General features: G+C 52.0%; 93 protein-coding genes, 1 tRNA gene and 8 pseudogenes (1 of these 102 cut by a window edge). 24 read left to right on the top strand and 78 right to left on the bottom strand.

The window, feature by feature from the left end:
• Window positions 1-20 precede the first annotated feature (20 nt).
• The 11 genes and pseudogenes from P4S53_RS13875 to ccmA form a co-directional block, all read right to left on the bottom strand.
• A complete protein-coding gene (locus P4S53_RS13875) occupies window positions 21-2,528 on the bottom strand; it encodes a glycosyl hydrolase family 18 protein (RefSeq protein WP_442958666.1) in 2,508 nt (835 codons plus the stop codon).
• Window positions 2,529-2,941: 413 nt separating this feature from the next.
• Window positions 2,942-3,793 carry an MlaA family lipoprotein gene (locus P4S53_RS13870; protein WP_337113101.1) on the bottom strand — a complete coding sequence of 284 codons (852 nt, stop codon included), beginning with the start codon at window positions 3,791-3,793 and terminating at the stop codon, window positions 2,942-2,944.
• Window positions 3,794-3,867: 74 nt separating this feature from the next.
• Window positions 3,868-5,079, bottom strand: a complete 1,212-nt coding sequence (ccmI, locus tag P4S53_RS13865; RefSeq protein ID WP_337113100.1) for a c-type cytochrome biogenesis protein CcmI — start codon at window positions 5,077-5,079, stop codon at window positions 3,868-3,870.
• Entirely contained in the window at window positions 5,076-5,606 is a 531-nt protein-coding gene (locus P4S53_RS13860) for a cytochrome c-type biogenesis protein (protein ID WP_337113099.1), read from the bottom strand. Before P4S53_RS13860 ends, ccmI begins: the two co-directional genes overlap by 4 nt.
• Complete coding sequence (locus P4S53_RS13855) at window positions 5,603-6,157, bottom strand: DsbE family thiol:disulfide interchange protein (RefSeq protein ID WP_337113098.1); 555 nt, start codon at window positions 6,155-6,157, stop codon at window positions 5,603-5,605. The genes P4S53_RS13860 and P4S53_RS13855 overlap by 4 nt, the downstream gene beginning before the upstream one ends.
• A pseudogene (locus tag P4S53_RS13850) lies at window positions 6,154-8,150 on the bottom strand (heme lyase CcmF/NrfE family subunit). Before P4S53_RS13850 ends, P4S53_RS13855 begins: the two are co-directional and overlap by 4 nt.
• Complete coding sequence (ccmE, locus tag P4S53_RS13845; RefSeq protein ID WP_337113097.1) at window positions 8,147-8,632, bottom strand: cytochrome c maturation protein CcmE; 486 nt, start codon at window positions 8,630-8,632, stop codon at window positions 8,147-8,149. The pseudogene P4S53_RS13850 and the gene ccmE overlap by 4 nt, the downstream one beginning before the upstream one ends.
• A complete protein-coding gene (gene ccmD, locus P4S53_RS13840; protein WP_337113096.1) occupies window positions 8,629-8,835 on the bottom strand; it encodes a heme exporter protein CcmD in 207 nt (68 codons plus the stop codon). Before ccmD ends, ccmE begins: the two co-directional genes overlap by 4 nt.
• Window positions 8,836-8,842: 7 nt before the next feature.
• Window positions 8,843-9,574 carry a heme ABC transporter permease gene (locus P4S53_RS13835; RefSeq protein WP_337113095.1) on the bottom strand — a complete coding sequence of 244 codons (732 nt, stop codon included), beginning with the start codon at window positions 9,572-9,574 and terminating at the stop codon, window positions 8,843-8,845.
• Window positions 9,575-9,620: 46 nt separating this feature from the next.
• The gene (gene ccmB / locus P4S53_RS13830) at window positions 9,621-10,289 is read right to left on the bottom strand and encodes a heme exporter protein CcmB (protein ID WP_337113094.1); all 669 of its coding nucleotides are present in this window, start codon (window positions 10,287-10,289) and stop codon (window positions 9,621-9,623) included.
• On the bottom strand, window positions 10,289-10,945 hold the full coding sequence (gene ccmA, locus P4S53_RS13825; RefSeq protein WP_337113093.1) for a cytochrome c biogenesis heme-transporting ATPase CcmA: 657 nt from the start codon (window positions 10,943-10,945) through the stop codon (window positions 10,289-10,291). Before ccmA ends, ccmB begins: the two co-directional genes overlap by 1 nt.
• A 108-nt stretch (window positions 10,946-11,053) precedes the next feature.
• Here ccmA and P4S53_RS13820 point away from each other — a divergent pair, with 108 nt between their 5' ends.
• Together P4S53_RS13820 and P4S53_RS13815 are read left to right on the top strand one after the other, a co-directional pair.
• A complete protein-coding gene (locus P4S53_RS13820) occupies window positions 11,054-11,902 on the top strand; it encodes a hypothetical protein (RefSeq protein WP_337113092.1) in 849 nt (282 codons plus the stop codon).
• A complete protein-coding gene (locus P4S53_RS13815) occupies window positions 11,899-12,198 on the top strand; it encodes an EscU/YscU/HrcU family type III secretion system export apparatus switch protein (protein ID WP_337113091.1) in 300 nt (99 codons plus the stop codon). Before P4S53_RS13820 ends, P4S53_RS13815 begins: the two co-directional genes overlap by 4 nt.
• Before the next feature lie 53 nt (window positions 12,199-12,251).
• Here P4S53_RS13815 and P4S53_RS13810 read toward each other — a convergent pair whose 3' ends face one another.
• The 39 genes and pseudogenes from P4S53_RS13810 to flgK form a co-directional block, all read right to left on the bottom strand.
• Window positions 12,252-12,683, bottom strand: coding sequence for a DUF2802 domain-containing protein (locus tag P4S53_RS13810; protein ID WP_192014717.1), 432 nt, complete (start codon window positions 12,681-12,683; stop codon window positions 12,252-12,254).
• Entirely contained in the window at window positions 12,683-13,177 is a 495-nt protein-coding gene (locus tag P4S53_RS13805) for a chemotaxis protein CheW (RefSeq protein WP_027253958.1), read from the bottom strand. The genes P4S53_RS13810 and P4S53_RS13805 overlap by 1 nt, the downstream gene beginning before the upstream one ends.
• A gap of 22 nt (window positions 13,178-13,199) precedes the next feature.
• Complete coding sequence (locus P4S53_RS13800; RefSeq protein WP_337113090.1) at window positions 13,200-14,663, bottom strand: chemotaxis protein CheW; 1,464 nt, start codon at window positions 14,661-14,663, stop codon at window positions 13,200-13,202.
• A complete protein-coding gene (locus P4S53_RS13795; protein WP_337113089.1) occupies window positions 14,653-15,432 on the bottom strand; it encodes a ParA family protein in 780 nt (259 codons plus the stop codon). The genes P4S53_RS13800 and P4S53_RS13795 overlap by 11 nt, the downstream gene beginning before the upstream one ends.
• 9 nt (window positions 15,433-15,441) lie before the next feature.
• Window positions 15,442-16,533: a protein-glutamate methylesterase/protein-glutamine glutaminase gene (locus P4S53_RS13790; protein WP_442958665.1), complete on the bottom strand. Its 1,092-nt coding sequence runs from the start codon at window positions 16,531-16,533 to the stop codon at window positions 15,442-15,444.
• 117 nt (window positions 16,534-16,650) lie between these two features.
• A pseudogene (locus P4S53_RS13785) lies at window positions 16,651-18,830 on the bottom strand (chemotaxis protein CheA).
• A gap of 9 nt (window positions 18,831-18,839) precedes the next feature.
• Complete coding sequence (locus P4S53_RS13780) at window positions 18,840-19,562, bottom strand: protein phosphatase CheZ (protein WP_337113088.1); 723 nt, start codon at window positions 19,560-19,562, stop codon at window positions 18,840-18,842.
• A gap of 35 nt (window positions 19,563-19,597) precedes the next feature.
• Window positions 19,598-19,969: a chemotaxis response regulator CheY gene (gene cheY / locus P4S53_RS13775; RefSeq protein ID WP_036748874.1), complete on the bottom strand. Its 372-nt coding sequence runs from the start codon at window positions 19,967-19,969 to the stop codon at window positions 19,598-19,600.
• 56 nt (window positions 19,970-20,025) lie between these two features.
• Complete coding sequence (locus tag P4S53_RS13770) at window positions 20,026-20,751, bottom strand: RNA polymerase sigma factor FliA (protein ID WP_027253952.1); 726 nt, start codon at window positions 20,749-20,751, stop codon at window positions 20,026-20,028.
• Window positions 20,744-21,631 carry a MinD/ParA family protein gene (locus P4S53_RS13765; protein ID WP_027253951.1) on the bottom strand — a complete coding sequence of 296 codons (888 nt, stop codon included), beginning with the start codon at window positions 21,629-21,631 and terminating at the stop codon, window positions 20,744-20,746. The genes P4S53_RS13770 and P4S53_RS13765 overlap by 8 nt, the downstream gene beginning before the upstream one ends.
• Window positions 21,624-23,201 carry a flagellar biosynthesis protein FlhF gene (gene flhF, locus P4S53_RS13760; protein ID WP_337113087.1) on the bottom strand — a complete coding sequence of 526 codons (1,578 nt, stop codon included), beginning with the start codon at window positions 23,199-23,201 and terminating at the stop codon, window positions 21,624-21,626. The genes P4S53_RS13765 and flhF overlap by 8 nt, the downstream gene beginning before the upstream one ends.
• Before the next feature lie 67 nt (window positions 23,202-23,268).
• Complete coding sequence (gene flhA / locus P4S53_RS13755) at window positions 23,269-25,365, bottom strand: flagellar biosynthesis protein FlhA (RefSeq protein WP_337113086.1); 2,097 nt, start codon at window positions 25,363-25,365, stop codon at window positions 23,269-23,271.
• Between the two features lie 192 nt (window positions 25,366-25,557).
• Window positions 25,558-26,686 (bottom strand): annotated as a pseudogene (gene flhB / locus P4S53_RS13750) (flagellar biosynthesis protein FlhB).
• A 21-nt stretch (window positions 26,687-26,707) separates the two neighbouring features.
• Window positions 26,708-27,487 carry a flagellar biosynthetic protein FliR gene (gene fliR / locus P4S53_RS13745; protein WP_337113085.1) on the bottom strand — a complete coding sequence of 260 codons (780 nt, stop codon included), beginning with the start codon at window positions 27,485-27,487 and terminating at the stop codon, window positions 26,708-26,710.
• Between the two features lie 11 nt (window positions 27,488-27,498).
• Entirely contained in the window at window positions 27,499-27,768 is a 270-nt protein-coding gene (gene fliQ, locus P4S53_RS13740) for a flagellar biosynthesis protein FliQ (RefSeq protein ID WP_027253946.1), read from the bottom strand.
• Window positions 27,769-27,787: 19 nt separating this feature from the next.
• The gene (gene fliP / locus P4S53_RS13735) at window positions 27,788-28,639 is read right to left on the bottom strand and encodes a flagellar type III secretion system pore protein FliP (protein ID WP_442958686.1); all 852 of its coding nucleotides are present in this window, start codon (window positions 28,637-28,639) and stop codon (window positions 27,788-27,790) included.
• On the bottom strand, window positions 28,639-29,031 hold the full coding sequence (fliO, locus tag P4S53_RS13730; RefSeq protein WP_337113084.1) for a flagellar biosynthetic protein FliO: 393 nt from the start codon (window positions 29,029-29,031) through the stop codon (window positions 28,639-28,641). Before fliO ends, fliP begins: the two co-directional genes overlap by 1 nt.
• A gap of 5 nt (window positions 29,032-29,036) precedes the next feature.
• Window positions 29,037-29,426 (bottom strand): flagellar motor switch protein FliN, encoded by a 390-nt coding sequence (gene fliN / locus P4S53_RS13725; protein WP_337113083.1) that lies wholly within the window; start codon window positions 29,424-29,426, stop codon window positions 29,037-29,039.
• Between the two features lie 12 nt (window positions 29,427-29,438).
• Window positions 29,439-30,485 (bottom strand): flagellar motor switch protein FliM, encoded by a 1,047-nt coding sequence (fliM, locus tag P4S53_RS13720; protein ID WP_027253942.1) that lies wholly within the window; start codon window positions 30,483-30,485, stop codon window positions 29,439-29,441.
• 7 nt (window positions 30,486-30,492) lie between these two features.
• Complete coding sequence (gene fliL, locus P4S53_RS13715; RefSeq protein WP_337113082.1) at window positions 30,493-30,981, bottom strand: flagellar basal body-associated protein FliL; 489 nt, start codon at window positions 30,979-30,981, stop codon at window positions 30,493-30,495.
• A 70-nt stretch (window positions 30,982-31,051) separates the two neighbouring features.
• Window positions 31,052-32,503: a flagellar hook-length control protein FliK gene (locus P4S53_RS13710; RefSeq protein WP_337113081.1), complete on the bottom strand. Its 1,452-nt coding sequence runs from the start codon at window positions 32,501-32,503 to the stop codon at window positions 31,052-31,054.
• Window positions 32,504-32,602: 99 nt separating this feature from the next.
• Window positions 32,603-33,042, bottom strand: a pseudogene (gene fliJ, locus P4S53_RS13705) (flagellar export protein FliJ).
• A gap of 36 nt (window positions 33,043-33,078) precedes the next feature.
• A complete protein-coding gene (gene fliI / locus P4S53_RS13700) occupies window positions 33,079-34,395 on the bottom strand; it encodes a flagellar protein export ATPase FliI (RefSeq protein ID WP_337113080.1) in 1,317 nt (438 codons plus the stop codon).
• Window positions 34,392-35,207 carry a flagellar assembly protein FliH gene (gene fliH, locus P4S53_RS13695; RefSeq protein ID WP_337113079.1) on the bottom strand — a complete coding sequence of 272 codons (816 nt, stop codon included), beginning with the start codon at window positions 35,205-35,207 and terminating at the stop codon, window positions 34,392-34,394. The genes fliI and fliH overlap by 4 nt, the downstream gene beginning before the upstream one ends.
• 18 nt (window positions 35,208-35,225) lie before the next feature.
• Window positions 35,226-36,269, bottom strand: coding sequence for a flagellar motor switch protein FliG (fliG, locus tag P4S53_RS13690; protein WP_046219526.1), 1,044 nt, complete (start codon window positions 36,267-36,269; stop codon window positions 35,226-35,228).
• Complete coding sequence (fliF, locus tag P4S53_RS13685) at window positions 36,259-38,001, bottom strand: flagellar basal-body MS-ring/collar protein FliF (protein WP_337113078.1); 1,743 nt, start codon at window positions 37,999-38,001, stop codon at window positions 36,259-36,261. Before fliF ends, fliG begins: the two co-directional genes overlap by 11 nt.
• A gap of 16 nt (window positions 38,002-38,017) precedes the next feature.
• Window positions 38,018-38,329, bottom strand: a complete 312-nt coding sequence (gene fliE / locus P4S53_RS13680; protein WP_027253934.1) for a flagellar hook-basal body complex protein FliE — start codon at window positions 38,327-38,329, stop codon at window positions 38,018-38,020.
• Between the two features lie 117 nt (window positions 38,330-38,446).
• Window positions 38,447-38,623, bottom strand: a pseudogene (locus P4S53_RS22650) (helix-turn-helix domain-containing protein); the annotation flags it as partial.
• Window positions 38,624-38,697: 74 nt separating this feature from the next.
• Window positions 38,698-39,847: pseudogene (locus P4S53_RS13675) on the bottom strand (sigma-54-dependent transcriptional regulator); the annotation flags it as partial.
• Entirely contained in the window at window positions 39,844-40,902 is a 1,059-nt protein-coding gene (locus P4S53_RS13670; protein ID WP_337113076.1) for a sensor histidine kinase, read from the bottom strand. The gene P4S53_RS13670 and the pseudogene P4S53_RS13675, both read right to left, overlap by 4 nt.
• 196 nt (window positions 40,903-41,098) lie before the next feature.
• The gene (locus tag P4S53_RS13665; protein WP_337113075.1) at window positions 41,099-42,577 is read right to left on the bottom strand and encodes a sigma-54 dependent transcriptional regulator; all 1,479 of its coding nucleotides are present in this window, start codon (window positions 42,575-42,577) and stop codon (window positions 41,099-41,101) included.
• Window positions 42,578-42,805: 228 nt separating this feature from the next.
• Window positions 42,806-43,210, bottom strand: coding sequence for a flagellar export chaperone FliS (gene fliS / locus P4S53_RS13660; RefSeq protein ID WP_337113074.1), 405 nt, complete (start codon window positions 43,208-43,210; stop codon window positions 42,806-42,808).
• A 15-nt stretch (window positions 43,211-43,225) separates the two neighbouring features.
• Entirely contained in the window at window positions 43,226-43,525 is a 300-nt protein-coding gene (locus P4S53_RS13655; RefSeq protein ID WP_337113073.1) for a flagellar rod protein FlaI, read from the bottom strand.
• Window positions 43,526-43,549: 24 nt separating this feature from the next.
• Window positions 43,550-44,874: pseudogene (gene fliD, locus P4S53_RS13650) on the bottom strand (flagellar filament capping protein FliD).
• A gap of 70 nt (window positions 44,875-44,944) precedes the next feature.
• Window positions 44,945-45,391, bottom strand: coding sequence for a flagellar protein FlaG (locus tag P4S53_RS13645; RefSeq protein WP_337113072.1), 447 nt, complete (start codon window positions 45,389-45,391; stop codon window positions 44,945-44,947).
• Between the two features lie 63 nt (window positions 45,392-45,454).
• Entirely contained in the window at window positions 45,455-46,606 is a 1,152-nt protein-coding gene (locus tag P4S53_RS13640; protein ID WP_337113071.1) for a flagellin, read from the bottom strand.
• A gap of 356 nt (window positions 46,607-46,962) precedes the next feature.
• Entirely contained in the window at window positions 46,963-48,111 is a 1,149-nt protein-coding gene (locus tag P4S53_RS13635; protein ID WP_337113070.1) for a flagellin, read from the bottom strand.
• Window positions 48,112-48,452: 341 nt separating this feature from the next.
• Complete coding sequence (gene flgL, locus P4S53_RS13630; protein WP_337113069.1) at window positions 48,453-49,643, bottom strand: flagellar hook-associated protein FlgL; 1,191 nt, start codon at window positions 49,641-49,643, stop codon at window positions 48,453-48,455.
• Between the two features lie 14 nt (window positions 49,644-49,657).
• Window positions 49,658-51,541: a flagellar hook-associated protein FlgK gene (gene flgK, locus P4S53_RS13625; RefSeq protein ID WP_337113068.1), complete on the bottom strand. Its 1,884-nt coding sequence runs from the start codon at window positions 51,539-51,541 to the stop codon at window positions 49,658-49,660.
• 211 nt (window positions 51,542-51,752) lie between these two features.
• On the opposite strand from flgK, the gene P4S53_RS13620 reads away from it, so the two are divergent.
• Window positions 51,753-52,478: a hypothetical protein gene (locus P4S53_RS13620; RefSeq protein WP_337113067.1), complete on the top strand. Its 726-nt coding sequence runs from the start codon at window positions 51,753-51,755 to the stop codon at window positions 52,476-52,478.
• A gap of 37 nt (window positions 52,479-52,515) precedes the next feature.
• On the opposite strand, the gene flgJ is transcribed toward P4S53_RS13620, so the two are convergent.
• The 11 genes from flgJ to P4S53_RS13565 all read right to left on the bottom strand — a co-directional run bounded on the left by flgJ (window position 52,516) and on the right by P4S53_RS13565 (window position 62,192).
• Window positions 52,516-53,514, bottom strand: coding sequence for a flagellar assembly peptidoglycan hydrolase FlgJ (gene flgJ, locus P4S53_RS13615; RefSeq protein WP_337113066.1), 999 nt, complete (start codon window positions 53,512-53,514; stop codon window positions 52,516-52,518).
• A gap of 63 nt (window positions 53,515-53,577) precedes the next feature.
• Window positions 53,578-54,675: a flagellar basal body P-ring protein FlgI gene (locus P4S53_RS13610; protein ID WP_337113065.1), complete on the bottom strand. Its 1,098-nt coding sequence runs from the start codon at window positions 54,673-54,675 to the stop codon at window positions 53,578-53,580.
• Window positions 54,676-54,711: 36 nt separating this feature from the next.
• Complete coding sequence (gene flgH / locus P4S53_RS13605; RefSeq protein WP_337113064.1) at window positions 54,712-55,482, bottom strand: flagellar basal body L-ring protein FlgH; 771 nt, start codon at window positions 55,480-55,482, stop codon at window positions 54,712-54,714.
• A gap of 18 nt (window positions 55,483-55,500) precedes the next feature.
• Window positions 55,501-56,289, bottom strand: coding sequence for a flagellar basal-body rod protein FlgG (gene flgG, locus P4S53_RS13600; protein ID WP_337113063.1), 789 nt, complete (start codon window positions 56,287-56,289; stop codon window positions 55,501-55,503).
• Window positions 56,290-56,307: 18 nt separating this feature from the next.
• On the bottom strand, window positions 56,308-57,057 hold the full coding sequence (gene flgF / locus P4S53_RS13595; RefSeq protein WP_192014688.1) for a flagellar basal-body rod protein FlgF: 750 nt from the start codon (window positions 57,055-57,057) through the stop codon (window positions 56,308-56,310).
• Window positions 57,058-57,291: 234 nt separating this feature from the next.
• Entirely contained in the window at window positions 57,292-58,593 is a 1,302-nt protein-coding gene (gene flgE / locus P4S53_RS13590) for a flagellar hook protein FlgE (RefSeq protein WP_337113062.1), read from the bottom strand.
• A 93-nt stretch (window positions 58,594-58,686) separates the two neighbouring features.
• Complete coding sequence (locus P4S53_RS13585; protein ID WP_161444416.1) at window positions 58,687-59,400, bottom strand: flagellar hook assembly protein FlgD; 714 nt, start codon at window positions 59,398-59,400, stop codon at window positions 58,687-58,689.
• 18 nt (window positions 59,401-59,418) lie between these two features.
• A complete protein-coding gene (flgC, locus tag P4S53_RS13580) occupies window positions 59,419-59,835 on the bottom strand; it encodes a flagellar basal body rod protein FlgC (protein ID WP_046219545.1) in 417 nt (138 codons plus the stop codon).
• Window positions 59,836-59,838: 3 nt separating this feature from the next.
• Window positions 59,839-60,234 carry a flagellar basal body rod protein FlgB gene (gene flgB / locus P4S53_RS13575; protein WP_027253914.1) on the bottom strand — a complete coding sequence of 132 codons (396 nt, stop codon included), beginning with the start codon at window positions 60,232-60,234 and terminating at the stop codon, window positions 59,839-59,841.
• A 190-nt stretch (window positions 60,235-60,424) separates the two neighbouring features.
• Window positions 60,425-61,255 carry a CheR family methyltransferase gene (locus tag P4S53_RS13570; RefSeq protein WP_337113061.1) on the bottom strand — a complete coding sequence of 277 codons (831 nt, stop codon included), beginning with the start codon at window positions 61,253-61,255 and terminating at the stop codon, window positions 60,425-60,427.
• 19 nt (window positions 61,256-61,274) lie between these two features.
• Window positions 61,275-62,192, bottom strand: a complete 918-nt coding sequence (locus P4S53_RS13565; RefSeq protein WP_192014683.1) for a chemotaxis protein CheV — start codon at window positions 62,190-62,192, stop codon at window positions 61,275-61,277.
• Window positions 62,193-62,330: 138 nt separating this feature from the next.
• Here P4S53_RS13565 and flgA point away from each other — a divergent pair, with 138 nt between their 5' ends.
• The 4 genes from flgA (at window position 62,331) to P4S53_RS13545 (ending at window position 64,839) form a co-directional block, all read left to right on the top strand.
• Entirely contained in the window at window positions 62,331-63,038 is a 708-nt protein-coding gene (gene flgA, locus P4S53_RS13560) for a flagellar basal body P-ring formation chaperone FlgA (RefSeq protein ID WP_442958664.1), read from the top strand.
• An 81-nt stretch (window positions 63,039-63,119) separates the two neighbouring features.
• Window positions 63,120-63,431 (top strand): flagellar biosynthesis anti-sigma factor FlgM, encoded by a 312-nt coding sequence (gene flgM, locus P4S53_RS13555; RefSeq protein ID WP_120510251.1) that lies wholly within the window; start codon window positions 63,120-63,122, stop codon window positions 63,429-63,431.
• Window positions 63,432-63,473: 42 nt separating this feature from the next.
• Complete coding sequence (locus tag P4S53_RS13550; protein WP_337113059.1) at window positions 63,474-63,899, top strand: flagella synthesis protein FlgN; 426 nt, start codon at window positions 63,474-63,476, stop codon at window positions 63,897-63,899.
• A gap of 298 nt (window positions 63,900-64,197) precedes the next feature.
• On the top strand, window positions 64,198-64,839 hold the full coding sequence (locus P4S53_RS13545) for a trimeric intracellular cation channel family protein (RefSeq protein WP_337113058.1): 642 nt from the start codon (window positions 64,198-64,200) through the stop codon (window positions 64,837-64,839).
• Between the two features lie 64 nt (window positions 64,840-64,903).
• Here P4S53_RS13545 and P4S53_RS13540 read toward each other — a convergent pair whose 3' ends face one another.
• Together P4S53_RS13540 and P4S53_RS13535 are read right to left on the bottom strand one after the other, a co-directional pair.
• A complete protein-coding gene (locus tag P4S53_RS13540; protein WP_120510248.1) occupies window positions 64,904-65,332 on the bottom strand; it encodes an LPP20 family lipoprotein in 429 nt (142 codons plus the stop codon).
• 8 nt (window positions 65,333-65,340) lie between these two features.
• Window positions 65,341-65,976: a FlgO family outer membrane protein gene (locus P4S53_RS13535; RefSeq protein ID WP_337113057.1), complete on the bottom strand. Its 636-nt coding sequence runs from the start codon at window positions 65,974-65,976 to the stop codon at window positions 65,341-65,343.
• A 255-nt stretch (window positions 65,977-66,231) separates the two neighbouring features.
• On the opposite strand from P4S53_RS13535, the gene P4S53_RS13530 reads away from it, so the two are divergent.
• The 3 genes from P4S53_RS13530 to P4S53_RS13520 all read left to right on the top strand — a co-directional run bounded on the left by P4S53_RS13530 (window position 66,232) and on the right by P4S53_RS13520 (window position 67,946).
• Entirely contained in the window at window positions 66,232-67,374 is a 1,143-nt protein-coding gene (locus tag P4S53_RS13530; protein WP_337113056.1) for a flagella assembly protein FlgT, read from the top strand.
• A 56-nt stretch (window positions 67,375-67,430) separates the two neighbouring features.
• Window positions 67,431-67,507, top strand: a tRNA-Arg gene (locus P4S53_RS13525).
• 265 nt (window positions 67,508-67,772) lie between these two features.
• A complete protein-coding gene (locus P4S53_RS13520; protein WP_162940893.1) occupies window positions 67,773-67,946 on the top strand; it encodes a hypothetical protein in 174 nt (57 codons plus the stop codon).
• Window positions 67,947-68,036: 90 nt separating this feature from the next.
• Here the strand turns inward: P4S53_RS13520 and gltX are convergent, their stop codons facing one another.
• On the bottom strand, window positions 68,037-69,461 hold the full coding sequence (gene gltX, locus P4S53_RS13515) for a glutamate--tRNA ligase (RefSeq protein ID WP_337113055.1): 1,425 nt from the start codon (window positions 69,459-69,461) through the stop codon (window positions 68,037-68,039).
• Window positions 69,462-69,713: 252 nt separating this feature from the next.
• Between gltX and P4S53_RS13510 the strand changes: the two genes are divergently transcribed.
• The gene (locus P4S53_RS13510; protein WP_337113054.1) at window positions 69,714-70,352 is read left to right on the top strand and encodes a YccT family protein; all 639 of its coding nucleotides are present in this window, start codon (window positions 69,714-69,716) and stop codon (window positions 70,350-70,352) included.
• 239 nt (window positions 70,353-70,591) lie between these two features.
• On the opposite strand, the gene P4S53_RS13505 is transcribed toward P4S53_RS13510, so the two are convergent.
• From P4S53_RS13505 to zipA, 3 genes are all read right to left on the bottom strand, one after another.
• Window positions 70,592-71,722: a porin gene (locus P4S53_RS13505; protein WP_337113053.1), complete on the bottom strand. Its 1,131-nt coding sequence runs from the start codon at window positions 71,720-71,722 to the stop codon at window positions 70,592-70,594.
• A gap of 567 nt (window positions 71,723-72,289) precedes the next feature.
• Entirely contained in the window at window positions 72,290-74,302 is a 2,013-nt protein-coding gene (ligA, locus tag P4S53_RS13500; protein WP_337113052.1) for an NAD-dependent DNA ligase LigA, read from the bottom strand.
• Window positions 74,303-74,494: 192 nt separating this feature from the next.
• The gene (gene zipA, locus P4S53_RS13495) at window positions 74,495-75,595 is read right to left on the bottom strand and encodes a cell division protein ZipA (protein ID WP_337113051.1); all 1,101 of its coding nucleotides are present in this window, start codon (window positions 75,593-75,595) and stop codon (window positions 74,495-74,497) included.
• Window positions 75,596-76,046: 451 nt separating this feature from the next.
• Between zipA and cysZ the strand changes: the two genes are divergently transcribed.
• The 5 genes from cysZ to crr all read left to right on the top strand — a co-directional run bounded on the left by cysZ (window position 76,047) and on the right by crr (window position 80,872).
• Window positions 76,047-76,742 carry a sulfate transporter CysZ gene (gene cysZ, locus P4S53_RS13490; RefSeq protein ID WP_337113050.1) on the top strand — a complete coding sequence of 232 codons (696 nt, stop codon included), beginning with the start codon at window positions 76,047-76,049 and terminating at the stop codon, window positions 76,740-76,742.
• Between the two features lie 255 nt (window positions 76,743-76,997).
• Window positions 76,998-77,966, top strand: a complete 969-nt coding sequence (gene cysK, locus P4S53_RS13485) for a cysteine synthase A (RefSeq protein ID WP_337113049.1) — start codon at window positions 76,998-77,000, stop codon at window positions 77,964-77,966.
• Window positions 77,967-78,284: 318 nt separating this feature from the next.
• Window positions 78,285-78,542 carry an HPr family phosphocarrier protein gene (locus tag P4S53_RS13480; RefSeq protein WP_027253897.1) on the top strand — a complete coding sequence of 86 codons (258 nt, stop codon included), beginning with the start codon at window positions 78,285-78,287 and terminating at the stop codon, window positions 78,540-78,542.
• 52 nt (window positions 78,543-78,594) lie between these two features.
• The gene (ptsI, locus tag P4S53_RS13475; protein ID WP_337113048.1) at window positions 78,595-80,322 is read left to right on the top strand and encodes a phosphoenolpyruvate-protein phosphotransferase PtsI; all 1,728 of its coding nucleotides are present in this window, start codon (window positions 78,595-78,597) and stop codon (window positions 80,320-80,322) included.
• Window positions 80,323-80,362: 40 nt separating this feature from the next.
• The gene (gene crr / locus P4S53_RS13470; protein WP_027253895.1) at window positions 80,363-80,872 is read left to right on the top strand and encodes a PTS glucose transporter subunit IIA; all 510 of its coding nucleotides are present in this window, start codon (window positions 80,363-80,365) and stop codon (window positions 80,870-80,872) included.
• A gap of 77 nt (window positions 80,873-80,949) precedes the next feature.
• On the opposite strand, the gene P4S53_RS13465 is transcribed toward crr, so the two are convergent.
• The 3 genes and pseudogenes from P4S53_RS13465 to P4S53_RS13455 all read right to left on the bottom strand — a co-directional run bounded on the left by P4S53_RS13465 (window position 80,950) and on the right by P4S53_RS13455 (window position 82,936).
• Window positions 80,950-81,849: a Dyp-type peroxidase gene (locus tag P4S53_RS13465; RefSeq protein ID WP_442958663.1), complete on the bottom strand. Its 900-nt coding sequence runs from the start codon at window positions 81,847-81,849 to the stop codon at window positions 80,950-80,952.
• 229 nt (window positions 81,850-82,078) lie between these two features.
• Window positions 82,079-82,474: a hypothetical protein gene (locus P4S53_RS13460; protein WP_337113046.1), complete on the bottom strand. Its 396-nt coding sequence runs from the start codon at window positions 82,472-82,474 to the stop codon at window positions 82,079-82,081.
• 20 nt (window positions 82,475-82,494) lie between these two features.
• A pseudogene (locus P4S53_RS13455) lies at window positions 82,495-82,936 on the bottom strand (DUF2919 domain-containing protein).
• 389 nt (window positions 82,937-83,325) lie between these two features.
• Between P4S53_RS13455 and P4S53_RS13450 the strand changes: the two are divergent.
• Entirely contained in the window at window positions 83,326-83,667 is a 342-nt protein-coding gene (locus P4S53_RS13450) for a DUF2956 domain-containing protein (RefSeq protein WP_337113045.1), read from the top strand.
• An 82-nt stretch (window positions 83,668-83,749) separates the two neighbouring features.
• Window positions 83,750-83,947, top strand: a complete 198-nt coding sequence (locus tag P4S53_RS13445) for a hypothetical protein (RefSeq protein ID WP_337113044.1) — start codon at window positions 83,750-83,752, stop codon at window positions 83,945-83,947.
• Here P4S53_RS13445 and P4S53_RS13440 read toward each other — a convergent pair.
• From P4S53_RS13440 to napF, 6 genes are all read right to left on the bottom strand, one after another.
• Complete coding sequence (locus P4S53_RS13440) at window positions 83,944-84,081, bottom strand: TIGR02808 family protein (protein ID WP_081669337.1); 138 nt, start codon at window positions 84,079-84,081, stop codon at window positions 83,944-83,946. The genes P4S53_RS13445 and P4S53_RS13440 overlap by 4 nt on opposite strands.
• 10 nt (window positions 84,082-84,091) lie before the next feature.
• The gene (locus P4S53_RS13435; RefSeq protein ID WP_337113043.1) at window positions 84,092-84,667 is read right to left on the bottom strand and encodes a NapC/NirT family cytochrome c; all 576 of its coding nucleotides are present in this window, start codon (window positions 84,665-84,667) and stop codon (window positions 84,092-84,094) included.
• Window positions 84,668-84,681: 14 nt separating this feature from the next.
• A complete protein-coding gene (locus P4S53_RS13430) occupies window positions 84,682-85,074 on the bottom strand; it encodes a nitrate reductase cytochrome c-type subunit (protein ID WP_442958662.1) in 393 nt (130 codons plus the stop codon).
• A gap of 93 nt (window positions 85,075-85,167) precedes the next feature.
• Window positions 85,168-87,654, bottom strand: a complete 2,487-nt coding sequence (napA, locus tag P4S53_RS13425; RefSeq protein ID WP_337113041.1) for a periplasmic nitrate reductase subunit alpha — start codon at window positions 87,652-87,654, stop codon at window positions 85,168-85,170.
• Complete coding sequence (locus tag P4S53_RS13420) at window positions 87,651-87,920, bottom strand: chaperone NapD (RefSeq protein WP_337113040.1); 270 nt, start codon at window positions 87,918-87,920, stop codon at window positions 87,651-87,653. The genes napA and P4S53_RS13420 overlap by 4 nt, the downstream gene beginning before the upstream one ends.
• 67 nt (window positions 87,921-87,987) lie before the next feature.
• Window positions 87,988-88,476: a ferredoxin-type protein NapF gene (napF, locus tag P4S53_RS13415; RefSeq protein WP_337113039.1), complete on the bottom strand. Its 489-nt coding sequence runs from the start codon at window positions 88,474-88,476 to the stop codon at window positions 87,988-87,990.
• A 237-nt stretch (window positions 88,477-88,713) separates the two neighbouring features.
• Between napF and narQ the strand changes: the two genes are divergently transcribed.
• The 6 genes from narQ to P4S53_RS13385 all read left to right on the top strand — a co-directional run bounded on the left by narQ (window position 88,714) and on the right by P4S53_RS13385 (window position 93,626).
• On the top strand, window positions 88,714-90,465 hold the full coding sequence (gene narQ, locus P4S53_RS13410) for a nitrate/nitrite two-component system sensor histidine kinase NarQ (RefSeq protein WP_337113038.1): 1,752 nt from the start codon (window positions 88,714-88,716) through the stop codon (window positions 90,463-90,465).
• On the top strand, window positions 90,458-91,093 hold the full coding sequence (locus P4S53_RS13405; RefSeq protein ID WP_337113037.1) for a response regulator: 636 nt from the start codon (window positions 90,458-90,460) through the stop codon (window positions 91,091-91,093). The genes narQ and P4S53_RS13405 overlap by 8 nt, the downstream gene beginning before the upstream one ends.
• Window positions 91,094-91,201: 108 nt before the next feature.
• Complete coding sequence (locus tag P4S53_RS13400) at window positions 91,202-91,549, top strand: ArsC family reductase (protein ID WP_337113036.1); 348 nt, start codon at window positions 91,202-91,204, stop codon at window positions 91,547-91,549.
• 49 nt (window positions 91,550-91,598) lie between these two features.
• Entirely contained in the window at window positions 91,599-92,732 is a 1,134-nt protein-coding gene (gene dapE / locus P4S53_RS13395; RefSeq protein WP_337113035.1) for a succinyl-diaminopimelate desuccinylase, read from the top strand.
• The gene (locus P4S53_RS13390; RefSeq protein WP_337113034.1) at window positions 92,729-93,418 is read left to right on the top strand and encodes a M15 family metallopeptidase; all 690 of its coding nucleotides are present in this window, start codon (window positions 92,729-92,731) and stop codon (window positions 93,416-93,418) included. Before dapE ends, P4S53_RS13390 begins: the two co-directional genes overlap by 4 nt.
• A 1-nt stretch (window position 93,419) precedes the next feature.
• Window positions 93,420-93,626, top strand: coding sequence for a DUF2897 family protein (locus tag P4S53_RS13385; protein ID WP_337113033.1), 207 nt, complete (start codon window positions 93,420-93,422; stop codon window positions 93,624-93,626).
• 48 nt (window positions 93,627-93,674) lie between these two features.
• On the opposite strand, the gene P4S53_RS13380 is transcribed toward P4S53_RS13385, so the two are convergent.
• Together P4S53_RS13380 and proB are read right to left on the bottom strand one after the other, a co-directional pair.
• A complete protein-coding gene (locus tag P4S53_RS13380) occupies window positions 93,675-94,931 on the bottom strand; it encodes a glutamate-5-semialdehyde dehydrogenase (RefSeq protein ID WP_337113032.1) in 1,257 nt (418 codons plus the stop codon).
• Window positions 94,932-95,017: 86 nt separating this feature from the next.
• Window positions 95,018-95,979 carry the 3' portion of a glutamate 5-kinase gene (gene proB, locus P4S53_RS13375; protein WP_337113031.1) on the bottom strand. 199 nt of this gene lie beyond the right edge of the window, so 962 of the gene's 1,161 nt are visible here — the last part of the coding sequence; its start codon lies beyond the right edge, outside the window — the gene reads right to left on this strand; the stop codon is at window positions 95,018-95,020.

Below are 95,979 nucleotides of genomic sequence, written 5' to 3'. Positions count from 1 at the left end.
ACGGTTTTAACACACAGAATTTACTGGCAGTTGGCTGCACCCAGATCTTCCCAAACGCCCCACTCGCCTGTGGTTCCTGGCTCTTCACCTGTGGTCCACCATTTCGCTTTCCAGGATTTGCCTGAATGCGTCACGATATCACCGGCGTTATACACACTGCTGCCTGCCCAGGCATTGGTACAACCTGTGGAACCACCATCTTTGAGCACAGTCACTGTCACTGAATCTGTCGCTGAATCCGTACCATCAGAGACTGCAACCGTAAAGTTCAACGGCGTATCGACTGTGTAACTGTCGGCAACAAAACTCACCGTTGCACCGTTCACTGTCGCGTTCACACCGGCAGGTACGGTCCAGGTAAAGGTCAGCGTATCGCCGTCGGCATCTGTGGATTGCGACGCATCCAGCACCACAGTATCACCGGCACCGGCTGTCGCAGGGCCAGACACAACCACCACAGGTGCTGTGTTTGAACCCGGAGCTTTGGCCGTGACTGTGACACTGTCTGTGGCAGTATCACCGCCATTGTCGGTCACTGTCAGCGTGAACACATACTGGATATCAGCCGTTACTTCAGGTACCGCTACTGTTGCTGTCGCAGTATCTGTTCCGGTCAGAGTCAGTGCCGGACCACTGGTTTGTGTCCACTGATAGCTGACAATCTGACCATCACGATCACTGGATGCAGAGCCGTCCAGCGTCACAGACGTCGCGCCATTGACCACTTGATCAGCACCCGCTTTCGCGACCGGGGCATAGTTGCCACCACCACCCGCCAGTGAATCCTGCATTGCATTCAGGATATCGCCGTTATCGGCATCAATTTCCCATGCAAACAAACCAGCCAGACCCAGATTGCGGACATACTGACCTTTAGCCAGAACTGAACGACGGTCGTCATAGGTGATCAGGTTGCCGTTGCTTGGATTGTACGCCCAGGGTGCTTCTGCCTGCGCATCATAACCCTTAGTCACTGCAGCGTTATTGATGTAATCCGTCACCACGTCTTTGTAGTCAATCACCCCAGGTTCCCATGAACCAGGCACCATGCCGTTGCCTGTGCCTGTCATTGGGTTCGTCGGATCGGTCATGCTGGCTTCGGTAACCCCCGTCCAACCACGCGCGTACATGGCTGTACCCAGGACCAGTTTGTTTGCAGGCACACCCTGCGCCAGAAGACGGTCAATCCCGTGCGAGGCTGTGTAAGCCGGACCTTGACGCGGCTCGCCGTTTTCGTCAACACCTGTGCCGTTACAGACATCAGCGGTCATGTGGCTGCCGCAGAACAGTGCTGTCTGGTGGCCAGGCTCGTTATTCCAGCCGCCGAAGAAGTCATAGGTCATGGCGAAGATGTAGTCCATATACTGAACCGCATCGGCATAGTTCACGACATCAATCTTGTCATAACCCGCACCGATTGCAGATGTCAGCTCATACTGGCGGCCAGTTTCGGCTTCCAGCTCATCCAGCATGGCACGCAGTTCGCGCATCAGAGCCACATACGCCGGGCCATCGTTGACCGGATCGCCCAGATTCGCGTTCGCGCCTTTGCCGCCCGGGAATTCCCAGTCGATATCAACACCGTCGAAGAATTTCCATGTTTTGAGGAATTTCTTCACACTGGCGACGAAAATGTCACGCTTGGCTTTGTCAGTGAAAGAATAGAAAGGGTCAGACAGTGTCCAGCCGCCGATAGAAGGCACAATCTTCAGATCAGGGTAACGTTGTTTCAACGCCATCATCTGACCATAGGTACCTTTATAGGGAGTGCTGTGGGTATGGCCTGACTGTGGCTGAGGCATCTGAACCGCCGCCCAAGGGTCATGGATCACCACTTCATAATCCGGCGTTCCCTGACAGGCACGATTGAGTGCGGCCAGGCTGTTGCCATTTTCAATCTCACCCAGAGATTCATTCGGTCCGCAAATAGGAATGAAGCCGTACAAAATGTGGGTCAGGTTTTGCGCAGGAATATTATCCACCGAGAATTTACGGCCATACACACCCCACTCAACAAAATAAGCACCGACCACAGTGTTCGCAGGCGTCGTGTAATTGCCATTATTGCCATCCACGTTCATGGGTAATGGGTCTAAATGGCTACCATCGGTATCAGCAACAACAATGTTTGTTGGCGCACTGCTGGTACAGGCTTGCGCTGCACCCGTGCCGCTACACAGTTCGACTGTCATGGCATACTGACCACCCTGCGCCACAGACAAAGTGGTTGAACCGGCTCCGCTGGATGCCGGAGCAATGCTTTGCTCAAACACCACATTCCCGTTCAGCTTCACTCGCCACAGATCTGCGGTTTCACCAGAATAACGCTGCCAGGCAACAGGGACTTCTGCCGCCGGCTTCACCGTAATCAGGCTTTTGTAAGCAGAGGCTGCCTGATCAACCTCGACGATAGCGTAATCCGTTTCCATCCAGGCAATTTGCGGAGCGCCTGGTGCTGCCATCGCTCCCCACGACATAGTCATCACGGCTATACCGGCCGCGACAGGATTCAACTTATTGAAAAACATTACTTCGTTCCTTGAGTTAAAAAGTAAGTAATAACGCACGGATATGAAACCATGCCTGATAATCAATAGTTCAGTTTCTTTTTGTCGCAAAGAAAGAAAGTGGGATTTTAATTTTTGATATGACGCTTTGTGATCTTATGCCAACCGAAATGAAATTAATGGCAATGAAACGGAGTGAAATGATAATTACTGCAAGCATTCCACTTGCTTGAGCAGTATTCATTCAAGACGACAAAAATGAGTCACTCAGTGGCGGCGTCATTGCGGCGGATCAAACAGAAAATCACCCGAAGTGTTAACTTTGTCAGATATGTTTTTATTTACAAAAAATTAACAAAAAACAAGCCCTGTTCGAGCCATAAAAAAACCAGAGCAATTTGAGCTCTGGTTTTTATTTCGCACAGACTTAATGGTTATTCGCTATCTATTTCATCAAGAAAATCATCAAGATATTCTTCGTTTTGTGGCTGTGCGGGTTCGGATTCCCCGCCTGCTGCTCTGAAATTCTTATATTGAATATAAGCATCACGCGTGAAAGCGTACGGATCCGGTGAATTGTTCAGCATCGGTTCCTGCGCCACCAGCTTGGCTCTGTCTTCCATGCCTTCCAGCGCCCACTTGCCGACGCTTTGCCAAAAGGTCAGCAGATTGAGCGGAAAATACAGTGCATCCACGCGATCCCCGATACCTTCACGCAAGGTCAATGGACCGTAAGCCGGAATCATGAAATAAGGGCCGTTCCCGACACCGTAATAACCCAGCGTGTCAGGAAATGCCTGCTCTCCCGGTGGCGGAATATCTGCAGCGGCCGCGATATCAATCAATCCGCCCAGGCCAAAAATACTGTTAATCCAGAAACGGGTAAAATGATCCACCGCCTTTTCCGGCTCCTGCATCAGGAAGCTGTTCAGCATATTCGCCGGCTCTTCCAGATTGGACAAAAAGTTTCTCAAGCCGGTACGCACCGGTGACGGCACATAATCGACATAAGCCAGTGACACAGGACGGACAAAATAGGGATCAAGATAATCGTAGTTTACTGTCCACATGGCACGGTTAAACCCTTCAAAAGGGTCATACACCGCGTTTTCCGTTTCACTCAGGGCTGCCAGTTCTTCGACATCCAGACCGGCAGCTTCAAGCTCCTCATCATCCAGACCGTACTCGTTTCCAGCCAGTTTTTCCGGTGACGGATCTGGCGGCGAGCTGGCGCATCCCATCAGGATGAATGTAAAAAACAGGGATACGAACAGATTTGGTTTCAATGTGTTAGCCACTTAATCAATGTAAAACAGACTGGATAATGATATCCAGTCTGTTTCTTAACTGCCAGTATGTTTTAATACTGAGTATTAATGATGATAGTCGTCTCTCCGCCTAACGGCACAATGCCGCTTTCGCCAAACCAGTCACCTTCTTTTGTCGCCACGTTGCCGTCGCTGTCGATTCTGGCCCTGACGATCAGCTCAGACTGTTTTGACATCAGTCGATCAGGGATCATGCTGTCGTTGTCAGTTAAGGTGAGCGTCAGCGGGAAGCGCGACAAAGGCAGACGTCTGGCTGCCAGCGGCATGGGCGCACCATCTGCGGTATGAACAGACACCACCACCATGCCTTGCGCCGGCAAGCTCACCGAGGCGCCGAGCTCAACCGTCACCCTGACACCCGGACTGGGATTGGCAGCCTGCGACATCTCCACCTTTGCCTGGGCAATGCTGCGCTCGAGCATATTGATACGGTTATCACCTGCGCTGAGCTGCGATTTCATCTGCTCCCAGTATTGGATGGCAGCCTGATAATCAGCCTGTTCAAACGCATCAAATGCCATCAGCGATAATGCCTGGAGATTATCAGGATCACGTTCCAGCAAGTGCGTCAGCATATTACGGGCAAGCTGAATCTGACCTGGCTGTCCCCCCATCATCAGGGTCTGGGCATAACTCAGTTGCAGGCCGGGGTCATTCGGTTCCAGATCCAGGGCGCGCTTCATTGCCCCCTGGGCCGTTTCAACATCGCGGTTTGCCATGCCAATTCGTCCCAGCAACAGCCAGCCGGTGGCATCATCCGGGCGCTCATGCAGCCGGGTCCTGAGCCCTAAGGTCAGCTCTTCCATTTCCTGATCTGTCAGCGGCGCAGCATTATCTCCCATCAGACGCTGAGTCAGCTGCGGCAATTTTGACACCGTCTGCTGCCAGTCAGCCACTTTTTGCTGATTGCCAACGACGCCGTAAAGACCATACGCCACACCGACAATCACCAGGATGCCGGGAATTAATACCCAGGGTTTAAACTGGCTGTTCTGCTGTGTCTGTGACTCCAGTACGTCATCCAGTAGCGACTGCTGCAGTTCAGCTTCCAGCTCATCCGGGTTCGATACCAGTCCTTCACTGCTCTCTTCTTTCAGTTCACCCAAGCGGTCACGAAAGAAAGCTTTGTTCAGTTCGTCCCGGCTGGCAACCCGATCCTGATTGCTCCCCACAAAGGCTGGGACAATGAAAAAAGCCAGCGCAATCAACACCAGTATCAGGGTGGAAATCCAAAATAACGTCATTTTTTCACCTTGCTTTCACCTGCCGAACCACTGGCGGCGTGCGGGTTTTCTGCCTCTTTTTCAATATCATTTAACAATGCATGAAGTCGGGCGGATTCTTTTTCATTCATTGGCTGAGATGAAGCCACCACACCTTTCCGGGAACGGTAAACCAGCACACTGACGCCAATCAGCAGGAAACACAAAGGGCCCAGCCACAAAATCAGGGTAGATGGCATCAGTGGCGGATCATAAGTCACGAAGTTTCCGTAGCGGGCAATCATGTAATCAATGACTTCCTGCTTGGATTTTCCTTCACTCAGCATCTCATACGCCTTCTGGCGCATGTCTTTGGCCAGTTCCGCATTCGAGTCAGCGATATTGTTATTCTGACATTTCGGGCAGCGCAGCGTGGCTGTCAGCTCCTGGAACGTGGCTTCCTGTTCAGGCGTCGCAAATTCGTAGACATCAATCGCCGCCTGAACCGGTACACTGGCCACAAACCAGCTCCCGACCAGCAGCGTCAATACCGCAATCGCGTGTTTCATCCTTTCGCTTCCTCTTGCAGACGCTCATAAATCGGCTTGAGGGTGTCTTGCCAGTTTTGCGGATTGACATCGCCGACATGGCGATAGCGGATCACGCCACTGGCATCGATCAGGAAGGTTTCTGGGGCGCCGTACACGCCTAAATCCATACCCAGCATGCCATTACCATCAAACAGACTGTGCATATAAGGATTGCCGAGATCTTTCAGCCAGCGGTTGGCTTTATCGCGCTCGTCTTTGTAATTCAGGCCAATAATTTTGACCCCCTGGTTGGCCAGCTCATTGAGGTAGCGGTGCTCGGCGTAACAGGTCGGGCACCAGGTTGCCCAGACATTCAGCAGCAAAGGCTCACCAAGGAAAATATCCTGCTGATACAATTTGTTCGCATCTTCCAAATCTTCAAGGCGAAACGCAGGCACGGGCTTCCCGACCAGGACGGACTCCAGTTTGGTCGGATCGTCGCCGTCAGCATTCCGGGTCAGCTGCACCATAAAGACAGCCACCAGGCCCAGAAACAGGACTAAAGGAATAAAAAGCAGTTTCTTGTTCATCCATTCACCTCTGCGTGCGGGGTACTGACAACCGCTTCATCTGTCACTTCTTTTTTAAAGCGACGACGAAAACGGTAACGCTTGTCACTGATGGCCATTGCCCCCCCAGTGCCATCAGAAGCGCGCCCAGCCATAACCAGTTCACAAACGGCTTATAGTAAATACGGACTGCCCAGGCGCTGTCATCCAGCTGTTCGCCAAGCGCCACATAAAGATCACGGGTGACGCCGCTGTCGATCGCCGCTTCGGTCATCATTGAGCCGGATACCGTATAAAAGCGCTTCTCGGCATGCAGTTCAGCGATGTATTTACCGTTACGGGACACCACAAAGTCACCAATAAAGCCGTCATAGTTCGGCCCTTCAACATTCCGCAAGCCGGACAATTTGAAATCAAAGCCTTCGACTGTCACTGTCTGACCCGGCGCCAGGCGAACGTCACGCTCCAGATCATAATTGGAAACCAGTGTAATGCCGATCAAGGTCACGGCCAGACCAATATGGCCCAGCACCATGGCCCAGTGGCTGCGGCCAAGCTTACCGAGACCGACCCTCAGGCTATGGCGATGGGTGGCGCGATCATAAACCTCATAGCCCTGCAGGATAATGATCCAGAAGGCCATCACCATACCCAGTACAGCCAACGGCTGGATCGGATCGGGACGCAGCCACAGCACAAGCACGGCTAATGGCAGAGTGATCAAGGCGGTAATCAGCAGCGGCCGGCGAATCGTCGAGAAATTCTCACGCTTCCAGCGCACCAGAGGGCCAATCCCCAGGAAGAAAGCAAAGGGAATCATCAGCCAGGTAAACAGGGTATTAAAGAAAGGCACACCAATGGAGACTGAGCCCAAACCAAGCTGCTTATGAACCAGAGGTAACAAGGTGCCGATCAGCACCACCAGCAAGGCGGTGATCAGCAGCAGGTTGTTTGCCAGCAGGAAATTCTCCCGTGAAAACAGGCTGAAACTGCCATGGGAGCGGATCTGAGCTCCGCGCAGGGCATACAGCAAGAGCGAACCGCCGATCACCACCACCAGGAAGCCCAGAATGAACATGCCACGCGCCGGATCGGAGGCAAAGGCATGTACAGACACCAGCACGCCGGAACGTACCAGGAAAGTACCGAGCAAGCTCAGTGAGAAGGCCGATATGGCCAGTAACACTGTCCAGGCTTTAAAGGTGCCGCGCTTTTCCGTCACTGCCAGCGAGTGCATGAGCGCCGTACCAGCCAGCCAGGGCATGAATGAGGCATTTTCGACCGGATCCCAAAACCACCAGCCGCCCCAGCCGAGCTCGTAATAGGCCCACCAGGAGCCCAGTGCAATCCCGACGGTCAGAAATGACCAGGCAGCAATGGTCCAGGGACGCGACCAGCGCGCCCAGGCCGTATCCAGCCGGCCTGTCATCAAAGAGGCAATCGCAAAGGCGAAGGCTACCGAGAAACCGACATAACCCATATACAGCATCGGTGGATGGATGATTAACCCCGGGTCCTGCAGCAAGGGGTTCAGATCGCGGCCATCAACGGGAAAATAAGGCAGCGTACGTTCAAACGGGTTGGAAGTGATGATGATAAATAACAGGAAACCAACTGAGATCATCCCCATGACGGCCAGTACCCGTGCCACTGATTCCTGCGGCATGCCCCGGCTGAACATGGCCACCGCGGCAGCCCACGTGGCCTGAATCAAGACCCAAAGCAGCAATGAGCCTTCATGCGCGCCCCAGACCGCCGTCAGCCGGTAGTACCAGGGCAGATTACTGTTCGAATTACTGGCAACATAGGTCACAGTAAAATCATTGATGTAAAAGGCCCACGACAGCAATGCAAAAGACACGAACAGCATTGCAAAGACACCAAAGGTCAAAGGCCGGGCCAAACGCATCAGCACCGGGTTGCCTTGATAGGCACCATACAGGGGATACACACTCACCAGAAGCGATAACCCCAGTGCCAGGATAAGGCTGAACTGGCCTAATTCTGAAATCATTGCACGCTTCCTTGCATTTGTTGATCGGTATATTTCAGAGGCTTATGATTTTTCTGCATCGCCTCAGCCACTTCTGGCGGCATATATTCTTCGTCATGCTTCGCCAGCACTTCATGCGCTTCCACCGTTTGGGCATCAACCAGCACCCCCTGAGCGACTATACCCTGCCCTTCGCGGAACAGATCAGGCAAAATGCCGTTATAAGTTACCGTCACGGCCGGGCCGACATCAGCCACTTTGAAGCTGACCTGTAAAGAGTGGGGATCACGGCTGACTGAGCCTTTGACGACCATGCCGCCAATGCGTAAACGCTGACCCACTTCGGGTTTGGTGCCATCAGGTTTGCCCTCTACCAACTCAGTTGGGGTATAGAAGAGGTCCATATTCTGGCTCATGGCATACAAAGTCAGGGCAACCGTTACACCAAGACCGGCCAGCAAGGCAATAATCACGGTCAGGCGTTTTTTACGTCTTGGGTTCATAAGGTATTCTCCAAATTCTCGGCAGCTTTAATGCGTTGCTCGCGGGCAATTTTATTTTTAATGTCAGCTGCCAGACGACGACTCTTACTGATACTGGACCATAAAAGAATCAGCAAAGATAAAGCAGATATCCCATAGGCCGCCCAGACATAACCGGCGTAGCCGCCCATGGCAAGGAAATCACTGAACGAATCGAAATGCATACTCACCTCACTGCATCAACTGGCGAACCCAGGGACGGTGGCTTTCCCTGGTCAGAATTTCATTGCGTAACCGAATCAGAGTCAGCGCACCAAAAAAGCAGGCAAAACCCAAAATATTCAGCAGTAATGGCCACAGCATACGGCTGTCGATTGACGGTTTGGCAAATTTGGTAATGGTGGCGCCCTGATGCAGGGTGTTCCACCACTCGACGGAATAATGAATGATAGGAAGATTGATCACACCGACTATCGCCAGAATACCGGCCGCCTTGGCCGCCGTTTTCTGATCGTCAAAAGCGTTATACAGCGCAATCACCCCCAGATAGAGGAAAAGCAGAATCAGTTCAGATGTCAGGCGTGCATCCCACACCCACCAGGCGCCCCACATAGGTTTGCCCCAGACAGCACCGGTCAGTAATGCAATAAAGGTGAATACGGCGCCAATGGGTGCCATGGCTGCGGCTGCCATGTCAGACAAGCGCACCTGCCAGACTAAGCCGATAAAGGCGGCTATCGCCATCCAGAGATAAACCCCCATGGACCAGATAGCAGCCGGGACATGCAGGTAAATAATGCGGAAACTGTCGCCCTGCTGGTAATCGGTTGGCGCAAAAGCCAGCCCCCAGACAGTGCCTGTCAGCAGGCTGATGACAGACAGTGCTGCAAACCAGGGCAGCAGGGTTCCGCACAGGCGGTAGCAGTTTTCTGCTTTAGCGTAGGGATGTAACCACTTCCACATAGTTTTTTACTCTATGATTAATAATAATATTCGTTATATTCACGCTTCAGTTCACACTGATACGCAGTGATGCTGATATCGCAAAAGGAGCCAGTGTGGCTGATCCGGCTAACATTGCTCCCATCAAAGCGAGTTGCCCCTGGTAACTCATCCCCAGTGACGCCGCCTCTATCGCCGACGTTGCAAAGATTAGCACGGGAATAAACAGCGGTAAGATAAGCAAGCTCAATAATACCCCACCTTTACGCAATCCCACCGTCAGTGCAACCCCAATCGCACCTAAAAAGCTCAGTGTTGGCGTGCCAAGCAGCAAGGTCAATACCACCGCAACCCAGGTTGACCAGTCGAGTGACAATAAAATTGCCAATAAAGGACTGATGATGATCAGAGGCAAGCCCGTCAACAACCAGTGAGCCACCACTTTTGCCAGTGCCAGGACCGATAACGGAGTTGGCATCAGCATCATTTGTTCCAGCGAGCCGTCCACAAAATCGTCCCGAAACAGACGCTCCAGTGACAGCAAAGCCGCAAGCAGGGCGGCCACCCAAATAATGCCGGGCGCAATACGCGCCAGCAGGTTCGGTTCCGGCCCTATCCCCAGCGGAAACAGGGTGATGACAATAATAAAGAACCATAAAGGGTTAAACACATCGGCCTGACGACGAAACGCAATCAGCAATTCCCGCCGAATCACCTGATACATAGAATGCAACATCACAGCGCCTGCCCCAGTGTCACCTTGCGCAGTCTGTTCTGCGCAGAAAACATATCCTGGTGAGTCGTCAGCAGCACAATCCCGCCGCGTTCGGCATGGGAGACAAAAAGCTGCTCAAGGACTTTTACCCCCAGTTTATCAATGGCTGTCAACGGCTCGTCCAAAATCCACAGCGGATGGTTACTCAGCCATAAACGGGCCAAAGCCACCCGACGCTGCTGGCCGGCGGACAATTGTCCGGCGGGCACATCCTCGCGTCCGGCCAAGCCCACATGGGCCAGGGCCTGCCAGATAGCATCATCACCATGTACTCTCGCCTGACCACTGAGTCTCTCGCTGTTATCCAGCGTATGCATGGCCTGGAAAAAAGCCAGATTTTCTAAAGCGGTTAATTCGCGCTTGACCCCAGTTTGATGTCCCAAAAACAGCATCTGGCTATGATACTCTTCACGCACATGGCCAATCTTGTTATCGTGCCAATAGACATCGCCGGTATCAGGAGAGCCGAGCCCTGCGATGATGCGCAATAAGGTCGTTTTACCGGCCCCGTTGCGGCCTTCAATCTGAACCAGCTCGCCAGAAGCAACATGAAATTGGAGGTCATCGAACAATACGCGCTCATCACGGGTACAGCTCAATCCTTTGACTGATAACATAGGGATGAGACATCCTGAATGACACAAATAATCCTCGGATAATATCACAGCGACTGAGATCTTTGTTAGTTTCAGCCTGTTATCAATCCGGCAGCAAGGTATGTAAATGTGACCTCTATATCTCAATCCTCCGCTTATCCGCCTGCAGCGGCCAATGCATCTAAGACAGCTGCGCCGCAGCAGACCGCTTCGGTCGGCCATGCAAATCAAACTCAGGCAGGCGCAACTGTATTCCAATCCGGCCAGCAAATCAGCCAACTTTCACACTTGCTAACACAACTTCATGTATTGCAACGATTATTTGCCAATTTGCCTCCTGCGGTGAGCGGCCAGGGTTCCCCGATCGCATCATGGTTGTCTCAGCTGGTGCTGCCGCGCACGCCGGCCGATATCGTACCCTGGTTACAGCAAGGGGCCGGTAAAGACAGCCTGAAGGCACTGGTGACCCAGCTGACGCAGCCCGACAGTCCGCTTGCCAAGTTACTCGCCAGCCTGCCGGCTGATTCGCAAGCCGAACTCAAAGCGCTGATCCGCCTCGCTGCCGAGCAGCGTCTTGCCGGCGCGCCAGCCGGACGCGACGAAAACACGCCTTTTATCCTGCACTTACCGCAAAGTGATGGCCGCGAAATCCGTCTCAGTGTGCATTCAAAACAATCGCAGCAAGCATCGAAACGCCAATCACCCGGCCGGGGCTGGACAGTCAAACTGGGACTGCCTGTTGGTGAGTCGAATACATTAGAAGCCACAGCCATCTGGCAAGACAGCCAGCTCAAGCTGGCTTTCAGTTGCGAGCAGCCAGACATACTGGCATTGACTGAACAGTTAACACCTCAGCTGATGCGTCGCCTGAAACAGCTGGAGATTCAATGTGAGTCCGTGAGTTTTCATCAGACCCCAACCTATGAAGATTCAGCGCCGGACGTCCACCCACAATGCGGCATCAGGATCAGTGTATGACAACAGAACAAAACCGGGCTATTGCGTTGAGCTACGATGGCTATAACACCCCGTATGTGTCAGCGAAAGGCTATGACGACTGGGCAAGAGAGATCATTGAGCAGGTCAAAGCCCAGGGAGGATTGATACACCAGGATCCGACACTGGCTGACTACCTCAACAACCTGGAGGCCGGAGATAACATCCCGCCCGGCCTGTTTGTGATCATAGCCGAGCTGATTGCTTTTTCCTGGGTCTTAAACGGAAAAACCCCTCCCGGATGGGAAGGGCCTGTGTCTGTCAACGAAACCGTCTGATGCGAAGCTGCAGGGCTTCGCTATCCACAAACAACCGCCTGCAAGCAGCGGAGCTATCGCCGGCCTTTATTCATGCGCTGCTGTAATCGTAACAGCAGTTCAGCTTCCGCTTTCGGCAAGTCACACTCTTCCATCAGCTCATTCACATCGGCACCCAGCTCGACCATTTTACTGGCGCGGCTGTACAGGCGGCCATCGGGATCCTGCATGGCCATTTCACCCTGACGCTCAGACAGTTCTTCCTGCTGGCGGGTTAATATGGCCATTTTATTACTCATTGCCATGGTACCCGCACGCAACTCATGAAACTGTTTGGTTAAGCTTTCCTGCTGCTGTCTGGCGGTTTTTAACAGCAACTCTGCTGCTGCAAACTTGGTTTCCAGATCCTGGCGTGCTTTGCGCTCACGCCGGACCAGCACAACCGCTATCACCACTGCCAGCAAAGCAACAACCAAAGGCAGCCATTCAAGCAAGATAGCAGGCATCAGAGATACGCCATCTCTTCCCATTCTTCATCAGACAGGAGCTTGTTCAGATCAACCAGGATCAGCAGTTGATTATCACGGTTACTGACGCCTTGAATAAACTTGGCGCTTTCATCAGTGCCCACGCTTGGCGTACTGTCGATTTCAGAGCTACGCAGATAAACCACCTCTGCCACACTGTCGACCATAATACCGATCACCTGCTTTTCAGCTTCAATGATGACGATACGGGTATTATCTGAAATCTCACCTGACATCAGGCCAAACCGTGCACGGGTATCAATCACAGTGACCACATTGCCACGCAGGTTGATAATTCCCAGTACGTAATCCGGCGCACCCGGAACCGGGGCGATTTCAGTATAACGCAGCACTTCACGAACCTGCATTACATTGATACCGTAGGTTTCCTCTTCCAGCTGGAAGGTCACCCACTGTAATACCTGGTCGTTACTGTCTTCTTTTTGAATCTCGGCAACACTTACCTGCGACATGCTGTATCCTCTCCGGCCATCGTCACAAAACGCTCTTCACGTCCAAACCCGCTTTCAGCATGGAAATGAGTTCATTGACATGAATTAAAGCACACATTTTCTCTTTCACCATACCCGCCAGCCAAGGCCGTTTACCTGCCTTTTCTCGCCAGCGAACACTTTGTTTTGTCAGGGTTTCTGTTCCGTGAAGTTGATCACAAGCCAGTCCCCACTTACTTTCTCCCAACATGACCACATAGCGGTAGTTTTCCTGATGGTCATCATTGCGGATCGATTCAGGCATCACCCATCTGGCGGTATCCACCACATCCAGTTTTCGGTTCTGTACCGGCTGCAAACCAAGATACCAGTCCGGGCGGCCAATCAGGTGATTCATCTCACCCAGTTGGTGAATTCCTCCCAGCTCTGTCAGCGGTACAGCAAAAGTCACCCCGTTGACAGCAAAAAACAGCGCCTGAAATTCTGTTTGCTCACTGGCGCCAGGTAGCGTCCAGGACGGCGGTGGCGGCTCAGGTGCCAGTTCAGGCTCAGGTGTGGCTTCGGCCACAGTTTCCTGCACACTTTCTTCTTTATCAAGAATGTCTGGAACAGGCGCCGTTGCAACTATTTCACTCTGAGGCTGAGAGCTTGTTTCCAATTCAGCCGCCGGTACCGGCTTTTCAGCAACAGCCGGAGCCTCAGCAACCTTAGGCAGCATCTGCATCAGCTGAACACTGGTTTGCGGCTCTGCATAAGGTGCCGGCTGATCATCTGATTGCTGCGCAGCCACTGCCAACGATTTTTGCAGCGGCTCTGGCGCATCGACCTGATGCTGAGTTTCTGCGCTGTCATCCTCAAACCAGCCCGGGTCGTCTAAAACGGCTGGCTTCACATCCTTTTGCTGAACTTCGTCTTGCTGTTGCTTTTCCAGTTCAGCCAATTGCTGTTGCTCGGCAATCCAGGCTTCACTTTCAACAATGACTTCCTCTTGCATCTCTGACATTTGGTCGAGAAGACGCTGCAACTGCTCAAGATCCGTTCTCGTCCGTGGCGGGGTAAACCTGACTTCAGGTACACTCAGCTCCGGCTCTGCGGACAACGAAACCGGCGCAGCTGCATTCGGCCGTTGGGCTGCCATTGCCCACAGCGACGGCGGTTCGCCCCCTTCTGCAAACGAGTTCACAGATACGTTATCTCGTGCGGATTGATCCAGACGATTAAAATCAAAGGGCTGATGACTCTGGATTTTCTCCGTAAGGGCTTTCTCAGTAAGACTTATCGTATCATCGGGCTCACTGCCGCTTTGCAACTCAGCCGCCGGCTCAACAGCAACAGCAGGCTCAGACAACAACGCCTGGCCGTCATGCTCTTCCGCTGACGCCGACAAGTCATCCTGCGGGCCGACAGCGTCTGCGCCATCCTCTTCGGGCAGCAAAGAATCATCCAGCAGCCCGAAAAAGTAATCATCTAATGCCTGTTCACTGGATAGCTTTGCGTTATCGCTCATCTTGACCCAGCCGCTCCAGATAATTCAGTAAAGTTTTATACGCAAACACCCCACGCGAGCCACGGGCATACAGGGATGGCGGCATATGCTTGATACTGGCATCACGAAATTTGGTATCAATGGGCACAGCTGAAGCCCAGACCTGATTGGCATAACGCGACTTCAGTTCCTGCAGAGTTTCCAGCGAAGCTCTGGTCCGTTTGTCATACATGGTTGGCACAATCGTGACTTTGAATTCATCCGGTCTGGATTTTTGCATGATTTGCAACGTACGCATCATGCGCTCCAGGCCTTTCATCGCCAGAAACTCCGTTTGCACCGGAATCAGAATGCGCTCGCTGGCAGCAAGTGCATTCACCATCATGACACCCAGGATCGGGGGGCAGTCAATCAGCACATAATCATATTCTTCTTCCAGGCATTTCAGCGCCTTTTTCAGAATCAGCCCCATGCCGCTGCGAGTCCCCATGACTCTGTCCAGGGTCGCCAGCGACATGTGCGCAGGTATCAGATGGATATTGTTAAACCGTGTCTCCAGCACCAGTGGTTTGACAGTGTCACGGTCAATCGTCGACAACTGGAACAAATCAAACAGGCTGGATTCAAGGCGATCCGAATCAAAATTCAAGTAGGTTGTCAGCGAAGAATGCGGGTCGGTATCCACCAACAATACGCGCTTGTTTCGTTCACTTAACAGGCCCGCCAGACTGACAGTGGTCGTGGTTTTCCCCACGCCGCCTTTCTGGTTGGCAATGCTCCAGACTACCACGGCATCTCCTTAAGCTAAGCCAACCTCAATCAGAATACGCTCAGCGATACGGTCTAAAGGAAGATCTTCAGTCGATATCCCTGCCTTGGCAACCGCCTGTGGCATACCGTATACCACGCAGCTTTCTTCATCCTGTGCCCAGACGGTTGCGCCCGCAGTTTTCAGCATACGCGCTCCGTCACGCCCGTCGGCGCCCATTCCGGTCAGGATCATCGACAGCACCTTGTCATGATACACCTTGGCTGCAGAACCAAAAGTGACATCGACACAAGGCTTGTAGTTCATGCGATCGCCACCATCAATAATACGCAAACGCACATTGCCCGGGCGGCCTTCCAGCATCATTTGTTTACCGCCAGGTGCCAGATAAGCGGTACCGGCACGCAAGACATCGCCATCTTCGGCCTCTTTCACGCCGATTTTGCAAAGGTTATTCAAACGCGCCGCAAAGGCCGCGGTGAATGTTGCGGGCATATGCTGCACCAAAACAATCGGGTACGGAAATGAGCCAGGCAATTGCGTCAGAATTTTTTGCAACGCCACAGGACCGCCGGTCGAGGTGCCTATCGCCATCAGCTGATACTGTTTACCTGTCGCTTTAAACCGCGCGGTCGGACGAACCGGTGTCGGTGTTGAGCGTGTCAGCGTCGTGGCGGCGGCCGTACCTGCGGCCGGGCGGCTTGACGTCAGCGGGCGATCGGCGGGCGATGGCGTGACCGGGCTGCTGGGTCGCACAGGCGTTCGCATAAAGACACGCTTACGGGCCAGCTCGGCAACACGTTTTTGCAGCAGAGAGATTGCTTCGTCTTTATTACGCGCAATATCTTCAAATTTTTTCGGCAGAAAGTCTAACGCACCCGCGTCCAGCGCATCTAATGTTGCCCGCGCGCCCTCATGGGTCAGCGAAGAAAACATCAGGATGGGGGTCGGGTTCGACTTCATGATTTCGCGCACTGCGGTGATACCATCCATCACAGGCATTTCGATATCCATCGTGATGACGTCAGGTTTCAGTGTCCGCGCTTTTTCAACGGCTTCTTTACCGTTAACAGCATCGCCAATCACTTCAAGGCGCGGATCCGCATTAATAATTTCACTCACCCGGCGGCGGAAAAACTGGAGTCGTCCACCACCAACACTTTTACAGCCATGTTTTATCATTCCGTAAGCAATCAGGCCTGAATGAACAGGGGCCTTCTAAGCCCCTGTCAATTATTATTATCTGCGGCCTGCGTAATGTTTCAGAAGGTTGGGGACATCCAGAATCAGTGCAATGTGACCATCACTGGTGATGGTGGCCCCCGCCATACCGGGAGTGCCCTGCAATAACTCATCGAGTGGCTTAATCACCACTTCTTCCTGACCGATCAGCGTATCCACCACAAAGCCCATTCTCTGATGGCCTATCTGCACAATCACCACATGCCCAAGTTGTTTTTCACGCTTGGAAGCACTGTGACCTGCCAGCCAGTCCTGAAGATAGAACAGTGGGATCGCTTTATCGCGCACTATGATAGTCAACTGCCCATCAACCACATTGGTCTTACTGAGATCCAAATGGAAGATTTCATTCACACTGGCCAGAGGCAGTGCAAATGGCTGGTCAGCCACTCCGACCATCAGCGTTGGCAAAATGGCCAGCGTCAACGGCACTTTAATATCAATGCGTGTGCCTTTGCCCAGATTGGAATCAATATAGATGGAACCATTCAGCTGGCTGATCGCGGTTTTGACGACATCCATACCGACACCACGGCCGGAAATATCTGAAATTTCTTTCTTGGTCGAGAAACCAGGCGCGAAGATCAGGTTATAACATTCGCTGTCAGACAGACGCGCAGCGGCATCGGCATCCATCACACCGCGATCCACTGCGATTTGACGCAATCGATCCGGGTCCATACCGCCGCCATCGTCTTCGATCGTCAGCAAAATATGATCCCCTTCCTGCGCGGCAGACAAGAGCACAGTACCAATACGAGGCTTGCCGGCTTTCTCACGCACATCCGGCATTTCAATACCGTGATCGACCGAGTTACGCACCAGGTGAACCAGCGGATCGGCCAGCGCTTCCACCAGATTCTTATCGAGATCGGTTTCTTCGCCACGCATTTCCAGCACGATTTCTTTTTTCAGGCTACGGGCCAGATCGCGCACAACGCGTGGGAAGCGGCCAAAGACTTTCTTGATTGGCTGCATACGCGTTTTCATGACCGCACCCTGAAGGTCTGCGGTCACCACATCCAGGTTCGAAACAGCTTTTGACATTTCTTCGTTATTGCTGTTCTGACCCAGGCTGATCAGACGATTACGGACTAATACCAGCTCGCCAACCATGTTCATGATGGTGTCCAGCGTAGATGTATCGACACGGACTGTGGCTTCAGCCTGAGACTTGGATTTTTCTTTTAACCCTGTTGCTTTACGCTCCGCCACAGGTTGTGGCATCTCAGTCGCAGACTGAGAGGTGACAGGCGCTGGTTCAGCTTTCGCCTGTAGCGCAGAAGCCGGTTTGGTCGCGATCGCCAGCTCTTCATCTGACGGTCCTTTCCCGCTACCGTGCAGTTCATCGAGCAAACGTTCAAATTCGTCATCTGTCATTAAGTCGCTATCACCGGACCCAGCCACATTCGCGGCAGGCGACTCGGACGCTTGTGCAGCAACTGGTGCGGCTGACACGTCAGCACCCGGGGTTTCGGTTCCAGGCGCGTTACCTATGCCATGCAGCTCATCAAGCAGGCGTTCAAACTCATCGTCAGTGATATCGCCATTGTCGATGTCGGTCGAGACAGGTGCGCTCTGAACGACACTGGGAACAGCACTGGCTGGTGCGGCGCTTGGCTGCCGCCCGCACCATGCAGCTCATCGAGCAGGCGCTCAAACTCATCCTGCGTGATGTCATCAACCGAACCGCCTGCAATCGCGGGCTGTTCAGGCGATGCTGTTGCCACTACGGGAGCTTCAACCGATGCCGGGACAGAGACAGCCGCCGCCAGCTCTTCGGCACCCGGTGGCTGGCTGTAATAATGCAGCGCATCCAGCAGGCTTTGTTCAGCGGGTTCAATCGGCTCACGATCCTGCACCTGCGAGAACATCACATTAATGGTATCCAGTGCCTGAAGGATCACATCCATCAGCTCTGATGTCACAGTGCGTTTACCGGTACGGAGTAAGTCAAAAATATTCTCAGCACCGTGACAAGCGTCAACCAATGCCGTTAACGCCAAAAACCCGGCACCACCTTTAACAGTATGGAAGCCGCGGAAAATGGCATTCAGCAAATCTGTATCATCCGGACGACGTTCCAAATCGACTAACTGCTCGGAAAGTAATTCCAGAATTTCCCCGGCTTCGATTAAAAAGTCCTGCAGGATATCTTCGTCTAAATCAAAGCTCATAAGCTTCCCCTAAAATCCAAGGCTTGATAGCAAATCATCGACGTCATCCTGGGTAGACATAACGTCAGTGCGTTCAGCACTGTTGATAATTGGCCCTTCCGGGGAGAGTGTTTTGTCTTTCTGGCTCACGACCACTGAGCTTTCACTCTGTTCAATACCGGCAGCCTTCAGAATCTCAACCAACTGATGTTCCACTTCATGAACAAGTTCGATCACTCTGCGAATAACCTGGCCTGTCAAATCCTGGAAGTCCTGTGCCATCAGAATATCGGTCAGATGACGGTGAAGCTGCTCGCTGTCACCGTCGAGCTGAACTAATAATGCGTCAATATCGTGACAAAGCCGTTTAAATTCGCCAAGGGTGATCTCCCCGTGCATTAAACTTTGCCACTGGGGTTTCACTTGCATCAGACGTTCACGCAATAAATCTGCGATAGGGAGGGTGCCTTCAACAGCATCCATTGTCCTGTTGGCCGCTTCCTCGGTTTTGTCTATCACATAATTCAGACGTCCACGCGCGTCAGGAATGTCGGTCGTCGCTAAATCAGCAATACGGGGATCCAGCCGAAAATTCTGCAATGAGTCATGTAATTGACGCGTCAATTTACCCACTTCGAGATACATCGGATCCCGACAATCCGACACCAGGCTTCGGAACAACTCATCCGCGTCTTCTTGCTGGTCTTGCTCCAGCAGCGCGACGAGTTGTTTCGCCTGTTCAAGTGAAATCATATGTGTCTACCCTAGTTAGCGTCACACTGACGGCATCACTGCATACGCTCGAAAATCTTATCCAGTTTTTCTTTCAACGTGGCAGCGGTGAATGGCTTAACAATGTAGCCATTGACACCGGCCTGAGCAGCTTCGATGATCTGCTCGCGCTTGGCTTCAGCAGTAATCATCAGTACTGGCAGGTGTTTCAGGCTGGCATCGGCCCGGATCTGCTTGAGCAAGTCAATGCCTTGCATGCCCGGCATATTCCAGTCGGTGACCACGAAATCGAAGTCGCCTTTCTTTAGCATGGGTAACGCAGTCAATCCATCATCCGCCTCCTGGGTGTTATTAAAGCCCAGGTCACGTAGTAAGTTCTTGACGATACGGCGCATTGTTGAAAAGTCGTCAACAATGAGGATTTTCATATTTTTATTCAAAGTTGCCTCCACTGAGGTCACAGTGTTTCTTCTAAATCGTGTGTTTATGAAGCAGTCCAAGCAGACAACTTGGCCCGCAGACGCTGCATTGCCTGACTGTGAATCTGGCAAATACGGGATTCACTGACACCTAAAACGGCACCAATTTCTTTGAGGTTGAGTTCCTCGTCGTAATACAACGACAACACCAGCGCTTCCCTTTCCGGCAATGTGCGAATGGCACCAGCCAGTGCATGGCGAAAACTGCCGTCCGCAACATCCTGAAAAGGGAGATTTTCTGCCACTGAATCTTCGGTTGCTACCGTATCTTCTGAGACACCCAGGTCGTCCATACCCACTAGGCGACCACAATTAACATCATTTAATGCCTGATGGTACTGTTCGAGTGTCATTTCGAGATATTCAGCAATTTCCTGATCATTCGGATCGCGGCCGAGACGGCTTTCCAATTGAGCAATGGCTTCAGATATCCGGCGGTTGTTTTTGTACACAGAGCGGGGAACCCAGTCGCCACGGCGGATGTCATCCAGCATGGCGCCCCGAATTCGAATTCCGGCAAAAGTTTCAAAACTGGCACCTTTGCTCGGGTCATAGTTCTGTTGTGCTTCCAGCAAACCAATCATGCCAGCCTGGATCAGGTCTTCCAGCTGCACATTGGGTGGCAATCGCGCCATCAGGTGATGCGCAATCCGCTTCACCAGTGACGAATACCGCTCAACAAACGCATGGGGGGATTCCTGATATCGGCCGTATGTTTGTGCTTTATTCACCCAGAGGTACCTCTTCAGGTGTTGGTTTAACTAATAACTTTTCAACAAAAAATTCCAGATGTCCGGCCGGATTATTCGGTACCGGCCAGGTTAACGCTTTATTGGCGAGCGTTGTCAGGGCCAATGCCGCTGGGCTTCGTGGGAAAGCTTCCACGACCACTTTTTGTCGCTTAATCGACTGACGTACCCTGTCATCTAATGGAATACAGGCAACCAGCTCCATGTTGGCCTGCAAAAACCGTTCAGTCACCCGGGTCAGCTTGGCAAACAGCTCTCGCCCTTCGCGGTAACTGCGGACCATATTGGCCACAATTTTAAACCGCTGCACCTGGTATTCACGGTTCAGGATTTTAATCAGCGCATAAGCATCGGTAATAGAGGTCGGCTCATCACACACTACGATTAGTACATCCTGGGCCGCGCCGGCAAAACTCAATACCATATCTGAGATCCCTGCGGCAGTATCTACCAGCAGGACATCCACTTCATCTTCAAGGGTGGCAAATGCGCGGATCAGGCCAACGTGCTGAGCACTGGACAGTTCCGCCATATTTTGCGTGCCTGAAGAAGCCGGTATGATTTTTACGCCGTAAGGACCTTCGATAATGATGTCCCGCAGATCACACACACCCGACAGGACATGAGACAGGTTACGACCCGCTCGCAGCCCCAGCATCACATCAACATTGGCCAGGCCAAGGTCGGCATCCAGCACCATCACTCTCTTGCCCTGACGGGCCATGGCAATTGCCATATTCAGTGTGATGTTGGTTTTACCCACACCGCCTTTACCACCACTGACGGTGATCACTTTGGTCGAGGCCAGTTTTGTCATACGGCGCAAGCCGCTTGCTTGATCGTGCATCATGTTCTCAATCATAAAAATCCGCCCCCTGGTTATCTGCGCTATCGCTGCTCCAGAAGTGGGTTTGCTGGCCCATGTCGTTTTCCAACAACTCGTTTGCACGATTCACCATGAAGTGTCCTGTGGCGACTTTAATGTCTTCAGGCACTCGTTGACCGTCCGCCAGATATGCGATCGGCAGAGCACTTTCCAGTGTGACACTGATAACTTCACCCAGACTGAGGGTTTCATCCAGCTTAGTCAGCACGCAACCCGACAGCGGGATACGACGGAAATGCTCAATGGTTTCGTGCAGAACGCGGCGCTGGGAGGTCGCCGGTAATACCAGAAAGCTACGAATTTGTGAGCCACTATTGTGCATCAGGGTATCCAGCTGTTCCTGCAGGCGAAGATCCCTTTGCCCCATGCCTGCTGTATCGAGCAGTACAAGGCGGCGATGCCGTAACTGATGAAGTATATCGGCAAGCTCTTCGGCATCTTTAGCAACTCTTACCGGACAGCCCAGAATTCGACCATAAGTCGCCAGCTGTTCATGGGCACCGATACGATAGGTATCTGTGGTGACCAGAGCGATTTCGTTCGGACCAAAGTCCATCGCCGCTCTGGCGGCCAGTTTGGCGATTGTCGTTGTTTTTCCGACACCGGTCGGCCCGAGCAGGGCGACCACGCCCCCGGTTTCGAGAATACAGTCATCTGTGGTAATGATCTGATCAGCCAGCAACTGAAGCAAAGATGACCAGGCCTTGTGCGGCTGGACATCTTCGGGAATGTAACAAGCCAGCTGATCGGCCAGCTCTGAAGATAAACCCATTTTTTCCAGGCGCTTAATCATCATGGCCCGCATCGGTTCGCGACGCTCAACCTCCTGCCACATCAAACCAGACAGCTGGTGTTCGAGCAGACGACGAATCGACGCCATCTCGCTGCGCATGGCATCAAGATCATCGTCACGACGCGGCGCATGCTGTTCATAGCGGCTGGGATCGAGACGGTTCTGAAAAGCACTGTTTTTCTGGCTCGCCGCCGCTGAATTCAGCCGGCCGGTGCGCCCTGCCGGTGCGTCGGCGTCATGATTTTGGCGGTAGTCACCGTAAGCATTCGGCGCAGGCTGACGTCCGCCCGCCCCATAAGGGTGGGAAGACTGGCGCCTGTCACTGCCGTAAGGGCTGTTCTCCGGCTGAGGACGGGAAGAATAGTCATATCCTTGACGTTCAGCAGGGTGTCCGCCGGTGTGCTTCGACTGGCGCTGCAATAAGGCTGACAGGGAGTCCACTTCGGTTTCGGGATCCTGCGCATAGTTTTGCAGCACCTTGGCAAAGTGGCCGCTGCCGGGCTGCTGCAGCTGTACTTTGTCATCAGCCAATTTGCGTCTGGCCTCGCCAAAACGTTCCGCTAAGGCATCACGGGCAGGTTGTGACGGTGACGGTAACTTGGCTTCGCTGGCGTCATTGTCCACCGCCGCCACGATCTCAACACCGCCGGTCACTTTCTTATTGGACATAATCACCGCATTCGCACCGAGTTGTTCTTTGACTTCACTCAGTGCGGTTCGCATGTCCTTGGCAAAAAATCGTTTAATTTTCAATTCAGTCTTCCCATCCGGTGACGGATTACCCTGCACGTTTTGGCTGACTCAGTCAGCCAGGGGACACCTAGTTACCCACTGCATTCACGATACGGATTTGCTTTTCATCAGGGATTTCCTGATAAGAGAGCACCCGCAGTGTCGGGATGGTGTTTTTCACAAATTTGGCTAACGTGCCGCGCAGTACGCCAGACGTTAACAGTACAGCCGGTTCGCCTTTCAACTCTTGCTGATGTGTGGCTTCGGTCAAAGAGCGCTGCAGACGTTCTGCCAGACCCGGCTCAATACCGGAGGACTCGCCCCCGCTTGACTGCATTGTTTTATGCAATATTTGTTCCAACTCAGGAACAAGCGTGATAACAGGTAATTCAGGCTCTATTCCATTGATTTCCTGAACAATTAGACGTTTGAGGCCAATCCGTGCGGCGGCGGTGAGAATGTCGGGATCTTGACTCTTACCGGAATACTCGGACAAAGTCTGAACTATGGTGCGGATATCCCGGATAGGCACACCTTCATGCAGCAGGTTCTGCAGCACTTTCACCACAGCCCCTAACGGCAGCTGATCAGGGACAAAATTGTCCACCAGTTTCGGTGTCGACTGCCCCAGCACTTCCAGTAGGTTCTGAACTTCTTCATGCCCGAGCAACTGAGATGCATTGTTCACCAGAATCTGGCTCAGATGGGTTGCCAGTACAGTCGCAGCGTCAACAACGGTATAGCCCAATGCCTGAGCATGCTCTCGCTGCGATTCTAAAATCCAGATCGCTTCCAGACCGAAGGCGGGATCGGTCGTGCGCTCCCCTTCCAGGCTGCCAAACACCTGGCCTGGATTGATGGCCAGCTCCATGTCAGGGTGAATGTTTGATTCGCCATTGTTCACCCCCATCAGACTGATACGGTAGGTATTGGGCGGTAATTCCAGGTTATCGCGGATATGAACAGGCGGAACCAGGAAGCCGAAATCCTGCGACAGTTTTTTCCGAACACCTTTTACCCGCTCCAGCAACTCGCCGCCCTGTTCTTTATCGACCATAGGGATCAGGCGGTAGCCGACTTCCAGGCTGATGGTATCCATAGGCTGAACATCATCCCACGACAGCTCTTTGGTGACGGGTTTGCTGTCCAGCGACTCAGGCGGTGCGGATTCTGCCAGCACTTTTGCCTGTTGCGCTTTCTTGACCCGCCAGTAGGCAATCAGGCCGATGATCAGTGCCAGCAGCAGAAACGGAATATGCGGCATGCCCGGAACAATCCCCATCACGAACAAAATCCCGCCTGTGATGATCAGCGCCTGGGGGTTATTGAACATCTGGAACAGCATCTGCTGCCCCATATCTTCGTCAGTATTTTGACGAGTCACCATCATGGCAGCGCCGATGGACAGCAGCAAAGATGGGATCTGTGCCACCAGACCATCACCAATGGTCAGCAGGCTGTAAATCTGAATCGCGTCATTGAAGCTGAGATCATGCTGGCCCATCCCGATGATCAGACCACCAATGATATTAATGAAAAGAATCAGGATGCCGGCAATGGCATCCCCTTTCACAAATTTAGAGGCACCGTCCATCGAACCGTAAAAGTCGGCTTCTTTGGTGACTTCGCTGCGCCGCGTTCGTGCCTGCTCCTGATCAATGAGCCCGGCGTTGAGATCGGCATCAATCGCCATTTGCTTACCCGGCAAGGCATCAAGGGTAAAGCGGGCACTGACTTCGGAAATACGGCCGGCACCTTTGGTGACCACCATGAAGTTGATGATCATCAGAATCAGGAAGACCACCAAACCAACCGCGTAGTTCCCCCCGATCACCACAGAACCAAAGGCGTCGATCACCTGGCCTGCCGCCTCCGGGCCTTCATGACCATTCAGCAAGACAACCCGGGTTGACGCTACGTTCAGTGCCAGCCTGAGCAGGGTGGCAATCAGCAGTACGGTCGGGAAAGCCGCAAAATCCAGCGGGCGGCGGGTGTACACAGTCACCAGCAGCACCACCAGGGCCAGGGCAATATTAAAAGAAAAGGCCATATCCAGCAGCATTGCTGGCATTGGCAACACAACCATCGCCAATGTTGCCAGTACCATGATAGGGGCACCGATTGCAGGCAGTGACTGCAATCGGTGTAAAGGCAATTTATCTGAAAAGGGTATCGGCAGCTTCATGCATTCTTATTTGGTTGGAATGGGTTAATCGTCAGTGCTCACTCAGTGTCCACCGCGTATTCACTGTCTGACACTGGGTGTGGCGGTGAATCGCAGACAACTGAACGGGCTAAGCTTCGCATAAAGCAAAATTTATACCGTCTTGATAAGTCAATTTTTTGACCTGCAGCCAAAACATTTTTTATCAAGCAGTTAGTGTCGTAATTCAGGAGGAATATCAACAGCGCCTGCCGATAACTTGGGCCGCTTACCATTGCCGCGCCGGTATTGTTTGAGCTGGAATACGTACGCCAGCACCTGCGCCACAGCGGCAAACAGGCCATCCGGTATTTGCTGTTCCAGCTCGGTACTGTGATAGAGGGAGCGTGCCAGCGGAGGCGCAGGCACAATATCTATCTGATATTCGTTGGCTACTTCCCGGATTTTCATCGCCATGTGATCTGTCCCTTTGGCAATGACCACTGGCGCCTTGTCGAGCGTGGGATCATAACGCAAGGCCACAGAGAAGTGCTCCGGGTTGGTAATCACCACATCGGCCTTGGGCACTTCCGCCATCATGCGCCGCTGCGCCATTTCACGCTGCAGCATACGGATACGGCCTTTGACCTCAGGTTTACCTTCGACATCTTTATATTCGTCTTTGACTTCCTGCTTGGTCATCTTCAGCTGCTCGTTATGCTGCCAGATCTGGTACGGCACATCGATAGCCACCACCACCAGCAGCGAGCAACAGATCAGCAAGACAAAGCGCAGTAAAATCTCCAGCGCGTGAAAGATATTGCTCGGATAGATCTCTATGCTGAGCTGAAAGAAACCTTCCAGGCTGCTGTACATCAGGTAGTAAGCCACACCAGCCACCAAAGTGACTTTCAGGATAGATTTCACCAGCTCAACGGCACTTTGCTTGCCTATCATACGTTTCAGACCGCTGGCCGGGTTCATTCTTGAGAGCTTGGGTCTTGCTGCCTCGGCGGAAAAGCTGATTCCGCCCAAGGCGGAAGCGCCAATCAGTGCCGCCACAAACAAGAAGATCAGCACCAGAAGCAATGGCCACAGCATGTGCACGATGGCATCGCCGGTGACCGACAGCAGTTTGGTAAAATCAAACACTTCCTCGCGGCTGAGGGTAAAGAACTTGCGCATCACTTCGCTCAAGGCAACAGCCAGCATTTCGCCAAACCACATCAGGCCAACCGCCCCTGATACCAGGACCGCAACCGACGCAAGTTCTTTTGAGCGCGCGACCTGACCTTTTCCCGCGCTTGCTGCAACCGTCGGGGGTTGCGTCTTCAGTACGTTCTTGTCCGTCTGACTCAGCCATCGGACTCCCTCCTGTCCGTCATCAGCAATCCAGCCTGATCAGGCTGCAAATTTGCTCTGTACCCAGTTGCCAGTGTTCTTCATACTGCGCCTGGATGCCCATTAACAGATACCAGCTGACAAACAGCCCCAGCAACAGCGCAAACGAGAAGCCCAGGGAGAAAATATTCAGCTGAGGTGCCGCACGTGTCATGACGCCGAACGACAGATTCACCGTCAGCAGCGCAATCATCCCGGCCAGCGACATGTTTAAACCGGCTTTGAACATCCAGCCGAACCAGCCCGCCAGCTGCTGGTAATCCACTGCCTGCAACATCGACTCGCCGACCGGCAAAGTGGTAAAGCTCACCACCACCAGCCTGAGCATCGCCAGATGACCGTCCGTGGCGAGAAATAACATGATCGCCAGCATCATATACAGCTGGCCCAGCACAGGGGTGTTTTGTCCGTTGGCCGGGTCGACCATGGAGGCAAACCCCAGGCTGGACTGCATGCCCAGAATCTGTCCTAACAAGACAAATGTCTGGGTGACAAACTGAGTCACCAGCCCCATCGCAACCCCGATGATCACTTGCTGGCCTGTGGTAAGAAAGCCCTGAAAGGACAACAAAGGAATATCAGGCACCTGAGGCAACATGGGCATCACAGCAAAAGTCACTGTCAGCGACAGATACAGCCGGATGCGCATCGACACGAAACGGGCGCCGAAGAAAGTCATGCTCATCATCATGGCCCCGATGCGGGTCAGCGGCAAAAAATAATTAGCCAGCCAATCTAAAATGACCTCCGCCGGATACGTCATGACCTGTCTGCTCAGTAAAGGATTTGAGGGATGTGTTCAATGATGCGATGAAAATAATCCATCAGCATTCGGGTCATCATGTGACCAAACACCATCAGCGCAACCAGGGTGATCACCAGACGTGGCAGGAAGCTTAACGTCTGTTCATTGATGGAAGTGGCGGCCTGAAAAACCGCAACCACCAAACCAATCAGCAAACCGGGTATGACGATCACGCAGACCATCACCAGGACCATGTAGAGGGCTTCCTGAAAAATTTCGACGAAGGCTTCTGGTGTCATTGTCTGTCACTCCCTGTCATCAGGTGCCGAAACTGCCGGCCAGGGTTGACAGGATCAGGTTCCAGCCATCCACCAGTACGAACAACATTAATTTAAACGGCAGTGAGACGATCATCGGCGACAGCATCATCATCCCCATGGCCATCAGTATTGAGGCCACGACCAGATCGATGACCAGAAAAGGCAGAAACAGCATAAAACCAATCTGGAACGCCGTTTTCAGTTCCGAGGTAATAAAGGCAGGGATCAGGACTGTCATCGGAACTTGCTGAGGGTCTGTTGCCTGCGAGCCCGACATATCAACGAAAGTTTCCAGATCTTTCACCCGCGTTTGTTTGAGCATGAACTGCCGCAGCGGATCCTGAGCGATCGTCAGGGCTTCACGGGCAGAGAGCTCTTCATTGATATAAGGCTGAACCGCCTTGGTATTGATCTCATCCAATACCGGAGACATGACAAAGAAAGTCATGAACAGGGCAATCCCGATAATCACCTGATTCGACGGGGTCTGCTGCAGACCGAGCGCCTGCCGCAAAATCGACATCACCACCACGATACGGGTAAATGAGGTCATCAGGATCACAATGGCGGGCAAAAAGCCCAGCGCTGTCATCAGTGCCAGGATTTGCAGCGTGACTGAGTAATCTTCGGTGCCATCCGGGTTCACCGACACAGAAAACGCCGGAATGCCGCCCCCGCCTTTAGTGGTCAGCAGGGTTGCAGCCCCTTTGTCACTTTGCATCTCGCTGACGGTAACATTATTGCCCGCCACATTGCCCAGCCCGCCATCTTCGCTCTGGGCACTCACCATGCCGGAAAGCAGCAGACAAACTGCACCAACAATCCAGATAAAGAAGTTAGATCGATACATCATTGTCTTTTCAACAACTTACCGAGTTGCTGAGCAAACTCACCGTTGCCTGCACCCGCACTGACCGGCAAGGGGGTTTCCAGCTTGGTCAGCATTGAAATATTTTGCGGCGTCACACCAATGAGCAACTGCTCGTCACCCACCTGTACCAGGACGATTCGCTCACGCTGGCCAACGACCACCTGGCGGACAATCTGCAGCCCGTTATCTCCGCCACTCACACCCGGCAACTTCATGCGACGCAGCAGCCAGGCAAGAAACACGATAAGAACCAGTACCAGCAGCAGCGAACCAATCGTTGTGCCCATATCCAGCTCCGGCGCCCCGGCCGCCCAGACCGGCTGGCTGATCACGGCCAGAGCAGCGAGCAATGTGCTTTTCAATGCTTTCATCTCTGTTACCGCAACTTCTTAATACGTTCAGTCTGACTGATCACATCCGTCAGACGAATACCGAATTTATCGTTGACCACAACCACTTCACCGTGGGCAATCAAAGTGCCATTGACCAGGACATCCAGCGACTCGCCGGCGACACGGTCCAGCTCAACGACCGAGCCCTGGTTCAGTTGCAGTAAGTTACGGATACTGATCTTCGTGCGCCCGACTTCCATCGAAATCGTGACCGGAATATCCATGATGGAATCCAGACGACGACGTTCTTCATCAGAAATCGGGGTACTTTCGTCTGTGAGCTCTTCCAGCGGTGCGGCTTCAATAGTGTCGTCGGCCTGTTCAGCCAGGGCTGCCGCCCAATCGTCAGCTACTTGTTGATCTTTATCTGACATAAGTCACCTGTATTAATCGTCAATCGGGTCAGTGGCGGAGAAAGTCGGGCTCAGTTCGTCGCCGTCTAAGAAGGCGAGGTCCGTCTTCACCGTATCTGGCCGCTTCAGTTTCTTGGAAATCTTTATCGCTACGTGATCGCCTGACTTACCCATTTTTCCGCGGTAGGTCGGCAGGTCTTCAACGTAGAGCGTCGCCGTCTCCGGCAATTCAATCGGGATTACGTCACCGGAGTGCAGTTCCATCAGATCCCGCAGCGTCAGGTCAATATCGAGTAATTTGGCACGCAGATTTACTTCGACATCCATGACCTCATCGCGCAGTGCCTTGCTCCAGCGAACATCGGTATCCATTTTGTCACTCTGGACACCGGCATCAAGCAATTCGCGGATCGGCTCTACCATGGAATACGGCATCACCACATGGAAATCGCCGCCGCCGCCATCCACTTCAATGTGGAAAGAGCTCACCACGATCACTTCTGTCGGGCTGACGATATTGGCCATGGTCGGGTTCACTTCGGAATCCAGGTATTCGAACTCCACACCCATCACAGGTGACCAGGCTTCCCGGTAGTCCTCAAACACCAGTTTCAGCAGCATCTGGACGATACGGCGCTCCGTTGGTGTGAATTCACGCCCTTCGATCTTGGCGTGGAAACGGCCATCGCCACCAAAGAAGTTCTCGACCAGAATAAAGACCAGCCGGGCTTCCATGGTGATTAAGGCCGTGCCTTTCAGGGGACGAAAACGCACCATATTCAAACTGGTGGGAACATACAGTGTGTTCTGGTACTCGCCGAACTTGAGCATCTGTACGCCATTGATCGACACTTCGGCCGTCTTGCGCAGCATATTGAACAAACTGATCCGCATATGGCGGGCAAAACGCTCATTGATAAGCTCGAGCGTCGGCATCCGGCCACGGACAATGCGGTCTTGCGATGAGAAGTCGAACGAAATAACCCCAGTGCCTTCTTCTTGCCGGGGGTGATCATCCTCTACATCATCGACGCCATGCAGCAGCGCATCAATTTCGTCTTGGGTTAATAAATCAGTCACTGGGAACCTATTGCATTACAAAGCCAGTAAACAGGACCTGTTCGACCACAGGGCTGCCAGATACTTTCACCAGCGCAGACTGCACGGATTGCAGCGACTGTTGACGTAGTTCAAGCCGTCCGCTGGGAGAACGAAGCTGCTCCACACTGGCTGCACCGAACGATTGAAGCAGGGTGCTTTCTACCAAAGGAATGTGTTGACGGGCCAGAGTATCATTCTCATCACCGCGTACCATGAGTTGTACTTTCACCTGTACCAGCCGCTGCTGGGTATCCCCCGTCACATTAAAAATAAAGGGATGCGGCAAAATCACATAATAAGCCGGTTCCGGCTGACCTGAAGACTGGGTTGCCGACATGCCGTCGCTATCAGCCGCAGACTGATCGTCAGACAGGAAAAACCAGGCTGCTGCGCCCCCCAACAGTACGGGGACCAATGCAATTAAAATCAATAAAATGCGTTTTTTTCTATTTGTTGTTGCCGCTGATTCAGCCATATTTCCAATTCCGTTCGCGGGTCAATAATAGTCACTTGGATGTCGCAAATACCAGCGATGCCGCTGGGGATCATGCGTAATAATCAATGCCGTCGCTTTGTTCACTGACCGTCACGGCAATCGCATTGCCATCGTCATCATCCCGCTGCGACTGGCTGCTCTGACCGCCTCTGGCCATGCCTTCTTCACCCTGCTGCGTGCCGGTATGCTGGCCGGCAAATTGCTGATTACCGTCCTGTTGTACGCTGCCCTGGGTCAACTGAATGCCTTGCTGCTGTAACAGCTCTCTCAACCGCGGCATGGCCTGTTCAACCAGATCCCGGGTCTGCGCGTTCCCGACATGAAACTGCACCGATGCCTGGTCATTATTAATGGCCAGTTTTATCTGCATCCGGCCCAGTTCGGGCGGATCCAGGCGAATATCGACATGCTTGAGGTTTTTACTCATCAGCATCTGTACCCGCTCTGCCAGTTGCTCACCCGCCATCTCTTTTTGTAATGGCAGTGCGGTGGGCTGCGCCTGCGCTTCTGCTCGCTGCATCGCAGCCAGTGACGTCGGCTGGCCGGTGATCGCATTAGTGCCGGATGCAGCGCCAGTCGCCATGGCGTCTTTTTGCACCGTCTCCATCTGCAGTCCGGCATCAGCCAAAGCCGCCTGAAGCGATGCAGAGACGCCCGTTTGACCGGCTCCGGCCTGATTCGCACTTGCACCGTCAGCCGAACCCGCTTCCCCGCCTTTGGCAGAAGCAGAAAGCCGTGCTATGGCGTCACTGAGCCAGTCTGGCTGAGATTCTCCTTCGCTGTCCGCCGTGGCGTCACCCTGAATGGCGGACTGAACCGAGCCGGCCACCAGGGTCAAGTCAGGTTTCTCGCCCTTACTTTTGGCATCCGATGCCGTCCCTTTAGTGACCGCGGCCAGCATCTCGGCAAGCTGACCCGATTGCCCGCCAGCCACACTCTGGCCATCCCCTGCCTCAGACATGTCACCGTTCAGCGTCTGAGATCCGGGTTGCAAAGGGACGCCTGCCGATAATAAGGCGACCTCCGCCCCTTGCACGTCACTGCTTTCAGACTCAGGTGGCAATTCTTTGCCATCTTTTGCCATTTGCAGCTGCTGGCTGGAGGCATTGAGTCGGTCTAACAGTGCTTCTGCCTCGGCACGGATACTCTCTTCGGTGCTCTCAGACTCAGGGTTGTCACCTGCTGCTGTCTGGGTGGCCTCCGCCGTTTTTTCCGATGCTTTATCGGCTGTCACTGGGTCTGCACTTTCTTGCCGCTGGCTGTCTTTCGCCTTGTGTGTTTGCGCGGCGTTGTCGCTGGCTTTTGCCGGCTGAGCGGCTGGTGATTCAATTTTTTGACGCTTCGGCGCCGTCTTGCTTTCACTGTGGACGGCAGACTCAAGTCGTGATGAAAACCCCGACAGTCCGGGCTCTTCACGGCTGTCAGAACGAGCAGACTTACCCGGCCGGACGGACGATCCGGACGTGCTAAAATCGACAGAAATGCTGCTGGACGGTTTCATAACTACCTTACACTGACAATTATTTGACGACCAAAGTCGTGGTTATACGCAAACCCATGCAAGAAATGAACCAGCTCTTGAGTTGACTGCGATAAGCGATTAACACCGGCGACGGGCAGATTGCAGCGTGGCAAACTCATCCATTAACTTTTGCTCCTGACGCGCCAGACGCTGCTCCCGCTCGGTATGTTTTTTTCCAGCAGCCATTCGACCGACTTTCGCTCAGTCCGGGCCTGTTGCCACAACTCAGCGCATTGCTCTACCTGGCGCTCAAATTCTCGGCCGGCCGCTCCCTGCTGAACCAGAGTTTCGTCTAACTGGCCCAGAAATTTATGCAGATGACTGAACTGACTGGCCGTCAGTCCATTCTGGCCGCGCTCGGTCAGTTGCAGGCAGTAATCGTAGCGGTACTTTTCAATTTGTTCGCGCTGCTGGTAAAAGCTGTCCAGATCCCGCTTCGCCTGCTGAAGGGCCAGAAAAGCGTGATGTTCTTTGTCTTTGACCTGATCAAGAATCAGGGTCAGTGCCTGATCAGACATCCGCGCCTCCGGTTATGTCGCTTCGGTGTGTCGCCCTCAGGCTCCCAGCGCAGAGCGGAGCATATTGACGCACATGTCATAGGGAACCGACTCTTTCATTGTCTGCTGCAGGTACTGATCCAACCTGGGTTTTAACGTAAAGGCCTGATCAATCGCCGGATCTGAACCCGGCTTATACGCACCGATAGACACCAGATCCTGGTTTTTGCGGCAAATAGACAATATCTGACGGACCGCTTTCGACATCAGCATCTGCTCTTCATCCACGATGGCAGGCATCACACGACTGACAGAGCGTTCAACATCAATCGCCGGATAATGGCCGGCATCGGCCATCTCACGTGACAACACGATATGGCCATCAAGAATCGCGCGTGATGCATCGGCAATCGGATCCTGCAGATCATCGCCTTCGGTCAGCACAGTGAAGAAGGCCGTGATCGAGCCCTGGTGATCACCGCCGTTACCGGCGCGTTCAACCAGGGCCGGGAGCTTGGCAAACACAGAAGGCGGATACCCTTTGGTGGCCGGCGGCTCGCCAATCGACAGGGCAATTTCACGCTGCGCCTGCGCAAAGCGAGTGAGCGAGTCCATCAGCAGTAACACATCTAAACCCTGATCGCGGAAATATTCCGCCACGGTCAGGGCGGTCTGGCACCCTTTCAGGCGCATCAAGGGTGAAGCATCCGCAGGAGCTGCCACTACGACCGCGCGCTGGCGGCCTTCTTCACCTAAGATCTCATCAATAAATTCTCTGACTTCGCGGCCACGCTCACCAATCAATCCGACCACCACCACTTGCGCCGTAGTGCCCCGGGTCATCATACCCAGAGTGACAGATTTACCCACCCCGGAGCCGGCAAACAGGCCAATTCGCTGGCCTTTACCGACGGTCAGCAGGCCATTAATGGCTTTCAGTCCGACATCCAGCGGTTCACTGATAGGTTTTCTTGCGAGAGGGTTGATAGGTTCCGCATTCAGGGCGGCCCGGGCCGAGGTATAAATCTTTCCTTTGCCGTCCAGGGGGTTGCCCATGCCGTCAATCACCCGGCCCAGCAGCTCAGGACCCACCGGCAGGCCGCCGTCGCTCATCACAGGCGTGACTTTCGCGCCGGGCATCACCCCGGTCAGCTGTTCACTGGGCATCAGGTACAGGGTGTCACCACTGAAACCGACAACTTCGGCTTCGATACTGCCCTGTACCGCTTCGACACGACACACACTGCCAACCGGTGCCCGGCAGCCAATGGCTTCCAGTGTCAAACCAACCACACGCACCAGTCGTCCGGAGGCCACGGGGCGGCAGGCCAGCCCCTGTAAACGGTAGCGACCCAGCCGTTGCGACAGGGTCATTCCGCACTATCCTGTGCTGAAACGTCAGCCGGACGCTGATTCATGCCCAGAAACTGGCTCAGCAGATGACGAACACGATCTTCCATCCGATAATCCACCGCAGAATCACCGGCACTGAGCTGGACATCACCGCGTTCGAGTCCCGGTTCTGCCAGCAACTGCCAGCGACGGGTATCGCGTTCCTGCTGACTGTACGCTGCGGTGACCAGCGCAAGATCGTCCGGATGCAGCTGCACAGTAATCGACTGGGAGGCCAGCGGCAAGGTGGCAATGGCTTCGCGTAAGGTGGACAGAATCACCTGCGGGTTGGTCTGCACTTCAACCTGGATTAACTCGCGGGTCAACACGCTGACCATCTCCACCAGCTGGCTTTCGACCTGCTGATCGACCTGCTGTAGCGGTTGGGCGAGTTTGTCAAAAACCTGCGTTAAATGAGCCACATGCTGCTCAACCATTTCCTGTCCGGCAGCCAGCCCTTCTTCCCGGCCAGCCACCAGTCCTTCCTGATGACCGGTGACAACACCTTCTTGTCTTCCGGTTTCAAAGCCTTCCGCATGACCGACAGCCCGGCCTTCGGCTAGTCCTTCTTCATAGGCAGATTGGCGGATATCGTCCAGATCCGCTGCCGTCAGTGGCTGGGGAGCTTGCTCCTCTTCCGGCACCTCTCTGGGGCGCCAGCCCGGATCATAATTTAAAGCGTTCTCAACCGGGCCGCGATCTTCATCGCTATAATCGGGATAAGCCCAGCGTTCCAGTTCTTCCGCCTGGTGGCCACTCAGGCGGACAAAGCCCCGACGGCGTTCAATCGTCATTGTGCTTCCCCGGCTGAATTAGAGGTATTCATCCTGCCCACCGCCGCCATTGAGCATCAGCTCACCGGCTTCAGACAGACGACGGGCAATCGACAGAATTTCTTTCTGTGCCGCTTCCACATCAGAGACACGGATCGGCCCCATCGCTTCAAGGTCATCCATCAGCAATTCAGAAGCACGCTTGGACATATTGCGCATAATTTTCTCGCGCAGCATATCGTCGGCCCCTTTGAGTGCTTTTTGCAGCAGTTCCTGAGGCACTTCGCGCAGCAGGCTCTGGATACCCCGGTCGTCCACTTCGGCCAGATTCTCGAACACGAACATCAGGTCTTCGATCTGAACGGCCATCTCCTCGTCGTTCTCGCGGATCTGATCCATCAGCAGACCTTCGATGTTATTGTCGAGGTAGTTCATGATATCGGCCGCCGCCTTCATGCCGCCAATTTTCGCGGCCTGAGCGCCAGCCTGACCCGCGAACTGTTTCTCCATGATGTCGTTCAGCTCATGCAGGGCAGCAGGCTGAACTTCTTCCAGGTTGGCAATACGCATCATCAGATCCAGGCGCACGCGCTCTGGGAACTGGGATAAAATCTCTGCCGATTGCTCAGGATCCAGATACGACAACACGATCGTCTGGATCTGCGGGTGCTCATTGAGAATGATGCTGGCCACCTGACGCGGATCCATCCATTTGAGAGAATCCAGGCCGCGGGAGCCACTGCCCATCAGGATCTGATCCACCAGATTATTGGCTTTATCTTCACCCAGCGCGGCGATCAGGGTATTGCGGACAAAGTCGGCGCTGCCCATGCCAATGCTGGTGTATTTCTGGATATCGGTCAGGAACTGACGGTGCACAGCCGTGACCTTGTCATTGCTCAGTTCCTTCATGCTGGCCATCGCCCCACCCACGCGCTGGACCTGCTTGGGTTCCAGGTGGCGTATGATGGAAGCCGCATCCTGTTCATTCAGACTGAGTAACAGAATAGCCGCTTTATCCGTTCCACTTAAGCTATTAATGTCGAACGGTTTTTCATCTGTCGTCGCGACTTCATTTGCCATCTTCGTATACCCAGTTCTTCACAACCTGAGCCGCCAGATCCGGTTCGTTGGCAACCAGCGCACGCACGGCTTTCAGCAAGTCGTCATCTTTGTGCAGATTTGGCAGATCCAGGTTGTTATTGGTTAAATCGATACCGTCGACACCGTCCAGATCGGCTCCTATCAATTCTGAGCCGTCACCTGCCATGATTGGCAGACCATTCTCATCCAACGGTGTGCCATCGGCAGCCTGGTTCGGATAGAGTAGTTTACGCATAGCAGGGCGCACCAGCACCATCAGTACCACGATGATCACCAGCGCCGCAGCCAGCCAACGCACCCAGGTATTAAAGTTCGGATGCTCCCAGATAGGCAAGTCAACAATACGTTCCTGCTCCTGGGTAGCGAAAGGTACGGAAATCACTTCCAGCATATCGCCGCGATCCTGCAGGAAGCCGACCCCGCCCATCAGCAGACGACGGATTTTCACCAGCTCTTCCTCTGTCACCGGGATGCGAGTCATTTCGCCGGTTTCCGGATTAAGCTGCGACTTGTAATTGACCGCCACCGAAACCGTCTGACGACTGATCGTGCCGGTTTGCGAACGCTTGTGACGAATCGTGGTATCCAGCTCAAAGTTTCGCGTTGCCTCACGGTGCACCGAGCCGTTGCCACCTTTGCCGGTTTGTAAGTCGATCACATCCTGCGGTATCGATGAATCCTGCGGCGGCTGATTACTCAGGGCGCCCGGAATACCCGCCACAGACTGACCGTTGTTGTAATCTTCCAGCGTATACTCACTGCGGGTGGACGGCGTGTTGGGGTCAAAACGTTTCTGCGTTTCTTCCTGGGCACTGAAGTCCATTGAGACATCGACCTGAGAGGTATAATTGCCCAGCCCCAGGACAGGAATTAAGATTGCATCAATCTTTTCGCGCAAGGCTTGCTCTTGTTTGCGCTCCAGTTCGTATTCTTTTCTGCGTGCCGTGGCCGCCGGATCTTCGGTACCGGAACTGAGCAAACGACCGTGCTGATCGGTAACCGTGACACGGCTGGGTTTCAGGCCCGGCACGGCAGTAGAGACCATATCGACAATGGAATCCACTTCCTGCTGGCCGAGCGTGCCGCCTGAACTCAGGGTCAGGAAGACACTGGCCGTCGCTTCCTGATTATGGCGGACAAAGACGCTTTGCTTTGGCATCGCCAGCAGTACCTGCGCTTTGCGCACTTGTCTGATCTGCTCTATCGCTCTTGCCAGCTGGCGCTCACGACTGAGTTTCAGCCGTTCCTGTTCAAGACGTTGTGAAACACCAAATCCCATATCCTGCAGCAGAATATCATCACCTTCCGCCGTCGGGTTATTCAGTCCGGCACGGGTCAGCTCCAGCTTCAGTGCGCCGTATTTATCGGCGGGCACCCGGATGGTATTACCTTCCAGCTGGTATTCAATTTGCTTCTGGTCAAAGTGATCCAGAATCGGAATCAGCTCTTCAGTGGAGAAATTACCCAGCGGTCGCATTTCCGGTTCTTTCAGCCAAGCAACAACCAGTACTATCAAAGCGACACAAATCGCCACTGACAGCACCAGAATGATCTGACGCAGCAAATCAAGATTGCCCAGCATGCTGTCAACACGCGTGCTGGCACTCTTCTCTTCAAGATCCGGATTTTGCATATCCAGGTCGCTGTTGGCAGCGACAGGGACTGCAGCACTACCCGCTATGGCGAGTTCGTTGGATGTTTGTTCCGACACTCACTTAATTCCTGAATTAAACCGGCATATTCATCAGTTCTTTATAAGCTTCAACCAGCTTATTTCTAACCTGGACAGTTGCTTCAAAAGCCACGCTGGATTTATTGCGCGCGATCATGACATCTGACAGCGAAATACTGCGATCGCCCTGATCAAAACGACTGGTCATCTCACTGGATGTATTCTGTAATCCGTTAACCGTCTGTATCGCATCTTGCAGGGCAGCGCCAAAATCAGCACTGACCTTAGCGCCAGTCGCCGGACGTGACGCATTGCTAGCTTCCATTTGCATGGCCTGCATTTCTGACATAAATCCGTTGACTTTCATTGGTTATCTCCGTGGTACTTTTTTGACACAATCTGTATGAATAGCATCGTAAAAGATAAAGTTGTGCAAGCTTAACGCCAAAAATATGAAATTAATCTGTTAATTCCGCTTTTATGGTCAAACTGGGATCTCGATTCCGGCGTCCCGCATCTTGGCTAATTTATACCTGAGCGTACGTGGGCTGATGCCTAATCGCTCCGCGACTTCTTTTCGTTTGCCTTCGCAGGCCTGTATGGCGTCCAGAATAATGGCAAACTCCTGTTCGCGAAGTTCGCTGCCCAGGCTGTCAGCCCCAGCCACGCCCGGCGGTATCACATGGACCGCTGTGTCGTTCAATTCCTGCGATGCCACCGGAGTCAGGCTGATAGCGTGCTGCAGGCTGTGCGAATCCATCCAGTCCATGCCTTCCAGCAGAATATGCTCGCCGCCTATGTCGGCATCACCGGCCAGAATCAGTGCCCGCTGGACAACATTGTCCAGCTCCCTGACATTACCGGGCCAGCCATACTGCAGCAGTTTGGCTTGTGCAGCGGCAGAAAAGACCGGCGATGGCATGCCCTGTTTCTTGCAATGCCGGTCAGCCAGGTGACTGGCCAGCGGCATAATATCGCCCGGACGTTCAGACAGCGACGGCCAGACAAGCGGAAATACATTCAGGCGATAGTACAAATCCTCCCGGAAATTTCCTTCCGCCACATATTGTTTCAGATCCCGGTTACTGGTGGCCAGCACCCGCACATCCAGCTTGATACTTTTCCGGCTGCCCAAACGTTCAACTTCGCGCTCTTGCAAGACGCGCAGCAGTTTCGCCTGCAGGTTCAGATCCATCTCACTGATCTCATCGAGCAAGATGGTGCCGCCCTGGGCCTGTTCGAATTTTCCCGGACAGGCCTGAACCGCACCGGTAAACGCCCCTTTTTCATAACCGAATAAGGTCGCTTCCAGCATATTGTCGGGAATAGCAGCACAATTGATCGCGATAAACGGCCCTTCACGGCGCAGTGAGTGCTCATGAATGTAGCGCGACATCACTTCTTTACCTGAGCCGCTCGGCCCGAGTACCATCACGCTGGCGTCAGTCTGTGCGACTCTTTCGGCCAGCGCCAGTAATTTCAGGCTTTTCTCATCGGCGGCAATCGCCTGGCTGCTGACCGCTTGCACAGGCGCGTAACGGCTGACCATGTTCAGTAACACTTCCGGTGCAAAAGGCTTTGCCATGTAATCAATGGCACCATCTTTCATCGCCAGTACCGCATCTTCAATGTTGGCATAGGCTGTCATCAGCAGTACCGGCAGTTTAGGCCAGTGCTGCTTGATATTTCGCAGCAGGCCCAGTCCATCCATACCGGCCATTTGAACATCGGATACCACAATATCCACCGGCTCAGATTTCAACAGCAACAGGGCTTGTTCGGCACTGTCTGCTTCCAGCCACTGATAACCTGCCAGCGCCAGTGTATCCACTAACGCTTCACGCAGACCTTCGTCGTCCTCAACGATCAGTACTCGGCTCGTCATTGCCTGTCTCCTGTTGCTGTTAATTCTTCGTCTTGCTCATGGTTTTCTGCTCTTGGCAGACTGAGCGTAAATGAGGCGCCTTCTCCCGGAGTAGAAAACAGCGAAAGGCTGCCATTGTGGGCTTTTGCCACCATCTGTACCACGGCAAGCCCTAAACCTGTGCCTTGCTGACGGGTGGTGAAAAATGGTTCCAGCACCTTTTTCTGCATCTCAGCGGCAATGCCGGGACCGTTATCGGTAATGCTGAGGTGAATCATGTCGGCGGCGCAGTGTACCGACAAACAGACTTTGCATGCTTTGCCTGACATCTGAATAGCATTGGTGATCAGATTGCTGATCGCACTCGCCAGGGCATTCACATTCCCCAAAATACAGGGACTCTCATCATCACACTCGATCGAGAAATCCACCTGATTGGACACCACCTGGGCCTCTATCATGGCGTCCAGTTCGTTGAACAAGGCTTCAAGCGTAAAAGGCGCCACCACTTTGTTATCACCGCCTTTGGCAAACAGCAGCATGTCATTGACCTGCTTTTCCAGATCCCGCAACCTGTCCATCAGTTTGCTCTGGAACCTGTCGCGGGTTTGCGCTGTCAGTTGAGGCGCGGCCAGATTTGCGGCATATAGCATGGCACTGGACAGCGGTGTTCTGACCTGATGTGCCAGCGAAGCAACCATACGCCCCAGAGACGATAAGCGTTGCATCTCACTGAAACGGGACTGCAACAGGCGGGTTTCTGTCATGTCGGTGATCACGATAAGCTGCCCACTGGCAGACGCGGAGATCGCCAGTTTGACTTTGCGGCCACTGCGTAAAGAAATTTCATGGCCGTCATCTTCCTGAGGTGCAAAGGCACGCTGTATCACATCCAGCCAGCGTTCCCCCGCCAATGGCTCTCCTAACAGGCGGACAGCTTCAGGGTTGGCTTCACAGACCATTCCCATTCCATCGAGCAGGATCACACCCGTCGGCATGACTTCAATCACTTGCTTATACCTGCTGACCTGTTGACTCAGGTTTCCCAGCGGGGAGACCGACTGCCCTTCTTCCACCTTGCACCTACTTTCGCCTTGCCCTTTGTTACACTAAATAAGCACTTTTTATGCCAAAAATATTCAACAAAAAACAACAAGTTATGACAGAGCCATAAAAAAAGAGTGATGTCAGAAATTTGACATCACTCCTGTCAGAGTCCGGAGTACGGCATAAAAGTGACAATACCCCAGGTTCAATTTTTACTTACTGATGCTATTCGCGCACAGACTCTTCACGCACAGACTCTTTGGTCGAGATATTGTACTTCCGCATTTTTTCGACCAGGGTTGTGCGTCGCATGCCCAGCATATCGGCCGCCCGGGCGACCACCCCACCCTGTGCTTCGAGTGCCTGACGGATCATGTCGATTTCAAGATCTGCCAGCATTTCTTTCAGGTTGAGGCCTTCAGGCGGCAAATCGCTGAAGCCGAAACTCTCTTCCTGATCATCGTAACTGTCGGAGAAGACATCGGCTAACATCGCACGTTCCTGTTCCTCAACCGACATCATACCCTCTTCAGGACGGAAATCCGGCAGATCACAGTACCTGTACTTCACCGGCAAATGATTCACATCCACCATCTCACCCGGATACAGAATCATCAAGCGCTCAACCAGATTGGCAAGTTCACGCACGTTGCCTGGCCAGTCATGCTCCATCAACGAGGTGATCGCTCTCGGGGTAAAATGCACGGATTTCGCGCCTTCAGCTTCCATCCGGGACAGCAATTCCTGCAGCAGTAAGGGAATGTCTTCCAGCCGCTCGCGCAATGGTGGCGTTTCAATCGGAAAGACATTCAAACGATAAAACAGATCTTCCCGGAACAGATTTTCTGCAATCATGGTATCCAGGTTGCGGTGGGTGGCAGCAATAATGCGGACATTGGCTTTAATGCTCTGATTGCCCCCCACACGCTCAAAGCAACGTTCCTGAATCACGCGCAGCAATTTCACCTGCATCGGCATTGGCATATCACCGATTTCATCCAGGAAAAGCGTGCCGCCTTCCGCCAGTTCAAACCGCCCTTTGCGAGAGGAGATGGCACCGGTAAATGCGCCTTTTTCATGGCCAAACAGCTCACTTTCCAGCAGTTCAGCTGGGATCGCACCACAATTGACCGGCACAAACGGGCCTTTTCCCCGAGAGGAATGGTAGTGAATATTACGGGCAACGACTTCTTTTCCAGTGCCGGATTCACCAAGGATCAACACACTTGCGTCCGTGCCTGCAACCTGTTCAATCAGATAACGGACCTGACTGATGCTGTCACTGCGCCCGACCATGCTGCGAAACAGGGTATTTTTACGCGACAGTTGCGGTACCTGAAAATGATGTTTGCCCTGGAATTCCTGACAATGACGCAGCGCATCCATCAACTGGCTATAGTGCAGCGGATGAGCCAGAGTACCGACAAAATTCGGCATTCCTGAAACCGCTTTTTCATGCTGAGGCATGGAGAGCACAGGAATGTGATATCGCTGACGCAGTTGTTCCAGCACCTGATTCTGTTTTTTCACAGAATGGATATTGCCAATCAAACAGGCGCCCCAGGGTTGTTCCCACAGCGCGCCTTCAGCCTCATCGGTGGATATCGCTTCATGCTGCTCACCGACAAAATTAAGGATCACGCTGAGATCGTGACGGTGCTGCGGGTCGTCATCAATGACGAGGGTCTTAGCTAAACCTTGCATAGAAGTGATATTTGCCTGTCTTTATGTATTCTTATGGCGTATTCAAACGGAACAGCAACCAAAACTGATGCTGCCCATTGTAATAAAAGAACAGGACTTGGCAACCGGGCACAGTGAAAAGCTGTGAGCCCAGTGCCACGGAATTACGCTGGATACACAATTAATTGACTATTAGCGGCCAACATTGTGTGGGGGAAATGGGAAACTGAATACTGACTCGTGAACGGATTAATACTCCATTTGAGTAATATTGTGATGCTCAGGAGGAATCTGATCCCATGCAGATTTCAGCTCCCTTAACATGTCGATCACTTCATCAACATGCGCTACTTCGTTTTTCTGGTTCGCTGCGGTGATTTTTTCAATCATATACAGATACAGCGAATCCAGATTGCTGGCGATCTCGCCGCCATCGTCAAACGACAGACAACCCCGCAAGCTGATGATGATATCCAGAGCTTTACCCAGGCGCTCACCTTTGATAGCAATTGATCCTTGCTCCATGGCCGCTTTACCCTGAATCAAACGCTCGATTGCACCCGCCATCAGCATTTGAATCACACGGTGAGGTGATGCGGATGTTAACTGACTGTCTACTGAGACTCGTTTATAAGCCTGTAGATTTCCTCTCATGCTCATGATGTTACCTTAACGAAATTGATTATATGCCTGCAGCGAACGTTGTCCGTGCTGTAATCGTTTCAGTTGACTTGCTGACTTTTCTCGCCTTTCGCGCAATCTTGTCAACAAATCCGATGTTCGGTTGATTGCTTCCTGCCAGCTGACTTGCTCCAGCATTTCCGGCACAGCTTTCAGATCATTTAATACCGTCTGGCGATCGGCCAGCAAGCGGTACAGGGTGTCCACGTCAATGTCCGTACCGTTATCAATCAACTGATTCAGCTGTTGATCAATGTCGGCCAGGGTTTGCATCATCTTGTTTGACATTGCCTTCCCTCTTGTTATCCGCGATTACATCTGCGGCATCATACTCATCATTGAACCCAGTTGGCTCTGCATCTGCCCCATGGCATGATCCATCGCAGAAAACTGGTCGTGAGTGCGCTGGTAGACACCTTCCATCCGGCGGTCCAGATCGCGCTGATCATCATTGAGCGTTAACACTTGCTCATTGATACTTTTTCCCGGTTCGAGATACTGCCGGTTACACCCGTATAGGCATGTAACATATCTTCAATCCGGCGGGCAAAGCCTTTTCGGCTGCCGAAAAATTCCCCAACACCGGCAAAATTCTGGTTCAGTTGCCGGTCGAGTTTATCGTAGTCGATTTCCAGGTGCCCACTCAGTGTGGTGGTCACACCCAGTTCACTCAGGGTCTGCAGACCTGCTGGTCCGTCTTCCAATGGCGTACTGAAGGCGTTTCGTAACTGCTGAACCGATGAGCGCAGCATACTGTCACCAACCAGCGGCCCTTTACTTTGGGTATTCGGGTCAAATTTACCCAGCTCCAGCGCAGTATCGTAAAACTGATTGTAAGCATTCACAAACCGTTCGATCTGCGCCCCGGCCTTGTCTTTGTCGTAACCAATTTCAATCACGGCTTGCGGCTTTTCGGCATTCACTGACAGTTGCTTTAAATCGATATCCAAACCGGGAATCGCATCGGTCAGGGTATTGGTGTCGCTCGTCACTTCTGCCAGGCCGTCAATGAGCACTTTGGCATCAGCGGCGGCCTGCATTTCCTGCATTGGACTACCGGGATTTGCGGCGTTAAACGCAAAAGACTGCAACGGACTGCCGGCTTGCGCCTCAACAATCACTTTCAGCGGATTACCAGCGCCTGTTTTATCAGAATTGAGCACCAACCGGGCGCCGTTGCTGTCTTTAATGACAGTGGCGAGCACGCCTTTGTTATCCGGATGACGGTTAATCTCACGGACCACATCCAGCAGCTTGGTTTGATCCTGGTCGAATGAAACGTCAAAAGACTGACCACCGACGGATAGTGTCAATTTTCCGGCACCCATGGCCGCTTTATCATCAACCGGCAAAGACGCAATTTTGTGCGAGGTGGCCAGTTGCTTGACTTCCACAGAATATCGGCCGGGCAGCGCCTCATGGCTGGCACGGACAGACACCAGATCCTGATTGTCTGAAGAGGCAGTACGCTCAGCCAGTGTATGGTTTTGTCTGATGTCAGCCATCAGGGTTTTCATACCATCCAGTGCGCCTTTCAGGCGTCCGTAGGCGCTCAGCTCGACATTGGCCTGCTCTTTTCGCTGATTGATGCGCTCTTCTTTTGGCGCCCGCTCTGCGGCGACAATTTTGTCGACCATGGCATTGATATCCAGGCCGGATGCCGTACCCATTGCGCCAATATTCATCTACAACCTCAATCAGTTACGATTACACTTTGGTGGTCAAAAGCCCGGTGGTATAGGTCGCTATCTGACGTGACAGCGCCAACATGTCTTCATCGGGGATCTGCCGGACCACTTCACCGCTTGCTTTTTCATACACGGTGACGACCTGGCGACCAGACTCTTCATCAATTCTAAATGCCAGCCCTTTATTCATTGAGCCAACAAAATCTTCAATACTTTCCACCAGTTTCTCTAATTGCTGGCGATGTAACTGTTGCTGTTCTTCCAGCCTGGTGGCCTGTTCTACGCGTCTGACGTCCGTGTTCGCTGTCACACCCGAGGCATTGTGCCCTGCGGCTGAGACCGCCAAAGAATCTTCGCGTGGATGACCAACAGAAGGGTTTGCAACATCTGTGCCAACTGGTGATTTCGCACCGGTTGAAGAAAAGCGGGATAGAAATGAAGGGTTTAATACAGATTTTACGTCCATTTTCTGACACCTTCTGATCGAAAAAAGCGGCAAGGGCTTGCCCCTGCCGCTTCATTGAGCGGATTAGCCCAGCAGGCTCAGTGCCGCCTGAGGCGCCTGCTTCGCTTGCGCCAGGATAGAGGTCGACGCTTGCTGCAGGATTTGGTTCTTAGTCAGGTTCGTGGTTTCTTTCGCAAAGTCAGTATCACGGATACGACTGTTCGAAGAAGTCACGTTTTCATTGATACTGTTCAGGTTACTGATGGTGTGATCCATACGGTTTTGTTTCGCACCCAGCTCTGCGCGGTGTGAGTCAACAAACTGCATGGCACCATCCAGAATAGCCGCTGCTTGCTGTGCGCCACCAACGGTGCTGACATCCAGCTGAGACACTGTGATATTCGCCGCAGTACCTGCAATGGAAGCATCCACTGCAACACCGGCGGTGTCAGTCATTGCGATCGTACCGGTAGTTACACCGACCACACCGTTAGATGAGAACAATTGCAGCTCACCTTTTTCAGAAACAGACGCATTGACCTGGTCATTCTGACCGTTGATACGGGTCGCGATTTCTTCGATATCATCACCGCCAACCAGGTCGATGCTGACCGCTGTCGCATTACCGTCAGCATCAGTGACGCTCAGCTCAATGGTGGTATCGGCATCCAGAGTCGAGTTTTTGTCTGCGACCTGGTTCGTTGACACCAGCAGGCTACCGCCCATGTCTGCGCTGTCAGAACGCATATTTTTCAGGGTCAGCTGTACGGCTTCACCAGAATCTGCACCGACCTGGAAGGCACGGGTACCGAATGAACCATTCAGCAGTTTCTGACCACCGAAAGACGTGGTTTCTGCGATACGGTTCAGTTCATCGTTCAGTGCTGTGACTTCTTCCTGAATCGCTTTGCGGTCGTCATCAGAGTTCGAACCGTTCGCCGATTGCAGAGACAAGTCACGCATACGCTGCAGGATGCTGGTGGTTTCTTGCATCGCACCTTCAGCAGTCTGAGACATTGAGATACCGTCGTTGGCGTTACGGACTGCGACGTCCAGGCCACGGCTCTGAGTCATCAGACGGTTAGAAATTTGCAGACCTGCTGCGTCATCTTTTGCACTGTTGATGCGTGAACCGGTAGACAGGCGCTCCATAGAAGCTGCTGTATTATCGCTAGCTTTGTTCAGGTAACGCTGAGCGGTCATTGCAGAAACGTTCGTGTTTACTGTAACTGCCATAGTAATTCTCCTTACTTGTGCTTCTTTGTGGCTTGACCAGCTCAGCCGGCAAGTCCGAGTTATTCTTCGTACATCACCTTTAACGGCACTGGTGAAGAAAGCTTTAAGATTTTTTTTGAAATTTCTTTACTGGGCAAAAAAGTGTGAAACCGCACACAATCAACAACGAATCAGAATTCATTACCTTGATTCAACAGTGGCGCACTTTCTTGTTCTATAAGGGTTATCGGCGGTGAGGAAGAAAACTTTACAGGATTTTTTTGCTATTTATTTGCTATTTTTTATTGGCTGGCACCAATAAAAAAACGGCAAGGTATTGCCACCTTGCCGTTGAATGAAAATACAGCGTTTCGCGGTTACTGCAGTAAGTTCAGTGCAGACTGCGGAATCTGTTTGGCTTGCGCCAGAATCGAGGTGCTGGCTTGCTGCAGAATCTGATTCTTAGTCATATCTGTTGTCTCTTTCGCGAAGTCGGTATCACGGATACGACTGTTCGAGGCAGACACATTCTCAGAGGTATTAGCCAGGTTATTGATGGTGTGCGTCAGACGATTCTGCTTGGCACCCAGATCGGCGCGCATGCTGTCGATGTATTTCAGCGCCGAGTCAATCAGAGGGACCGCACGCTGCGCACCACCTGCGCTGGAGACATCAATCTGCGAAACGGTAATGTCGGTTGCCGTACCGGCAATATCACCTGCAACCGTGGTTCCGTCGCTGTTGATCATGCTGATCGCGCCGTTGGTGACACCCACGGTTCCGTCACTGGAGACCAGCTGAAGTTCACCTTTCTCTGTCACCGACGCATTGATCAGGCCATTCTGACCGTTAATACGGGTGGCAATTTCTTCCACATCATCACCGCCGATCAGGCCGATAGCCACTGGCGTGACGGTGCCGTCTGCTGCCGTAACACTCAATTCAATATTGGTATCTGCCGCCAGCGTTGCATCCGGCTGAATCGTATTCGTCGAAACCAACAGGCTGCCGCCCATTTGCGGTTCGTCGGCACGGACACTGTCCAGGCCGACCACAATCGCTTCACCGGCATCGGCACCGACCTGGAAGGCCGCTTCACCAAAGGTACCATTGAGCAGTTTACGGCCACCGAACGAAGTGGTTTCCGCAATACGGTTCAGTTCGTCCTGCAGCGCGGTAATTTCTTCCTGGATCGCGACACGGTCGTCATCCGAGTTGGCACCGTTCGCCGATTGCAGCGACAGATCACGCATACGTTGCAAAATGCTGGTGGATTCCTGCATCGCCCCTTCTGCGGTCTGCGCAATTGAAATACCGTCATTGGCATTTCGCATCGCCACGTTCAGACCACGGGTCTGCGCAATCAGACGGTTGGAGATCTGTAAACCGGCCGCATCATCTTTGGCACTGTTAATGCGACTACCCGTAGACAGACGCTCCATGGATTGGCTCAGGCCCTCAGATGCTTTGTTGAGGTAGCGCTGCGCAGTCATGGCAGACACGTTGGTGTTCACTGTTACACCCATTTTGCTCTCCTTTGACTTTTCGCTGTTAGCGAAACAGCTACCCGCAACGTCAACCCATCAGAGAGTGAAGCGGGACCAGCGTTAGTAAAAATGTCGTTAATGAAAATCACAATAATACTTTAGCAATTAGTGTGCCAGAAATAATAAATCATTATTTTCATGGCCTTACACTATATTTCATTGGCAATTGAAGCAAAGCGGCAAAGCCATGCCAGCTCATTAAGCCTCTCTGCCGCCAAGCCTTGCCGCCCGGCAAGTGGGCTGCGGCAACAGTAAAACAAAGCCCCCTTACCTGTGGTGCCGATAAAGGGGCTCACCACACAGTCTGGCAGGACCAGAACTTAGATATAGTTAAACAGACTCAGGTTTTTGGTTTTTGCAAACGCCTGCTGGGAGGCCTGCAGCGCCAGCATGTTCTCATTGAGCTCAACCACGGCTTTGCCGTAATCCAGATCTTCCAGCGTCCCGCGCGCTTTATTGATCACCAGCTTAAAGTCCTCGTGCATATCGGCCTGGCGATCCAGGGTCTGCAGCCGGGTGCCGACTTCTGAACGCGCCCGGTTAATATGCTTAAAAGCCTGTGAAAACTCTTCTGCCACCTGGTGCAATTCAGCGGTTGCTGATGCATCCGAAGGCGCCCGGGCAGAGACTTCGATTCCGCGTTTGAAAGAATCAAACAGACTAAAAGTATCTTGTCGGCTCAGGGTGATCTGATCGCCATCGGTGACTTCGCCTTCCAGCTGTACCGACAGTGTCCCCCACTCGATGCCGCGTTTCGGATCGAAGGGCTGACTGTCAACCAGCAAGCCGTCCTGATAAAGATCGTAAACAGCCCCCGAATCCGTCTGCGTAAAATCAATGGTATAGCTGGCATTGTCTGAGTGGTTGTTATTCCGGGCATGCGACAGCAGCAGCAGCGAGCCAGACTGCAGATCGTAATCCGGCTGATAATCCCCGTAAGGGTTCTCGATGTTCATAAACAGCTTGTCGCCCGGATCATTCACCGGCACTTCGACGTTCGGTGACACTTTAGACATCCGCTGATAACTGTCACCGACGTAGCTGACATTGCCGTTCCCGTCTCGGAAAAACGGCTGCTTATCGTACTGGTTGCCCGCAAACACAAAGTTACCGGATTCATCCTGGGTATTCACCAGATGGATCACCGAATCAAACAGCCCGCGTAAATCCTGCATGTGGGCGATTCGGTCATCATCAGACAGCGAGCCGTTGACCATAGACATGGTTTTGCGCTTGGCATCATCGAGCAGGGTTTCGGCATCGGAAATCGCGGTTTCTTCGCTGCTCAGGCGGTTACGCGCCAGGGTAATCGAGCGCAGCGACTGATCAATTTCGGTATTTTGCTGTGAAAAATTCTGCACATAAATCGAGGCAACCGGATCGTCCCCCGCGGTCAGCAACTGCTTGCCGGACGCCAGTTGTTCCTGGTTCTCCGACACTTTCACTTGTTGGCGATTCATATCATTCGCCACGGACTGATAGTTATGAAAGCTGGCAATTCGGCTAATCATACGGCTTTAACTCCTTATCGCGCGGCATTAAGCAATGTATTAAAGGTTTCATTCGCCACCGTCATAATGCGGGACGATGCCATGTAGGCTTGCTGGAACTTCATCATGTTTGCCGCTTCTTCATCCATGTTGACGCCGGAAATTTCAGCCACACGGCTCTCTGCCGCTTCTTTTTCCTGACGACCCACTTCTTTCAGACGTGCGGCCGATGCGCGCTGAACACCCATTTCGGTATTCAGCCCTTCATAAACATCAATCACACTGGAGCGACCTTGATTCATGATCTTCGTGTCCTGAAGATCCTGCATTTTAATCAGGTTACCGTTATCGCCGGTGGCCGCATTGAGGTTGACCGCAAAGACGTCACCGCCCGCTGCACCATTGCTCAGCGTAAAACCGGTCCCGCCGACCACCACCTGACCGCTTGGCGGATAAGGTTGCGGTGCCTGCAGCACATTGCCCTGCATATCCAGCACCGCAAACTGCGACGAATCGGGCGAGACTGCCACCTGAAATTCCCGTAGCGGACCCGCCGATGTGATGGCAAATTCGGCCTTGCCCTGCGCCTGCGTTGCCGAGCTGAGATAACTCTGCGCCGCAATTTTTGCCGGATCGGTCATTTCAGCCTGCACGTCTCTGGCCGCATGACGGGTGGGCCGCAGCAGAATTTTTTCGCCGCTGGCAATCGGGGCGGCAATTTCTATCCGCACCCCATCAACCTCAAAACTCGGGGGCAGGCCACTCGGAATGACAGATTGTGACGAGCCATCCGGCATTTTCAGCGTATGCTGACTGCCATTGAACCCCAGCTCATACTCACCGGCCTGCAGCTTGCTGAGATCCTGTATGTACACTTTCACCTCTGCGCTGGAGTCCTGAGGGATCAGTGCGCGGGAGGCGGCAATCTCAGGGGCATTGACATCGGTAAACATCGCCTCCCCCACCTGGCCGTTCAGATCCAGGCCCTGTGACTGCAGCTGGTTCACTGACTCAGTGAACCCCAGGGTCATTTTGCCCAGTTCATCCATCACCTGCGGCAAGGTTTTATCGCGGTATTCAAACAATGACGCCAGTTTGCCGCCGACATCGTCCGAGCTGATGGCTTTCAGGGATTTACCTGCCACCACTGCCAGCTGGGTCTGCTGCGGATCGGGATCGCCATTGATCATTTGCAGTTCGCTGGAATGGGTCCCGGACACCAGGGTATGACCACTGCCGATCAGCACGTTGAAGGTTTCCGCGTTCTTACGGGTGACCGTGACTTTGGTGTAGGTCGACAGCTCATTGATTAACTGCTGATGTCTGTCCATCAAATCGTTATCCGCGCCGCCGGCCGGGGTTTTCAGCAAAGCCTGATGGATTTCCACCAGCTCGCGGCCAATGTCATTCACCCGGTTCAGGGTTTTTGACAGGACATCGTTGGTGACATCTTTTTGTTCAGCCAGTACCCGGTGGGTGTCATTCAGACCGGCTGCAACCATTTTTGCTTTTTCCAGCACCACTTTACGGGTGCCCAGATCATTGGGGCTGTCAGCCATGGCTTTGACGGCGTCATACCACTGGTTCATGTCCTGCGGCACCTGACTGGCACTGTTTGCCAGCAGCTTATCGAGCCGCTCAAGCTGGCCGTCGCGTTCAGTAGCATAGCTGTGGTTAGTCGTGGTGAGGTTCAGCTCGTTGGTGGCAAACTGATCATAACCGCGGCGAACTTCTGCCGCATGGACGCCTGTGCCGTAGTTATTGCCGCCCCACCACAGAGGATCGTTGGTCTGCTGCACCACAGACTGGCGGCTGTAACCATCCGTATTGACGTTGTTGATGTTATGGCTGGTGGTATTGAGCTGCCTTTGCGCTGTTAACACACCTTGAGAGCCCAAACTGAGCAAATCGAACGCCATTGCGCCTCCAGAAAACCTCGGGGAGTTACTTTACTGGAGATTAACAAGCAAAAATCATTCCAATATATAAGTATTTGTTTTTAATTGACTAAATTGAATTTAAGCAGACGCAAGGAAAAAGGTTGCCGCATATCTCAAAATGGGAAAGAGAATTACTTACAAACAAGAACCCTGAACCAATATGCAATTGAACTCACAAAGAGGTGTAACAATGTTCAATTATAAAAAACTGATTTTATTGTCGGCTTCACTCACAACCAGTCTGGCCTATGCCGGTACCGAGACAAATGCGTTTGATACGGAAGGGAACCCAATATTTATTGATACCTCCCAACTCTACCAAGATCCAGAAACAAAAATCATGCAGGGGCCTGGTGGACATAAATATATCCACACAGGTACTTACAATTCATTCGATGAGTATGGGAACCAGGCTGAAAAAGATTGTTCTCAAACACTTCTTTTTACTGATCCAAATAACCCACCCGATTTTAGTATTACAAACCTGCCCGGCCCAAGCTGCACATTACAAAGGCTTACAACCGATAACTTTGAAGAAATATCAGTTGAAAACCTTAAAGCGCCTAAAATTCAAAATAACGACCAAGTAAAAAAACAAGAAAACGATAATATTGCAGCTCTGCTAGACAAAGACTGCAAAAGATTTGGCGCTTATGCCCCACCGAATGTCTGGAGCTACCCTGTCCCCGTCGCAAGTCATATCGGGGTCACAACCTACAAAGTCAGCTCAAAAATCTTAGGGGATACACTTGTATTAAGCTGGGTCCGATACTGGTCTCAAGAAGACAAATGGGCAGACAGAAAGTTTAGTGGGAATGGCTGGATCAAAGTGACAACAGGCAATGCAGCCTCGAGTGTTTACACCACGTATAAAGGGGTTCCTTTCGGCTCTTCTGTTGAAGGAGAAATTTGCTGAATCATGTGTACGGCAAGTTGAGAACTTGCCGTACATTTTACTTCATCAGTTTCCGAACCGTGTCCATCACATTGATGATTTTATCGGCATATTTCGGATCGGTCGCGTAACCGGCCTGATGCAGGTTACGGATAAAACGGCGCGGATCTTGCGGTGAGGCCAGTGCTTCTGAATAACGCGGGTTGTCATTCAAAAAACGGACATAGTCATTAAAGCTGTCTTCATAAGTATTGTAAGAGCGGAATGCCGCACGTTCCTGAACCGGAATACCGTCATGATATTCCAGCGTCTGGGTGGCCACTTTATTGCCGGCCCAGCGGGGATCCGCTTTGATGTTGAACAGGTTATTACTGTCATCTGCCGCATTTTTAACCACTTTCTTGCCCCAGCCAGTTTCCAATGCCGCCTGCGCAATCAGCACTGCCGGATCAGTGCCCAGCATACCTGCTGCTTTCTCAGCGTATGGACGCAAACGGGAAACGAAGTCCTCAGGAGAGGTAAACGGTTTTTCCTGCGGCTGGCGCATTGGCGGGCGGACAAACTCTGCGGCAGCGATTTCAGCAGCAGGTTTAACCGGTTGTTCCATCTCGGGATTGGTCTTGTCTTTCGCCGCGAAGACTTGAGCCAGCACATCATCAGCAGATACCTGGCGCGACTGCTGGATGGCCTCGAAACCCGCGGCTTTTTCATGTTCAGACTTTGCCTGTTCTTCCGGTGTTGCCGGTGGCTTATCGAGTACGCTCAGCTGTTCCACGATCAGATCAGCCAGCCCCAGCGAACCGCGGGCGCTGAGCTCACTGGACATCTGCTCATCGCGCATTTCTTCAAAAAACTTGGTGTTTGAGCTGCTCATCAGATCAGACTCAAAAGCTTCATTAGCCTGACGCATCGACTTGAACAGCATTTGGGTGAACAGGGCTTCAAACTGTTCCGCCGCTGCTTTAAGCGATTCCGTATCCCCTTTGCCTTTGATGCCAGCTCGAAGGCGGTCAAGATTAGCAAGGTCGTTGACAAAGCCTGGGTCCGTCGGTTTCATCGTCAGTGTTCTGCCTGTTATGCCCTATCAGTCGACACCTGTATTACAAGGTGCCAGTCATAATTAAATAATGATCAGCTGACCTTCAATCGCACCAGCCTGTTTCAGTGCCTGAAGAATCGCCATCAGATCTGAAGGCGCTGCCCCCACCTGATTGACCGCACGTACCAGCTCATCCAGAGTAATGCCCGGATTGAACTTAAACATACGGGAGTCTTCTTCCGTCACTTCAATTTGAGAGTCAGGGACCACCACAGTTTCACCGCCAGAGAATGGGTTGGGCTGGCTGACCGTGGGATTTTCCTGAATCGAGACGGTCATCCCGCCGTGGGTAATTGCTGCCGGCTTGAGCTTCACATGCTGCCCGACCACGATTGTACCGGTACGAGAGTTCACAATGATTTTCGCTGCGCCTTCAGCCGGGTCGAATTCCAGGTTCTCAATCGTTGACAGAAACGCCACCCGCTGGCTGACATCACGCGGTGCACGCACTCGTACCGAAGTGGCATCAATCGGGGCGGCCATGTCGGGGCCCAGAAACTCATTAATCGCATCTGACATCCGTTGCGCTGTGGTGAAGTCCGACTCAAACAGGTTAAACGTCAGATGATCGCCGCGACTGAACGGGTTCGGCACTTCCTGCTCGACAATTGCGCCGTTGGCAATGCGGCCAACGGTCGGGTTATTGCCCACCAGTTTCGAACCGTCCAGGCCTTCGGCACTGAAGCCGCCCACCACCAGGCTGCCCTGCGCCACTGCATAGACTTTACCGTCCAGACCACGCAGGAAGGTTTGGATTAAGGTGCCTCCGCGCAGGCTTTTCGCCGAGCCGATCGAAGAAACGGTGATATCAATATGCTGACCTTGCTTGGTGAAAGGCGGCAAAGTCGCGCTGACCGCCACAGCGGCCACGTTCTTGGTTTTAGGTTTCGTGCCGGCCGGCAACTGAATGCCGAAGTTTTGCAACATGGCATTGAAGCTCTGATCGGTAAATGGCGTGGTTTCGCCGGTGCCGGGCAGACCGACCACCAGACCGTAACCCGACAACTGGTTACTCCGCACCCCGGCGACTTCAGAGACATCCTTAATTCGGGCGGCCTGCAAAGGGAAAGCCATCAACAGGGCGAGTCCTGCCCATAGCATCTGTCTGGTCACTGTCATACTCTCATCGTCAGGTGGCGGTTCAAAATAAAGGGTTTACAAGCTCACGTTAAAGAAGCGGGCCAGCCAGCCCTGCTCCTGTACATCCTGCCTGTCGCCGGTACCGGAATACTGAATGCGGGCATTGGCAATCCGGGTCGATTCTATGGTGTTTTCCTGCGTGATGTCATCCGGGCGAATCGTGCCGCTCAGCCGGATATATTCATCACCGCTGTTGAGCGTCAGCCACTTCTCGCCGCGCACCAGCAGATTCCCGTTCGCCAGTACGTCAACCACTTCGACGGAAATTGAGCCCTGAATACTGTTGCTCTGATCCGCCGAGGTGCTGCCGGAAAAGGTATTGGAGTTATTTACATCGTAAGAGATGTCACGATCGCCAATCGTCAGCGGCTTACCGCCAAGCGTCAGCGGGTCCATGGTTAAATCCGTTGATTTGTCGAGATCGGTACTGGCGCTTTTATTAGCTTTATTTTTTTCAGCCAGCATGACGGTCACGATATCCCCGATGCCTCTTGGGCGGGTATCGTCATACATGTCCTGCGCCAGTGCCTGGCTGAACAAAGAGCCAGTCGCCGTGGCGTAATGGGCGGGTTTATCCTGAGGGCGGATACTGCTCCAGGCCGGATCGCCGGCCTGCGGGTCGTCTCGACGGCGTACAAGATCAATCAAATCACCGCCCGATGAATCCTGATTTCCTTCGACGGCATCGACATTGGTCGTCGCCTGTGTCAGCTCATCCTGTTGTTCCGGCATCTGAACACAGCCGGTCAGCGTCAGTATCACAGCAGTCAACAACCAGTTTTTCATCTTAGACCCCATTCTTTATTAAAGCTGCTGGTTCACGTAGCTCAGCATCTGGTCAACGGTTGAAATCACTTTGGAGTTCATTTCGTACACACGCTGGGCTTCAATCATATTGACCAGCTCTTCCGTCACGTTCACGTTGGAGGTTTCCAGCATGGACTGACGGATCTGGCCAAACCCTTCCAGACCGGGTACGCCTTCCTGCGGATCGCCGCTCGCACCGGTTGGCAGGAACAGGTTCTGACCAATCGGTTCCATACCGCCCGGATTGATAAAATCGACCGTCGTCAGCTGACCCAGTACCAGACTTTCCTGCTGGTTACGAATACGGGCAGACACTTCACCGTCTGTACCGACCGTAATGCTGACCGCATCTTCCGGCACCACAATTTCAGGCTGCAGCAAGTAGCCGCCACCAGAGGTCACCATCTGGCCTTCTTCATTGATCGTGAACTGACCATTTCGGGTGTAGCCTATGTTGCCGTCCGGCAGCAGGATCTGAAAGAAGCCATCGCCTTCAATCATCATGTCCATGGCGTTGTTGGTGGTCTGGGTATTCCCCTGTGTAAACACTTTTTGTGTTGCCACCACCTTTGAACCTGCCCCCAGCATCAGACCGGATGGCAAGGTGGTATCCTGAGAAGACTGACCACCAGGCTGGTTAATGTTCTGATAAAACAGATCCTCAAACACCGCGCGGCTCTTTTTGAAACCTATGGTCGAGGCGTTAGCCAGGTTATTCGAAATGGTCGAGATGTTTGTTTGCTGAGCGTCAAGACCGGTTTTACTGACCCATAATGCTGGATGCATGTGTTATTCCTTTCCTAATTAGCCCAAACGCAACAGAGACGAGGACGCCTGGTCCATTTCCTCTGCGGTTTTCATTAATTTAACTTGCATTTCAAAATGACGCTGAAGATCGATCATGCTGGTCATTTCGCCCACGGCATTTACATTGCTGCCTTCCAGCGCACCGCTCAGCAGCGTCACCTCTGCATCGGCATCAAAGATCTGCGCCGGCACTTTGGATTTGAACAGTCCATCAACGTCTTTAAAGACTTCACTGTTGTCCGGCTTGACCATTTTGATGCGATCAACCACTTCCATCGCATCGGCGGGTGCACCCTGCGGGCGAACCGACACAGTGCCGTCTTTACCAATTTCAATTTTGCTGATTGGCAGCGGAATAAAAATCGGACCGCCATTTTCACCAACCATCAGGCTGCCATTGCTGTTCTGCAGCAAGCCTGTCTGATCGATTTTCAGATGACCGGCACGGGTATAGGCTTCCTGGCCGCTGGCATCCAATACCGCCAGCCAACCGTTGCCTTCGACGGCAACATCCAGATCCCGACCGGTGGTCATCACTGCCCCCTGGGCAAAGTCCTGCCCCGGTCTTTCTGTCATGGAGAACACGCGGGACGGCATACCTTCGCCAAACGCCTGCATACTCCGCGCCTGCTCTAAATCAGCACGAAAGCCTGTTGTACGAACGTTAGCCAGGTTGTTGGCATGAAGCTGCAAACCATACATATCTTGTTTAGCGCCGCTCATTGCCAGGTACAGTGCACGATCCATTTCGAGTCTCCCAATCAGTACTGCTGCAATAGAAGCAATATACGTACCAGTTTGGTAAACGACTGAAAAACAGTCTTGAAATCACGAAAGATCAGGTAATTAGTGGGAGATGCTTTCCATAACGAAGACGGGACTTCAGGAGAGTGCCAAAGAAATGGCAGATAAAAAGTGAGTTCAGGACAAAGATTGCCGCCTGAGAAAGCACAGGCGGCAATCTAGTCAGATAAGGCTGATTTAGCGAATCTGCAGAATTGTTTGCTGGAGACTGTTGTCCACTTCCAGGGCGCGGGAGTTGGCCTGGAAATTACGCTGCGCGGTGATCAAATCCACCAGCTCCTGAGTCATGTCAATGTTTGACTGCTCCAGCGTACCGCTTTTAACCGAACCAAAAGCACCGAAGGTCGCCTCGCCCCAGACAGCCGCACCAGATTCCTGGCTGACCGCCCACTGCGTGCCGCCTTTGGACAGCAGCCCCTGCTCGTTCGGCACGCGAACCATGCCGACACGACCGAGGGTAATGTTCTCTCCGTTACTGTAAGTGGCCACAATCGAGCCTTTGGCATCGACATCCACTTTGGCCAGATACCCTGTGGTGGCACCATTCTCACTGAACTTACGCACTTCAAACGGCGCCGCAAACTGAGTCGGAGCATCAAAGTTAAAGTTCAGCGTCTGCGCACCGTCCGCACCGTTCATGCTCAGGCCTGCCGCGGCAAACTGCTCAGAAATCATCGGATTGCCGCCATTAACCTGAGCCACAGTTCCGTCGAAATTAAAGTCAATCAATGCGCCGGTATGCCCCGCCACATTCGTCGCCTCACCGTCGGCAATATCCAGTGGTTTTTCACCATCGGCATCCGTAACGGTATAAAAAGTCGCCCAGCGATTTGGCTGCGTATTGTCTTTCACATAATAACTGGTCATCTTGTAAGGCTGACCTAAGGAGTCATACATGGTGACAGAAGTGGATTTGTTATAGGTATCCGGGTCTTCAAAATTAAACTGATTGATGTCTTTCGGATCGCCATTGGCCGGCAGGTTAACACCAATATCGACCTGGCTGGTGGCTTTCGGCTGACCAAATTGATCCGGCACTTTCAGTGCCTGTGGCTCATAAGAGACCACCTGATCCGTTTCCTGATCCACACCGTAGCCCAGCAAGAACTGATCTTCTGAGTTGACAATATAGTTATCTTTGTCCAGATGGAAAGCACCGTTACGGGTCAGGCTGTTATTATTCGGCTCCAGACGCTGGTCTGAGACGGCAAAAAAGCCGGTCCCGGAAATACGCAGATCCATCGGGTTGTTGGTATAAATACTGGAACCTTCATGAAACTGCTGAGCCACCACAGAATTCTGGACACCGCCACCTGTGGTGGTTTTGGTGTTGGAAAAAATGGAGCTTGAATACACATCACCAAATTCGGCCCGCGACTCTTTAAAGCCGTAGGTGTTGGCGTTGGCAATGTTGTTACTTGTGGTGTTCAGATCTTTCTGGGCGGCGCCCAGTCCACTCAGTGCGACATTAAAGCCCATAGGTGACTCTCCTGAATTCTGTGTACAGCGTACTTATTGTTCGCCAGCGGCAGCATATTCACTGCCGCTGGTGATTTATTAATGCGTCCGGCGTTATGCTTTGCCGACTTCCAGCACTTCAGCCAGCTTGATCGGGGATTCAAATCCAGCCAGATTCAGCATGACGTTGCCGTCACCATTGCCCAGCAGCACGCTGTTCACATTGGCGTAAGTCGACACGTCAAATTCCGAGTTCTTGCCGTCGGCCAAGGCGCTGACTTTCAGCTGATACTTACCGGCTGGCAACATATTGCCGCGGTCATCTTTGCCGTCCCATGCCACGCGATGGTCGCCGGCAGGCTTGGAGCCTAAGTCAAAACTGCGGACCAGCTCGCCTGCCGCATTCTCAACCCGGACGATCAGGTTATTGAGTGATTGCGGCAGCTTGACCATTCCCGCGACACCGCCTTCGGCAGTTTTCGAGCCGGTTGGGTTAGGAACCAGCACATCACGGCCAACCAGAGATGAAGCCTGCAGGGCCTGGTTCGATGTCATGGCAGCGTTCAGACCGCCAAACTGTTCGTTCATCTTGCTGATGCCGTCAACTGTGGCAAACGACGCCATCTGCGCAATCATCTGGTCATTACCCACAGGTTTGAACGGATCTTGCTGTGACATCTGCTTGGTCAGCAATGACAGAAAATCTTCCTGCTTAAGCTCTTGTTGTCCAGTTACTTTCTGCTCAGACTGCAGTTTTTTCTCCTGCATGCTCTTAAGCTGGTCAATATAGGACAAAGGGCTTTGACCTGTGCCTTTAATACCGGTCATGTCAGTTACTCCCTACCCTTATTTGCCCATCTGCAGTGTTCGCATCAGCATCTGCTTACTGGCATCTGCGACCTGAACATTGCTTTGATAGGAACGTGAAGCCGAGATCATGTTTGCCATCTCTTCCATCACGTTAACGTTCGGTTTATAGATATAACCTTCGGCATTGGCCAAAGGGTGTGCCGGGTTATATTCCGCTGTCAAAGGCTTCTGGCTTTCGACAATGGCTTTCACCCGTACAGGAACACTTTCTTCGCGCTGGTAGCTGGCACTTTGCAGCGCCGCCTCAAATACAGGATGGCGTGCTTTGTAGGTTTGCGCGGCAGAGCTGCTGACTGTGTTGGCATTCGCCAGGTTACTGGCCGTGGTATTCAGCCGTACGGATTCCGCACTCATTGCCGAACCGGTGACATTAAAAACGTTAAACAAACTCATTGATTATTCCCCTTTTAATGCCTTGCTCAGATTGCTGAATTTCGAGCCCAGAAAATCCAGCGATGCCTGATACTCCAGCGCGTTTTGCATAAACAGGTTCTGCTCCAGTTGAGCATCAACCGTGTTGCCATCACCGGTATCCGGTTGATCGGGCACACGGTATTTCTGTTCACCCATGACTTTGGTGGAGGCAGCAATATGCCGCTCATTGGTACGGCTGAGGCCAACTTTTGCCTCTGATGTTGCCGCATTCAGCGCACGCTGAAAGTCCATGTCTTTTGCTTTATAACCGGGTGTATTGGCGTTAGCGATGTTACTGGCAAGGGTTTCCGCCCTTTTGCCCCTGACACCGACTGTGTACTGATGCACACCTAATGCTTTATCAAAAGAAATGGCCATCGTCTGCCTCCTGAATCACTTACTGATTTATGTGCAAAGGGCGTGCCAATATTGAAATGTATGTGATCACGCGACGAAAGGAGATGATGTCGCAAGTCTTGCAGAGAGATAGAGTATTAATCAGCGGATGCAAAAAAGGGTCCATGACGGACCCTTTCTGTTCTTCGGTATCAGTGCGAATGCGATCGCATCATTTCAGCTTATAGATAATCCCCGGGTTGCAGCGGATCATCTCAAACCTGTCAGTCAGTCCGGTCAGAGACTCTGATGCCCCCAGCAGCAGGTAGCCGCCCGGGTTCAGACTGGCTGCCATTTGATTGAGCACCTTCGCTTTCATGTCTGGCGCAAAATAAATCAGTACATTACGGCAGAAAATCACATCAAACTTACCGAGCAGCGCGTAGCTGTCTTTCAGGTTCTGCGGGCGAAAATTCACCATCTGCTTCACCTTGCTGCCAATACGCATCCGCCCGTCACCAATCGGTTCAAAAAACGCTTGCCGGCGCTCCGGCGACAGACCACGGCCTAGCGCCAGGCTGTCATACACCCCTGTGCGGCACATATCCAGCATGGTTTGCGAGATATCTGTGGCGGTCACCTGAATTCCCAGTGGCAGCATACCAGGACGGCGCTGCTGAGTTTCCAGCACTGTCATGGCGATGGAGTATGGTTCCTGACCCGAAGAGCTTGCTGAAGACCAGATGCGTATCGGCCGCTTATTCGTCGCCAATTCCGGCAGAATTTTTTCTGCCAGCACAGTAAACGGATAGGTATCCCTGAACCACAGGGTCTCATTCGTTGTCATGGCATCAACAGCCGCGACCCGTAATTCACGGTTACGGCCACTGATCACTATCTGCAACAGTTCAGAGAGCGATGCCAGACCAAAGCGGTTGACCAAAGGACTCAGGCGACTCCGAACCAGATACTGCTTGCTGTCGCCAAGAATGATACCGCATTGACCTTCCAAGAAACGGCAAAAATCTCGATATTCCTGGTCTTTAATTGTTATGGCTGTCATCTACTACTCTAACGTCAGTTTATTCAGGCATGGCCGCTTTCACTGCTGCGCCAAGTTCATCAGGATTAAACTTGGGAATAAACGCATTAGCACCGACTCTGTCTACCATGGCCTGATTAAATACCCCACTCAACGAGGTGTGCAGGATAACATGTAAATCTTTTAGTTTGGCATCATTTCTGATGGCCGCCGTCAGGGTATAACCATCCATTTCAGGCATTTCGATATCAGAAATCACCAAATCCAGCTGATTATAGATACTATCTTCTGTTGCCATTTCACGGAGCTTATTGAGGGCTTCTTTGCCATCCTTCACCAGAATACACTCGCAACCGATTGATTCAATTGCTCGTTGCACCTGTTTCCGTGCCACACTGGAGTCATCAGCCACCAGCACGCGTCGCGTGACAGGATTGTCACGAATCATCTCATCCCGCAACGTCTGCGATACTTCAGTGTGCCTTGGCGAAATTTCATCCAGAATTTTTTCTACATCCAGAATTTCGACCAATTCACCATCAATTTCAGTCACTGCGGTCAGGTAGTTACCACTGCCTGCGCCTTTAGGTGGCGGGAGAATGTCTTCCCAGTTCATATTAATGATTCGCTCAACAGCAGACACCAAAAAACCCTGCACAGAGCGATTAAACTCGGAGATGATCACAAAACAATTTTCTGTACTCTCAATCGGACGTCCGCCGGTTGCCAGACTCATGTCAATGACTGAAATGGTCTGACCACGAATATGGGCGATCCCTTTCACCAGCGGATGAAGATTCGGCATGGCTGTGAGCTTAGGGCACTGCAGTACCTCTTTGACCTTGAAGACATTGATGCCGTAGCGCTGGCGGCGGTTCAGCTTGAAGGTCAGCAACTCGAGACGGTTTTGTCCCACAAGCTGAGTGCGCTGGTTCACAGAATCCAATATCCCCGACATATAACGTGACTCCAAAGTTGTCGAAATGAATTGTTGTAAAAATAGACAATTTTGAAGGATCAACGGGTAATCCGAGTCAAAATCCCCTATCATGGAGCAATTGTAGCCCCAGAAAGCGACATAAAAAGAGCGAAAAGCGTGACAGGAAGAACACAATTTACACTCTGTTTCATCTTTATCGGCATACTGTGCGGTTTCTTAAGCATGAATGCAATTGCTGCTAGCGATAATATGCTCAGTAATGTGCGCGAGGCAGCAGCGGATCACATCAGAAGTCTGGTGGCCCAACCAGAGCGCGGGGAATTGGACATCACAGCCTCCGAGCTGGATAACCGGTTACGCATTGGTGATTGCCCGGATGCGCTTGATACTTCCGTGCCGGGCAAGCAGTCTCTGACCGGCAATGTCACCGTTCTGGTCAGCTGCCCTTCAACAAACTGGCAGGTTTACGTGCCGGTGCAGGTTTCCCTCCTGCTACCCAGAGTCGTTGCCGCCAGACCGCTGGCCCGCGGCGCAGTCATTGCCGACTCAGATCTGCAGGTACGCCAGGTGGAAAGCCGCTATCAGAGAGGCATCGTATTCGAATACCCGGAACAAATCATCGGCTCGACAGTAAAACGGAATATCAATATGGGTGAGGCTGTGCTGGGCAATGATATCTGCCTGGTTTGCCGTAACGATTCCGTGCTGATCCGAGCGGGTCAGAGTGGTCTGAACATAGTGACGAAGGGAACCGCGCTGTCTGACGGCTCTCTGGGTGAAGACATACGGGTGCAAAACAACAAATCACGCCGGATTATCAATGCGACCATTACCGCAGTCGGTGAAGTCACAGTGAAGTACTGAGCGAAAAAAATGCTAAAGTTAGTCATAGCCTTGCCGATAGCAGGGCATCAACGATGAATATCTGTTAAAGGCAACACGATTATGGCAAGTATTGATTCCCTGCGCAGTGGTCAGCTGTTAAGCAACCTGCGCAACAGTAGCAGTACGAACAACACACAAGGCAGGACCGAGGCCAGAGAAGAGTCTGGTCACACGCCTCGTGATGCGGTCTCACTGAGCTCACAGGCACGAGCGGTCGGACAAATCCATCAGCAACTGGCTGCTGAGCCTAGCTTTGATCGCAACAAGGTCGAGTCGATTAAAAATGCCATCAGCAATGGTTCCTATCAGGTGGATGCGGATCGGCTGGCCAGTAATATGCTGCGTTTTGAGGACGAATTACGCGGGCTCTGATATGATTCATAGCTCGCAGAGTCAGCGCCGGAGTGCAGAAACATGTCGCCAACCATAGAACAATTACTTGCCCAGCAACATGCCACGCTTGAGGCTCTGTTACGCCTGCTAGAGCAGGAAAGGGCCTCAATTGTGAACCGTGAGGCTGGCGACATCACCCGGCATGCCAGTGACAAAAAATCACTGGTCGATAAAATTCAGCTTCAGGATCAGCAAATCGCCCGACATTCGCAAAGCAGTCAATTGAAAGAAAATCCTGAGCTCAGCCGTCAGGTAGAAGCCATTCAGACGCTGGTTGACGAATGCCGGAGCCAAAACGAGATTAACGGTGCTGCTTTGCAGCGCGCGCAACTCAGTTTCCACAAACTCAACAATCTGTTCCAGCAGAGCCTGGGCCATCACCAGACATACAACAAAGAAGGGGTGGCACAAAATCTGCGGTCCTTAGGCACAAACCTGAAAGCCTGAACCGCTCCTGCTCATCACCCGTCATTTATTTGACACACATGTACTCTGTCTTCGTCACGGTACAAAACCGTTATCAATCAAAGCCGCACAGAAAGCCAAACAAATAACATTCAAAACCAACATCCATTTTGGGCACACATTCACCCCCGAATGGCTTGTGAGCTGATCCGTTTGGCTTTCGGGTGTCAGAATTACGTCAGCTAATGAAACCACTCAAAAATTTCATTGGATATTGACTTGAATCACATTTACCATTGCGTCCAGTATCTTATCCCTATTCACTAAGAGTCTGATTTTCATGCTGTTAACCATTTTATACATTGTCGGGATCACCGCAGAAGCGATGACAGGCGCTCTGGCTGCCGGCAAGCGCCACATGGACTGGTTTGGTGTGATGCTGGTTGCCAGTGCAACAGCCATAGGCGGCGGGACGGTTCGGGATATACTGCTCGGTCATTATCCGCTGAACTGGATTGCCAACCCACAATATCTGCTGATCACGTGTCTGGCGGGTTTAGCGACCACCTGGATTGCCCCGTTGGTGGTTCGCTTTCACAAAGTCTTCGTGATTTTAGATGCCCTGGGTCTGATCGTCTTCAGCATCTTAGGCTGCCGGGTTGCCATGAACATGGGACAACCCGTGATCATCTGTTTGGTTGCTGCCGTAGTCACGGGTGTCTTTGGCGGTTTGCTTCGGGATCTGATTTGCCGCCGCACGCCATTAGTGCTTCACAAAGAGCTGTACGCGTCGGTCGCATTTATTGCTGCCGGACTCTACATGGCTCAGCTTCACTTTGGTGTTTCGGAGAACATCGCAATCGGGGTCACGCTGGTCACAGGATTTGTGCTGCGCCTTGCCGCCATTCGTTTCAGCTGGCAACTCCCTGTTTTCCGGATAGATGAATCAGCAGACAAGCCGAAAGAAGAAGTAAAGAGTTAGCAGACAAAGACAAGGCGGCAACCTGACTGGCATCAGGTTGCCGCCTTGTCTGTCGAGTTCCCGGTTAGAACATCACTTCCTGATTGGCAGGCACATGATAGACTTCACCCTGCTGCTTCATTCGCTCCATCTTATTTAAATCGAGCTGCATTTCAGTCACATAGCTATCGCCTACCGGATAGCTGCGGATCACTTCTGCTCCGCGAATCACACCGTCCACCGCGCCATCGGTTTCTTCAGAATCCAGTTGCTGATCGGTCAGTCCCGTTCTGGCACTGATTCGCATGCCATAGACCTGCTCCGTCAGCTCACGGTAAGCGTCCACTTTCGAAGCCCGCATCGCACGAATCCGTTTTTCTTCAAGGGTTTGCCCGCGCTGCTCGCTGATTGAGGCGTAGCCAACCGCAGTGAGCAAGTTGATATCGCGAAATTCTGTTAACGGCTGGCAACCAGACAGGGTAATCAGCAAAACAGCCATCCACCAAAACCGCATAGTGACTCCTAAGGTTTTAAAATAATTGAATTATTCTCAAATTTTGTAGCTTCTGATCGAATCAGCACACCGTTTTCCAGACGCATTTTATTGAGGGTATCCAAATCGCGTCCGATCCGGTCTTCCGGCAGGAACCCCTGAGCGCTGGCAATCACAACGCGGGAACGCATCCCAATCACGCGAGCATTGATCAACACCCCACCTCCCTGGCGCAGCATCGTCCCGGTCAGTACATAGTCCACCGGCTGTTCAGCAGCCAGTTCCTTCCAGTTACGGCTCAGGGAGAAATCCCCTTCTGCAGTCACACGAATGGCACCGGTGGCTTTATAATCCACCACAGTGTATCCCAATTGCTGCATGTGATACATAAAGCCTTCAGACACGGCATTCCCCAGCCAGTTTGTTTCATTCATCTGCTGCATATCAACAAATGAGGTCACGGCCAGCGGTGTTTTCGCTGTCAGGTACTGATTCGACTCGACCAACTGCTTGGTCAGACCTTCAATAAAAAAGTCCATGGTATGGCGAGGCGTTTCCGCCAGCAGAAAATTACTGCCCGTATAGCTCTCTTTACCATTATAAATTGGTGAGTATGCACATGATGCTGTCAGCAGCGACAACAGCAAGATGGTCCATTTTTTCATTCTACCCTGCTCCGGAAGAAACGAGACAATGGCTTTTTATCGTCCGTTATCTCGAAAACTTTACGACTTTTCATTGCCTCGCTCCCAATTTGAAATTTTGGGAACACTCTTTGCATACATCCGCTAGCGACTCAGGATGTTGACACCGCAAAAAGCTGATAGGCTAATCAGCATGAATCCATGGTGATTCAACCTGAACGACATACAAAACTTAGCAATTATCGTACCGAAATCGCCCCCGAGATTGGAAAACCTATGAAAAAGACGCTCAGGAAAGCCCTTCTGGGTCTGGGAATGCTCACTGCTTTACCACTCCAGGCCGCCTGGTTTGAGGTGACTGGCCAGGCAACCTTACTGGAAAGTAAAACATCGGCCCGAACCAATGCGATTGAAGACGCTGTCTACCGCGCCATGTACTATTCAGGGGCTGATTTTTCCAGCTTCGCGCAAATGAAGCCTTACTTTCAGGAAGACAGGCAGGATTATCAGTTCAATGGCACTGAAGTTCGCCACGTACAAATCAGCAAGGCGTTTGTCAAAGACGGCAATTATTATGTCACTGCCAGGGTCGATATTTACCCGTCGGCAAAAAGTTGCCACAACATCCAGTACAAAAAAGGCCTGCTGATCAGTGATTTCTCCCTCAGTGTTCCTCAACAGGCGGCACTGGGGGGCATTTACCAAATCGGTAAAGATTTCACTCAGTTACTCAAGCGGCAGATTGGTAAGCAATCACAGAGCTTTGTGGTGACAGGCACCAGTGAGGTCCCTCTTCAGCCAGGTAATCCCGACGCGATGATGATGCTGGCGGAAGATTATGATGCGCAATATATTATCAGCGGACAGGTGACGGATCTGACCTCCACGCTGGATCAAAGCCTGTTATCAGATGACAAAATTAACCGGCAGTTTTCCGTCGAAACCATGGTGATCAACGGCAAAACGGGGGAAATTCTGTCCCAGCGGAAATACCGTGAAGTGGCAGAATGGCCGTTTTCCCGAATCAGCCAGGTTGATACCCAAAGCGCCCGCTTCTGGGTATCACCTTATGGGGCTGCGCTGCAACGTCTGAGCCGGAATATCATGCTGGACATGGAATCGTCTCTGGCCTGCCGGGCCAGTCTGCCTGAAGTCATTAATACACATGGCAATCAGGTGCAGATCAATGTCGGCAGAGTCCATGGCGTAAAACAAGGTGATGAATTAAAGCTTTGGCATACCGCCGGGTTCATCGACCAGTACGGTATTTCCCGTAACCGAATGGTTGAAACCAAGATGACGCTGGTTGTTGACCGTGTCTATGAAACGTCCGCAGAAGGCAGTGTACAGCAAAGCGATTTGGCGGCCAGCATCCAACCTGGTGATTTACTGACCAAGCAACCGGATCGCAGATACTAATGACTTAATAATCCATCACTTTTGGGTATAATGGCCTTTCTGCAAGTTTCAGAAAGGCTCCCTTAGCTCAGCAGGATAGAGCGTCCCCCTCCTAAGGGGAAGGCCGCAGGTTCGACTCCTGCAGGGAGCGCCATTTCCCTCTACTCCACCCGTTTTTTCACTCATCCCGTCTCACTGGTGAGATTTAGTACACCTTTACCCTGTGCAGGGTGAAATTATTCACCGCTCAGCCAGTCTATTTACATGACATGATTCTGTGTCTTATTAATAATTGAAAAATATGATCTTGTTCTAGTCTAATAGTGATAAAGGCCAAGCAATGGTAGAAAACCAGAGAATCAATCCATAACATTCTCTTTTCACCTGCCAATTTGTGCCGTCACAAAAAGGAGAGAGCTATGAAAAAGTTCGCAATGTTCGTAACAGCAGCACTGATGGCGTTAAGCTTTAATGCGCTGGCTTATACATTGTCCGGAACACCAACACAAATCCCACAAGATGCTATGCAATATTGTGCAGGCGCACAAAACTTCTGGGTTTGCGTGGATACATTTGAAAGACAAAACAAATAGCACTCCACCCAAAGAAAAAGCGGAGGCACAGGCCTCCGCTTTTCATCTTCAGAACGTTATCAGCACTCAGCCAATCAATGACAGTACCTGTTACGCATTCGCTTCGCGCTGGGCGATGAAGTCCAGTGCCATTTGAATGCGTGAAACAACGCGCTCTTTCCCGATCAGATTCATTACAGCATCCACTGATGGTGATTGCCCCTGACCCGTTACGGCGACACGCAGTGGCATGCCGACTTTACCCATCCCCAGATCCAACGCTTCACAGGTTTGCTGAATCAACTGGTGCAATGCGTCAGTATTCCAGCTGTCCAGAGCTTCTGCTTTGGCTTTTGCCAACGTCAGTGCTTCTTTCGCCACAGGACGTAAGTGCTTTTTCGCTGCCGCTTCATCAAAGGCGGAGAAATCCTGATAGAAATAGCGAGACTGGTCAGCAAGCTCCACCAAAGTATCGCAACGCTCTGCCAGCAGCTGAATCACTTCAGTCACAGCCGGACCGTTATTGGTATCAATGCCCTGATGATCCAGATGCCATTGCAGATGCTTCGCCACATAGTCAGGCGCACTGGTTTTGATGTAATGGTTGTTCAGCCAGCGCAGCTTGTCTGTGTTGAATGCCGATGCAGACTTGCTGATGTCGTCCAGACTGAAAAACTCAATCATTTCTTGCTGAGAGAAAATTTCCTGATCGCCGTGCGACCAACCCAGTCGAACCAGATAGTTCAGCAGCGCTTCAGGCAGATAACCGTCATCACGGTATTGCATCACGCTGACCGCACCATGACGTTTAGACAGTTTGGCACCGTCATCCCCCAGGATCATTGCGCAATGGGCAAACTCAGGAACAGGTGCACCTAAGGCTTTGTAGATGTTGATCTGACGCGGGGTATTGTTGATATGGTCTTCGCCACGTACCACGTGCGTGATTTCCATATCCCAGTCATCAACCACAACGCAGAAGTTATAGGTCGGGCTGCCGTCTGTCCGACGGATAATCAGATCATCCAATTCACTGTTGCTGATTTCAATACGACCACGAATGTGATCATCAAACACAACACTGCCTTCTTTCGGATTACGGAAACGGATCACAAACGGGGAGTCTGCGGTTGCCGCCGCGTTGGCAGCAATAATCCGAGGGTGACTGGCATCGTAACGAGGCTTCAGGCCAGCCGCCATTTGCTCTTCACGAATTTCATCCAGCAGCTCTTTTGAGCAATAGCACTTATACGCTTTATCTTCAGCCAGCAGTTGATCAACCAGCTGGTTATAACGGTCAAAACGCTTGGTTTGATAATATGGACCTTCATCCCAGTTCAGGCCCAGCCACTCCATGCCTTCCATGATCGCATCAATCGCTTCCTGGGTGGAACGTTCAATATCGGTATCTTCAATACGAAGTACAAATTCGCCACCGGTGTGTTTAGCATATAACCAGGAATACAGTGCCGTACGGGCACCACCGACATGGAGGAAACCTGTTGGACTTGGAGCAAAACGAGTTTTAACCGTCATGAAAAGACCTTCAATCAAAATGATTCAAACGAGAAGTGAGCAATAGCGGCATTCTACCACTGACACGCCAATCCTCAACCTGCTATTCAGACATGAGATGAAAACCGGATGCAATCGAGCGCGGCGAGAGTGACCCGCTTCAGATTATACAAGTTTGCCAGTTTTACTGCTTTACCCCGCCCACAGCCTCAGTAAACTGTATTTTTACAACCCCTACTCAAAAACTCCCTTAGCGCTTGAGGAATGTACCCAATGAAACTGAAAAAGTTACTCCTGTCGTCTGCGCTGTTGGCTTTAGCTTCCCCGTCAATGGCACAGGTAAATTTAGAACTGCCGAAAGGTGTCCACCTTCTGGTTGTGAATGGCCAGGATGCCGGTTATTCCTCACTTGGCTTTAATCACCAGCCGGTTCTTGAGTTGCCGGACGGACAAAACCAGGTCGTTTTCCGCATCGGAAAAATTGTTATGGAAACGGGCAGTCTGAAGACAAAATACGACTCAGTCCCGATTGTTGCACTTTTTGAAGCCAGCGATACAACCCTGACACTGGATGTCCCACGCATTGATACCCTGGCACAAGGCCAGCAATACGATAAATCGCCAAGCTTCGACATGCTGGATCATGGCAAGCCCATCAATGTTCAGTCTGACACCCTGTCGGTTGGGTTTGATATCTCTCCCAATTATGTCGCATTGACCAGAGAGTACAACCAAACACAGAGTGTCGCTTCATTACGCAATGTGCCACAGTCACAAGCGGCAACACCCAAGACTGCACAAGCACCAAGCCACCCCGATGCAGATAACATGCTAAAATACTGGTTTGAGCAAGCCAGCCCGGAGAGCAGAAAAGCATTTCTGAGCTGGGCAATCAGCAACATGGATAAATAAGCCTGATTGGCTGAAACTGAGAAAACAATCACCACCGCCGAAGGCGGTGGTTTTGTATTAACCATAAAAAAGCACCATTGAAGGTGCTTTTGAAATCCTAGTCCAACGCTGACATTACCAGCCCTAACATTGCTTGCCTTAACACGGCTTATCTAAACAATGATTGCTCAATCAAGCTAAGCAAAAGGACCGGCCTTGAAGGCCGGCCAAAATGAAATAAGGCAGTAGCAGTTGAGCAATTAGAAGTAGTACTCTACTCCCCATCCCCAACCGAACTCAGCGTCTGAGTCGTCTTTCGAGATCATGTATGGACGAACATAAGTCAGCGCAGAGTCATCCAGGAAGTATAGTGCTTGTGCAGATACGATGTAATCTTCAGTACCTGAAACCGAGTTTCCTTTCGCGTCAGCTTCCAGGTTAGCGGCATAGTTCGCTTTGAACTGCCAGTTCGCCACACCGTTGTACACGGCACCGACAGAATAACTGTTTTGGTCGATATCCAAATCAGTCACACTGATGTCTGAACCGTCAACAGTCAGAGTGGTATCTTCGTAATCGGCTTTTTCATTTTTGAACGCGCCGTACAGACCAAAGTCACCCAGATTCAGCTCAAAACCAACCAGGAAGGCATTGGTGTCAGACAGAGTGTCACCTTCTACATCGGAATAAGTTGGTTTGTTACCTGGCTGCTGAGCTAAGTACGCATCATAGAATACTGAAGAAGCACTCACATTACGGTCGAAACCAGCTTCATAACCCGCATGCAGCGTAAACATACCCGTTGAGTAATGTGCACCAACGCCGTAGAAGTTAGAGTCTTTGTTGCCTTCATCGCCACGACCAGCCGCTACGTTAAAGGTGAAACCACTGTAGTTGCCTGAGTCATAACGCACCATGTTAGATTGACGGTCGTAACGTGCACCGCCAACGACATCGCCGCCCCAGTCAAAGATAGCGCCGGCACGCTGACCAGAATACGGCCAGTCAATCATCTCATACAGAGGCGTCAGCATACGGCCTAAACGCACTTTACCGCCGTCATCAAAGCTCACACCCACGAAAGTATCACGCACACCCAGACCGGAGTTACCGCCGTCATCACCGACGTTACCACCTTCCAGCTGCCAGATCAGGTTTGGACCGCGAGCCAGATCTTTTGAGCCGCGCAGGCCGAAACGGGATTCGTTTTCAACTTTCAGCGGTGCATCACCACCACCGATTTTATCTTCGCCGAATTGCCAGACAGAAACAGCAACCTGACCATACAGATCAACAGAATCTGTTGCTGGAGCTGCTTGTGCAGATGCAGCCATAGTTGCAGCTGCTGCAACCGCAATTCCTAATACCGAACGCTTGAACACATTTTCCATGGAAAAACTCCTAAAAAACTAGCTGTATACCTGCGTCAAAATGGTTGGCCGCCGTTGACGTCAGGTGATTCTCCCCAATATGTCAGTCAAACTTATCGTGAGTTTGCATTTCCATATTTTTGTTTGGTTGAGAACTTTATAAGTTCACAGCTAAGACTACTTTCGCAGCGCAAAACATCAATCAGAAGTTAATTTGTCGTTAAAAAAATATGATTCAGCGCAAATTTATCCAGTAACAGTGATCCCAGTCATGAAACCGTCACAACCCGATCGGAAATAAAAAATAAATTAATTAAAACAAATACTTAAAAAAACAACCATCTCATTAGTGAGAGTTTAGTTGTAGTTTTTTGCATGTTGCAGTCATAGTTTCATTTGAATGTAAGATCTTACTCTTTATGCCATTTTGGGTATAAACAGATCTATTTATGCTATTCAGGTTATTAAAGTCCGGCGAATACTTTCATGAAAAACACGGTTCGAAAAAAGTCATTCACCCAGCCAATAAATAAAAGGCCTGTCTTATTCAGACAGGCCTTCCTCTATTTTCACAGCTGAAATAAACAATCAGGGCTCAAGTCTGCTCAGCAGTTCCGCTTCATCCCAGATTTCAATACCCAGCTCTTGTGCCTTAGTCAGCTTGGAACCCGCGGCTTCCCCAGCCACCAGCAAATCCGTTTTTTTCGAAACGCTGCCTGTTACTTTGGCACCCAGTGCTTCTAATGCCTCCTTGGCACCACTACGGCTGAGCTGCGAAAGCGTGCCGGTCAGCACGACTACCTTACCGGCAAGAGGCAATTGCGCATCATCAGCCGGCTTTTCGATATCCGGCCAGTGGACCCCTTGGTTTAACAAGTCAAAGATCACGGCCCGGTTATGTTCTTCCTGGAAAAAATTATGTGTGTGGGCGGCAACGACTGTCCCGACATCAGGTACTTCAACAAGCTGTTCCGGCGTGGCAGCCATGACGGCTTCCAGCGTGAAGAAATGTCTCGCCAGATTCGCAGCAGTTGCTTCCCCCACTTCCCGAATCCCTAAAGAGTACAGAAAACGTGGTAGTGTAGTCTGCTTTGCCTGCTGGAAGGCATCAACCAGCTTCTGGGCCGACTTTGGCCCCATACGCTCAAGGCCGGTCAGTATTCCGGCAGACAGCTTAAATAAGTCGGCAGGTGTTTCGACCATTTCTTTGTCGACCAGTTGCTCAATGACCTTCGTACCGCAACCATCCACATCCAGCGCCTTGCGTGATACAAAATGCTTTAAGGCTTCTTTCCGCTGAGCCTGGCAAATCAGACCGCCAGAACAGCGAGTCACCGCCTCACCTTCGACCCGCTCAAGGGCCGACTGGCAGACGGGACACGTCTCCGGAAACACAATCGCCTGCGCATCATCAGGCCGACGAGAGAGAACCACAGAGACCACTTGCGGAATGACATCGCCAGCACGACGAATCACCACAGTATCGCCAATCATGACACCCAGCCGGGCAATTTCATCGGCATTATGCAGCGTCGCGTTACTCACAGTAACGCCGCCCACCATCACTGGCTGCAGTTTCGCCACAGGCGTAATTGCCCCGGTCCGGCCAACCTGGAATTCCACATGATTCAGCCGGGTCAGCTCTTCCTGTGCCGGAAATTTATAAGCGATGGCCCATCTTGGCGCTCGGGCAACAAACCCCAGTTGCTGCTGATGACTGATACCATCAACCTTAATCACAACCCCGTCGATCTCGTAACTCAGCGCCTGACGCTTTTCTCCGATCCCCTGATAGAAGCCAATCACTTCACTCAGGTTATGCAGCAATCGTGTTTCCGGGCACATTGGCAGGCCCCACTCTTTTAACTGACATAACCGCTCATACTGGCTGGCTGCCAGCTCCGCGCCTTCGACAACGCCAACAGAATAGGCATAAAAGCTCAAAGGACGAGTAGCAGTGATACGCGGATCCAGCTGACGCAGGCTGCCTGCGGCTGCGTTACGCGGATTGGCGAACACTTTCTCACCTTTTTTTGCAGCCCGGGCGTTGAGATCTTCAAACCCTTTTTTCGGCATGAAGACTTCACCACGTACCTCAAGGCGCGCAGGCCAGTCGCTGCCGCGTAATTTCAATGGAATAGCGCGAATGGTTCTCACATTGGCGGTAATGTTCTCGCCCGTGGTGCCATCGCCACGCGTGGCGGCCTGAACCAGTACGCCGTTTTCATACATCAGGCTGACGGCCAGACCATCCAGCTTAGGTTCACAGCAGTAAGACACAGCCGCCGTTGCAGCCAGACGCTCGCGGATTCGGCGGTCGAAGCTCTGCAATTCTTCGTCGGAAAATGCATTATCCAGCGACAGCATAGGCAATTCATGACTGATCTGGGTAAAAGCCGCCAAAGGCTCACCGCCAACACGCTGGCTGGGTGAGTCAGCCGTAATCAGTTCAGGATGCGCCGCTTCCAACGCCAGCAATTCTTGCATCAGACGATCATACTCAGCGTCCGGGACCTCAGGATTGTCCAGCACGTAATACCGGTAGCCATGATAAGCAAGCTGCTCGCGCAGAGAGGTCAGCCTGGCTTGGATGTCTGTCATTTTTCTTTTCCTACATCAATTCTTATCGCTATCACTAGCGGGTATCAGGACGGCATTGTTTGTGACGGCCGTAACCAGGGGCATGGCCATCACTCAGCTTTCTTCGTCATATTGCCGTTTCCTGAGCACGAAAACACAGGGCCCCTAAGCGGGGCCCTGTTCTTGATACATTCTGGGCAGTATTCACGCCAGTTACAGGTATTTTTTCGCTTTTTCCCGGTAACCTTTCAAGCGCTGCGGCGTAATCAGGTTACGCTCGTGATCCAAAATATCAGCGCCCATTTCATCCGCAATACGTTGTACGGTTTGCAGCATCAGATTGAAATTGTCATCGGCACGGCCGTGGCACGGCAACATCAGGTAAAAAGCAATGCCAGGCGTAGCAAATTCTTCCAATTGATCTTGCGGGAAATACCCTGGGCTGACCATGTTCGCGACTGTAAAGAGTACAGGTTCAGTACCCGCCAGATCAGCATGACGATGATAGACCGAATTTTCGCCATAAATCAGATGATGACGTTCCAGACACTGGAACAACTTCACACCCATCAGCATTTCACCACCGCGGGCATGCACATTGAGAACCAGAAAATCAGGTTCAGGCGGCTGCTCTTCAACCTGTTCAACCTGTGCTTTTTGCACTACGGCTATGTCAGCGTCTGGCTGCTGAGAAAGCGCTTCACCCTGTTCGACGGCAAATGACGTGTGTTCCGGCGCAGAATCTGAGCCTGAGTCTGAACCCTCACCCGGCACAGTGAATGACGGCTCTGAATCCTGAATTTGTGGATGTTCGTGAGTTGTTTCCGACACGGACTGCCAGACGGATTCTGGTTCTCTTGTCGGTACCGATGTCTGTACCACGCCTTGAGTTGATTCCTGAACCGATTCCTGAACCGTTTCCCTTGCCGGTTCGGTTGGCGTTACCGGATGAGATTCCACCTCAGTGGCCAAATTGGACGGGGCTGGCTTGCGTTCTTGATCAACAGGATCAGCGGCAGCACTGAACAAGGGATCAATCTCCAGTTCGTCACCGAAATGCAGCTCTGGCTCTTTTCGCTCGACCCGTTTTACTGCTCCTTCCGGAACAGGGCTACCGGCAACAACCCTGACAGAACCTATGCCGTCCTGATCAAAGCCTTCATTATCTTTTTCCTTACCTTCAGCCAGTCGGCCAATAGGCTTCTCACCGAACTTGGCGGGTTTGTCCTTCCGGCTTGACCACAACCCGTGCAACAGAAGCGCTGAAATCGCCAGCACTCCCACAATAATTAGAACCAGACGCAATTCCTGCATTATGAATACTCTGAATAACTTGTTTACCTGACAAAGACGGCCTGAAGCAGTGAATCCATTCAGTCTGAATACGATTGCTGTTCAGACGCAGACCAACTTAGCGAGTCACACCTGAGATTTTTTGTTGAACTAAACAGCCTATCTCATGAAGGTATTATCCTTAATGTATCAAAACTCAAATCCGAAAGAGAAGTTCAATGTTGTGATTGATGTCATATAGTGCATTTGAGCACAATTTTCCGCCAAACTGCTGGCAAATTTGACTGAAGAGACTATGCACCCCGATTGATTCGTCGTTATAGATACCGTTACTATGCCTGCATCCATATCCTGACGCCTTACAATGGCATTACAACAGGAAATCCAGTAGGAGACCAACGATGTCTAAAGCGACATACAACACCACACCCATTGGCGGTGCGGGTTATTTTTTCGCGGCGTTTCGCTGGCGATGCAGCCAGGCACGCGTCGTTTTGTGATCATTCCACTCTTAATCAATATCCTGCTTTTTGGTGCCGCATTCGGCTACACACTCACTCAATTGGATGACTGGATTAACGGCTGGCTATCCAGCCTGCCCGGTTGGCTGGATTGGTTGTCTTATCTGTTATGGCCTTTATTAGCCATCGCATTGCTGGTCATACTGTCCTATTTTTTCAGTACGATTGCCAATTGGATCGCCGCGCCATTCAACGGCTTGTTAGCCGAGCACCTGGAAGCCAAGCTGACTGGGGAAGCGCCGCCTGACGCCGGAATAACCGCTATCATCAAAGATCTGCCCCGCATCCTGCACCGTGAGTGGGTTAAGCTGAAATATTACCTGCCCAAAGCTCTGGGCTTACTGATACTGCTATGGATTCCTATGGTGGGCCAAACCCTCGGCCCGGTTTTGTGGTTTATGTTCAGTGCCTGGATGATGACGATTCAATATGTCGATTACCCTTTCGATAACCACAAGATCCCCTTCAATACCATGCGTGACGCCCTCAAGGAACGTCGCGGCAAATCCCTCAGTTTCGGCAGCCTTGTCATGCTGTGTACGATGACACCGATTCTGAACCTGTTTGTCATGCCTGTCGCCGTTTGCGGCGCAACAGCCATGTGGGTTGATCATTACCGGCAGCCCATGCTCAATCGCCGTCAGTAAGCGATGTCGAGAGGAGTTAGCACTCCTCTCGTTTTCTCGGTCTCTGATTGCTCTTTCACACTTTCTCGCTGCCTCAATCTATCCAGAGTGTTACGAGATATTACGAGATGTTACGCATCAGGAATAATAAAGCGGTACACTTCACACCTTTTCTTATAACTCTAAGATATAACAATAAATTACTTTCCAATGTGTAGTCAGCGATTATGCTTTGACTATCATTTGTTGATAACGTGTCACCAAGGAACGACAAGCATGAGTAAGATTTACGAAGATAATTCTCTGACAATTGGTAATACCCCATTGGTACGCCTGAACCGTGTCAGCAAAGGCAATGTTCTGGCAAAAATTGAATCACGCAACCCAAGCTTCAGCGTGAAATGCCGTATCGGTGCCAACATGATTTGGGATGCTGAAAAACGTGGCGTGCTGAAACAAGGTGTGGAGCTGGTTGAACCCACCAGTGGTAACACAGGTATTGCCCTTGCCTTTGTCGCCGCCGCCCGCGGTTACAAACTGACTCTGACGATGCCAGAAAGTATGAGTCTGGAGCGTCGTAAACTGCTCAAAGCACTCGGTGCCAACCTGGTTCTGACTGAAGCACCAAAAGGCATGAAAGGCGCGATTGAAAAAGCTGAAGAAATTGTCGCTTCTGACCCGGAAAAATATCTGCTGCTACAGCAGTTTGATAACCCTGCTAACCCGCAGATTCACGAAAAAACCACTGGTCCGGAAATTTGGGATGCAACCGAAGGCGACATTGATGTGTTCGTTTCTGGTGTAGGTACCGGTGGTACGCTGACGGGCGTTAGCCGCTATATCAAACAGCAGAAAGGTAAAGCCATCACCACTGTTGCCGTTGAGCCAAGCGAGTCTCCTGTGATTACTCAGGCATTGAACGGTGAAGAGATCAAACCGGCCCCGCACAAAATTCAGGGAATCGGTGCAGGCTTCATTCCTGGCAACCTGGATCTGTCTCTGATTGATGAAGTAGAGCGTGTCAGCTCGGAAGATGCGATTGCTATGGCTCAGCGTCTGATGGAAGAAGAAGGCATTCTGGCAGGTATCTCTTCGGGTGCCGCTGTGGTTGCAGCAAACCGCCTTGCTGAGCGCCCGGAATTCGCCGGCAAAAACATTGTTGTAGTGCTACCAAGTTCAGGTGAGCGCTATCTCTCATCGGCATTGTTCGCGGGTATCTTTACCGAAAAAGAAACCCAACAGTGATCACAAAATTGCCATTTTTGATAAGCATTTGTTAAAGTCAAGCCCCTCAATAGGGGCTTTTTTATTGCTTTTTGACCTTAGCTTTAATATAAATCCGACCACGCTTTTATTTTCAGCATCGAAATAAAAGAGTGAAAATTGACCTGGTCGATGTTTGCCCGGTCACAAACCTCTTAGAATGGGTTCCAGACATAAACTAAATCAATGTAAGTGAATGTGAAATTAGAACCTAAATTAGCATGCTTTCGCTATAGGGATTAAGCTTACTTTCAGTTACGTGATTATTACATAATACGATATTAAGAATCGGGGTGAAAAATGTATCAGAAGCAAGTTGAGATCACTGCAGAAAACGGCCTACACACTCGTCCTGCTGCGCAATTCGTTAAAGAAGCCAAAGGTTTTGACGCTGATATCACAGTGACTTCTAATGGTAAAAGCGCAAGTGCTAAAAGCCTGTTCAAACTGCAAACACTAGGCCTGGTGAAAGGCACTGTGGTCACCATTTCAGCTGAAGGTTCACAAGCTCAGGAAGCTGTTGATCACCTGGTTGCCCTGATGGACCAGCTGCACTAATCGGCCGCAGTACATTATTTCCCTAGTTGTTTGTTAAATTTAAGGTAAGGCTATGATTTCAGGTATCCTGGCATCTCCTGGCATCGCTTTCGGTAAAGCGCTGCTACTGCAGGAAGAAGAGATTACTCTCGACAAGTCACCCATTTCTGCCGATCAAATCGAAAAAGAAATTGAGTGCTTCTTCAATGCGCGTCAGAAATCTTCTGAGCAACTCGACGTTATCAAAGAGAAAGCACGTATTACCTTCGGTGAAGAGAAGGAAGCCATCTTTGAAGGCCACATCATGTTGCTTGAAGATGAAGAGCTTGAAGAGGAAATCATAGCCTTCATTAAAGATAACAAAGCGCGGGCCGCCTATGCGATTCACGCGATCATTGAAGAGCAGGCAACCACGCTGGAATCCCTGGACGATGAATACCTGAAAGAGCGTGCCACCGACATCCGTGATATCGGTAATCGAGTGGTGAAAAACGCGCTGGGTATCAACATTGTCAATCTGAGTGCCATCAATGAAGAAGTGATCCTGGTAGCCAACGATCTGACGCCTTCTGAAACGGCGCAAATCAATCTGAAATACGTGCTGGGTTTTGCGACCGACATCGGTGGCCGTACGTCCCACACCTCAATCATGGCTCGTTCACTCGAGTTACCTGCCATCGTGGGTACTAACGACATCACCAAACAAGTGAAGAACGGTGACATGCTGGTGTTAGATGCCATTAATAACCAGATCGTTATTAATCCATCAGCAGACGAAATGTCAAAATTCAAAGCTATTCGCGATGAGTATCAGGCAGAAAAAGATGAACTCGCGAAGCTGAAAGATTTGCCGGCAATTACCCTTGATGGCCAACAGGTCGAGGTGTGCGGCAACATCGGTACAGTGAAAGACTGTGAAGGCGTCAACCGTAACGGCGGCGAAGGTGTCGGTCTGTACCGTACTGAATTCCTGTTCATGGACCGCGATTCACTGCCGACTGAAGACGAACAGTACCAGGCTTATAAAGATGTGGCAGAAGCCATGCTTGGTCAGTCAGTGATCATCCGCACCATGGATATCGGCGGCGATAAAGATCTGCCGTACATGGATCTGCCAAAAGAAATGAATCCATTCCTGGGTTGGCGCGCAGTGCGTATCAGCCTGGATCGTCGTGAAATCCTGCGTGCACAGCTGCGCGCTATCCTGCGTGCCTCTGCACACGGCAAGCTGCGTGTCATGTTCCCGATGATTATCTCTGTTGAAGAGATTCGTGAACTGAAAAACGAAATTGAAACCTACAAAGCAGAACTGCGTGAAGAAGGTATTGCTTTCGACGACAAAATTGAAGTTGGCGTCATGGTTGAAACGCCGGCTGCAGCGGCAATTGCTCACCATTTAGCCAAAGAAGTCGACTTCTTTAGCATTGGTACAAACGACTTAACCCAGTATACTCTGGCTGTTGACCGTGGTAACGAGCTGATTTCTCATCTATATAATCCAATGTCACCCGCAGTGTTAACTGTCATCAAGCAAGTCATCGATGCTTCCCACAAGGAAGGCAAATGGACTGGCATGTGTGGTGAGTTAGCTGGTGATGATCGTGCGACCCTGCTATTGCTTGGTATGGGCCTTGATGAGTTCAGCATGAGTGCGATTTCAATCCCACGCATCAAAAAAGTGATTCGTAACAGTAACTTTGCTGATGTGAAGCTGATGGCCGAGCAAGCACTTGCTCTTCCAACTGCCGCTGAAATCGAAGCACACGTAGAGACATTTATCGCAGAAAAAACCATCTGCTAAGATAGCTGCAGATAGAATAACAACGCTTAGGAGCAACACTATGGGTCTGTTTGACAAATTGAAGAAGCTGGTTTCTGACGACACCAATGAAACTGGTGCTATTGAGATCATCGCCCCGCTTTCAGGTGAAATCGTAAATATCGAAGATGTGCCTGATGTTGTTTTTGCTGAGAAAATTGTTGGTGACGGTATCGCTATCAAACCAGCAGGTAACAAAATGGTTGCCCCGGTAAACGGTACGATCGGTAAAATTTTTGAAACCAACCACGCATTCTCTATTGAGTCTGATGATGGTGTAGAGCTGTTCGTTCACTTCGGTATCGATACTGTTGAACTGAAAGGCGAAGGCTTCACGCGTATTGCAGAAGAAGGTCAAACGGTGAAAGTGGGTGACACTATCATTGAGTTCGATCTGGCTGTACTGGAAGAGAAAGCGAAGTCGACGCTGACTCCAGTCGTGATTTCTAACATGGATGAAATCAAAGAGCTGACTAAACTGTCCGGCACCGTCACCGTGGGTGAAACACCTGTACTGCGCATTAAGAAGTAAAGCTTCTTGATATTCGGTATGCGTTAATAAAACGCCGCCAGAAATGGCGGCGTTTTTGCATCAATGGATGATGAGGATTATCCCTGCAGCTGCATCAGCATTTCTGTCGAGGGTACAAAGAAGTAAGCGCCTGTGACCGCTTTGGTAAAGTCCAGTAACTTATCTGTCTGCCCGTCTTTTTCACCGTACATACTGTCGAGCATTTCGCGGAAGTTCCGCTGCTGTGCACAGTAGGCAATAAACAACAAGCCGTGCTCACCGCTCACGGTGCCGTAGGGCAAACTATGACGCACAATTTTTAGCCCTTTACCCGCTTCTTTCAGATCCACCCTGCCCACGTGCGAATCAGCCGGAACGTCTTCCAACTCAACCGAGTCTGGTTTAGTACGGCCGATTATTTTCTCCTGCTGAGCAACATTCACAGCATGCCAGGCAGGTAAATTATGGACAAAGCGCTGGACCATCACAAAGCTCCCTCCTGCGAATGGTCCTTCAGGAATAATAGCCACCTCGTGTCTGGCAGCCTGTTTCTTCGGATTCTCGGTACCGTCGATAAAGCCGGTCAGATCGCGGGCGTCCAGATACCGGAACCCATTGGTTTCATCGATTAATTCCACTTCCGCTGCAATCGGCTGCAGGAAGCTGCTCAGCAGATGAAAATTCAGATCATGACGGTTAGAGTGAATATGAAGCAGTAAGTCACCGCCGGTGGAGGGTGCGGTAACATCCCCGCTTCCCAGCGGCGAAAATTCTTCAAAATCGTTGGGACAGCCTTTCTCAAATTGCTGCCAGAATGCTTTGCCAAAACCAAAGCTCAGACGAATACAGGCACTGACGTGCTGATGATTTAGCTTTTCCGCGACTTCAAAGAGCCCCTGGCACTGACGAATAACCTTGTCTTTATTTCCTACCAGATTAAACACACAGACCAAAGAATACGGACCCGCTTCAGGTAAAATGGCACTTTGTGGCGTCACATTCATTCTCCCAATGTTGCATTTTTCTATACTTAGCTCTTAAATGCTGCAAACGGTCTGATGCCAGCATCCAGAATGAAAAGTATATTGTAATTGGTTCTGAGTTAAGCATATTGATCATGGACAGCCAAGTCAGAAAAACCCGCCTTGTCGACAAAATGTGGCAGAGAAAAAGCAAAAAGCGCCGAAAAGGCGCTTTTGTCACATAAAACCAGACTACGTGAACACGTTAGGCTGACATCACTGCGACCTGAAGTTTTACCGACTGGTCATCTTCCTGAGATGACTCAAACGATGCTGGCGTATCCAGCCCAGTCGAAATGACTGGTGCCGCCAATACCCGCCAAGCACCATCATCCAGTTGCTCCTGAATTTTAAAGGCAATTTTCACCTCTTCAGCAGACACTTCAAGCAACTCCGCGCTGCCGAGAAACTTGCGACGCGGGTCCCCGTCTGAGCTACCGAAAATCACCGTTTCTTCACCCGGCAACAATTGCAATGAGGTGGCGACTGACTGGTGAACCCCTGCACTTGACAGTTCCAGGTTCACATTCAGTAACCAGTCAGCCATTGCTAGCGGGCTTAACAAGGCGCTAAACAGCACCCCTCTTCCCAAATCATTCATCTGACACTTTCTCCATGGGGCTAATTGGCAAATGTATGTCTGACTCGGGAACTTCGTACCAGATAAGCCATTAGCCAAATGGTTGCCAGCAAAGTAACCGCTGCCGGCCAGCTAAAGGCGCCTCTTAACAATGTCAGTTGGTACACTTGCAATACTAAATCCAGCGCATATCCGGATAACAGAATCAACCTGCCATACCGCCATGCTCCGTTTATCATTTTGTTTTTTATGTCGCAGTCCGCTCAGCCACATCAAGAGCAAGGCTGGCAGACCGATCCCCATCAGAAAGTACAAATTCTCTGTGTGGGGATAAAATAACTGGAGCAGCTCAGCACCTTGCGCCCTGCTGACACCAGCCATCACAAATACGCCCCATCCTCTGGCACTGAACAGCATACTCAACCATAACAGGCCGGAAGGTTTTAACAGACCATTGCTGTCGTAAGCATCGATTGAATACATGCGTCTGGCGCTCAGAAACAGGGAAACCGTATTTATCTTTGCTGACAATAAATGATATGGATCAATTGGCAAAGGTACAGAGATTCGTTCTGCGTTGTAACGCACGGATTAATTACTTAACCTGTAATCATGATCACGCTTTTACGTATATTTAACAAACAATGAAAAGTACTATGATTGCTTCAGAAGCAACACTTTTAATTTCGTGACAATAACTGATGACATTTCATTCACTTACTGCCGTTTTCGTCCTCAAAGCATCGCTCTCGGGTTAATGTAGAACACCCTTAATTGTAGGAATATTCCTACAAAACCTGGCTTTTGCCTACAAGGACATCAGTGGCATAAAATGCTATCAAATCGATAAATTTACCATTAACAGGATTGCAATGAACAAAACAACCCATTCACCTTCACCAGAAACACAGGCAGAAGCGATGCAAATTGCCAGAGCAACACAAAAACCCGGACAGACAAAAGAACAGACCAAGCTGATCGCGCAGGGGATTCAGAAGGGCATCGAACTCTATAAAAAACAGCAAAAGGCCAAAGCGCGCGAAAGGGATAAGTTTCGTAAGAAGCAGTTAAAAGAAAAAACGGCACTCAATACCGATAGTGGAACTGGGTCGGCAGATTTACACGCACAGACAGTCATCCGGCAGAGTCCAACCCCTTGGATACTCCTGTTGTTATCCTGGGCTGGATTCATTGGCTGGCACTTTATTAAGTGATGTATAAATAACCCGCAAACGCACTTGATAACAATTAGCATTTGCATCTATACTTATCCGTAGATTTTCAAAGGATATCTGTATGGAGCGGAATGTGTTTCGTCTTATCTGTTTGCTTGGTTTGGCCTGCGTTGCTGTGCTTCACCTGGGTGAAATTTGGCTGACAGGCCACACACCTTTTGCCGCATTATTGACTGACTGGCTGCCGCTTTATACTGCCTGGCTGGCGGCTTTAATCATCAGCTACAAGCCGCCTGGCCAGGGAAATGGTTGCCCCTAACGGCCTGGTTTGTCTTTTCCGATGGAGAGTATCCATAAAGACACCACAGCCACCATCAGGAAACCCGTTAAGATAATCACGGGCATGGCTGCATAACCAAGCACATGCCAGATAATCGATTCCAGCGTACTCATCGCTCTCTCCTTATTGCCAGCCTTCAACGTCTCTCATATCAGGCAGTCGGTGGGCTATTCCTTTGTGGCAATCCACACAGGTTTTATCTCCTGAGGCGAGCGCCTCTGAGTGCTGTTTCACAGCGCGCAACCCTTGCTCGGAATAATCCATGTAATCAAACTGATGGCAGTTGCGGCATTCCTTGGAGTCGTTGTTTTTCATTCGGCTCCATTCGCGATGAGCAAGATGCCCCCGCCTGGCCTGAAATTTCTCCTCGGTGTTTATCGTCCCCATCGCAAACGCAAACAGCTCCTTGGATGCCTGGACTTTGCGGACAATCTTGTCTGTCCACTCATGAGGAACGTGACAATCTGAACAAATCGCCCGCACACCCGAGCGGTTTGAGTAGTGAATGGTTTCACGTATCTCCTTCACTATGGGTGCATGACAGCCAGAGCAGAAAGCTTCGGTGTTCGTGGCCTCCATCCCGGTGTTAAATGCCCCCCAGAACAGCAAGCCGCCCATAAAGCCCAGAAACAGCACCACACCCGCTGCCGCTTTACTCGGTGATTTCAGACGGCACCAGAAGCGTTTAATGATATTCATAACTGGCTCCGTCGTTATTTTTCATCCAGGGCATCAACCCGCTTGAAAGTGTTTTCTACTAAGGGGGATGCATCGGCCTGCGGCACATGACATTGCAGACAGAAATAGCGGCTCGGTGACACATCTGACAGGACCTGCCCGTGGCGCGGAGAACGGTAATGGGTCACGCTGATTTTGGTCGCGCCCATCTCGTTGGCGTATTTCCAGCTGTGGCACGACAAACACTTATTGGCATTGAGCGAGACTTCATAGTTACGCACAGTGTGCGGGATCAACGGCGGCTGGTAGACATAGTCGCTGTCAATCGGCTGACCGTCTTTCGGGTACTTTTTCCAGCTTTCGCCGGGAAAAGTATCTTTGATTTCAGTCTGGCCGCGTAACGAATGCAGGCCTCCGTTGCCGCCCACCAGCTCCTGGTCAGCGGCATGCGCCCCCAAAGGCGAGCAGTAAGATCATCAATCCGCCGGCAATGTTTTTATTCATTTTCATGGTCGACTCCATTACACCTTGGTGATCTTGATTGGGCATTTTTTATAGTCTGTCTGTTTTGACAGTGGATCTGTGGCATCCAGCACCAGCTTATTGACCAGCACCCTGGCATCAAAGAAAGGCACGAAGACCAGCCCGACCGGCGGTCTGTTACGGCCGCGGGTATCCACCCGGCAGCGCACTTCTCCGCGGCGCGAGGTCAGTAACACTTGATCGCCCCTGCGCAAATTACGCTTTTGTGCATCATCAGGATGGATGTAGCACACCGCATCCGGCACGGCTTTGTACAGTTCGGGTACCCGGCGGGTCATGGTGCCGGTATGCCAGTGTTCCAGCACCCGACCGGTACACAGCCACATGTCATATTCTTCATCCGGCACTTCCGGCGGTTGCTCGTAAGGCGCAAAAATAATATTGGCTTTGCCGTCTGGCTGGCCGTAAAAATAGAATCCTGTGCCGGCCGGCACGTAAGGATCGGATCCTTCGGCATAACGCCAGCGCGTTTCCTTACCCTCGACGACTGGCCAGCGTAATCCACGGGCTTTGTGGTAATCATCGTACGGTGCTAAGTCATGACCATGGCCGCGGCCAAAGCTGGCATATTCTTCAAACAGCCCTTTCTGAACATAATACCCCTGCGCTTTGGCATCATCATTGAGCGCCTGCGCTTGCTCCAGCGGGAACTGATCGACCTGGCCATTGCGGAACAGCACATCGTACATCGTCTTGCCTTTGTACTCCGGCATGCTATTGAGCAAAGCCTCGTCCCACACCTCTTCCATTGTGAAGCGTTTGCTGAATTCCATGATCTGCCACAGATCCGATTTCGATTCACCCGGCGCAGCAACCTGCTGATACCACGCCTGAGTGCGTCGTTCCGCGTTACCGTAAGCGCCCTCTTTTTCGACCCACATGGCGGTTGGCAGTACCAGATCCGCAGACTGAGCAGTGGCTGTCGGATAAGGGTCTGAACACACAATAAAGTTGTCCGGGCTGCGGTAGCCCGGCAGGCGCTCTTGGTTGATATTTGGCCCTGCCTGCATATTGTTGTTACACATCACCCAGTAGGCATTCAGCACTCCGTCACGCAGCATGCGATCCTGTTGCACGGCATGGAAACCCGGCTTGGGCGGAATCGTACCTTCCGGCAATTTCCAGATTTTCTCTGCCGTTGCCCTGTGCTTGGGATTGGTCACCACCAGATCGGCCGGCAGGCGGTGTGCAAACGTCCCCACTTCACGCGCGGTGCCGCAAGCCGACGGCTGCCCGGTCAGGGAAAACGGACTGTTGCCGGGCTGGGAAATTTTGCCGGTCAGCAGGTGAATGTTGTACACCAGATTATTCATCCAGACACCGCGGGTGTGCTGGTTCATCCCCATGGTCCAGAGTGACATCACTTTGGTGTTTGGATCGGCATAATACTTGGCAAGCTCGATCAGCTTATCTTTCTCCACACCGGACATTTCAGCGGTTTTTTCCAGCGTGTATTCAGACACGGATTTTTTGTATTCCTCAAACGTCATGTTATGCATGACGCCTGAGTTAGGATGCGCCGCCGCTTTCTGCAATGGGTCATCATCACGCAGACCATAGCCGATATCGGTATCCGCACGCTTGAAATGGGTATGTTTATTGACGAAATCCCAGTTCACCGCATCATTTTCAATGATGTAATTGGCAATGAAGTTGGCGATCGCCAGGTCAGTCTGCGGATGGAAGATCATCCCGTTATCTGCCAGCTCAAATGAGCGGTGGTAATAGGTCGATAACACGTTGACCTTGACATGGGGGTGGCTGAGCCGACGATCCGTAATGCGCGTCCACAAGATAGGGTGCATCTCGGCCATATTCGAGCCCCAGAGCACAAACGCATCGGCATGTTCAAAATCGTCATAACAGCCCATGGGTTCATCCATATTGAACGCCCGCATAAAGCCCACCACGGCCGAGGCCATACAATGGCGGGCATTGGGGTCAATATTGTTGGAGCGGAACCCGGCCTTCATCATTTTGGAGGCCGCATAGCCTTCCATCACCGTCCATTGACCAGAGCCGAACATACCGACACTGGTGGGCCCTTTGGCTTTCAGCGCCGCTTTCCATTTTTCGGCCATGATGTCGAACGCCTGATCCCAGCTCACCGGCTGAAAGTCGCCTTCCTTGTGATACTTGCCGTCCTTCATCCGCAGTAAAGGGGTCGTCAGGCGGTCAGCGCCGTACATGATTTTCGACAGGAAATAGCCCTTGATACAGTTCAGCCCCCGGTTCACTTCCGCTTCAGGATCGGCCTGCGTCGCTATCACCCTGCCCGCTTGCGTGCCCACCAGCACGGAGCAGCCGGTACCGCAAAAGCGGCAAGGCGCTTTATCCCAGTGAATTTTGGTTTCATCTGAACTTACAATCAGATTGGTCGCCGATGCAGGCAGAGTGATCCCCGCCACGGCTGCAGCCGAGGCTGCCGCGTTTGCTTTGACAAACGCCCGTCTGGTCATTTTCATGGTGTGTCCTCAAAGTCAGATCCCTGCTGCTCAACCTGGTGAAATACCAGAAAGGTCGTCAGCACATGTTCAAATGCATTAATCGTGTCAATCAGGTCGGTCACTTTTCTGTGGTTTGGCGTCTCCAGAACCACAACCAGTTTGCCGACCGGGCTCTCTCCGTACACTTCGGCCTGTGGCAGCGCATTAATCTGTGCCTTTACCTGCATGAGCCCTTCTGGTTTGACATGCACCACCAGACTGGAAATATGCACTTCTTCAGACATAAATGAGGGTCCGGCAGATACCGCTGAACCTGAATGACATGGTGCACTTCGTTGCTTCATAAGCGTGTTATTCCACTTGAGTAACAGACTGAATCTGAATGGCCTGTGTTGGGCAGACGGACAGGCAGGCACCGCAGCCGGTGCAATCTGCGTCACTGATGACCGGCTGAGCAACTTTTCCCGGCTGCAAGGCAAAACGTATGGCCGAGGGTTCGCACTCGTCGCCGCACGTACGGCAGTCCACCCCTTGTTTGGCCAGACAGGCGGGTGAAATGGTGATACTGACCTGCCAGGGCAATTCTTGGCGGGGACGGAATAACGGCTCCGGACACGCCTGCGCGCACTGATAACAGAAGGTGCATTCGCCGCGCTGAAAATCGACCTGAGGGAAGCCGCCATCGCCCTGCACGATAATGTCGGTTTCACAGGCACTCAGGCAGGCCTGACACCGGGTGCACTGATCCGTGAAGGCCTGATCGTCAATCATCCAGGGTAAACGTGGTGCCTGCAGCGCACTGTCTCGCCGCAGCCAGAATCGCCGTGCTAAATCAGCCATAGGGTATTCACATGGTTCCATTGCCTGTAAAAGGCAGTACATTCAGAGATAAACAGTCAAAGTATAGACATAGTTTAGGTGGGGGTATTCAGGGCTTAACATACCCCGAAGGGGGTAATTCGGGCCTAAGCTTGTTTGAGATCAAGAAAGTACAACGCTTCACTTCACAAAATGCACAGCATCGGCGAAAACAGTCCTATTGAAAGAGAAAGCTTCCCACGCTTAGCAGGAGAACGTGTGCCCAAACGTCCGGATTTATCCCCCTCAACCTCCCTGCCAAAGTCTGACCTGCTCGCTGGCAGTGTCACGGGAACGGTGGCCAGAGTTATGCTGGCCATTGTGCTGCTTTCCCTGCTGACAACCGGCGCCACTCTGTTTGCCGTCAATGCCAGCCGCTATGACGCTGAGGTCGTCAATCTGGCGGGTTCGCTGCGCATGCAAAGCTACCGGCTGGCATTCCAGCTGGCAGAAAAAGGTCAGGCGGATACACAGGATGTAGCCCAGTTCGGCCAGACGCTGGCGACCCCCGCGATGACCTCTCTGCTCGGGCTGACCACCCCGGACAATCTGACCCAAAGCTACCAGGCCATACTGGACGACTGGCGGCGCATCAGCCCGGAGCTGACCGGCCTGCATCCCGGTTTCTTCATCCGCCAGGTGCCCGAATTTGTCGACCGGATCGATCACTTCGTCTATGAATTACAAGCCTTTTCAAAGCAAAAACTGCAATTGATGGCCATGATTGCCGGGCTGGGGCTGGGACTGATACTGCTGCTGGCGTTATTTGCGATTCAGTACAGCCGGCGATTTATTGTGCCACCGCTGTATAACCTGCTCATCGCCAGCCAGCAGGTACAGTCTCGCAATTTTGCCGTTCGGGTACAGGAAGACTGCCAGAATGAACTCGGCACTCTGGCAAAAGCGTTCAATCAGATGGCTGAAGAGCTGGGGCAAAGTTATCAGGCGCTTGAGCGTACCGTTGCAGAGAAAACGCACCGGCTGCAGGAAGCCAACAACGCACTGAAAACCCTGTATGACTGCGCACAGTTATTATCCATGAACCGCATTCAGGCCAGACACTTCAATCAGGTACTCGATCGGTTGATTCAGCTGGAAGGCTTCGCCGCTATCAGGCTGGTCGTTGAAGAAGGGCAAGGGATACGGACGGAATTTCAGGCCGGGGACCCGGCAGAAAATCAGTCCTGGCATCATCATGCGCTGAAGCAGGAGAACCAGCACCTGGGCACGCTTTGGTGGCAGCATACCTTGCCGTGTCCGGACCCGGCACTGATCATCAGTGTCGGTCACCTGCTGAGCCGCGCACTCTACGCCCAGCAGACCCAGGTCCAGAACGAGCAGTTGCTGCTGATGGAAGAAAGAGCCACCATCGCCAGAGAGCTGCATGACTCGCTGGCTCAGGCGCTGTCTTATCTAAAAATTCAGCTCACTTTGCTCAAGCGTCAGCTGGCCACATCACCTGCATCTGCCAACGGCGTGATTGATGATATTGACCATGGCCTGTCTCAGGCCTATCGCCAGCTGCGCGAATTGCTCAATACCTTTCGTCTGTCGGTCAAACCCGGCAAGCTGGGCGATGCCCTGAACGACATGCTGAGTGTGCTGCGTAATCAAACCAATGCCAGTATCTTGCTTCATAATCAGCTGCCCTCAATCCAATTGACCGCATCGCAGCATATTCACCTGATCCACCTGACCAGAGAAGCGGTCATCAATGCCATAAAGCACGCCAGAGCAAATACGATCACCGTTGATTGTCTTCAGCAGGGAAATCATGTGCGGGTTGAAATTGCCGATGATGGTCAGGGGTTCAATCCGGATCACACTCAGGCTGCCCATTACGGTCTGTCGATCATGCATGAACGCGCCGAGAGCCTCGGCGGCCAGCTGACCATTACCAGCGCGCCGGGCAAAGGCTGCCTGGTTCAACTGAAATTTGCGTTACAGACACAGGAAAATAACCATGAGTAACACGCCGGCCTACCGGGTTTTAATTGTTGATGACCACCCTTTGATGCGTCGCGGTCTCGGCCAGTTACTGGAACTGGAAACCGGTTTTGAGCTGGTCGGTGAAGCCAGTAACGGCTATCAGGCACTGGATATAGCCAGCGAACATGAACCCGATCTGATTTTACTGGATCTCAATATGAAAGGGCTCTCCGGGTTAGATACCCTGTGTGCGCTGCGTGAACAGGACAGCCAGGCCATCGTCGTGATCCTGACCGTGTCCGATAACCCCAGTGACATTCGCGCACTGATCAAAGCCGGTGCCGACGGCTATCTTCTGAAAGACACCGAACCCGAGCAACTGCTGGTATTACTGCATCAGGCCGTTGCCGGCCAGCAGGTGTTCAGTCATCAAATCAGTCAGTATCTGGCAGACAGTGCCAACACCGGCGATCCGCTCAATGATTTGACCGGCAGAGAGAAAGAGATCCTTCACCTGGTCGCTCAGGGGAAGCGCAACAAAGATATTGCGGTTCAGTTGTTCATTTCAGAAGCGACCGTGAAAGTGCATATCAAAAGCCTGCTGAAAAAGCTGGACGTCGGCTCCCGCACCGCGGCCACCGTCATCTACCTGCAAACGCAGAACAGATAGCCCTCACCCCGGATTTCAATCAGGGTTTGCCATTGCGAACCCTGCACATTCCCGTTATAAATGGGGCTTGTTTTATTATTCCTGCCAGACAGAAAAACAGGTTAGATTATGAGCACCATCGCCTACGGGATCAAAAACTGCGATACCATCAAGAAAATGAAAAAGTGGCTGGATGAGCAAGGCATCGAGTACCGTTTTCATGATTACCGTGCTGACGGTCTGGATCGCAGCCTCCTTGAAGCCTTTGAAGCCGAACTGGGCTGGGAAGCGCTGCTCAACAAACGGGGTACTACGTTCCGCCAGTTGAGTGACGAGCAGAAAAATACCCTCAACCGCGACAGCGCACTCACCTTAATGCTGGAACAGCCGGCCATGATCAAACGCCCCTTACTGGTTCACAACCAAACATACCATCTGGGTTTCAAACCGGATCAGTATCAGGCCATTTTCGCTTAACGTTCGAAATCACATTCATTAACTACGCAATATTAAGAAGGAAACACGGATGTCAGACAGCCCAGTCATCGCCCTGGCCAAAGACCTTATCAGCCGACAATCAGTCACCCCGGCAGATGCCGGGTGTCAGGATGTCATGATTGCCCGACTGGAAAAACTGGGCTTCAAGATTGAGACCATGGTATTTGAAGATACCACCAACTTTTGGGCGCGCCGTGGCACAGAAGCACCTTTGTTTGTGTTTGCCGGCCATACTGACGTCGTGCCCGCCGGACCAGCAGCGCAATGGCACACACCGCCGTTTGAGCCCACAGTCATAGACGGTTACCTGCACGGCCGCGGCGCCGCCGATATGAAAGGGTCGCTTGCCTGCATGATCGTTGCCATTGAACGTTTTGTGGCTGAGAATCCGGATCACAAAGGCTCTATCGCCCTGCTGATCACATCGGATGAGGAAGGCCCTTTCATCAATGGGACGACACGGGTGGTCGATACGCTGGAGGCGCGGCAGGAAAAAATCGACATGTGTATTGTCGGTGAGCCGTCCAGCACCCATGAAGTCGGCGATGTGGTGAAAAACGGTCGCCGTGGCTCCATCACAGGCGATCTGATCGTGAAAGGTGTCCAGGGCCACGTGGCCTACCCTCATCTGGCCGATAATCCGGTTCACAAAGCGATGCCGGCCCTGGCCGAACTCTCTGCCGCTGTCTGGGATAATGGCAACGACTACTTCCCGCCGACCAGTTTCCAGATTGCCAATGTCGCAGCGGGCACGGGTGCATCCAATGTGATCCCCGGTGAATTCCACGTCCAGTTCAATTTCCGTTTCAGCACTGAACTGACGGTGGAAGACATCAAGCGCAAAGTCCACTCGGTACTGGATGCTCACGGCCTTGACTATGATCTGATCTGGACCTTCAGCGGCCACCCTTTCCTGACCGACGAAGGTACCTTACTGGAAGCTGTGGTCAGCGCCATTGAAGAAGTGAACCATAAGCGTCCTGAGCTGCTGACCACAGGCGGAACCTCGGATGGCCGTTTCATTGCCCGCACCGGGGCACAGGTGGTGGAACTGGGGCCGGTCAATGCCACCATTCACAAAGTCAACGAATGTGTGAAAATGGCCGATCTGGAAAAACTCACTGATATGTATCAGAAAGTGATGGAAAAAGCCCTGGCATGACACTCAGTCAAAGCACACTGACGCTGGAGCAACTCACAGGGCTGGATGAAAGCCATCTCTGTGAGTATCAGCACCGCCTGATTCATCAGGACGTTCACGATGCGCTGGCCGCCTTGCAACAGGCGGCCGCTGACGCCGGGTTCGAGCTGACGATTGCCAGTGCCTTTCGCTCCTTTGAGCGCCAAATGCTGATCTGGAATAACAAGTTCAACGGCGTGCGTCCGATACTGGACAGCTGCAGTCAGCCGCTGGATACGAGCTGTCTGAGCGAGCTGGATAAGATCCGGGCGATTTTACGCTGGTCGGCCCTGCCCGGTGGCAGCCGCCATCATTGGGGAACCGATTTGGATGTCTATGCCCGCAACTGCCTGCCGCAAGGCATCCAGTTACAGTTAGAACCCTGGGAATACGAAGAAGGCGGACATCAGGCTGCTTTCAACACCTGGCTGACGGACAACATGGGCCGTTTTGGTTTCTACCGGCCTTATGCCGTTGATTTAGGTGGTGTCGCTGTCGAGCCCTGGCATATCAGCTATTTTCCTGTCAGTCAGTCGCTTCGGAAGCAGCTAACGCCAAGCCAGCTTGCCACTGTGATAGGCAATCAACCTGTTGCAGGAAAATCGCATATTCTGGCAAACCTTGATACGCTTTATAGTAAGTACATCAACAACATCTGTGAGGTCTGAGATGGAATGGCTGCTCAATCCCTGGGTTATCACGATCATCATTGTCAGTGTGGTGGTCAGCAATATTGCCGCCATAAAATACACGGCCAATATGAAATTCGGCCGCCACGACAAAACCCAGGAGCTGTTGCGAAAACAGCAGGAAGTCGAAAACCTGAAGCATCAACATCCTCAGGATGATGCGACAGATGCGGCAGACAAAAAATAACCGGTTGCTCGGAACCGGTTATTTTTCTCATTCAGTGTGACCCTGGCCTTAACTGCGGCACAGGTAATCCGCTTGTCCGACCCACTTATAGCTTGTCAGCTCTTCCAGCCCCATCGGGCCGCGGGCATGCAGTTTCTGAGTAGACACCGCAACTTCAGCGCCCAGTCCGAACTGTGCGCCATCAGTAAAGCGGGTTGAAGCGTTCACATACACAGCGGCAGATCCTGCGGCATTGATGAAACGCTCGGCCGACATCAGATCATTGGTCAGAATGGCATCGGAATGGCTGGCATTGTGATCCTGCATATGACGGATAGCCGCTTCCACATCAGGCACCAGTTTCACCCCCAGGGTATAACTCAGCCACTCGGTATCAAAGTCCCCCGCTTGCGCCTCGCGCAGCTGATCGGCCTGGCCTTGCAGTATCTCCAGCGCCTTACCTTCAGCGACCAGCGTCACTTTGTTCTGGTTCATGCGCTCGGCCAGTGAAGGCAGAAAATCGGCCGCCACCGCGTCATGGACCAGCAGTGTATCCAACGCATTACAGGCGGATGGACGCTGCACTTTGGCATTTTCCACCACATCCAGCGCGCGCACCAAATCGGCAGACTGATCGACAAAGGCATGGCTGATACCAAAGCCGCCGATAATCACAGGAATCGTGCTCTTTTCTTTACACATTTTGTGCAAACCGGCACCGCCACGGGGAATGATCATATCGACATACTGATCCATGGTCAGCAGCTCAGAGACCAGCTCGCGATCCGGCTTGGCAATATACTGCACCGATGCGCCAGGCAGGCCTGCTTTCTCCATCGCCTGCTGAATCACACTGACCAGCGCCATATTGGAGTGGAAGGTTTCCCGTCCTCCGCGCAAAATGCTGGCGTTACCGGTTTTCAGGCACAGCGCTGCAATATCAATCGTCACGTTCGGGCGGGCTTCATAAATCACCCCCACCACACCTAACGGAACACGGCGGCGGCTCAGGCGCATCCCATTTTCCAGCACACGCGAATCCAGCTCGGCACCAACGGGATCCGGCAAACCAATCACATTGCGCACATCACCGGCGATGGCCGCGAGACGCGATGCATTCAGCATCAGCCGATCCAGCAACGCCTCAGACATGCCGCTTTCTCGCGCCGCAGCCAGATCTTTGTCATTGGCTGCCAGAATCTCTGCCTGACGGGCTTCCAGTTCATCGGCGATAAACGCCAGCGCCTGATTTTTCTGCGCGGTCGCTGTCGTTGCCAGTGTAAAAGCAGCCTGTCTGGCTGCCTGTCCCATTGCTTGCAATTCCACCCTGTTCCCCTTTGTCGGTCTGTCTCTGCCAAGTTAATTCAACCCAAGCTCTCTGAACAGGCTTGGGTATGATTCTCTGCTTCTGGTTATATCAGTACCAGATCATCCCTGTGCACGGCAACCGGCCCGTATTCATAACCCAGTACCTTGTGGATATCCTGGCTGTGTTTACCGGCGATTTTCGCGATATCCAGGCTTGAATAGCGGCTAATGCCGCGGGCCAGCAAAATGCCATCGGCGCTGTAAATGCGGGCCACTTCGCCCCGCTCAAACTCGCCTTTCACCGCAGTAATGCCCTTCGCCAGCAAGCTGCTGCCGCGCTGAGTCACGGCCATGGCCGCCCCGGCGTCGACAATGATATCCCCGGCAGGAGGAGGACCGGCCAGAATCCAGCGCTTACGGCTTTCCAGCGGCGATTCCAGCGGCAGGAAATGCGTGCCCAGTTGCTCGCCCTGCACGATACCGGCAATCACTTCCGGTCTGCTGCCCGCGGCAATAATCACTTCAATCCCTGCCCGGCGGGCCACATCCGCCGCCTGTAGTTTTGTCGCCATACCGCCAGTGCCTAATCCACCGACACTGCCACCGGCCAGCTTGCGCAGGGTTTCATCAATGGTATGGACTTCGCGTATCAGTTCCGCATCCGGGTTGCTGCGCGGATCGGCAGTAAACAGCCCTGGCTGATCGGTCAGCAGCAACAGCTTGTCTGCACCGGCCAGAATGCCAACCAACGCAGAGAGGTTGTCGTTATCACCGACTTTAATTTCAGTCGTTGCGACGGCATCATTTTCATTCACGACAGGAATAATCCCGTGCTCCAGCAAGGCCAGCAGCATATCCCGGGCATTGAGGTAACGCTCTCTATCATTCAGATCTGCGCGGGTTAACAGCATCTGACCCACATGCAGGCCATAAATACTGAAGAGCTGCTCCCATTCCTGAATCAAACGGCTCTGGCCCACAGCTGCCAGCAACTGCTTACTGGCCATGGTTTTCGGCAACTCAGGGTAGCCCAGGTGCTCGCGACCTGCGGCAATGGCGCCGGAAG

It is taken from the genome of Photobacterium sp. Hal280 (assembly GCF_037162255.1).
GTDB lineage: Bacteria > Pseudomonadota > Gammaproteobacteria > Enterobacterales > Vibrionaceae > Photobacterium.
This window is presented reverse-complemented; position numbering and strand designations above follow the sequence as displayed.

Bases quoted from the DNA above. Each gene is read 5' to 3' on its own strand.
- P4S53_RS13805 (WP_027253958.1), bottom strand. From the start codon at position 13,177: ATGTCGCAGGTAAGTGTTGCCGAGATTCAAAAAGAAGACAGTAACGAC.
- P4S53_RS13645 (WP_337113072.1), bottom strand. From the start codon at position 45,391: ATGGACGTAAAATCTGTATTAAACCCTTCATTTCTATCCCGCTTTTCT.
- P4S53_RS13765 (WP_027253951.1), bottom strand. From the start codon at position 21,631: ATGATTGAGAACATGATGCACGATCAAGCAAGCGGCTTGCGCCGTATG.
- P4S53_RS13530 (WP_337113056.1), top strand. From the start codon at position 66,232: ATGAAAAAGACGCTCAGGAAAGCCCTTCTGGGTCTGGGAATGCTCACT.
- fliI (WP_337113080.1), bottom strand. From the start codon at position 34,395: ATGACCCTGTCGCAACGGCTGGGTCGCTACCGTTTACAGGGGCTGGCC.
- gltX (WP_337113055.1), bottom strand. From the start codon at position 69,461: ATGACGGTTAAAACTCGTTTTGCTCCAAGTCCAACAGGTTTCCTCCAT.
- ccmB (WP_337113094.1), bottom strand. From the start codon at position 10,289: ATGTTGCATTCTATGTATCAGGTGATTCGGCGGGAATTGCTGATTGCG.
- P4S53_RS13710 (WP_337113081.1), bottom strand. From the start codon at position 32,503: ATGAAACCGTCCAGCAGCATTTCTGTCGATTTTAGCACGTCCGGATCG.
- P4S53_RS13635 (WP_337113070.1), bottom strand. From the start codon at position 48,111: ATGGGTGTAACAGTGAACACCAACGTGTCTGCCATGACTGCGCAGCGC.
- fliN (WP_337113083.1), bottom strand. From the start codon at position 29,426: ATGTCAGATAAAGATCAACAAGTAGCTGACGATTGGGCGGCAGCCCTG.
- P4S53_RS13480 (WP_027253897.1), top strand. From the start codon at position 78,285: ATGTATCAGAAGCAAGTTGAGATCACTGCAGAAAACGGCCTACACACT.
- P4S53_RS13800 (WP_337113090.1), bottom strand. From the start codon at position 14,663: ATGAGCGATAACGCAAAGCTATCCAGTGAACAGGCATTAGATGATTAC.
- flgC (WP_046219545.1), bottom strand. From the start codon at position 59,835: ATGAGTTTGTTTAACGTTTTTAATGTCACCGGTTCGGCAATGAGTGCG.
- ccmE (WP_337113097.1), bottom strand. From the start codon at position 8,632: ATGAACCCAAGACGTAAAAAACGCCTGACCGTGATTATTGCCTTGCTG.
- fliL (WP_337113082.1), bottom strand. From the start codon at position 30,981: ATGGCTGAATCAGCGGCAACAACAAATAGAAAAAAACGCATTTTATTG.
- fliE (WP_027253934.1), bottom strand. From the start codon at position 38,329: ATGAAAGTCAACGGATTTATGTCAGAAATGCAGGCCATGCAAATGGAA.
- P4S53_RS13505 (WP_337113053.1), bottom strand. From the start codon at position 71,722: ATGGAAAATGTGTTCAAGCGTTCGGTATTAGGAATTGCGGTTGCAGCA.
- flgJ (WP_337113066.1), bottom strand. From the start codon at position 53,514: ATGAAACCGACGGACCCAGGCTTTGTCAACGACCTTGCTAATCTTGAC.
- flgF (WP_192014688.1), bottom strand. From the start codon at position 57,057: ATGGATCGTGCACTGTACCTGGCAATGAGCGGCGCTAAACAAGATATG.
- P4S53_RS13835 (WP_337113095.1), bottom strand. From the start codon at position 9,574: ATGTGGAAGTGGTTACATCCCTACGCTAAAGCAGAAAACTGCTACCGC.
- cheY (WP_036748874.1), bottom strand. From the start codon at position 19,969: ATGAAAATCCTCATTGTTGACGACTTTTCAACAATGCGCCGTATCGTC.
- P4S53_RS13550 (WP_337113059.1), top strand. From the start codon at position 63,474: ATGTCGCCAACCATAGAACAATTACTTGCCCAGCAACATGCCACGCTT.
- P4S53_RS13815 (WP_337113091.1), top strand. From the start codon at position 11,899: ATGACAACAGAACAAAACCGGGCTATTGCGTTGAGCTACGATGGCTAT.
- P4S53_RS13610 (WP_337113065.1), bottom strand. From the start codon at position 54,675: ATGACAGTGACCAGACAGATGCTATGGGCAGGACTCGCCCTGTTGATG.
- P4S53_RS13510 (WP_337113054.1), top strand. From the start codon at position 69,714: ATGAAACTGAAAAAGTTACTCCTGTCGTCTGCGCTGTTGGCTTTAGCT.
- fliH (WP_337113079.1), bottom strand. From the start codon at position 35,207: ATGACGATTGAACGCCGTCGGGGCTTTGTCCGCCTGAGTGGCCACCAG.
- P4S53_RS13460 (WP_337113046.1), bottom strand. From the start codon at position 82,474: ATGAATGATTTGGGAAGAGGGGTGCTGTTTAGCGCCTTGTTAAGCCCG.
- P4S53_RS13585 (WP_161444416.1), bottom strand. From the start codon at position 59,400: ATGACCGGTATTAAAGGCACAGGTCAAAGCCCTTTGTCCTATATTGAC.
- P4S53_RS13435 (WP_337113043.1), bottom strand. From the start codon at position 84,667: ATGAATATCATTAAACGCTTCTGGTGCCGTCTGAAATCACCGAGTAAA.
- P4S53_RS13440 (WP_081669337.1), bottom strand. From the start codon at position 84,081: ATGAGTACGCTGGAATCGATTATCTGGCATGTGCTTGGTTATGCAGCC.
- flgB (WP_027253914.1), bottom strand. From the start codon at position 60,234: ATGGCCATTTCTTTTGATAAAGCATTAGGTGTGCATCAGTACACAGTC.
- P4S53_RS13450 (WP_337113045.1), top strand. From the start codon at position 83,326: ATGAACAAAACAACCCATTCACCTTCACCAGAAACACAGGCAGAAGCG.
- P4S53_RS13445 (WP_337113044.1), top strand. From the start codon at position 83,750: ATGGAGCGGAATGTGTTTCGTCTTATCTGTTTGCTTGGTTTGGCCTGC.
- P4S53_RS13855 (WP_337113098.1), bottom strand. From the start codon at position 6,157: ATGAACAAGAAACTGCTTTTTATTCCTTTAGTCCTGTTTCTGGGCCTG.
- fliO (WP_337113084.1), bottom strand. From the start codon at position 29,031: ATGAAAGCATTGAAAAGCACATTGCTCGCTGCTCTGGCCGTGATCAGC.
- ccmD (WP_337113096.1), bottom strand. From the start codon at position 8,835: ATGCATTTCGATTCGTTCAGTGATTTCCTTGCCATGGGCGGCTACGCC.
- P4S53_RS13640 (WP_337113071.1), bottom strand. From the start codon at position 46,606: ATGGCAGTTACAGTAAACACGAACGTTTCTGCAATGACCGCTCAGCGT.
- flhA (WP_337113086.1), bottom strand. From the start codon at position 25,365: ATGAAGCTGCCGATACCCTTTTCAGATAAATTGCCTTTACACCGATTG.
- P4S53_RS13420 (WP_337113040.1), bottom strand. From the start codon at position 87,920: ATGTCTGAAGAAGTGCATATTTCCAGTCTGGTGGTGCATGTCAAACCA.
- ptsI (WP_337113048.1), top strand. From the start codon at position 78,595: ATGATTTCAGGTATCCTGGCATCTCCTGGCATCGCTTTCGGTAAAGCG.
- P4S53_RS13390 (WP_337113034.1), top strand. From the start codon at position 92,729: ATGACACTCAGTCAAAGCACACTGACGCTGGAGCAACTCACAGGGCTG.
- flgL (WP_337113069.1), bottom strand. From the start codon at position 49,643: ATGATTAGCCGAATTGCCAGCTTTCATAACTATCAGTCCGTGGCGAAT.
- cysK (WP_337113049.1), top strand. From the start codon at position 76,998: ATGAGTAAGATTTACGAAGATAATTCTCTGACAATTGGTAATACCCCA.
- napF (WP_337113039.1), bottom strand. From the start codon at position 88,476: ATGGCTGATTTAGCACGGCGATTCTGGCTGCGGCGAGACAGTGCGCTG.
- P4S53_RS13540 (WP_120510248.1), bottom strand. From the start codon at position 65,332: ATGCGGTTTTGGTGGATGGCTGTTTTGCTGATTACCCTGTCTGGTTGC.
- P4S53_RS13620 (WP_337113067.1), top strand. From the start codon at position 51,753: ATGTTCAATTATAAAAAACTGATTTTATTGTCGGCTTCACTCACAACC.
- fliS (WP_337113074.1), bottom strand. From the start codon at position 43,210: ATGAGAGGAAATCTACAGGCTTATAAACGAGTCTCAGTAGACAGTCAG.
- P4S53_RS13780 (WP_337113088.1), bottom strand. From the start codon at position 19,562: ATGATTTCACTTGAACAGGCGAAACAACTCGTCGCGCTGCTGGAGCAA.
- P4S53_RS13385 (WP_337113033.1), top strand. From the start codon at position 93,420: ATGGAATGGCTGCTCAATCCCTGGGTTATCACGATCATCATTGTCAGT.
- dapE (WP_337113035.1), top strand. From the start codon at position 91,599: ATGTCAGACAGCCCAGTCATCGCCCTGGCCAAAGACCTTATCAGCCGA.
- ccmA (WP_337113093.1), bottom strand. From the start codon at position 10,945: ATGTTATCAGTCAAAGGATTGAGCTGTACCCGTGATGAGCGCGTATTG.
- ccmI (WP_337113100.1), bottom strand. From the start codon at position 5,079: ATGACGTTATTTTGGATTTCCACCCTGATACTGGTGTTGATTGCGCTG.
- crr (WP_027253895.1), top strand. From the start codon at position 80,363: ATGGGTCTGTTTGACAAATTGAAGAAGCTGGTTTCTGACGACACCAAT.
- P4S53_RS13665 (WP_337113075.1), bottom strand. From the start codon at position 42,577: ATGCAAGGTTTAGCTAAGACCCTCGTCATTGATGACGACCCGCAGCAC.
- P4S53_RS13400 (WP_337113036.1), top strand. From the start codon at position 91,202: ATGAGCACCATCGCCTACGGGATCAAAAACTGCGATACCATCAAGAAA.
- flgH (WP_337113064.1), bottom strand. From the start codon at position 55,482: ATGAAAAACTGGTTGTTGACTGCTGTGATACTGACGCTGACCGGCTGT.
- fliR (WP_337113085.1), bottom strand. From the start codon at position 27,487: ATGACGTATCCGGCGGAGGTCATTTTAGATTGGCTGGCTAATTATTTT.
- zipA (WP_337113051.1), bottom strand. From the start codon at position 75,595: ATGCAGGAATTGCGTCTGGTTCTAATTATTGTGGGAGTGCTGGCGATT.
- P4S53_RS13860 (WP_337113099.1), bottom strand. From the start codon at position 5,606: ATGAAACACGCGATTGCGGTATTGACGCTGCTGGTCGGGAGCTGGTTT.
- P4S53_RS13520 (WP_162940893.1), top strand. From the start codon at position 67,773: ATGAAAAAGTTCGCAATGTTCGTAACAGCAGCACTGATGGCGTTAAGC.
- flgG (WP_337113063.1), bottom strand. From the start codon at position 56,289: ATGCATCCAGCATTATGGGTCAGTAAAACCGGTCTTGACGCTCAGCAA.
- P4S53_RS13570 (WP_337113061.1), bottom strand. From the start codon at position 61,255: ATGACAGCCATAACAATTAAAGACCAGGAATATCGAGATTTTTGCCGT.
- flgE (WP_337113062.1), bottom strand. From the start codon at position 58,593: ATGGGCTTTAATGTCGCACTGAGTGGACTGGGCGCCGCCCAGAAAGAT.
- flgM (WP_120510251.1), top strand. From the start codon at position 63,120: ATGGCAAGTATTGATTCCCTGCGCAGTGGTCAGCTGTTAAGCAACCTG.
- napA (WP_337113041.1), bottom strand. From the start codon at position 87,654: ATGAAAATGACCAGACGGGCGTTTGTCAAAGCAAACGCGGCAGCCTCG.
- fliQ (WP_027253946.1), bottom strand. From the start codon at position 27,768: ATGACACCAGAAGCCTTCGTCGAAATTTTTCAGGAAGCCCTCTACATG.
- P4S53_RS13810 (WP_192014717.1), bottom strand. From the start codon at position 12,683: ATGCCTGCTATCTTGCTTGAATGGCTGCCTTTGGTTGTTGCTTTGCTG.
- fliG (WP_046219526.1), bottom strand. From the start codon at position 36,269: ATGGCAAATGAAGTCGCGACGACAGATGAAAAACCGTTCGACATTAAT.
- fliP (WP_442958686.1), bottom strand. From the start codon at position 28,639: ATGTATCGATCTAACTTCTTTATCTGGATTGTTGGTGCAGTTTGTCTG.
- ligA (WP_337113052.1), bottom strand. From the start codon at position 74,302: ATGACAGACATCCAAGCCAGGCTGACCTCTCTGCGCGAGCAGCTTGCT.
- P4S53_RS13655 (WP_337113073.1), bottom strand. From the start codon at position 43,525: ATGTCAAACAAGATGATGCAAACCCTGGCCGACATTGATCAACAGCTG.
- P4S53_RS13535 (WP_337113057.1), bottom strand. From the start codon at position 65,976: ATGAAAAAATGGACCATCTTGCTGTTGTCGCTGCTGACAGCATCATGT.
- flgK (WP_337113068.1), bottom strand. From the start codon at position 51,541: ATGGCGTTCGATTTGCTCAGTTTGGGCTCTCAAGGTGTGTTAACAGCG.
- P4S53_RS13405 (WP_337113037.1), top strand. From the start codon at position 90,458: ATGAGTAACACGCCGGCCTACCGGGTTTTAATTGTTGATGACCACCCT.
- P4S53_RS13545 (WP_337113058.1), top strand. From the start codon at position 64,198: ATGCTGTTAACCATTTTATACATTGTCGGGATCACCGCAGAAGCGATG.
- P4S53_RS13875 (WP_442958666.1), bottom strand. From the start codon at position 2,528: ATGTTTTTCAATAAGTTGAATCCTGTCGCGGCCGGTATAGCCGTGATG.
- cysZ (WP_337113050.1), top strand. From the start codon at position 76,047: ATGCAGCCAGGCACGCGTCGTTTTGTGATCATTCCACTCTTAATCAAT.
- P4S53_RS13565 (WP_192014683.1), bottom strand. From the start codon at position 62,192: ATGTCGGGGATATTGGATTCTGTGAACCAGCGCACTCAGCTTGTGGGA.